116 protein-coding genes and 5 pseudogenes (2 of these 121 running past the window's edge) are annotated in these 111,394 nt (G+C 54.9%); 76 read left to right on the top strand and 45 right to left on the bottom strand.

Translation table 11 applies throughout. The annotated features are described in order from the left end of the window. Positions 1-90 carry the 5' end (the start) of a hypothetical protein gene (locus ABH909_RS11100; protein WP_429433049.1) on the bottom strand. Its footprint begins 891 nt before the window's first position, so only the first 90 of its 981 coding nucleotides appear in the window; its start codon is at positions 88-90; its stop codon lies beyond the left edge, outside the window. Between the two features lie 866 nt (positions 91-956). On the opposite strand from ABH909_RS11100, the gene ABH909_RS11105 reads away from it, so the two are divergent. Continuing rightward, positions 957-1,226, top strand: a complete 270-nt coding sequence (locus ABH909_RS11105; RefSeq protein WP_429433051.1) for a hypothetical protein — start codon at positions 957-959, stop codon at positions 1,224-1,226. A gap of 445 nt (positions 1,227-1,671) precedes the next feature. Here the strand turns inward: ABH909_RS11105 and ABH909_RS11110 are convergent, their stop codons facing one another. The 3 genes from ABH909_RS11110 to ABH909_RS11120 form a co-directional block, all read right to left on the bottom strand. Continuing rightward, positions 1,672-2,025, bottom strand: a complete 354-nt coding sequence (locus ABH909_RS11110; protein WP_429433053.1) for a hypothetical protein — start codon at positions 2,023-2,025, stop codon at positions 1,672-1,674. Between the two features lie 94 nt (positions 2,026-2,119). After that, positions 2,120-3,217 (bottom strand): ImmA/IrrE family metallo-endopeptidase, encoded by a 1,098-nt coding sequence (locus tag ABH909_RS11115; protein ID WP_429433055.1) that lies wholly within the window; start codon positions 3,215-3,217, stop codon positions 2,120-2,122. Continuing rightward, a complete protein-coding gene (locus tag ABH909_RS11120) occupies positions 3,217-3,831 on the bottom strand; it encodes a hypothetical protein (RefSeq protein WP_429433057.1) in 615 nt (204 codons plus the stop codon). Before ABH909_RS11120 ends, ABH909_RS11115 begins: the two co-directional genes overlap by 1 nt. A gap of 261 nt (positions 3,832-4,092) precedes the next feature. Between ABH909_RS11120 and ABH909_RS11125 the strand changes: the two genes are divergently transcribed. Together ABH909_RS11125 and umuC are read left to right on the top strand one after the other, a co-directional pair. Next, positions 4,093-4,527 carry a LexA family protein gene (locus tag ABH909_RS11125; RefSeq protein WP_429433058.1) on the top strand — a complete coding sequence of 145 codons (435 nt, stop codon included), beginning with the start codon at positions 4,093-4,095 and terminating at the stop codon, positions 4,525-4,527. Beyond that, entirely contained in the window at positions 4,514-5,794 is a 1,281-nt protein-coding gene (gene umuC / locus ABH909_RS11130) for a translesion error-prone DNA polymerase V subunit UmuC (protein ID WP_429439832.1), read from the top strand. The genes ABH909_RS11125 and umuC overlap by 14 nt, the downstream gene beginning before the upstream one ends. A 318-nt stretch (positions 5,795-6,112) precedes the next feature. Here umuC and drt4 read toward each other — a convergent pair whose 3' ends face one another. After that, positions 6,113-7,762 (bottom strand): antiviral reverse transcriptase Drt4, encoded by a 1,650-nt coding sequence (gene drt4 / locus ABH909_RS11135; RefSeq protein ID WP_429433060.1) that lies wholly within the window; start codon positions 7,760-7,762, stop codon positions 6,113-6,115. Between the two features lie 900 nt (positions 7,763-8,662). On the opposite strand from drt4, the gene ABH909_RS11140 reads away from it, so the two are divergent. Next, entirely contained in the window at positions 8,663-9,427 is a 765-nt protein-coding gene (locus ABH909_RS11140; protein WP_429433062.1) for a hypothetical protein, read from the top strand. 194 nt (positions 9,428-9,621) lie between these two features. Here the strand turns inward: ABH909_RS11140 and ABH909_RS11145 are convergent, their stop codons facing one another. Next, positions 9,622-10,053, bottom strand: coding sequence for a hypothetical protein (locus tag ABH909_RS11145; RefSeq protein ID WP_429433064.1), 432 nt, complete (start codon positions 10,051-10,053; stop codon positions 9,622-9,624). A gap of 302 nt (positions 10,054-10,355) precedes the next feature. On the opposite strand from ABH909_RS11145, the gene tnpA reads away from it, so the two are divergent. From tnpA to ABH909_RS11190, 9 genes and pseudogenes are all read left to right on the top strand, one after another. Further along, positions 10,356-10,676 (top strand): IS66-like element accessory protein TnpA, encoded by a 321-nt coding sequence (gene tnpA / locus ABH909_RS11150; RefSeq protein ID WP_429433066.1) that lies wholly within the window; start codon positions 10,356-10,358, stop codon positions 10,674-10,676. Further along, a complete protein-coding gene (gene tnpB / locus ABH909_RS11155) occupies positions 10,673-11,008 on the top strand; it encodes an IS66 family insertion sequence element accessory protein TnpB (protein ID WP_429433068.1) in 336 nt (111 codons plus the stop codon). The genes tnpA and tnpB overlap by 4 nt, the downstream gene beginning before the upstream one ends. 63 nt (positions 11,009-11,071) lie before the next feature. Beyond that, positions 11,072-11,335, top strand: coding sequence for a transposase domain-containing protein (locus ABH909_RS11160; RefSeq protein WP_429433070.1), 264 nt, complete (start codon positions 11,072-11,074; stop codon positions 11,333-11,335). Positions 11,336-11,373: 38 nt separating this feature from the next. Further along, a pseudogene (locus ABH909_RS11165) lies at positions 11,374-11,788 on the top strand (IS66 family transposase); the annotation flags it as partial. Between the two features lie 55 nt (positions 11,789-11,843). Beyond that, the gene (locus ABH909_RS11170) at positions 11,844-12,458 is read left to right on the top strand and encodes a hypothetical protein (RefSeq protein ID WP_429433072.1); all 615 of its coding nucleotides are present in this window, start codon (positions 11,844-11,846) and stop codon (positions 12,456-12,458) included. A gap of 273 nt (positions 12,459-12,731) precedes the next feature. Beyond that, the gene (locus ABH909_RS11175) at positions 12,732-13,151 is read left to right on the top strand and encodes a hypothetical protein (protein ID WP_429433074.1); all 420 of its coding nucleotides are present in this window, start codon (positions 12,732-12,734) and stop codon (positions 13,149-13,151) included. A gap of 66 nt (positions 13,152-13,217) precedes the next feature. Next, a complete protein-coding gene (locus ABH909_RS11180) occupies positions 13,218-13,400 on the top strand; it encodes a DUF2934 domain-containing protein (RefSeq protein ID WP_157214941.1) in 183 nt (60 codons plus the stop codon). Positions 13,401-13,623: 223 nt separating this feature from the next. After that, positions 13,624-13,779 carry an antitoxin Xre/MbcA/ParS toxin-binding domain-containing protein gene (locus ABH909_RS11185; RefSeq protein ID WP_429439835.1) on the top strand — a complete coding sequence of 52 codons (156 nt, stop codon included), beginning with the start codon at positions 13,624-13,626 and terminating at the stop codon, positions 13,777-13,779. A 254-nt stretch (positions 13,780-14,033) separates the two neighbouring features. Continuing rightward, positions 14,034-14,249 carry a hypothetical protein gene (locus tag ABH909_RS11190; RefSeq protein ID WP_008001700.1) on the top strand — a complete coding sequence of 72 codons (216 nt, stop codon included), beginning with the start codon at positions 14,034-14,036 and terminating at the stop codon, positions 14,247-14,249. Between the two features lie 184 nt (positions 14,250-14,433). Here ABH909_RS11190 and ABH909_RS11195 read toward each other — a convergent pair whose 3' ends face one another. The 5 genes and pseudogenes from ABH909_RS11195 to ABH909_RS11215 form a co-directional block, all read right to left on the bottom strand. Beyond that, complete coding sequence (locus ABH909_RS11195; protein ID WP_008012758.1) at positions 14,434-14,643, bottom strand: hypothetical protein; 210 nt, start codon at positions 14,641-14,643, stop codon at positions 14,434-14,436. Between the two features lie 28 nt (positions 14,644-14,671). After that, positions 14,672-14,746: pseudogene (locus ABH909_RS11200) on the bottom strand (hypothetical protein); the annotation flags it as partial. Continuing rightward, positions 14,724-15,224 (bottom strand): GNAT family N-acetyltransferase, encoded by a 501-nt coding sequence (locus tag ABH909_RS11205; protein ID WP_429433077.1) that lies wholly within the window; start codon positions 15,222-15,224, stop codon positions 14,724-14,726. The gene ABH909_RS11205 and the pseudogene ABH909_RS11200, both read right to left, overlap by 23 nt. 178 nt (positions 15,225-15,402) lie before the next feature. Continuing rightward, positions 15,403-16,302 (bottom strand): DMT family transporter, encoded by a 900-nt coding sequence (locus ABH909_RS11210; RefSeq protein ID WP_429433079.1) that lies wholly within the window; start codon positions 16,300-16,302, stop codon positions 15,403-15,405. Between the two features lie 166 nt (positions 16,303-16,468). After that, positions 16,469-17,548 carry an SDR family oxidoreductase gene (locus ABH909_RS11215; RefSeq protein WP_429433081.1) on the bottom strand — a complete coding sequence of 360 codons (1,080 nt, stop codon included), beginning with the start codon at positions 17,546-17,548 and terminating at the stop codon, positions 16,469-16,471. Positions 17,549-17,620: 72 nt separating this feature from the next. Between ABH909_RS11215 and ABH909_RS11220 the strand changes: the two genes are divergently transcribed. Further along, on the top strand, positions 17,621-18,010 hold the full coding sequence (locus tag ABH909_RS11220; RefSeq protein WP_429433083.1) for a MerR family transcriptional regulator: 390 nt from the start codon (positions 17,621-17,623) through the stop codon (positions 18,008-18,010). 90 nt (positions 18,011-18,100) lie between these two features. Here ABH909_RS11220 and ABH909_RS11225 read toward each other — a convergent pair. After that, positions 18,101-18,355 (bottom strand): annotated as a pseudogene (locus ABH909_RS11225) (transposase domain-containing protein); the annotation flags it as partial. A gap of 339 nt (positions 18,356-18,694) precedes the next feature. On the opposite strand from ABH909_RS11225, the gene ABH909_RS11230 reads away from it, so the two are divergent. Beyond that, positions 18,695-19,060 carry a histone-like nucleoid-structuring protein, MvaT/MvaU family gene (locus ABH909_RS11230; protein ID WP_429433085.1) on the top strand — a complete coding sequence of 122 codons (366 nt, stop codon included), beginning with the start codon at positions 18,695-18,697 and terminating at the stop codon, positions 19,058-19,060. 125 nt (positions 19,061-19,185) lie between these two features. Here the strand turns inward: ABH909_RS11230 and ABH909_RS11235 are convergent, their stop codons facing one another. Next, entirely contained in the window at positions 19,186-19,551 is a 366-nt protein-coding gene (locus tag ABH909_RS11235) for a VOC family protein (RefSeq protein ID WP_429433087.1), read from the bottom strand. Between the two features lie 271 nt (positions 19,552-19,822). Between ABH909_RS11235 and ABH909_RS11240 the strand changes: the two genes are divergently transcribed. Beyond that, a complete protein-coding gene (locus ABH909_RS11240; RefSeq protein WP_253551918.1) occupies positions 19,823-19,987 on the top strand; it encodes a general stress protein in 165 nt (54 codons plus the stop codon). Positions 19,988-20,118: 131 nt separating this feature from the next. Here ABH909_RS11240 and ABH909_RS11245 read toward each other — a convergent pair whose 3' ends face one another. Further along, a complete protein-coding gene (locus tag ABH909_RS11245; protein ID WP_429433089.1) occupies positions 20,119-20,379 on the bottom strand; it encodes a hypothetical protein in 261 nt (86 codons plus the stop codon). A 578-nt stretch (positions 20,380-20,957) separates the two neighbouring features. Next, positions 20,958-21,133, bottom strand: a pseudogene (locus tag ABH909_RS11250) (transposase domain-containing protein); the annotation flags it as partial. Between the two features lie 483 nt (positions 21,134-21,616). On the opposite strand from ABH909_RS11250, the gene ABH909_RS11255 reads away from it, so the two are divergent. The 6 genes from ABH909_RS11255 to ABH909_RS11280 all read left to right on the top strand — a co-directional run bounded on the left by ABH909_RS11255 (position 21,617) and on the right by ABH909_RS11280 (position 31,369). Next, a complete protein-coding gene (locus tag ABH909_RS11255) occupies positions 21,617-22,132 on the top strand; it encodes an Hcp family type VI secretion system effector (protein WP_192351915.1) in 516 nt (171 codons plus the stop codon). A 128-nt stretch (positions 22,133-22,260) separates the two neighbouring features. After that, complete coding sequence (locus tag ABH909_RS11260) at positions 22,261-25,167, top strand: type VI secretion system tip protein VgrG (protein WP_429433091.1); 2,907 nt, start codon at positions 22,261-22,263, stop codon at positions 25,165-25,167. Next, positions 25,164-29,870, top strand: coding sequence for an RHS repeat-associated core domain-containing protein (locus ABH909_RS11265; RefSeq protein WP_429433093.1), 4,707 nt, complete (start codon positions 25,164-25,166; stop codon positions 29,868-29,870). Before ABH909_RS11260 ends, ABH909_RS11265 begins: the two co-directional genes overlap by 4 nt. Positions 29,871-29,887: 17 nt before the next feature. Further along, positions 29,888-30,505: an Imm43 family immunity protein gene (locus tag ABH909_RS11270; protein ID WP_429433095.1), complete on the top strand. Its 618-nt coding sequence runs from the start codon at positions 29,888-29,890 to the stop codon at positions 30,503-30,505. Between the two features lie 31 nt (positions 30,506-30,536). Beyond that, entirely contained in the window at positions 30,537-30,800 is a 264-nt protein-coding gene (locus ABH909_RS11275) for a PAAR domain-containing protein (protein ID WP_429433097.1), read from the top strand. 182 nt (positions 30,801-30,982) lie between these two features. After that, positions 30,983-31,369, top strand: a complete 387-nt coding sequence (locus ABH909_RS11280; RefSeq protein ID WP_429433099.1) for a hypothetical protein — start codon at positions 30,983-30,985, stop codon at positions 31,367-31,369. Positions 31,370-31,605: 236 nt separating this feature from the next. Here ABH909_RS11280 and ABH909_RS11285 read toward each other — a convergent pair whose 3' ends face one another. The 10 genes from ABH909_RS11285 to ABH909_RS11330 form a co-directional block, all read right to left on the bottom strand. Further along, the gene (locus tag ABH909_RS11285) at positions 31,606-32,091 is read right to left on the bottom strand and encodes a GNAT family N-acetyltransferase (RefSeq protein WP_429433101.1); all 486 of its coding nucleotides are present in this window, start codon (positions 32,089-32,091) and stop codon (positions 31,606-31,608) included. Positions 32,092-32,276: 185 nt separating this feature from the next. Further along, positions 32,277-32,894 (bottom strand): exonuclease domain-containing protein, encoded by a 618-nt coding sequence (locus ABH909_RS11290; RefSeq protein ID WP_429433103.1) that lies wholly within the window; start codon positions 32,892-32,894, stop codon positions 32,277-32,279. A gap of 34 nt (positions 32,895-32,928) precedes the next feature. Next, the gene (locus ABH909_RS11295) at positions 32,929-33,111 is read right to left on the bottom strand and encodes an AbrB/MazE/SpoVT family DNA-binding domain-containing protein (RefSeq protein WP_429433105.1); all 183 of its coding nucleotides are present in this window, start codon (positions 33,109-33,111) and stop codon (positions 32,929-32,931) included. A gap of 210 nt (positions 33,112-33,321) precedes the next feature. Further along, entirely contained in the window at positions 33,322-33,507 is a 186-nt protein-coding gene (locus ABH909_RS11300; RefSeq protein WP_429433107.1) for a phosphoglycerate mutase family protein, read from the bottom strand. Positions 33,508-33,579: 72 nt separating this feature from the next. Next, positions 33,580-33,894, bottom strand: coding sequence for a DUF7693 family protein (locus ABH909_RS11305; RefSeq protein WP_429433109.1), 315 nt, complete (start codon positions 33,892-33,894; stop codon positions 33,580-33,582). Positions 33,895-34,089: 195 nt separating this feature from the next. Further along, entirely contained in the window at positions 34,090-34,779 is a 690-nt protein-coding gene (locus tag ABH909_RS11310) for a histidine phosphatase family protein (protein ID WP_429433110.1), read from the bottom strand. Positions 34,780-35,161: 382 nt separating this feature from the next. Next, positions 35,162-35,623, bottom strand: a complete 462-nt coding sequence (locus tag ABH909_RS11315) for a hypothetical protein (RefSeq protein WP_429433112.1) — start codon at positions 35,621-35,623, stop codon at positions 35,162-35,164. A 169-nt stretch (positions 35,624-35,792) separates the two neighbouring features. Continuing rightward, positions 35,793-36,023: an antitoxin Xre/MbcA/ParS toxin-binding domain-containing protein gene (locus ABH909_RS11320; RefSeq protein WP_429433114.1), complete on the bottom strand. Its 231-nt coding sequence runs from the start codon at positions 36,021-36,023 to the stop codon at positions 35,793-35,795. Positions 36,024-36,073: 50 nt separating this feature from the next. Further along, positions 36,074-36,607, bottom strand: coding sequence for an SH3 domain-containing protein (locus tag ABH909_RS11325; protein ID WP_429433116.1), 534 nt, complete (start codon positions 36,605-36,607; stop codon positions 36,074-36,076). Positions 36,608-36,746: 139 nt separating this feature from the next. Then, positions 36,747-37,094: a hypothetical protein gene (locus ABH909_RS11330; protein WP_429433118.1), complete on the bottom strand. Its 348-nt coding sequence runs from the start codon at positions 37,092-37,094 to the stop codon at positions 36,747-36,749. 112 nt (positions 37,095-37,206) lie between these two features. On the opposite strand from ABH909_RS11330, the gene ABH909_RS11335 reads away from it, so the two are divergent. From ABH909_RS11335 to ABH909_RS11380, 10 genes are all read left to right on the top strand, one after another. Beyond that, positions 37,207-38,772, top strand: a complete 1,566-nt coding sequence (locus tag ABH909_RS11335; RefSeq protein ID WP_429433120.1) for a recombinase family protein — start codon at positions 37,207-37,209, stop codon at positions 38,770-38,772. A 29-nt stretch (positions 38,773-38,801) separates the two neighbouring features. Next, complete coding sequence (locus ABH909_RS11340) at positions 38,802-39,680, top strand: ParB/RepB/Spo0J family partition protein (protein ID WP_429439838.1); 879 nt, start codon at positions 38,802-38,804, stop codon at positions 39,678-39,680. After that, entirely contained in the window at positions 39,680-40,585 is a 906-nt protein-coding gene (locus ABH909_RS11345) for a plasmid partitioning protein RepB C-terminal domain-containing protein (protein ID WP_429433122.1), read from the top strand. Before ABH909_RS11340 ends, ABH909_RS11345 begins: the two co-directional genes overlap by 1 nt. Before the next feature lie 779 nt (positions 40,586-41,364). Then, positions 41,365-41,796, top strand: coding sequence for a DNA methylase (locus ABH909_RS11350; RefSeq protein ID WP_429433124.1), 432 nt, complete (start codon positions 41,365-41,367; stop codon positions 41,794-41,796). An 81-nt stretch (positions 41,797-41,877) separates the two neighbouring features. Next, positions 41,878-42,717, top strand: coding sequence for an alpha/beta fold hydrolase (locus ABH909_RS11355; RefSeq protein ID WP_429433126.1), 840 nt, complete (start codon positions 41,878-41,880; stop codon positions 42,715-42,717). Positions 42,718-42,920: 203 nt separating this feature from the next. Continuing rightward, the gene (locus tag ABH909_RS11360; protein WP_217858829.1) at positions 42,921-43,169 is read left to right on the top strand and encodes a hypothetical protein; all 249 of its coding nucleotides are present in this window, start codon (positions 42,921-42,923) and stop codon (positions 43,167-43,169) included. A gap of 229 nt (positions 43,170-43,398) precedes the next feature. Next, positions 43,399-45,117 carry an ATP-dependent nuclease gene (locus ABH909_RS11365; protein WP_429433128.1) on the top strand — a complete coding sequence of 573 codons (1,719 nt, stop codon included), beginning with the start codon at positions 43,399-43,401 and terminating at the stop codon, positions 45,115-45,117. A 154-nt stretch (positions 45,118-45,271) separates the two neighbouring features. Then, positions 45,272-46,492: a UvrD-helicase domain-containing protein gene (locus ABH909_RS11370; RefSeq protein WP_429433130.1), complete on the top strand. Its 1,221-nt coding sequence runs from the start codon at positions 45,272-45,274 to the stop codon at positions 46,490-46,492. Positions 46,493-46,675: 183 nt separating this feature from the next. Then, entirely contained in the window at positions 46,676-47,875 is a 1,200-nt protein-coding gene (locus ABH909_RS11375; protein WP_429433132.1) for a PIN domain-containing protein, read from the top strand. 555 nt (positions 47,876-48,430) lie between these two features. Next, the gene (locus tag ABH909_RS11380) at positions 48,431-48,946 is read left to right on the top strand and encodes a DUF4823 domain-containing protein (RefSeq protein WP_429433134.1); all 516 of its coding nucleotides are present in this window, start codon (positions 48,431-48,433) and stop codon (positions 48,944-48,946) included. 187 nt (positions 48,947-49,133) lie between these two features. Here ABH909_RS11380 and ABH909_RS11385 read toward each other — a convergent pair whose 3' ends face one another. Beyond that, positions 49,134-50,084, bottom strand: a complete 951-nt coding sequence (locus ABH909_RS11385) for a hypothetical protein (RefSeq protein ID WP_429433136.1) — start codon at positions 50,082-50,084, stop codon at positions 49,134-49,136. A gap of 419 nt (positions 50,085-50,503) precedes the next feature. Here ABH909_RS11385 and ABH909_RS11390 point away from each other — a divergent pair, with 419 nt between their 5' ends. Further along, a complete protein-coding gene (locus ABH909_RS11390; protein WP_429433138.1) occupies positions 50,504-50,737 on the top strand; it encodes an antitoxin Xre/MbcA/ParS toxin-binding domain-containing protein in 234 nt (77 codons plus the stop codon). Between the two features lie 122 nt (positions 50,738-50,859). Here the strand turns inward: ABH909_RS11390 and ABH909_RS11395 are convergent, their stop codons facing one another. Beyond that, on the bottom strand, positions 50,860-51,087 hold the full coding sequence (locus ABH909_RS11395) for an AbrB/MazE/SpoVT family DNA-binding domain-containing protein (protein WP_429433140.1): 228 nt from the start codon (positions 51,085-51,087) through the stop codon (positions 50,860-50,862). A gap of 116 nt (positions 51,088-51,203) precedes the next feature. Further along, positions 51,204-52,454 carry a hypothetical protein gene (locus ABH909_RS11400; protein WP_429433142.1) on the bottom strand — a complete coding sequence of 417 codons (1,251 nt, stop codon included), beginning with the start codon at positions 52,452-52,454 and terminating at the stop codon, positions 51,204-51,206. 318 nt (positions 52,455-52,772) lie between these two features. Here ABH909_RS11400 and ABH909_RS11405 point away from each other — a divergent pair, with 318 nt between their 5' ends. From ABH909_RS11405 to ABH909_RS11420, 4 genes are read left to right on the top strand one after another with little or no spacing between them, the layout of a single operon-like run. Further along, positions 52,773-53,312 carry an AAA family ATPase gene (locus ABH909_RS11405; RefSeq protein ID WP_217858900.1) on the top strand — a complete coding sequence of 180 codons (540 nt, stop codon included), beginning with the start codon at positions 52,773-52,775 and terminating at the stop codon, positions 53,310-53,312. 3 nt (positions 53,313-53,315) lie between these two features. Further along, positions 53,316-54,995 (top strand): adenylosuccinate synthetase, encoded by a 1,680-nt coding sequence (locus ABH909_RS11410; protein WP_217858899.1) that lies wholly within the window; start codon positions 53,316-53,318, stop codon positions 54,993-54,995. Positions 54,996-54,998: 3 nt separating this feature from the next. Beyond that, positions 54,999-55,649 carry a DUF7002 family protein gene (locus tag ABH909_RS11415; RefSeq protein ID WP_429433144.1) on the top strand — a complete coding sequence of 217 codons (651 nt, stop codon included), beginning with the start codon at positions 54,999-55,001 and terminating at the stop codon, positions 55,647-55,649. A gap of 24 nt (positions 55,650-55,673) precedes the next feature. Continuing rightward, positions 55,674-56,144: an NUDIX hydrolase gene (locus ABH909_RS11420; RefSeq protein ID WP_429433146.1), complete on the top strand. Its 471-nt coding sequence runs from the start codon at positions 55,674-55,676 to the stop codon at positions 56,142-56,144. A gap of 200 nt (positions 56,145-56,344) precedes the next feature. Here ABH909_RS11420 and ABH909_RS11425 read toward each other — a convergent pair whose 3' ends face one another. Continuing rightward, a complete protein-coding gene (locus tag ABH909_RS11425; RefSeq protein WP_429433148.1) occupies positions 56,345-57,013 on the bottom strand; it encodes an HD domain-containing protein in 669 nt (222 codons plus the stop codon). 669 nt (positions 57,014-57,682) lie between these two features. Between ABH909_RS11425 and ABH909_RS11430 the strand changes: the two genes are divergently transcribed. Beyond that, positions 57,683-58,075: an antitoxin Xre/MbcA/ParS toxin-binding domain-containing protein gene (locus tag ABH909_RS11430; protein WP_429439840.1), complete on the top strand. Its 393-nt coding sequence runs from the start codon at positions 57,683-57,685 to the stop codon at positions 58,073-58,075. Positions 58,076-58,633: 558 nt separating this feature from the next. On the opposite strand, the gene ABH909_RS11435 is transcribed toward ABH909_RS11430, so the two are convergent. Genes ABH909_RS11435 through ABH909_RS11455 form a run of 5 tightly spaced genes read right to left on the bottom strand, consistent with a single transcriptional unit; the run spans position 58,634 to position 65,979 of the window. Next, entirely contained in the window at positions 58,634-59,914 is a 1,281-nt protein-coding gene (locus ABH909_RS11435; protein ID WP_429433150.1) for a hypothetical protein, read from the bottom strand. After that, a complete protein-coding gene (locus ABH909_RS11440) occupies positions 59,914-60,909 on the bottom strand; it encodes a hypothetical protein (protein ID WP_429433152.1) in 996 nt (331 codons plus the stop codon). Before ABH909_RS11440 ends, ABH909_RS11435 begins: the two co-directional genes overlap by 1 nt. Further along, positions 60,906-62,945, bottom strand: coding sequence for a tyrosine-type recombinase/integrase (locus tag ABH909_RS11445; RefSeq protein WP_429433154.1), 2,040 nt, complete (start codon positions 62,943-62,945; stop codon positions 60,906-60,908). Before ABH909_RS11445 ends, ABH909_RS11440 begins: the two co-directional genes overlap by 4 nt. After that, on the bottom strand, positions 62,942-65,143 hold the full coding sequence (locus ABH909_RS11450; protein WP_429433156.1) for a hypothetical protein: 2,202 nt from the start codon (positions 65,141-65,143) through the stop codon (positions 62,942-62,944). The genes ABH909_RS11445 and ABH909_RS11450 overlap by 4 nt, the downstream gene beginning before the upstream one ends. 2 nt (positions 65,144-65,145) lie before the next feature. Then, positions 65,146-65,979, bottom strand: coding sequence for a deoxynucleotide monophosphate kinase (locus ABH909_RS11455; protein ID WP_429433158.1), 834 nt, complete (start codon positions 65,977-65,979; stop codon positions 65,146-65,148). Between the two features lie 100 nt (positions 65,980-66,079). Between ABH909_RS11455 and ABH909_RS11460 the strand changes: the two are divergent. The 8 genes and pseudogenes from ABH909_RS11460 to ABH909_RS11495 form a co-directional block, all read left to right on the top strand. Further along, positions 66,080-66,418 (top strand): annotated as a pseudogene (locus ABH909_RS11460) (dTMP kinase); the annotation flags it as partial. Continuing rightward, entirely contained in the window at positions 66,411-67,397 is a 987-nt protein-coding gene (locus ABH909_RS11465; protein WP_429433160.1) for a DNA polymerase III subunit delta', read from the top strand. The pseudogene ABH909_RS11460 and the gene ABH909_RS11465, both read left to right, overlap by 8 nt. A 43-nt stretch (positions 67,398-67,440) precedes the next feature. Continuing rightward, positions 67,441-67,797 (top strand): PilZ domain-containing protein, encoded by a 357-nt coding sequence (locus tag ABH909_RS11470; RefSeq protein WP_007903986.1) that lies wholly within the window; start codon positions 67,441-67,443, stop codon positions 67,795-67,797. 14 nt (positions 67,798-67,811) lie between these two features. Continuing rightward, a complete protein-coding gene (locus tag ABH909_RS11475) occupies positions 67,812-68,603 on the top strand; it encodes a TatD family hydrolase (RefSeq protein WP_429433162.1) in 792 nt (263 codons plus the stop codon). Between the two features lie 393 nt (positions 68,604-68,996). After that, positions 68,997-69,635, top strand: a complete 639-nt coding sequence (locus tag ABH909_RS11480) for a TetR/AcrR family transcriptional regulator (RefSeq protein ID WP_429433164.1) — start codon at positions 68,997-68,999, stop codon at positions 69,633-69,635. A 139-nt stretch (positions 69,636-69,774) separates the two neighbouring features. Next, entirely contained in the window at positions 69,775-70,743 is a 969-nt protein-coding gene (locus tag ABH909_RS11485) for a GTP 3',8-cyclase MoaA (protein WP_123357798.1), read from the top strand. A gap of 260 nt (positions 70,744-71,003) precedes the next feature. Continuing rightward, positions 71,004-71,609 (top strand): DUF4823 domain-containing protein, encoded by a 606-nt coding sequence (locus ABH909_RS11490; RefSeq protein ID WP_429433166.1) that lies wholly within the window; start codon positions 71,004-71,006, stop codon positions 71,607-71,609. Between the two features lie 16 nt (positions 71,610-71,625). Next, complete coding sequence (locus ABH909_RS11495) at positions 71,626-72,186, top strand: DUF1285 domain-containing protein (protein WP_429433168.1); 561 nt, start codon at positions 71,626-71,628, stop codon at positions 72,184-72,186. A 56-nt stretch (positions 72,187-72,242) separates the two neighbouring features. Here ABH909_RS11495 and ABH909_RS11500 read toward each other — a convergent pair whose 3' ends face one another. Beyond that, positions 72,243-73,115, bottom strand: a complete 873-nt coding sequence (locus ABH909_RS11500; RefSeq protein WP_429433170.1) for an esterase/lipase family protein — start codon at positions 73,113-73,115, stop codon at positions 72,243-72,245. Positions 73,116-73,364: 249 nt separating this feature from the next. Here ABH909_RS11500 and ABH909_RS11505 point away from each other — a divergent pair, with 249 nt between their 5' ends. From ABH909_RS11505 to ABH909_RS11550, 10 genes are all read left to right on the top strand, one after another. Continuing rightward, positions 73,365-74,081 (top strand): FadR/GntR family transcriptional regulator, encoded by a 717-nt coding sequence (locus ABH909_RS11505; protein WP_050683259.1) that lies wholly within the window; start codon positions 73,365-73,367, stop codon positions 74,079-74,081. 129 nt (positions 74,082-74,210) lie between these two features. After that, on the top strand, positions 74,211-75,086 hold the full coding sequence (locus ABH909_RS11510) for an SMP-30/gluconolactonase/LRE family protein (RefSeq protein ID WP_429433172.1): 876 nt from the start codon (positions 74,211-74,213) through the stop codon (positions 75,084-75,086). A gap of 273 nt (positions 75,087-75,359) precedes the next feature. Then, entirely contained in the window at positions 75,360-76,178 is an 819-nt protein-coding gene (locus ABH909_RS11515; RefSeq protein ID WP_429433174.1) for an SDR family oxidoreductase, read from the top strand. Positions 76,179-76,308: 130 nt separating this feature from the next. Next, positions 76,309-77,313, top strand: coding sequence for a substrate-binding domain-containing protein (locus tag ABH909_RS11520; protein ID WP_429433176.1), 1,005 nt, complete (start codon positions 76,309-76,311; stop codon positions 77,311-77,313). A 66-nt stretch (positions 77,314-77,379) separates the two neighbouring features. Continuing rightward, positions 77,380-78,924 carry an L-arabinose ABC transporter ATP-binding protein AraG gene (gene araG / locus ABH909_RS11525; RefSeq protein ID WP_429433178.1) on the top strand — a complete coding sequence of 515 codons (1,545 nt, stop codon included), beginning with the start codon at positions 77,380-77,382 and terminating at the stop codon, positions 78,922-78,924. A 9-nt stretch (positions 78,925-78,933) separates the two neighbouring features. Then, positions 78,934-79,902 carry an L-arabinose ABC transporter permease AraH gene (gene araH / locus ABH909_RS11530; RefSeq protein WP_429433180.1) on the top strand — a complete coding sequence of 323 codons (969 nt, stop codon included), beginning with the start codon at positions 78,934-78,936 and terminating at the stop codon, positions 79,900-79,902. Between the two features lie 266 nt (positions 79,903-80,168). Next, positions 80,169-80,882 (top strand): GntR family transcriptional regulator, encoded by a 714-nt coding sequence (locus ABH909_RS11535; RefSeq protein WP_429433182.1) that lies wholly within the window; start codon positions 80,169-80,171, stop codon positions 80,880-80,882. Beyond that, positions 80,879-81,877, top strand: a complete 999-nt coding sequence (locus ABH909_RS11540; RefSeq protein ID WP_429433184.1) for an ADP-ribosylglycohydrolase family protein — start codon at positions 80,879-80,881, stop codon at positions 81,875-81,877. The genes ABH909_RS11535 and ABH909_RS11540 overlap by 4 nt, the downstream gene beginning before the upstream one ends. A 220-nt stretch (positions 81,878-82,097) precedes the next feature. Beyond that, on the top strand, positions 82,098-83,564 hold the full coding sequence (locus tag ABH909_RS11545) for a purine-cytosine permease family protein (RefSeq protein ID WP_429433186.1): 1,467 nt from the start codon (positions 82,098-82,100) through the stop codon (positions 83,562-83,564). Beyond that, positions 83,557-84,486: a PfkB family carbohydrate kinase gene (locus ABH909_RS11550; protein ID WP_429433188.1), complete on the top strand. Its 930-nt coding sequence runs from the start codon at positions 83,557-83,559 to the stop codon at positions 84,484-84,486. The genes ABH909_RS11545 and ABH909_RS11550 overlap by 8 nt, the downstream gene beginning before the upstream one ends. Before the next feature lie 149 nt (positions 84,487-84,635). On the opposite strand, the gene ABH909_RS11555 is transcribed toward ABH909_RS11550, so the two are convergent. The 4 genes from ABH909_RS11555 to ABH909_RS11570 form a co-directional block, all read right to left on the bottom strand. Beyond that, positions 84,636-85,016, bottom strand: coding sequence for a Rho termination factor N-terminal domain-containing protein (locus ABH909_RS11555; protein WP_429433190.1), 381 nt, complete (start codon positions 85,014-85,016; stop codon positions 84,636-84,638). 69 nt (positions 85,017-85,085) lie between these two features. Next, positions 85,086-85,340 (bottom strand): hypothetical protein, encoded by a 255-nt coding sequence (locus tag ABH909_RS11560; protein ID WP_429433192.1) that lies wholly within the window; start codon positions 85,338-85,340, stop codon positions 85,086-85,088. A gap of 39 nt (positions 85,341-85,379) precedes the next feature. After that, on the bottom strand, positions 85,380-85,694 hold the full coding sequence (locus ABH909_RS11565; protein WP_429433194.1) for a hypothetical protein: 315 nt from the start codon (positions 85,692-85,694) through the stop codon (positions 85,380-85,382). A gap of 93 nt (positions 85,695-85,787) precedes the next feature. Continuing rightward, positions 85,788-86,444: an HD domain-containing protein gene (locus ABH909_RS11570; protein ID WP_429433196.1), complete on the bottom strand. Its 657-nt coding sequence runs from the start codon at positions 86,442-86,444 to the stop codon at positions 85,788-85,790. 231 nt (positions 86,445-86,675) lie between these two features. Here ABH909_RS11570 and ABH909_RS11575 point away from each other — a divergent pair, with 231 nt between their 5' ends. The 6 genes from ABH909_RS11575 to ABH909_RS11600 all read left to right on the top strand — a co-directional run bounded on the left by ABH909_RS11575 (position 86,676) and on the right by ABH909_RS11600 (position 92,569). Then, positions 86,676-87,158, top strand: coding sequence for a GNAT family N-acetyltransferase (locus tag ABH909_RS11575; protein ID WP_095634928.1), 483 nt, complete (start codon positions 86,676-86,678; stop codon positions 87,156-87,158). A 211-nt stretch (positions 87,159-87,369) separates the two neighbouring features. Then, positions 87,370-88,362: a 2-dehydro-3-deoxygalactonokinase gene (locus tag ABH909_RS11580; RefSeq protein WP_429433197.1), complete on the top strand. Its 993-nt coding sequence runs from the start codon at positions 87,370-87,372 to the stop codon at positions 88,360-88,362. Between the two features lie 19 nt (positions 88,363-88,381). Continuing rightward, positions 88,382-89,002, top strand: coding sequence for a 2-dehydro-3-deoxy-6-phosphogalactonate aldolase (locus tag ABH909_RS11585; protein WP_429433199.1), 621 nt, complete (start codon positions 88,382-88,384; stop codon positions 89,000-89,002). Between the two features lie 45 nt (positions 89,003-89,047). Further along, positions 89,048-90,196, top strand: a complete 1,149-nt coding sequence (dgoD, locus tag ABH909_RS11590) for a galactonate dehydratase (protein ID WP_429433201.1) — start codon at positions 89,048-89,050, stop codon at positions 90,194-90,196. 198 nt (positions 90,197-90,394) lie between these two features. After that, entirely contained in the window at positions 90,395-91,705 is a 1,311-nt protein-coding gene (locus tag ABH909_RS11595) for an MFS transporter (RefSeq protein ID WP_429433203.1), read from the top strand. A gap of 60 nt (positions 91,706-91,765) precedes the next feature. Then, on the top strand, positions 91,766-92,569 hold the full coding sequence (locus tag ABH909_RS11600; RefSeq protein ID WP_008012044.1) for an IclR family transcriptional regulator: 804 nt from the start codon (positions 91,766-91,768) through the stop codon (positions 92,567-92,569). Here ABH909_RS11600 and ABH909_RS11605 read toward each other — a convergent pair. Then, entirely contained in the window at positions 92,566-93,618 is a 1,053-nt protein-coding gene (locus ABH909_RS11605) for an NAD(P)-dependent alcohol dehydrogenase (protein ID WP_429433205.1), read from the bottom strand. The two genes, ABH909_RS11600 and ABH909_RS11605, sit on opposite strands and share 4 nt — an antisense overlap. Before the next feature lie 190 nt (positions 93,619-93,808). Here ABH909_RS11605 and ABH909_RS11610 point away from each other — a divergent pair, with 190 nt between their 5' ends. Next, positions 93,809-94,699 carry an AraC family transcriptional regulator gene (locus ABH909_RS11610; RefSeq protein WP_429433207.1) on the top strand — a complete coding sequence of 297 codons (891 nt, stop codon included), beginning with the start codon at positions 93,809-93,811 and terminating at the stop codon, positions 94,697-94,699. 183 nt (positions 94,700-94,882) lie between these two features. Here the strand turns inward: ABH909_RS11610 and ABH909_RS11615 are convergent, their stop codons facing one another. Further along, on the bottom strand, positions 94,883-96,547 hold the full coding sequence (locus tag ABH909_RS11615) for an electron transfer flavoprotein-ubiquinone oxidoreductase (RefSeq protein WP_429433209.1): 1,665 nt from the start codon (positions 96,545-96,547) through the stop codon (positions 94,883-94,885). Positions 96,548-97,093: 546 nt separating this feature from the next. On the opposite strand from ABH909_RS11615, the gene ABH909_RS11620 reads away from it, so the two are divergent. The 10 genes from ABH909_RS11620 (at position 97,094) to ABH909_RS11665 (ending at position 107,196) form a co-directional block, all read left to right on the top strand. Beyond that, positions 97,094-97,843, top strand: a complete 750-nt coding sequence (locus ABH909_RS11620; protein WP_003226982.1) for an electron transfer flavoprotein subunit beta/FixA family protein — start codon at positions 97,094-97,096, stop codon at positions 97,841-97,843. Next, positions 97,844-98,773 carry an electron transfer flavoprotein subunit alpha/FixB family protein gene (locus ABH909_RS11625; protein WP_429433211.1) on the top strand — a complete coding sequence of 310 codons (930 nt, stop codon included), beginning with the start codon at positions 97,844-97,846 and terminating at the stop codon, positions 98,771-98,773. A gap of 229 nt (positions 98,774-99,002) precedes the next feature. Then, entirely contained in the window at positions 99,003-99,839 is an 837-nt protein-coding gene (locus ABH909_RS11630) for a substrate-binding periplasmic protein (protein WP_429433213.1), read from the top strand. Between the two features lie 9 nt (positions 99,840-99,848). Further along, positions 99,849-100,205: a DUF4398 domain-containing protein gene (locus tag ABH909_RS11635; protein ID WP_008073146.1), complete on the top strand. Its 357-nt coding sequence runs from the start codon at positions 99,849-99,851 to the stop codon at positions 100,203-100,205. After that, complete coding sequence (locus tag ABH909_RS11640; protein ID WP_429433215.1) at positions 100,202-101,014, top strand: OmpA family protein; 813 nt, start codon at positions 100,202-100,204, stop codon at positions 101,012-101,014. The genes ABH909_RS11635 and ABH909_RS11640 overlap by 4 nt, the downstream gene beginning before the upstream one ends. A gap of 343 nt (positions 101,015-101,357) precedes the next feature. Continuing rightward, the gene (locus ABH909_RS11645) at positions 101,358-102,797 is read left to right on the top strand and encodes a PLP-dependent aminotransferase family protein (RefSeq protein ID WP_007903895.1); all 1,440 of its coding nucleotides are present in this window, start codon (positions 101,358-101,360) and stop codon (positions 102,795-102,797) included. 87 nt (positions 102,798-102,884) lie between these two features. Beyond that, the gene (locus ABH909_RS11650; protein ID WP_429433217.1) at positions 102,885-103,352 is read left to right on the top strand and encodes a translation initiation factor 2; all 468 of its coding nucleotides are present in this window, start codon (positions 102,885-102,887) and stop codon (positions 103,350-103,352) included. Between the two features lie 158 nt (positions 103,353-103,510). After that, positions 103,511-103,765: a YkgJ family cysteine cluster protein gene (locus ABH909_RS11655; RefSeq protein WP_019582607.1), complete on the top strand. Its 255-nt coding sequence runs from the start codon at positions 103,511-103,513 to the stop codon at positions 103,763-103,765. 40 nt (positions 103,766-103,805) lie between these two features. Then, positions 103,806-104,408: an START domain-containing protein gene (locus ABH909_RS11660; RefSeq protein WP_429433219.1), complete on the top strand. Its 603-nt coding sequence runs from the start codon at positions 103,806-103,808 to the stop codon at positions 104,406-104,408. A gap of 694 nt (positions 104,409-105,102) precedes the next feature. Then, positions 105,103-107,196 (top strand): LTA synthase family protein, encoded by a 2,094-nt coding sequence (locus ABH909_RS11665; protein ID WP_429433221.1) that lies wholly within the window; start codon positions 105,103-105,105, stop codon positions 107,194-107,196. A gap of 60 nt (positions 107,197-107,256) precedes the next feature. Here ABH909_RS11665 and ABH909_RS11670 read toward each other — a convergent pair whose 3' ends face one another. Beyond that, positions 107,257-107,415 carry a DUF3309 family protein gene (locus tag ABH909_RS11670; protein ID WP_177319020.1) on the bottom strand — a complete coding sequence of 53 codons (159 nt, stop codon included), beginning with the start codon at positions 107,413-107,415 and terminating at the stop codon, positions 107,257-107,259. Positions 107,416-107,698: 283 nt separating this feature from the next. On the opposite strand from ABH909_RS11670, the gene ABH909_RS11675 reads away from it, so the two are divergent. The 3 genes from ABH909_RS11675 (at position 107,699) to csrA (ending at position 109,249) form a co-directional block, all read left to right on the top strand. Further along, positions 107,699-108,514, top strand: coding sequence for an SDR family oxidoreductase (locus ABH909_RS11675; RefSeq protein ID WP_429433223.1), 816 nt, complete (start codon positions 107,699-107,701; stop codon positions 108,512-108,514). 64 nt (positions 108,515-108,578) lie between these two features. Next, positions 108,579-108,911, top strand: a complete 333-nt coding sequence (locus ABH909_RS11680) for a YnfA family protein (RefSeq protein WP_429433225.1) — start codon at positions 108,579-108,581, stop codon at positions 108,909-108,911. Between the two features lie 152 nt (positions 108,912-109,063). Continuing rightward, positions 109,064-109,249: a carbon storage regulator CsrA gene (gene csrA / locus ABH909_RS11685; protein WP_429433227.1), complete on the top strand. Its 186-nt coding sequence runs from the start codon at positions 109,064-109,066 to the stop codon at positions 109,247-109,249. A gap of 5 nt (positions 109,250-109,254) precedes the next feature. On the opposite strand, the gene ABH909_RS11690 is transcribed toward csrA, so the two are convergent. The 3 genes from ABH909_RS11690 to ngg form a co-directional block, all read right to left on the bottom strand. Next, positions 109,255-109,482, bottom strand: a complete 228-nt coding sequence (locus ABH909_RS11690; RefSeq protein WP_003199186.1) for a YheU family protein — start codon at positions 109,480-109,482, stop codon at positions 109,255-109,257. Positions 109,483-109,689: 207 nt separating this feature from the next. Beyond that, positions 109,690-110,880, bottom strand: coding sequence for an osmoprotectant NAGGN system M42 family peptidase (locus tag ABH909_RS11695; RefSeq protein ID WP_429433229.1), 1,191 nt, complete (start codon positions 110,878-110,880; stop codon positions 109,690-109,692). Positions 110,881-111,050: 170 nt separating this feature from the next. After that, positions 111,051-111,394, bottom strand: the 3' portion of a protein-coding gene (ngg, locus tag ABH909_RS11700; protein WP_429433231.1) for an N-acetylglutaminylglutamine synthetase. It continues 1,405 nt past the right edge of the window; 344 of the gene's 1,749 nt are visible here — the last part of the coding sequence; the start codon falls outside the window, past its right edge; the stop codon is at positions 111,051-111,053.

The raw sequence follows: 111,394 nt of genomic DNA on the forward strand, positions 1-111,394 counted from the left end.
CACGTAACTGCCTGATACAGAACGGTCAAAGCACCCCGTAAGCGACAACATGATGGACGTGATCACTAGAATGCGTACCTGGCTTCCCATTCCATTCTCTCCTCGTAGGCCAAGCCAGTATAGAGACTGCTGAAGCATCCTATTTTTGTATAACCGCGAACAGCCGCACCGATGATGGCCGCTGCTCTTGTATTTGACCTCAATGCAGGGACTCAGCTTTTTTCTATTACTACCTAGGCTTTTTGCGCTGACGGGTACACCTTTGATGAGAAGAAGGTCGAGCTGATCGCAAGGATTTCGGGAGATTAGGAATACCGTTACGAGCTACCGGCGAAGACGCAGCTGCGACGCCTGGTGATGGACGAGTTCGCCCTGTTCAAGGAGTATCGTTACGCCAGCGTTGTGCTGGATGCCAATAACCGGCGAGTGTTGTGGGTGGGTGTCCCTTTCTACGATGGGCAGAGGAAATCATGGCCCAGATTTTTTACTGGGATCAGGCGATGTAACTTGGCCTCAACGCCTGATGAGCACGATAACAAATTTATGAATAGCCAATGCCTTACATGTCACACAGCTAAATGCGGACATACTTTCCACTTAAGTCTGATAGCTTAAAGCCATTCAGCGGCATGCCCAATAAGCAGCGCCGCGAAGACAAGGCACGGAGGTCTGGCAGTTATCATTCATTGATGGCTGTTTCTATCAGGGACAAGGATCTGAGCTGGCGACCACTACCCTATCCTCCATGACCATACGTTCTCGCTCGCCTGCCCCTTGATGGCCTGCGTTGCTCGACTCGTGCGGCACGTACCGATGTTTTTCCAAATGCTCTGTTTCACGACAAACAGGGCGGCGCGGAAAACCACTCAGCACAATGGATTCCGGAAACCATTAAATAAACGGGGCGAACTCCGAAAAGCCAGACGAGTAGGAACTTATATATGGAGATATATCGTATGTCGGCTCAAGAAAATCTCGTTGGCGGATGGACTCCTTACCACGAACTGACTCCAAAGGATCAGGAAGTATTCAAACAAGCCCTAGAGGGGTTCGTGGGCGTGCACTACACGCCTGAACTGGTTTCGAGCCAGGTCGTTAATGGCACCAACTATCGCTATAAGGCGGAAGCAACGCAGCCTGGCTCGCCAAACAGCTGGCAAGCGATCGTGGAAATTTACGCGCCTATTAACGGCAAGCCGCACATCACCCAGATTATCCGTATCTAAGCACGTATCAACCCCATCGGGTCACGCACAGATTGCGAGACCCGATGGCTCATTACGACTCTGGATCACTGCTTCCTCCCAGGCGAGGAGAAAACTTCCCGTATCAAATCGTCACCCATGCGCTCATGCACATAGGCCTCGAGAGCCGAATAGTTACCTAGTGCTTGCTCATCCAACTCATCGAGCGACCGGTACAGAAATTGGCTGGAGCAAAGGTGTCGCAGGATCATTGCTGGCCGTTGCTCCAGAGTGGCATGCGCCGGCTCAAAGACATCTGTGCCTCTCAATACCAGTGAGCTCCTCCGATACAACGACCTCATCTCACCAGCTAGTTGTTGGGCCAGAGCAAAGTCAGACAGGGACAAGTATTCCCAAAGCTGATTCAGATCGGACTCAGCTCGAGCGCTGGAATCATTGTGTGCCAGCCACTTGTTGCGTAAGCCCTTTAAAATTGAGTAACGCCCTTTATCCCACTTCTTTCGAAGAGCTTGAACTTCATAAGAGAACACTGTGCAGGATTTTCGTTGCTGAGCTCGTCCTGAAGGAGAGCAAGCGAGCTATTTTTGCTGTGTCTAGATTCTGCGGGATCCATCAACCGAAAAATCCGCATCAAAATGCTTTCAGCGAAGGAAATCTGAGCAGGCGCAAAGAACCCAGGTGCAGAGTCCTGCAATAGAGACCGCCGTTTTTCCTGCTCAACCAGAAAAAGCTCTTGGTAAGCACTCATCTGAGACCAGAGCAATTGGAGCTCATTGCCAATCTGATTGAGCAACAGCAAGACTTTCTCTTCATTCGCCATATCAAATACCCCTCTGCGCCCGTGCACCGACACTACCGACTTCCTAGCTGGTTTGCTCAATACCATCCATATAAAGCAGCGTCCTTTTATTTTGTTACACAAGCGATAAAGGTGATGCCGGGACTCTCAGCAAATATCGTTCGGCCACGGTTCGGGACTCAAGTCCCGCCGCCTGGAGTAGCTTTCTCCAGGAGGTGTAATCCAGCAGATCTATCGCACGCTGTACCAGCGCTGGCAACTCCATTGGGATCTCGTTATCCAGCTCTTCGTGCTTGGTGAATCCGTTTCGATTCAGGTAGGTGAAGCCGGATTTCGCTTGTTCCTGAGTAATCAGATTCAACGTCTGGGCGCGGTAGATGAGCGCCTTGAAGCTTACCTTCCAGCGAAGCTTAAGTTCGCCGAGAGCTTGCCAGTTCAGGTACTTGCCACGCATGGTGGGGAATTCACCGGCAAAGCTGGCTCGAGGCATCAATAGGGCGCTCGCGAACTGATTGGCCTGACTCTCTGTATCGTGGCAGCCTGTCTCTATGCCTTGATGCATTACAAGGTGACCAAGCTCATGAGCAAGGTCAAAGCGCTGCCGGCATGGATTCATTTTGGCCGTATTGCGCACGATGAGGGGGCGCTTGTTGTATAGCGAGAATGCATCCACCCGATCATCCGCATCCGCGATGCTTACAACAAGCACACCGACCTTTTCAGCCAACCGGGTCATGCTTGAAATAGGCCCCAGTCCAAGCCCTTGGTCTCTACGGAATCGTTCAGCCACTTGTTCAATCACGTCCACGCTGGCCAGTGGTTCTTCGAACATCTTGAAGCTCACCGGTGGGAAGGCGATTTCCTTGTCCAGTTCGTCAATCAGCAGCTCGAACAATTCGACCTGTGCGGCGATGGATTTTTTGACCGTCTGGGTAGAGGCACGAACGCTTCGAAAATGGCACTGTTCAAGTTCCACAGAGCTTCGCCTGGCGGTGAAGAAAAACTCGCTACTCACGCCCAGTACAGCACTCAGCGTGCTCAACTGCGCAGGGGAGGGAATAGCGTTTACCTCAAGCTTATGGGCGTACTGACGGGTAACACCCAATAGCTCCCCTATTTCGGCAAGCGAACGGCCCGCCGCACAACGCGCAAGGCGAAGTTTGTCGGGTGAAAACTCGTCGCCGAGAGGGAGCTGTTTGGTTCTTTCGTCCATTAAGTCAAATCAGCGTCTGTAGTGGTTTCAGTGTCAGCATCTTTGTTACGACGCACAGGTTGTGGATCTTCAAACTCAACGGCTTCTGGCAGATGAGCAGATTTGACCGGAATTCGCGCTTTGTACTCATGTGACCAATGGCATATGACGTTTCGGTTGATATCGAAGCCAACCACAGTCGCCGTGAGCTTTGGCGATTCGAAATTGTGATCGTTATCTACGAACAAGCGCCAGGTTACGATCTCTTCGGGATTCGCTTCGAATAGGCTCATCTGCATGAGCTCGACATCGTTGGCCAGAAGGCGATACGACTTCTTCGGCGCATTCGGATCGTCCATCACTACCTGGAACAGCACATCGTTGATGCTAATCGTATAGTCCATGGTGCTATTACGTAGGATCAGCCAAGGGAGGGAAGGGTCACGACTCAGCTTTTTGAATAAACCGTGGACTCGTCCATAGAGCAACGTGCCACGTGTCCAAGCCGTGTCGTTTTCGGTCGATGCATCCGCCAGCGCCCCATAGGCGACCGACACGACTTCCTGGCAAATCCTCTCGAGATATTCTGGATGAAGTTTCGGTGCAAAAAAGCTGGGGTGTTGGGTTTCAGACATTCGATACTCTCCAAAAACTATGCAAAATACGATTAGTGTCAACCGTGATTTTTGTGCATATTTGGAGCTTTGTCAACCTAACTTGCGAGCGTAAAGCAGGAATGGCTAATACCCGCTGCTCACGACTGCGATGCATTCCAAAAACTTAAGCCCTGCGCGATCTTCCATCCCTCCTGTCGAATTTCCATAGTCCGAGATTGACCGAAAGCGATCTTCGACGTTAACTGTATGTATATCCAGTTATTGTCGTAAGGCATCATCATGAGTGTCACCGTCCTAGGCCCCATGTCAGCAGGGGGAGTCGAGCTTCCTTTTTACTCCTTCAAGGTGCCTGCGGGATTCCCATCGCCTGCAGCAGACCACCTCGAGCAACACATATCCATAGATGAGCTGCTGGACATTCGGGCGCCCCATATCTACCTGGTGCGCATTGAGGGCAGCAGCATGGAAGGCGCCGGGATCTTCGATGGTGATATGGCAGTGGTGGATCGCTCAATCACCGCTGAGCATGGCCATATCGTGATTGCCGCAGTGAATTGCGAACCTGTCTGCAAGCGCCTGTGTAAGCGTGGCCCCAACATCATCTTGATGTCCGAAAATGCTGGATATCCACCCCGTTACATTCTTGAGGGTGATGAGCTGATCATATGGGGTGTGGTGACGTTTAGTGTGCGCGCTCATGATCCAAAAGCCTGATCCTGTCTTCGCGCTGATCGACTGCAACTCTTTCTATGCGAGTTGCGAGCGAGTGTTCCGTCCTGACCTGGTCAAGACTCCCATCGTTGTGCTGTCGAACAACGACGGCTGTGTGATCGCCCGCTCAGCCGACAGTAAGCCCTATGTGAAAATGGGGGAGCCGTACTTCCAGATCAAACACAAACTCAAGCAGCATGGCATCGTTGCCTTCTCGTCGAACTATGCGCTCTATGGCGATATGAGCGAGCGCGTGATGAGCGTGATCGAATCCCTCGTGCCCGCCGTCGAGGTCTACAGCATCGATGAAGCTTTCGCGGATTTGGCAGGCGTACCAGGTGATCTGGAGGCACTTGGCAGGCGGATCCGTGCACAGGTTTACCAAAGCACAGGTATCCCGGTTGGCGTTGGGATCGCTGGCACGAAAACCCTCAGCAAGCTCGCTAACCACGCGGCCAAAAAATGGCAAGCGCAGAGTGGTGGAGTGGTCGATCTCCGTGATCAAACCAAGCGCGAGTGGGTGCTGAAGAAGTCGTTGGTCTCTGATGTTTGGGGCGTCGGGCGGAAGATGACTTTGCACTTGGAGGGCATGGGCATCAAGACAGCTTGGGATCTCACCAAAACCGATCTTTGGATGCTCCGCAAAAAATTTAGTGTGGTGATCGAGAAAACAGCCCGTGAGTTGGCCGGCACGCCATGCCTGGAGCTCGATGAGCCAGACCCACCGAAGCAAGAGATTTGCTGCAGCAGGATGTTCGGCAAGCGTCTCACCGATATTGCACCAATCAAAGAGGCTGTTGCGACTTATATGATGCGAGCCACGGAGAAGCTTCGGGCTCAGCATTCACTGTGCAAGAAAATTCGGGTGAGCATTCGTACCGGCATGTTCAATCCGGAGGAAGCTAAATACTCCAATGGAGCCCTGGTCGAATTACCGTACCCAACCGACGATGTCCGGTTGATGACAAAGGCTGCTTTGGAAGCGGTGGATCGGGTCTATCGGCCAGGTTTCAAGTACAGCAAGGCCGAGGTTCTCCTGGTAAACCTTTGCCAGAAAGGCGAGTACATGGAAGACCTCTTCGCGATCTCGCAGCCGGTTGCCACTGAGAAAGTCATGGGTGTTTTGGACGCCATCAATGGTCGATGGGGCAGGGGAGCGATGCGTCTTGCGAGTGTGCCGACAGACCCGGATTGGGGTATGCGGCGAGAGATGATGAGCCAGAGTTTCACGACTCGAGTTGATCAGCTATGGACTGTTTATTGCCGGTAGTTCACACCACCTGTCGATATGATTCATACGTTTCCGTCGCACCTGGTGGTACGCATCTCCCCGAAGTGTGCACCTTGATCATTAATCACTGCACCGCATTGAGGCTTGTGTCTAAAGATACAGGCGGAGCGCACAGGCCATCAGGGCCAAAACCTGGCTTACCCGAGGTTTGGTTCACGACGGCCGCACCCCAAAGGGAGCAAGCCCAAAGCATGCGGCGTAATGCTCCCAATTGGGCGCTTTACGGCCATCGCTGCATCGGCGTACACAGTTGCGTCCGAGTTTCACGATTGGATGCTTACGACCGTAACATCCCTGTCAATGCTTACCTGCTAAATAATCAAGGAAACCAACCGGTGATTCACCTTCAGCCCTGAATGGATTGGAGTAATAGAAGCAATAATCCTCAGCTTTGGAACCCTTTTTAGGAGGGTTTACGAACTGGACATCATACTTCTTGAGGATGTCGAACGATGGATCATCCACATAGGGATTGCCGATCTTCTCGTGAAAGAAAAGTTGGTACAGAAGGATCCAGTTTTGATCAAGTTCGTACAGTGTGCTGTCTTCAATAATCGAGTTTGCATAAATTACCGCTGACTCTACACCAGCTTCAAAGCTGCTCAGAAGTGTGATCGCAGCAGCGTCAGAGGTCTGAATCACCAGGCCCACATTTTCAGGCGTTGGCTGGGAATCCAAATGTTTCAGGTAATACATTGCCCAGCACATTCCATCTGAGCGCCGGTGTATCGCGTTGGTCTCTAGGATCTTGTTGAGTTTCGCAGCTACGATGCCCTTGTCATAGTAGTCAGAGGTGGCATCAATTTTTTCAAGCAGTGGCAATAAAATTGGATAGTGCCAGCTTAGGTTGAGTACATATTGAAACACAATAGCCGCTGTATCACCTTGCGCTCTATGGCAGATGAGACCAGCCGCAAGCTTCAACACGCTGCCATCGGGTTCCGCCTTATTCAGCTGCACGGCGTAGTCTAAAAAGTTTATTGCCTCATGAGTGTAGAGGGTCAAAGCGCCATTGGAGTCGGTTCTCCAGGGCGTAGCACTTTTGAGTTTCGTAACCCAAGAGTCTATTGAGGGCTCTGGTAGTTCGGTGATCTTGGTTTTTTTGAGGTTAAGTGTTAGGCGATATTTTGCCAGCTCGATATTGAGTGCTCGAATGAACTCTTGAGCCTCAATATGTGTTTTGCAATAGGCTGTATAGTCATCAATGTAACGTGTAAAACGAAACCTGCCTGTCAGCTCTTTGTCGACTGCAGCAAGGATGATTTCCACTGCAATGCTAGAGGTGCAAGGGCCAATAGGAAGTCCAGACGTCTCGTTGCGTTTTGCGTTTCGAAGCACCGCGTCGAGCTCAGAGCTCCAGTGTTGTCCGCCTCTACGGTTACGAAGATGCTCCTTGGCTTGCTCATAACCTTGAATGGCCCATTCCAGTGAATGGGTATAGATAGATCCGAAGCAGTTGGCTACATCAGCATGTGCTCTGAAACCTGCCGCGAAACTAATTTCCAAGGTGTTTTTAGTTTTTGTCTCATGGTCTTCATAATTCATGATGAAAAGGCGTCCGTCATTATGCTGTTCGGCAGTAATGGCACTATTTTCGTCTTTCATCAGTTCGGAGATTTCTTGTCTATTCTCCTTTAGCTTTGCATAAATTCTCGAGTAGGCTAAGGGGTGTATCAGGCCGAGCACTCTAGGAACATTGTTGAAGCGCGTAGCCCTGTATTCAACAAGGTCGAACCAATAGGTTTTACGCTCTTTAGTTAGCTCTAACTGTGCCAACTCCTCAGCAATTTCTGGAGTAAATCGGCTTGTCGAGAAGCAGGGGGGCAGCTCTGTAGAAGAATCTTTTTGATTAGGGAAGTAATTCCAGCGAGTCAGCGCTTCTAGGAAATGCCTTTCCTCATCGTGAAATACAGCGATGTTTGATGTCGGATTGGTAAATTCTTTCACGGACTTCATGTCTCCTGCAGTGCTTGCTCGGCAAGTGGTGCGCGGGGCACTCCGAGGTTCGTTAGTTTGGTCGCTGTTTTTACAACCCTGTTTGTAGAGCTGCGATGGCCGCTCGAGTCTACAGGGTTGGCTTCAGCTTGCAGCATTCCAATTGCCTAGAGTCATCCGAAATTATGCCGTACTCATCACACCGAGCCCTCCTGTTCAATTCAGACTGGCCGATAACAAAGCAGATCTCCCCCATTTCTGGATTATTTGCGGTTGGTGCGATGTTGAGACAATCCATTCTAATCTGTTGCGCGGCTCTGCTTACCGGCTGTGTTGGTCACTACCAGCAACCGGCATCGAATGCGCCGCATGCCACCCTTGATGCTCAGTGGGGCAAAAACGAATTCATGTCCGGAGGCAGCCAAGCTTATTGGGCCTATTACGATGCTCACTGCCAAGACACGGGAGAGACAGGTGTTCTAGGTGATGTTTCATCGTCAGAACCTGAAAAGAATCGATTTCTAATCCAACCTGATCGGCGCATTTACTTGAGCGCTCTCAGCATGGAAATCAAGGAGCGGGAGAACACGATCAGCCGATAATCCACAGGAGTTGCTTGAGCATTAGTAGTTTCGTCCCTAATGAGGGGGTGACCTACCAAGTGACCCACTCAGCTCCTAAATCCGGCTGCTCATGAGGTCATTGATATGCAGACAGGGAAAGCGCCATCAACACTTATCGTTGAGCCTATCGCAAAGGACTGCGGTTTGTGATGGGGCATAGACGAAGCATGTGTAGGTGAGGACGGGCGACAAAGCAGCTAAGTCGACCACCAACTGGTTTACCGACGCGTGATAATAAATCAAACGAGCCATCCTATGGAGGGCTTACGGATCATAAGTAGAGAGAAATATGAGCCAAGAGAGTAACAATGGAGCCCAGCCGAACAACCTTCTTTCTGGGATCGCCTCGGGAGTTATAGAGAAAGCGTGGGATCTCAATTGGTGCCTCAAGGCCATCTATGTAATGCTCTTTTCCGATGTTTGCTTGATGTTTATGACCGGGGATGGGCTATACAACCTGTCTTTCAGCACAGATGCGATCTGGAAGAATTTTGGGAAGTTAGCCTGTGTAGTGTTAGCTTTTCTGATGTATGCATCGCTTCTGGTACCAATGCTTACTCATGTTGTTAAAGTAATTTTTGGCAGTGACAGCAGGGCGTCCGACTCACAGGCTCCTATCGGCTACGTTCGGACGAGTGAGCTGAGGCGTTTGGCTGTCTCAGAGCAAAGTAATTTCTTGCTGAGTCTTTGTGATCAAAATAGGGATGCCATTGAGGATCTACGCGTCAAAAAATACCAGATATGCTCAATGCTGTTAGGGCTGCTGGTTCTCATTGCGGCGGACTATGCTTGCGGAGCATTGAAAGGCGCTCAGTCGTTGATCAGCTTCGTTGACACGATATTTGGCTGGTGGGGTATGGGAGCTATCGTTCTGGCCATTCTCTATGCATTACAGTGGGCACTCATGGAAGGTAGTGGGAGAGCCTGGGTATATTACCCACCCTTGTATGAGGAGAAATTGAGAAAAGAGCAAGCCGATAAAAAGAACGCTGAGGCAGCTAGGCGAAAATACATGGAGCAACAAGAGATGACAGGCAACATTCGCCCAAAATAGCGTCGACTCACCCGCAGATACTGTGCTCGGAGAACGGGTGATTGGCATCGGAAAAATCATGCTTGGATTAGGGTTAGCGAGATAGCAATTTCAGGCGTGATTCGAGAATTTGAGTTGGAAATGAAAAGGGCTCTCCAGGGCCCTTTCTAAACAATCACGCTCCCTGCAGCGGCTGAGCAAGCCGTCATAGCATATTAGTGAGGCATAACCTGTTTTTTGCCATTCACAAAGACGTAAGTCTCTGGTTCCCACTCGAATTGCATTTTAGAGAAGTTGACTGAGGCGAGTTTTTTATCGGAGTCCTGGAACTGGTTGTAGTCCATGGTGCCGCTGTAAATATAGTTTTGCCCAGGGTCAATTTGATTGTCATCGGAAAGGCTGATGCGCTTTATGACATCACCGAAGATGTCCTTGAGTACGACTGTACCTTTGACACCGGAGAGTGCTTCTACGGTATTGTTTTTGAACGCAACACTGATCGAAAAGTAATCGCTGTATCGCTTATTGGCGTAGTCTTTCGGATTGAGCTTTAACTCAATCAGAGATGCGGTCAGCGTTGCATTTATCTCTTTTAGGCTTTGAAGCTGCTGCTGTTTCACCTGTTCTGCCAAGGCCTTCTGTTTCACTTTCTCTGCAGCTGGTGGGGTTCCCGCAGTGGGTCAAAGGTGCAGATAGCCTAACTACGCTTGCGGATTGCGCCTCGTTGCCTCCTCCCAAGAGGCTCAAAATAGTGGGGGCATTCTCCTTTGATGATGTTGACCAGGTCAAAAGAGAGATCTCCACTCGAGGGCCAGTCGTGTGCTCAATGATCACTTATGAAGACTTTCGGTAAGCGTCCGGCGAACTCACCTTCCGAACTCCAGCCTTAAGGGCGATGGTGTCCGCGTATTTTTAAGCGGACGCGATCGCCCTTATCGCCAGGATTTCCATGCGCCAACGAAGCTCTTATCCGAAACCGTTCAAAGCCCAGGTTGTTCAGGAATGCCTGCAACCTGGCGCATCCATTTCCAGTGTCGCCATCCGCCACGGCATCAATGCCAACGTCATCCGCAAATGGATGCCGCTCTATCGAAATCAGCCCCCAGTGACATCACTACCCGCATTCGTCCCGCTAAAAGCCGCACCTAAACGGCCAGCCGAAGCGTCAGTGATCATCGAGTTGCCCATGGCCGACCAAGTGATCACAGTGAAATGGCCAACCTCAGACCCCGAGGGCTGCGCGCAATTTATCCGGGCTGTCGCTCAATGATCCGCATCGATGCAATGTGGCTGGCCACCGAGCCGATGGACATGCGCGCCGGTACGGAGACGGCATTGGCCCGGGTGATCGCGGTGTTCGGTGCGGCGAAGCCGCACTGCGCGTATCTGTTCGCCAATCGCCGGGCTAACCGGATGAAAGTGCTGGTGCACGACGGCGTGGGAGTCTGGCTTGCAGCGCGGCGACTGAATCAAGGCAAATTCCATTGGCCCGGCATTCGCCATTGTTGCGAGGTCGAACTCGACAGCGAACAACTCCAGGCGTTGGTACTGGGCCTGCCGTGGCAGCGTGTCGGGGCAGGCGGTGTGATTCGCATGCTGTAAACGCCGGCCATTTGGCCGGTCTACTTGTCGTCGTACAGTGCCGACTCTGGCACAATTGGCGGCATGACTTCCTCGCCCAACCTCGACCAGATGACCCCGGAACAGCTTCGTGCCTTGGCGGCACAGGCGTTGCAGTTGCAGTCCCAGGTCGAGGCGATGAGCAGGAAGATCCAGAACGATGAAACCATCATCGAGCAGCTCACTTATGAAATCGCTCTTCTCAAACGCCACAAGTTTGCCAAGCGCAGCGAGCAACTCAGCCGGCACAAGGCAGCTCACTGGATGACCTGCTCGATACAGACCTTGAAACTATCGAAGCCGAGTTAAAGCAGCTCCACTCAAAGGCGCCACAGGCCGACCGTTAGCGAATACGCCAGGAAATGGCGGTACCGATCATCAAAACACTGCATGACTGGATGCTGGCTCAGCGTGATCTGGTGCCCAACGGATCGGCCACGGCCAAAGCCCTCGATTACAGCCTAAAACGCTGGGTAGCGCTGACGCGCTACCTGAACGATGGGGGCTGTGCCCATCGATAACAACCAGGTGGAGAACCAGATACGGCCATGGGCACTTGGGCGCTCGAACTGGTTATTTGCCGGATCGCTTCGCAGTGGCAAACGGGCAGCGGCGATCATGAGCCTGATCCAGTCGGCGCGCATGAATGGGCATGATCCGTATGCCTACCTCAAGGATGTGCTGACGCGGCTGCCAACGCAGCGGGCCAGTGAGGTAGGGAAGCTGCTTCCGCATCAGTGGGGTTCCGCAGAAACCATATAAAACCCATGCTTCTTAGATTCACAAGGATGACTCAATTAAGGGAGTAGTCATAACTATGATTTTGGTTGTTGAAGGTATCAGCGCCAGTGGAAAAACCACTTGGTGCACTAAGCATGGTGGACAACATGTCATTCCTGAACACGGTCGTTTTGACAACGAGCCAGATCGAGTAAAAAATCCAGCGGCAACCGCAGCTTTTTGGGCAGAGCGAAACGTGGATCGCTGGCAAGCAGCGGAGGCTATGGAAGGAACTTCCAGGTGGGCTGTGTGTGACAGTGACCCTCTCAAGCTCCACTACATTTGGAGCCTTTGGCAGATCGGCGAGGCGAGCGAACATGACTGGCGAGTGGAATTGGAAGCCACAAGAGAGACTATCGCACAAGGACGAATTGGCTTTGCAGACAGTTACATTATTGGCCGTATCGATCCTCAACTCGCTCGCGAGCGGGCTAAGGCAGACACCACTCGTCGGCGGAGCAAGTTTGAGCTACATGTCCGCCTCCAAGATTCTCTGCTGACTTGGTATTCAGCTATGAATGAGGTGCTTCCTAGTCGAGTGCAATTTGGCTTTCCTTCCGAAGTACCAACCTTGAAAAGCATTGGTGGAAGATATGGGGTGGCCGCCTTTGATCAAATGATCGCATCGCTCCCTCGACCGAGCCGCTCCTGATAGAAATCGGATTGACGTGAGTGCGATGTAAAGGTGTGTTTGTCATCCGCTTACGATCCCCATGGAATCCGTGAAGTTCGAAGGAGAGGACGATCAGTAAAAGGTGTTTGGATAGTGTGTATGCATCGTTTTGGCAGCCTGATTGGACTGACGTAAGGGCGCATCGCCGATGGACTCTGCCGCAACGCCTACGGTCAATATGGATAAAAGGTATTTGATTCCTCGGCAATAAGGCCTCGCGCCACGACCTTCGTGCTCGCTCTGGAGACGATCATGAACACAACACATTTTTCCCCGTTAAAACATGAGCGTCATCATCCCCCTCTAGTGAGCGAAAGCCCGCAGGACGCCGCTAGGGCGGACTGGCTCTACAGCGCAGCGGAAGAACTTCTGCGCGGCAACAGCGTGTCGTTCCAACGTCGCATGCGTCCTCAACAAGGCGTGACTGCTGAGGAATTTGCCCTGGCAGTGGATGAGTACGTGAACAATCGTCTTGCCGATAACGAGGTGCATACCTCAGCGCTGGGCTGGCTGATTATCACCGCCGAGCGAGGACATGCCGACAAGACTGCTACAGCAGAACTGCTGGGCAATTGTGATCACCCGTTGGGCAAGCTTGGCGAGATTGCCGAGGCGCTGCTTGAACCTCTCGCGGATGACGCTCTTCTAGCCAAAGCTGAGGATGAGCCATGAGCAGATACCTTTGGGATCAGCTAGTTTAAGAACCAGGATCAAGTAGCGACTCAGAGAGGAATGACAATGATTGACGATTCGAAAGTCCGAGAAAGAGCTTATGAGTTGTGGGAGAAAGATGGTCGTCGGGAAGGATCTGAAGAGTTTTATTGGCGACTTGCGCAAGAACAGCTTGAGGCAGAAGCCACACGTCAAGCTACTGATAGTGAGTGGCCGGCAAAAGGCGAAGCCAGCCGCGTTGATCGCTGATGACTAGGAGTTCTTCACTCCGCTTCCGATACGTTTACCTCGTGCGATTCCGCTGTTGGTAATGGCGTCTATGGCGCTCCAAAAGAGTGGCAATTTGACTGTTCCTGCTAACTCACAACAGGTCACCCGCCCACGAGCACGTAGGGCAAAAACGGGACGCTTCAGCACCATTGAAAGCGACCGCTTGGTGGCATTGATTGCTGTCTTTGAGAAAGCCTAGATCCTGTTCGAGGATGACGTCACCGCTGCAACGGAATGGATGAGTTCGCCGGCTCGAGGGCTCGGTTCAAAGCGCCCGCTGGAGATGTTGAGGGCGAGGGTAGAAACGAGAGCTTTCGTCGATCTTATCGGTCGACTGGAGAGCGGGGTGTTCGTTTAAATTTCGTCATGTGTCTCGTTCAGCGGTAGTACCTGACGTTGATTGTTGTAATCGCTCATTCGGGCAAGGCCCGGCTGGTAGCGCTTTAGATTCATCACGGATCGCTGCTACAAGCGTAATCGACTCCTCATATGCCACACCAGCTAGCGTCCATTCAGCCGGAGCCGGTGATTCAACACCAGTTCGTGCAGCTGAAATACTGACGAAACATTCTGGCCATATGATTCGCGTCACTGAAATCCAAGGAGTTGGAGATGAATCGACCATCAAGAAGCATGCGCAAACTGCTCGACGCCGTTGCCACCAACAATGAGGCAGCGGCGCTTGATGTGATGCGTGCTGCTGAGCAGCTCCAAGACGAGGTGTTGCGCCAGCGGTTGCTCAACCTCATTCATCGGCTCAACCAAGACGCCAATGACTTGCGAATGGCACGGGACGATATCCAAGGCGGAGCCATCAAACTCGCGTAACCCGCGTTCACCACTTTCAAGCTCGTTCGTCTAAGCCAGGCATTGGGTGGCGCGATGAGCGGCTTTATTTCAATCCAGACGATGCTTCATCTCGACTCTACTTGAAGCACTAAGACCTCAGTTGAGCCTCGACTGATTTATCTTCTGGAATACCTTGCATCGTCCACAGTGGTGGTCGAACAGATCACTCGGGTGCCATGAGCACCGCAAGCGTCATGTTGATGAACTCTTCATTTGTTCTGATCGTGTCCAGCGCACCGCGCACGTTGCCTCCAATCTCACCCGATCCACGCTGCTCGACCCAAAGTGTGAGCTCCATGATGGCCGCCTCAAGGGCTTGCTGGTTTTCGTTGATCTTGAATAGCAGGGAAGGGAGCAGGTCAGAGTTTGGCATCGCGAGTCCTCCATGGAGAAAAGGACAGCGTAACGTAGTCGTCGAGGCTTTCGGGAAGCAAGGTGCTCTGGCCACGATGCTCACCTTGGATGAAGCGCTTCATAAATGATTTCGCCCTGGTTCGTGGCATCTACTAATGACTTCACATGAGTAGCAAAATCATCTTGTATCTGTTGGAACCCGCAGCGAAGGTAAAATGCGGCTCCCTCTGGTGTATCCGTGGATAGTCGTACGACATGGAATCGCCGAGCCGCATATTCTAAAAGCTGCTGCACCAAGGCTTTACCCACATTCTGACCCCTTGATGCACGCGCGACGTATACCCTCCGTAGCCTCCCAATGTCCGGCCCAGCATATGGATCATATGAAAGACCACCGATGGCAATCAGTTGCCCGTTGCGGAATGCTCCAAAAAGGCATTCCCCTGGCTGATTGAATCGGTTTGCCCCGTTTTCCAAATCTGCAACCAAGCGCGTGAGAAATCTAAAACCTTCTGTAACTGCCTCTGCTTCTAGTACCAGAATTTCCGGAGGAAGCGCTGAGATCTGATGTATCGCCAGTTCGCCTGTTGACGTAACCACTAGATCGCTCCGTGTTTGCTTTGGCATCCTGCCTGACTCATCTGCGCGGACAGCACTGCGTCCGGTTTTTAAGATTAACTCTCGGGAGGGTTTTTACACACTCTGGGCCAGAAGCGGTCGGTCGCTCAAAACACTTAAAAACCACTGATTGCTAAAGTAATCAGGAACCGAAAATAGTTCACTCGGTCGAAGGGACAGATGCTTTGCTGGCCAGGCGGATTAGTTCATTGGAGAAACACAGGCCGACGATGATCAGTGCCGCTCCCGCGTACAGGCTTTCGCGCGGTACTTCGTTGAGCGCCACAAACGCCAGCAGCGCGGCGAACAGTGGCTCGGTCAGCTCCAGGGCTTGCACTTGGGATGGCTTGAGATACTCGATGGCCTTGGTGGTGCAGAAGAAGCCCAGGATTGTCGGCAGTGTGGCCAGCGCCAGTAGCGCGGCGATCGCCAGCGGCGACAGCTCGCCCATCGCGAAACCATCGGCCGCAGCCGGCATCAGCAAGTACAGGCTGCCAAAGAACAACAATTGTCGGGTGAAGTGCAGCCCCCCCGACACCCCCATACGCTTCATGGCAACCGAAAAGGCCCCATAGCCGGAGCCAGCCATGGAGGCGAGCGCAGCACCTTGCAGGGTAAAGCCCTGCTGCAGGTCGCCGCCGAAGATCACCGAGATCCCAGCGATAGCCAGTGCGGCACCAACGGTAGCGTTCGCGGTGATGGCATCCTTGAGGATAATGCGCCCCAGAATGATCGAGGAAATTGAGGCACTGGCCATCAGCACCACCACCACACCTGCCGCAGCGTAGTGTCGATAGGCGGACGTTTCGAAATGGAACAGCACAAAGATGCCAAGGAATGCGCAGATAGCCGCCTGAGTCCATTTGGTCGACGCCGCCGGGCGCTTGAGGAAAAACAATAAGATCGAGAGCAGCACGCAACCAAGTACGGTCTTGATGACAGCGACACTGCTAGCGGTGAAACCATTACTCATGAGTATTTTGCTGAGTACACCGATCGTTGCGTTCAGTGCCGCAGCGGAGAGTGCAAATATGACGCCTTTGCTGAAAGTAGATTGCATTGATGACGATCCCTGTCGCTGAATTGTCGTTCGATAGAATGCCGCCCTATATCGACGGCGCAAAGTTTGAGGATACGAAGACCCCACCACCCCAGTATTTATTGTGGCATAAGCTGGATCGCCCAGTAGGATGCTATTCGCCTTCTTGTCGCCGCCAAGGAAGAAGTCAGAGGGCCTGGCCCTTGGCTATGCAATATAAGTTGACGAACGTTGCAGTGTGCTGCAAAGACTGACGTACATCCGGTTTGGCTATTCCATGCCTGTTGGCAAATTGCTCGACCGCCGCTGTATCAAAACGAGTGGTCTGGATAAAGTCCAAGGCTTCGGGTTTTGTATTCAAAAACCGCGCGACGGGAGGAATACTCAGTAGCAACTTCAGCAATCGGAGTGAAATGTAATGCTTGGGAGACTTTAAGCCCAAAGGTTGTGCCACCTGTACTAGGAGTTCTCGCAAGTTGGGAGTTTGGTCATCAAGCGCCAGCAGTTCCTGGCCCACCATGGCAGGATCAAAAGCACAAACCGCCACCAGCTCAACCAGGTAATCCACGGTGACCAGTGGCAGCCAGTGCTTGGCGGTACCGGGCACTGCAGTCAGCTTTCCCTGCACAAGGTTGCGTATCAGCTCCACCAGTGGCTGACCGTCAAGGATATGCCCCGTGCGGCTGTGGCCACAAACCGTCGCGGGGTGGACAACGGTAATCTCCCCGCCCTTGGCGGACATGACCTCCAGGGTCGCAAAATGCGCCTCCAGCTTGCTCCCCTCGTAACCACCGACATGTCGGTAGACGGCAGGCCAATTCGTCAGCTCCGGATAACGAGGATCAATTCCGATGCGTTGCAGATGTTCATGATTTTTCAGCATGTAGCCGCCGATCATCACTAACCGGCTTTTTTGCTCAGCCGCCAACAGCGCCACGCGCTTTGCCCCTTCCACATTCACCGCACGAGAATGCTCCACTGAAAGCCCCCATGCGAAGTGGGCGCCTAGGTGGAATACGACCCTAGCGTGCCTTAGCACTTCTCGGTCAGCAAGACTCAGCCCGAGGTTGTCCCGCTCCAGATCGCCAGCTACGGCAAATACCCGGGTTGCGCACCCTCCCAAATTGTCGACTTGCTCCCGCAGTGCAGCTAGTCGCTCTGGGCGACGCATCAACACCCGAATGGTGTGACCTTTTGCACTCAGGTACGCCACTAAATGTTGACCGATGAAACCGGTACCCCCCGTGACAAAGCACTCCACGCTCATTTCCCTGCTCCTTGTTTAAGGTGAGAAATCAAGCGTAAACTATCGACCCAACTCTATAGTCAAGGTGTTTTCATGAAAATCGGCGAACTCGAGGCCCGCAGCGGCGCCAGCCGCCATACGCTGCGTTACTACGAGCAAATCGGTCTGATCTCACCGCTGCGGCAAACTAACAATTATCGCGTTTACACAGCGCAAACTCTGCAGGATCTGGACTTTATCCAGCGTGCGCAAAGCATGGGGTTTTCCCTGGGGGAAGTAGGCGAGATTCTGGATGCGCAGCGGAACAAGCTGATCGATTGTGCTGACGGCGCTAAGCTAATTGAAAAGAAGATGGCAGAGATCAGACAGAAAATCGCCAACCTCCAAAGCATTTATCGGTATCTGGATGAAGAGCGTGCAAACCTCGAAGCCAGTGCTGCCAAGCAACTTGAGCTTCAGCAGCTGAACAACTCTTCCAACTGAACTGTCAGCATCTGGGAAACGGAAGCTGCAGCCTACTTCCAGTTTCAAGCCCATCGCTTACGCATTTTTCTAAAACCTTGTGGCCAGGCCCTAGACAGTAAGCGTCCTTCCAAAAGACCTTATGTGGTTAAACGGCACCCATCTATGCGGCAGCAACTCGATAATCTCGCTCGGCCGCTGCATCGGCAGTCGCGTGAGCACGCCCTTTAAATACGCATACGGAACATGGCCGTTAAACCGTCCCGACTGGTTCAAACCCATAATCGCAGTCGCACGTTTGCCGCTGCGTGAGGAGCCCGCGAATAGCCAGTTTGAACGCCCGAAAGCCCATGACCGGATTTGATTTCCACATCATCGGACATTTAGACACTTCCCTGATTCAGTGCGGAGCACGTCGCTGACGTTCGGCGAATTATAGATCTTAAAAACATTCGATTTCGCCACACCTTCCACACCGTGGCAATAGCACGAGCCCATGAGGATCGCGTTTGCAAAACCATGCCTCTGGGTGTGGATCAATTGTTCGCATCGCCCAAGTAGAACATTCTCTGGCTGGTGACCTCTGCGAGCCCGGTACGCACATCAATACAGAAGGTACAGTTTGGGACGCGCTTACTCTGTCCATTCATATGTGTATGCTAAGATTATTCTTTTATACTCGCTTAAACCTAGTTGGAGCATCAAATGTCCCGTCTTGCCGAGTTTCGCAAACTCGAACAACAACTTGCATCCCAGCTTGCTGAGCTTGAAGCAATGAAGAGCGATGCTGGCCTCAAGAAAGAAATTGAATTTGAAACCAAGCTGCGCGCCTTGCTCGCCGAACATGGCTACAGTCTCAAGGATCTGATCAAGTTACTTGATCCTCAGGCCGCCCGCCGCGCCCCTGCTACGGAGCAAAAGGCCGGCAGCCGTAAGCCTCGTCAAGTAAAGGTCTACAGAAACCCTAACACCGGCGAAGTTGTAGAGACCAAAGGCGGCAATCACAAAACGCTAAAAGAGTGGAAAGAAAAATACGGCGCCGACACCGTGGAGTCCTGGCTGACCAAGTGATTTTGGTTTGAGTACAAAAGGGCCCGCGAGAGCCCTTTTCTGAGGGCTGGATTTCAAGCACTGCGTTACGTACACGTAGTGATTACTGCGGCGGGGCTTCTTTGCGAGGCATCCATTAATACGACTTAGTCAGTCGATTCGCTTGCCTTCCATACGGCTAACTCATAGCCATCCGGATCGATGAAATGGAAGCGGCTCCCGCCTGGGAACGAGAAGGTCTCACGACTAATGGTAGCGCCTGCGTTCTTGAGTTTGAGTTCGGTTTGGGCCAGATCATCCGCATACAGTATGACCAAAGGGCCGCCTGGCCGGACGGGCTCTCCTGTCGTAAATCCTCCAGTGATTCGACCGTCGCTGAACTCGGTATAGGTCGGGCCGTAGTCGACGAAACTCCAGCCGAACACGCTGCCATAAAAGGCCTTGCTCCTAGCGATATCCGTCACATTGAACTCGATGTTGTCGATTTGGCAGTCCCTACCTTGAACGCTCATGAGCACTTCCTTGGTTGTCGTAGAAAATCATCTTAAGGCATTGGATCATTCAGATGGTCGACATCGAGAATACAAAAGCACTTAATTCCGTCAACGCAGCCATCGAATGGTAAATCGGGTACCGATAACCGGAACGATGACAGTGTTTTGCGTCCACTGAGTCGTTTTTCACTGTGGCGGCGCGTAATTTCCGTTGGTCGTGTCGGGAGGACGAAGGTTCAGGGCGCAGCTCCAATGAAGGCGAGTGTTTTTTTCTTAAAGGAGATTAGACATGACCAAGCGACAAGAACCGCATCACGGCTTTTCCGACGACCCTCAAAAAGTTAAAGAGGCCGGGCGTAAAAGCGAACAAAATGCCAATGTGGCAACCGACAAGGCGGAGAAAGCTCGAATCGGCGGGCAGCATAGTCATGGGGGAACGCGCGGAGAACGATGATGTATCTGCTCGACCTGCTGACGCCTAAGTCAGCAGGTCGCAGTCCAGCCAGTCGCAAATGCAATGACCATTGCATAATGGCTGATTGCAGACCCCCTTTCGAAAATAGTCATTGGCCTAGAGATGGATTGTCATACATCGATCTGCAATTCCAAATCGCCGTTGTCTAAATTGCGCGTGTGAGCGACTGTGCCGGTCACGTGTTCTCTTGATGAAAGAAAAATGCTCAAGGAATGCGCTTTGTGTAGGTCATCAGGCACTGGGGATAGCACTTGTACCTGAAAAGCGCCTGGCGTGATGGGTGTAATGACGATATGGCACTCAACGCTTTTCGCGATTGGGCCTAGTAGGGTGTCATGTATGTAATTCAAGCGTGCGGTGGTAGCAGTCATGACGACGTCCTTGATACGTACAGGGATGAGAGCCTGAATGTTGGCCCCACCCAAGCGCTAGACGACAAGTGCGACGTTGAGTTCAACGCTAAAGGCTGACGGTCTATTCATGACAGTGGCTTGGCATGCGCCTCTTAGGGGATTCGATTGCATTAGCCAAAAAGCCTCGTCGGTAAGCGACCTATGGATAATCCTTCCTCTGTTATGAACACCTCTAGGCCCTGGGAAGCGGAGGCAACTGGTCGCTATCCCCCCGGCGTCTAAGACCATCGCATGCGACTTAACGCGGTCTTGACTTAGATCCTGGCGCGGTGGGGCGCGGGCCCCGAACATCCATCCTTGAGAGGAGTTTTTTTAGTTCGTTGAGCTGACATATAGCAATCTCTCGTTCTTCGATGAACTCAAGTCGAACCGTATTGAAGTCTTGGATCAGTCGGAGAGACTGTTCGTATGCCTCAGAACAATGGACGAGACATTGTCGCCTTTGTGGCTGATCGCGTTCTGGCCGGTGAAATGGGATTACGTTCAAAACTTATGCCCCCCTGCTGCATTCCTTGACGATAGCAAAGGCAGTATATTCAGCCAAGGTGGTTACGGGGCTGTGTCCGCTTCCAGTTATGAGGCAGCAGGTCGGTTATTTCGTTTACCCGCTGCGTCGGAAGACGCGTGAGAACATTTTCCAGATATGCATACGGATCATGCCCGTCATGCGCGCAGACTGGATCAAGCTCATGATCGCCGCAAACTGTTTGCCGAGGAGTCGTTTATTCGGGCAAGGCCCTGCTTACGATTGCCTAGTCTGTGGGGGAGTCGCTCTTGGTTTTGTGATCATCGTGAAGCGTGGCTTTAGCCGAATGCGGCCGCGTCACCAAATAACTTTGACCAGCCTCGATTAGGATTTCACCCATCCACACACCGAAAGGCATTGAAAAGGCCATTTTCGAAAGTGCGCAACTTCTTGCGCACTTGTCCCGTCATTTTTCCTAGATAAATCTCTACACCCCAAATATTTCAAGGTTTCCAGCCAAGTGCGCAACTTCTTGCACACCACTGCGCAACTTCTTGCGCACTTCTCGATAGACGCTTTCGCCAATTTCGCTGCTTGTGCGGAAAAGCCTCACCAAGCCATTGGTTTAAAAGGGTTTTATAAAAGCTGGCGCACTTTTTGATGGCAATTGGCAGTCTGTCAGGTAATCCCACCTACCAGCACCACCATCCATCAGCAAGGAGAGCACTCATGGCAACACCAGCGTACATGTCCGTTACTGGCGAGAAACAAGGCCTGATCACTGCCGGCGCATTCACCGCCGACTCCGTGGGCAATACCTACCAGGAAGGTCACGAAGACCAGGTCATGGTTCAGGCGTTCAGCCACGACGTGATCATTCCGCGTGACCCACAGTCCGGCCAACCGACTGGTCAGCGCGTACACAAGCCAGTCGTGATCACCAAGGTCTACGACAAGTCTTCGCCACTGCTGCAAGCGGCGCTGACCTCCGGCGAGCGCATGAGCGAAATAGTTATCCAGTGGTACCGTACTTCGGCTCAAGGTACCCAAGAGCACTACTACACCACCAAACTGGAAGACGCGATCATCGTCGCCATCAACAACAAAATGCACAACTGCCAGGATCCGTCGAACGCACACTTCACCCACCTGGAAGAAGTGCAGTTCACCTATCGCAAAATCACCTGGACTCACGAAGTTTCCGGTACTTCGGGCTCCGATGATTGGCGTGTTCCAGTCGTTTAATCGCGACTGATGGTTGTATCGCCCCGGCCAGCGCGGCTGACCGGGGCGGCGTTCACCCAACGAATTTTCTGCGTGCGCCGTACCTAACGGGATCGGCGTGCGCCGCAGCACTGCGCGAGGAACAAGGGATGTTCTCACCGGCCAACCAGCCTCATTTCAATCTGACCATCGATGGCGTCGACAGCGATTTCCAGGTGCTGTCGTTCACCGGTCGAGAGGCACTCAACACCCCCTTTGAATTCGAGTTGGAACTGGTCAGTGAAAAGGCCTCGATCAACCTCGAAGGCGTGCTGCACAAACTCGCGTTCCTTCAGCTCTCGCCGAGCGGAACGGGCATTCACGGACTGGTCTATAGCATCGCCCAGGGCGAGGCGGGCAAGCGTCTGACCCGTTACCGGATTTCCCTGCGCCCGCAACTGGCGTACCTCGCGCATCGGGTCAATCAGCGCATTTTCCAGCAGATGACCGTGCAGCAAATCATCAGCCAGGTGCTTGAAGAACACGGCATCCTGGCCAGTGATTACCACTTTCAACTGAGCGCGGTATATCCGGAACGCATCTACTGCGTGCAGTACGACGAGACGGATCTGCACTTCGTCCAGCGCCTGTGCGAGGAGGAGGGGATTCACTACCACTTCCAGCACACCGCCAGCGGCCACAAACTGACCTTCGGCGATGACCAGACGGTGTTCCCGAAACTGGCGCCCGTGGCCTATCAGCAGGACTCGGGCCTGGTGGCGGACAAACCGGTGGTCAAGCGTTTCGGCCTGCGCCTGGCCACGCGCACCAGCCGTACCACGCGGCGTGATTACGATTTCGTCAAACCGAAGATCGAGCTGGAAAGCGATGCCAAGAGCAGCGCTAAACCGGATCTGGAAGATTACGACTACCCGGGCCGTTTCGTGGATCGCGACCGTGGCCGGCATCTGGCCAATCGTGCGCTGGAACGCCATCGCAGCGACTACCGCTTGGCCGAGGGCAACAGCGACCAACCGATCCTGGTCACCGGCCACTTTCTCGCCCTGACCGACCACGCCAATCCGACGTGGAACGACCTGTGGCTGCTCACCGAAATCTTTCACGAAGGCAAGCAGCCGCAAGTGCTGGAAGAGTCGGTGACCAGCGACACCACCGACCTGAAGGACGATTTCCACCAGGGTTATCGCAACCGTTTCAGCGCGATCCCGTGGGACGTGCCGTACCGCCCGCCACTGGATCACCCGAAACCCAAAGTTCTTGGTTCGCAAAGCGCCGTGGTCACCGGCCCGGAAGGCGAGGAGATCTTCTGCGACCAGTACGGTCGGGTGAAGGTGCAGTTCTTCTGGGATCGCGAAGGCCAGCACGACGACAAGACCACCTGCTGGATGCGCGTGGCCTCCAGTTGGGCTGCCGAAACCTTTGGTTCGATCAACATTCCGCGCGTTGGCATGGAAGTGCTGATTACCTTCCTCGAAGGCGATCCCGACCAGCCCCTGATCACCGGTTGCCTGTACCACGGCGCGAACTTGCCACCGTACAAACTGCCGGACTTCAAGACCCTCGCCACGGTCAAGAGCAAGGAATACAAGGGCAGTCGCGCCAACGAACTGCGCATCGACGACACCACCAGCGAGATCAGTATTGCGCTGCGCAGTGATCACGGTGCGAGTGCGATCAACCTGGGTTACCTCACCCATCCGCGTCCAAGCGGTGGCCAGCCGCGCGGTGAAGGTTTCGAGTTGCGCACCGACCGCCATGGTGCGGTGCGTGCCGGTGCCGGTTTGCTGATCACCACCGAGCCACGGCCGAACGAATCCAAGCACCACAAGGATCTGCCGGAAACCGCCGAACGCCTCGCCACCGCCAGCGAGCAGCAGGACGGCTTCGCGGTGCAGGCCAAGGAATTGCAAGCGCAGGAAGCGGGCGATCAGGACGACGTGGCCAAGGCGCTGCACGCTCAGCATCAAGGCGTGCTCGGCGGCGGCCCGACGAACATGACCGCCAACGAGTTCCCGGAATTCACCGAACCGCATCTTGTACTGGCCAGCCCGGCCGGCATCGCCCTGACCACGCCGCGCTCCAGCCACATCGCCACCGGCGAACATCTGGCGTTGAGCAGCACCGGTCACACCAGTCTGTCGATCGGCAAACGCCTGCTGGCCAGTGCCAGTCGCGGCATGCGCCTGTTCGTGCAGAGCATGGGCTGGCGCCTGGTCGCGGCCTCCGGCGACATCGACGTGCGGGCGCTGAAGGACAGCATCAACCTGCTGGCCAAGCTCAACATCACCGCCAATGCCGATCGCATCACCATCACCGCCAAGACCGAACTAGTAATTCAGGGCGGCGGCAGCGCCACCACCTACAACGCTGGTGGTATCACCCACGCCACCAGCGGGCCGTACACCACCCACGCGGCGAACTTCGCCTACACCGGCGCCAAGAGCCTGGCCGGGGTGTTCCCCGAACCACCGAAACCGGGCAAGGGCAATCTCGAACTGTTCAACCAGTACGCCGGGCGCCAGGGCATCAAGGAAGGCGATTACGAAGTCATCGACGCCTTGGGCAAGAGCATCAAGGGCAAGCTTGATGCGAAGGGTTTTGCCAGCGTCTCCGGCGCCGCACCGGGCCCGGCTCGCGTGCTGTTTGGCAAGGATCCGGCGGACACCTGGAGCGACGGCAGCTACATCGGCAAACCGGAATGGCCGTTGAATCCACCCGGCGTCGAGGATATCCCGAGCCAAGTGCAAGCAATGGTCGCGCAGGCTTTGCCAACGAAGAACTGGGACATGCTGGAGAAGGGCAAGGAAATGGCACAAACAGGGATGAGTGCGATGCAGACGGCAAGAGGCGCAATGCAAACGGCGCAGCAAGTAAAAGGCGCAGTGCAGGGCGGGGCGGCCGGGTTACCGAAACTGGCGAGCGCGGCGATGCCGAGTGCGTCGGGGATCCTCGGGGCGGCGAGCAAGGCGGGCAAGTTGCCGAGTTTGCCGGCGCCCACGTTGCCTAAACCTTCGCTTAAAACCCCAGGGCTGATCGCAAGTGAGATGTTGTCATGACTACCGCAAGCGCAACTCAAAACCGAGAGTCCCAAGTCGCGGTCGTACCGCTTAATCAGATTCAAGTAGCGGATGTCGGACGCGATGCTGCCAAGTTCGATGCATGGCTGCAGGAAGTCAGTGGCGGTTATGTAACGCTTGAGCGGATCAAGTATTTCGCCGGAGCCCTGCCGGTAGTAGGCAATATCATGGCGCTGGTCGATGTCTTGAATGACATTGCCGTTTTATCTCGGAGTGAAAAGCGTGATCCGCTGGATTGGGTCAGCCTTGGCATCGACCTTATCGGTGTAATTCCTGTACCCGCGAATATGGCTGCCGCCCGCATGAGCCTTCGACCGACGCTTTATCTGGTCAGGCAGGAAATGAAGGTCGCCGGCAAGGCTCTCTTGGGCGATGCGTTGATCAACGTGATTGCCGGTCACTTAAACGCGACCATTGTTGGTGAGATTGATAACTTCGTTAAGACGGCTCAATCCTCCTTGCCGGATCTGCTGGATAAAGCCGGACAAAAAGGTGAAGAGTTCCTGACGCAGATTGCCAAGGGACTGAACGCTGTTGTCGACGCTGATCTTGATGCGGGTGCTGACCTCAATCGAGCAGAGAAAAGAATGAGCGGTGTGGGAGGGCAACTCCTGCACGATCCCGGCAAGGCCATCAGCAATATTTTCGATGCAGCCTGGGACGTCTATAAGGCGGCCGGAAAAGGAGCAGTCAATAGCGCTGCAAAGCATCTGTTGCCTAACGAAGCCAAGAAACTGGTTCACGATCAGACGACCAAACTGGTTGCAATGGGGCCGGAATTACGGGCTCAACTGAAAAAACTAAGCAATCCGAACATGCCGTTTTCTATCGGTGCGCTCCTGATCGTGTTGGCCAAGGCTGTCGAAGCCTGGAATCTGCGTAACAGGCGTGGTGTCGCTGGTCACGTGAAGGTCGGCGGAACGAGCCAGGCCAAGCATCGGGCGGGCGAGGGCAGAACCGAAGTCAGGAAGACTGAAGTACCGGCGAAGAAAAAGCCTAATGCTGAAAAAAATGGTACCTGTCCAGGTACTTGCGACAGCATCAGCTTTGCAATCGGTTCTGAAAGTATTGCTCATACAGATTTCAATCTGGCCGGCCCGTTCCCGATCGAGTGGACGCGTATCTACAGCTCGGATCTGGGTGCTTATGACCATGGCGACTTGGGTGCACGATGGATCACTTCATTCACAACACGATTCGACCTCATCGACGGTGCCTTGCAGTTCCATGATGCGGATGGCCGCAGCCATGACTTTCCGTTGCCCAAAGTCGACCTGTTTCACTATGACGCCATTGAAAATCTCACTGTTGTCCGGGTAAGTGACGACAAACTGTTGCTCTGCCGTGGTTTTGAACGCAAGGAAACCTACGTACGTCGTGGCCAGCAGTTTTTGCTGGCCGGTGTGGAGTTGCGAAGCGGCGCCGGCATCATGCTGCATTACGAACACCGCCACGGTAATCGGACGGTTCTGTCCGACCTGATTACCTATGAGGGTGATCTGAGCAAGGTGCATCTGCATCTCGGAACAATGATTGATGAACAAGGACGCTTGACCGGGCTCTGGGAAATTCGCGACGGTGAACCTCTGCGTCAGCTGTGTTCCTATGTCTACGATTCGGCGGGCGATCTGGTACTGGCACAGGATGAAAATGGTGCTGCCTGGCGTTATCAGTATCAACATCATTTGATCACTCGTTACACCGATCGCACTGGTCGAGGCATGAACTTGCAATGGCTAGGTAACGGTGCAGACGCCAAGGCTGTTCGCGAGTGGGCTGACGACGGCAGTTTCGATACGCGTCTGGAGTGGGATGAAAACATTCGTCTGGTGTATGTCACTGACGCGCTCGGTCACGAAACCTGGCACTACTTTGACAGCCTTGGTTATACCTACCGCATCCGGCACGCAGATGATCGCTCCGATTGGTTCTTCCGTGATAACGCCAAGAACGTAATCCGTCACGTCCGCGCCGATGGTCGCTCGGATCGCTACGGCTATGACGAACGAAGCAACCTTCTTGAGCATATCCGTACAGATGACACGGTAGTGCATTTTGCCTACGACGATCACGATCAACTGATCAAGATCAGCGATGCCGAAGGGGGCCAGTGGACAAGAGCCTATGACGACTCAGGCAATCTTGTTGAGAGTGTCGATCCACTGGGTAACAAGACCGAATACGCTTACAACCCGGCCGGGATGCCAACTGCAGTCAAAGATGCCAACGGCAATGAAAAGAAACTTGCCTACAACACTTCCGGCCAGCTGGTGGAGTACGTCGACTGTTCAGGCAAGACCAGTGCCTGGGAGTACAACGAACGCGGGCAAATGGTTTGCTTCACAGATGCCGCAGGCCAGAGCACCGAGTACGAGTACAAAGCCGGGCAACTGATGTTGATCAAGCATCCGGACAAGACCGAAGAGCGTTTTGAGCGCGATGCGGAAGGTCGTTTGCTGGCTCATGTCGACGGTCTAGATCGTTGCACGACATGGAAGTACAGCGCGGCAGGATTGATTGCCGAGCGGGTCGATGCGCTGGAGCATGCCGTTCGTTATCGCTGGGACAAGCTCGGCCGTTTGGTCGCGCTGGAAAATGAGAATGAGCGGCGTGCCCACTTCAACTATGACCCGGTCGGCCGCTTGCTGGAAGAAACAGCTTTTGATGGGCACTCAACCCGGTACTTGTATGAACCCGAAACCGGTCGACTTGCGAAAATCTACAACGGAGAGCATTGCATCGAGGTTCGTTTTGACTCAATGAATCGTTTGGTTGAACGTCGAGCGATTTTGGGTCAACAGCAGCAGAGTGAAACATTCAATTACGACGGCAATAGCAAGCTGATCATGGCCTGCAACGCCGTCAGCCGCCTGCAGTGGTTTTATGATCCGGCGGGCAACATACTGCGAGAACACCAACATTATCTGGGCCTGGAAAGCCCGATGGTCGCCGTATGGCAGCACGAGTACGATGCACTCAATCAACGGGTTGCCACTGTTCGTCCCGATGGACATCGTGTCAGTTGGCTGACTTACGGCAGTGGACACTTGCTGGGCTTGCGTCTGGACGATCATGAGTTGGCCGGTTTCGAGCGTGATGACTTACATCGTGAAGTCGCCCGTCACCAGGGTAACCGCCTGCTGCAAACGCAGAAATGGGATCCAGCCGGACGACTGCAAGAGCAGATGCTGGAACGTGGTGATGACAAGTCCGTGCTGCTCAAGCGCGACTACAAATACGATGCTGCCGGTCAACTGACGGATATCAATGATAGTCGTCGAGGCCCACTGTCCTATCGCTATGATCCTGTCGGCCGTTTAATCAGTGCTGTCACGCGGCTTGGGGTCGAAACCTTTGCTTTCGATCCCGCCGGCAATCTTCTGGATGAAAAAGCCTTTGATGTCCGCAGGCCCCTGGATCAGGAACCCGTGCGCAGCAAACGTCTCGATAACTTGTTGCGTGAATACGCAGGCACGCACTATGAGTACGACGAGCGCGGAAATCAGGTCAAGCGTTGGAGTAATGGCAGTGTGTGCGAGATGCGATGGGATCTGTTCGATCGCCTGGTGCATTTCGAAGATGACCGTCTGGCGGTGGATTATGCTTACGACCCATTAGGTCGCCGCCTGCACAAGAACTCCCGAGCGCACTACAAGCATCGTCCAGAGGCTGGTTCCCTGTGGAACCGCAATGAACATGCCCGCAAACAACGTGAGTATGGCTGTGGCTTCACGATGTTCGGCTGGGATGGTGACAATTTGGCGTGGGAGAGCAGTCCCGCTCAGCTGGATGGTGATACCGGACGCACTGTTCATTACGTTTTTGAGCCCGGTACATTCAACCCAGTGGCACAGGCGCTAAGTCACCAGCCTATTCGTTTGCTGCCTCAACCCATTTACGGTGATGTTTACACGCCGGACGAGGATCCGCTGTGGAGTCATGCACCGATCCCGCAACCGTTTGATGCGATTGCGTGGTATCAGTGCGATCACCTCGGCACGCCACAAGAACTCACTGATCAGCAGGGGGAAGTGGCATGGAGCGCGCATTACAAGGTGTGGGGGCAAGCGATTGAGCAACGATCATCGTCAGCCCAGCGACAAGGGTTGAATAACCCGATCCGCTTCCAGGGTCAATATCACGACCATGAGACCGGGCTGCATTACAACCGCCATCGGTACTACGATCCTGGTGTCGGTCGCTTCGTGTCTCGCGATCCAATCGGATACGCGGGTGGCATCAACTTCTATCAGTATGCGACTAGCCCGACCCAGTGGGTCGATCCGAACGGGCTATGCAGTAGCGCGCTCAATCGGGCATTAGGTGGTAAGCCCCATGACAAAATGCAAGCTCACCATCTTATTCCCGAAGAAGTTTGGGGACGGCAAGCCAGCTTTTTCTCAGATATCGGCATGGGTGGAGAACGGGATAAAAAGGAAAACGGGATATTGATGCCTGACAGCGCAGATCAAGCGAAGAAAACCAAGCGTGTTTTTTACCATTGTGGGTCTCATGGTAAGGTCTACACGCCAATGGTTGAAAATATGGTTGAAAAGGTTCGGGATGATTATGATTCTGGGGATATTGATAAAGCCCAGGCTCGCGCTCAAATATCTGCAATCCAGTCTAGATTAAGAACAAGCTTGTCAGTATCTGGAACAAAACAACGTCGAGTTAAATAATTAAGGAGTTGAGCGCTATGAGTTACTATGTGCTTTCTCAGAAAGAAGAGCCGGGCTGCCCAATAGGGATTCTGTATGCCGACCTCTACGATAAATTCTATCCAAGCACAAAGGGGGTGGAGTTCGGTTTTTTTCCTTGGTATGCAGAAAAGGGGAAGCCCGGGCCGCGCACGCCTTTTCCGGAAGGCATGGTACTTATCTCTAAAGATAAGAACTATAATTTCGATGTTCGTAGCGTTTCGCGTTTTTTTTACATAGTAAGTGATGAGTTTTTGGCTGCATGTCATCGTCTGAATGTGAGTATTGTTGATAGCGTTAAAATCAAAGTGCTTTCTGAGTCGGGGGAGTCGATATCTTCGAAAAATTACAATGCTGTATTATTTGAGGAGTTGGATGTTCGGTCTAATTCTGATCCGGCGTCCACGTTTGTAGAAGAAAATGGCAGGCCTGTCAGGTTCAAGAAGCTGATTCTTTCGGATGACTGGAAGCTAGATCTTTTCAAATATAGGAGACTCATTTCAGGCAGCGATAGCTTGATCTGCTCTCAGGCTTTCAAGGATCTAGCAGAAAACTTCAAAGGCATAGCATTTACACCATTGGAGACTGTTCTCTGGTCAGGGATAAGACGAATCTGAAAAAGCCAGTTTCTACATCAGGAGGATTAAGTTGAAAGACGCGATCAGACTAGGTGACTCCACCAGTCATGGTGGTGTGGTACTTGAAGCGTTTCCCCAGACCGACCTCAACGGCAAGCCGATTGCTGGGGTCGGTCACAAAGTCAGTTGCCCGTTATGCAAAGGGGTTTTCCCGATTGCTGAGGGCAGTAGCACCTACACAGTGGATGGCACGCCCATCGCGCTGGACGGCATGAAAACCGCCTGCGGGGCGGCGCTCATTGCCAGCGGCCCGAAAGGCGCCGTGGTCAGTTGAATCTCTGAGTTTCGTCTGGGCTCAGGCGCGGCTTATCGCTTGAGTGTTCTGTACCTAGGGCGGTGAAGCTTGGGGGGTGTAGATGGACATCGTCTCAGGGTTTATTCACCGTTTCTGGAAGTCTGATGCTTTTCAAGTGATGTAAATAACACAGCCGCACTCCCATTTTTAAAGGAATAAATATGAAAAGTACCGTTTTGATCCTCGCAATGACAGCCGCCTTCGGCACCTTCAGTCTCGCCCACGCAGAGGGGCCAGACCCTGCCGCTCTGAAAGGGATGTACGATACCAGTCGTAACATGTCCGGTCTGATCAATCACTGCGTCGACAAAGGTTTTCTGAAGGCTGACAGCATTGAAAACGCCAAGAAGATGGTGGCGTTCGTTACCGGTATTCCTGGGGGAATGGACAAGAGTGACGGAGATAAGAACGAAGCCCGTGGTCGGAAGGGCGAAGTTTTGGAGAACGGTGAATACAAGAGCCTGGAAACCTCGCGCCTGGGTCTCAAGGAGTGGTGCCAGCAGGCGGATGAAGGCATGCAACAGGGGTTGAAATCTGTTGGTCTGTAGTTGATGCCAATTTGATCATCATCATTTGAAAATGCCCGCTGATCGCGGGCGTTTTTCGTTTAGCGGAACACTGTGTGGTCAGCCGAAGCATCAGGACGAACTGCCACAGCAAGTACATAGAGCCCTACCAGATCTAGTTTCAGTATGGTCTGTTCTCTGGTTCCAGAGCAGTGAGTTGACCTCAACCTTCTTTGTGACTGAGTCATTTGCAAATGAGCAATCACATTGCAGCATCTCTAGGCTACCTGGGTGCTGCTTATTGGGAGGGCTGCTCGAATGGCTTCAATGGATCCTACCCAGTGTCGACCATCTTCATAGGGAGTAAAGCCCATCCTCCTCGCAAATGCTGAGGCATTGGCGTTGGCGCATTCGATGGCCAGGTACCTGTAACCGAATTCAGGTGCAATGTTTAAAAGTCGATCGACCAACGCCCTACCATGGCCTGCGCGCTGCTGCTTAAACATCAACCGAGCCAACACTAGGCACTCTCGGGGCCAGAACTCGCGCGGTCGAATAAACAGCCGTAGATAGAGATCATACTGCTTGGTCAGAGCGGAGATCGTGATGCCAGATCCATACAGCCGCTGCTGTACGTACCGGGGCTTATAGGAGAAGCGCTCAAGGATGAAATTTTCCAGATGAGGCTTCAGGTCTTCACAACGCTGTTGAGCGTACTCGTACCACTCGTCATCACTCGCGCAAGCATTAGGGAAATCAAGCATTTTTTGATCCCACAATTAAATGAGGTCGTTAGTGTAGATCGACCTCACAGCAGCGTATGGCCAGTTCCCAGTTGCTGCCGAGGCACGAGTTGGGCAGAAACGGGTGGTTGACGCGCTGCGCGACGTAGTGCTCGGGTACAGGTGAAATCGGATTACTTGCTGAACGAAGAGTACGCTTCACCTAATCAGCCGAGCATCTCCTTAACTATGGACGCAACATTTCGAGCATCGTCTATGCCTCGGTGATAGGTACCTTTCCAATTCAAGCCCATCGACTCTACCGTTTGCTTAAGTCCCTTTGGCTGATTGTCGTATAAACCAGCATGCCACTTCCTAGCATTGAAATGCGGCAGGCCTTCGAGCATGGAAGGGCACCCAGTGAAACCAGCATCGCGCTCAAGCTGTCTCGCATCGTAGTCACCCCATGACGCCCAGGCTGCATTTGGATAGCGCACAGAGAACATTCGTAGCTCTTCGCCAACCTCCTGACAGGTTCGGGCGCCGTCCACGTCGGCTTGTTCAATGGATGTCAGCTTTAAGCAGAAATCGGTAAGGGTGGGATTGATCAGAGGCCGGACGAAACGCTGGAATTCATCGACGATCTCAAGCGTTTCCAGATCGATCACCACCAGGCCAATTTCAATTGTTTCCATCTGATCAGCGACGACTGCGAGCGGCCTTGGTGATTCCGACTCACCAACCTCATCGCAGGTTGCCTCAAGATCTACGCAATAGAGGTAGCGGTATGGCGCGAGGAGGTTATGGATTGCTTGGAGATGGAGGAGTTTTGCTTCGATGCTCATGGCGTGGGTGCCCTCACGTGTTCTCTCCGTTGCCTCAGGAAGATGGAGATTTTTTGGGAGACAGAATAATCATCCCATCCGCTACTTCGATATCTAGCTCGTCTCCAGTTACGAGTCCCATTTCCTCAAGCAGTTCTGATGGTAAATCGACGATGAGATCGCCGCTTCCATCTTCTGGATCCTGACAAACTGATGTCCACCTCTTGATCTCGCTCATCGTTTTTGGCCTCTCATGCCATCGTCCGAATAGTCGTGATTGAATGACGTGTTCAAGCTCTCGACGCTGATTTTTTTGGCTCGTAACGTACTTTTCTAATGTGTAACGCTGCGATTGTTTCGGTGCACATAATTACGTTACACGGCCCAAATTTCGAATGGAACCTGAGGGAAGTGCTCTGTGGTTGGTAACGCGGTTGCGATGGCACGCTCAAAGGGGGGAGGAGATGATCAGGTCAGGCGGGGACATGACGGAGTCTTCAAGCGCTCGAGCTTGAATCTGGCCATTTTCTGTCAGTGGTATTGAGTCCGGTTCTGTCGTGGCGAGCCCCGTATTGGCGGCGCTCTCAGCGTGGCGGATCAACCTGATGAGTTTCATCGTGGGCCTCGGTTTCATTCGGACGATAATCTCTGAAGTACATAACACGTGACGCGGCCTGGCCTAACCGAGTATTTTCAATTCGTCGAGCTACTTCCCACTCAGCAGATTTTCCAACTGTTGGTGCTCCCAAGTACTGAGAAGCTCGACAGGATCGGTACCGTATCGTTGGCTGGAGTCGAAGATGTACGCTCGGCCATCAGGCGCGTAACAGCTATCACAGTACTCCAGGGTGTCGCAGTCGTTGTAAAAGGTCAGCACCCAGCTATCGACCTCTACGGTCATGAGGCCGCAATAGATCTCCGTCCATGTCCGCTCGCCTAGGCGGTGCATGGTGCGTACACCTAGAGCGAGATCTCGGAGTATCTGATAAACCTCGCGTGGGGTCAGTGGTGTTTTGGCCAAAGCTTAACTTCCGTATCGGCTGGAGCAAAAAGGTATGATAAGGATCGACTGAGTCGTCCGGAGGAGTCGAGGTTTGCCGCGATGTGCCACACTATCTCCCCGACAGCTTCTTGACGACATTTTTTGGCGGCTTTACGAATTGCAGCATAGGTTCCGTGAATGCGTTCAGAAGTACCAGAATCGCGTCCGATAGTGTCATCCTTCCACCCGTGTTGCTGCAGCTGATTTGGCGACATTGCCTAGTCTAACCGCACCATCTATTTCGATTGAATCACTCAGTGACCACAACGAATCGCCTAGAGCGCGGGTCACTACATAGCCACAACCATTAGGGACGTGATTATCGATCTCATATCTGCGCCATTCGATCATCGCCCGGGCATCAATCTGGAGTGGCTTGCGCTCGATGAGCCAAGCTACCGCATTAAGAAATTGTCCGTGCGAAAAAACCAGGATGTCTTGTGCCGGGTGCGTGGCTAGGCGATCTAGGAAAGATCGTGCGCGGCCAACAAATTCCAAGAACGACTCAGCACCTTCTCCGTTGATGTTGGACGGATCTGCGTACGCCCAATACTGGTCGACCCATGCCTTCCGTTGCCCTACGGTGGTGTTCACGCACCTGGTCGGATCTAGGTAGGTGAATTCCTCGATGGGCCATGTCTCGAATGGAGCATCAGGGAATACGGAGATGGTCGCATCTGCGGTCGCTCGAGCTCGAGAGAAGGGTGAGGTAACGATTAACCCAGGTGCACGGCCAACGGATTGCGCCACTCGTCTAGCTTGTTCGATTCCCTTTTCGGTGAGCGGGATACTTGCGTGATCAAGGGTAGCTGCGCCGGCATTGGCCGCGCTTTCTCCATGACGTATTAGCCTGACATTCTTCATTGACTTGCCTGTCTTTTCACCGATGTGTGACACCAGCAGCGTTGCTAGGGGTAGGGCTGGAATTAGGTTAGGGGTGATGGGCTGACATGTGGACTTCTGAAAGCTCGATCCAATTCATGAGCCCCACGATGGCCGCCTCCAGAGCGAGCTAGTTTAGGTTGATTGAAAAGCTGGGAGCAGCAGGCCTGCATTCGATTGTGATTTCGCAGCGTAGCAGTCGCTGGGCCATGAATGAGGGCGTCGTTCCTTCGGGTCTTGTGCCCGCCTATGGCTGACATTGTGTTCCATATGGCGTTGAAGGCTCGGATTTTGCCCTGCACCAAATTAGTAAGAATTATGGCTGGGCAATAATTATGGCTAACCAATAATTTCGCAAGCAAAGCTAGGTTTCTACTTTTTCCAGCTTGTCCAGAATGCTTAGCTTCGGCCTTCCAGTGTCCAAAAGTGTGAGGAAGCGTTGCCTGTCTATCGCTGCAGGGAACCACTCGGAAGTCTCGACGTTACAGTGGCTGGATTCACTCAAGGCCCACCTTACGAGCATGTCCGCAGCAGCCCTATAGTGATCCGCCATGAACAGAGTCTTCCCCTCCGACGGCCACCCGCGCCGAGTCAGCTGATCAGTGACTTCGAAGATACCCACGTCACCGAAAAACTCAGTGGTGTCTGGGTAGTGGATGCCTGCTAGCGAGACCTTGGCAACGCCCGACTCTCGATCAAAGTACGACAGAAAATGCCACCCACCCGTAGTGCCTCCAGTGGCTGGAAAATTGATTGCGGCTTTCCCGGTGATGTAGTGCTCACGAGAGACACGCTTGAGGTCAAGGTCGAACAAGAGTTGGCTCAATGGATCAACTTAGCACGGCGGGCCAGAGTGACCGTAAAGCTTGCCCGTAACGGACAGTTGGCGTCCACTAGGAGGTATGTCTGTTATTTGCTTCGCTGCTTGCGACGAGCGTTACATCACTGCCGTGCCACCTGATGTGCCTCTGGCCTGTAGTTCAAGAGGTCGGCGGTTAGGAGAGATAGCCCTGATTCAATCTCTCAAGTAAGTCTTTCATCGAGACGTACCCAGCTTCACTGCTTGGGAGCTCTAATGGTGTCATGCCACCAAAAGCAGATTGCGGTTTGTTCAGCCAGGCTGCCGCTTTTTCTTTGTCTGCAAAGACTTGCTCAGCTTGCAACTGAATCAGCTCAACGTAATTCACGGTCATGTTCTCCGAAACGGATATGTGCTGGATTTCCATTGTTCTCCAGCTTGTTCTGGCCTACTGGTACCTGCCGGGCATAACACCTCTCAAACGCCGTAACGCTTATTCCCACCAGAAGTGATGCAGTAACGACCGCCCCTGGGGCCAATGCATACGCTGCCAGAAGAGCAAGCGCATGACGAGCCATAGTCAGGAGTCGATTTACGAATGGACTGCGTTGCCGGTGGCGCTTGGGGCTTTCGCTCTGACAATACGTAGCAGCTTGAACCGCTGCATAAGTTTTTGGATGAAAGCCATTTGGCGGGCTGACCATCGATGCTGATTCGCACCCAGTCGCTTTGTTTTTCGAATACTTGAACCTTGTCGCCACGCTTCAGAGTGGAAATGACTTTCCCTCCCGGCTGCCTTCGAAAATTTAGCTTGTCCGCATTTACGAACTGATCGACTGGTAAGATTTGTGCCGATTGTGTAGCAGGTAATGAGGACGAAACTAAGGTGTTCATCTTGGTCTGGGGGGCTGACGGAACCTGGGCCGGAGGCGTGTCTTTCTTACCTATTGCCCAAAAAACTGCGACAAGAATCAGAAGGGGGATAAACCATGACTGAGTTTTTTTGCGCATATCCTTTGCTCTTTTTCAAAATGCATCATGAGGTGTCGTAGCTATGATCGTAGTCGACCGAGGAAAAAGCATTTCTTCATCCAGATGCGATCGCACACGACATGTGAACTGAAGAAATGTAGCTATCGGGCAAACCAGTTCATGTTTCTTTCAAGCAAAGGCATAAGTCGATCCGGTCAATCGCTGATTGAAGCCGTAGTCTGAGTAGAGGCAACTCAGATGCAGTTAACGCATGGGGTCTTTCTGCCATCCCTAGAAAGGCTGCCAATGCGAAGTCGGAATGCTTGATCAGCGCCACCAGATGCTCTCCACGCGGCCCGTTGCTGGCACTCATCCAATTCTTGACGGTTCTCTCATTAGCGTTTGTCCAACGCATTAATGTCTTAGTCGCCTGGTGTGTCTCTCCAAGCTCCATATGCAAGGCGTTGGCAATCTCGACGGCGTATTGTTTTGGTTCCAGAAAGAAATTGCCTGTTTTAGTGAACATTTTTCGCTCCCCGGTCTTCTACCTTTTTATGGGTTATTACGAAGAAACGCAGTGATATTTCACTACCTGAGACGCACTTTATCGGTCGTGGCTCAGGTTGAGGGCATTGCCAATGCGGACGCTCATTGGTGAGGGTGTGGATCATGTTGATTCGACTGCGGCCTTGGCCGCGGCGTACGTCCGTATGTCCACGGAGCATCAGCAATACTCGACAGAAAATCAGCTCGATGCCATTCGCCTATATGCCGTCACGCACGACTTGGAGATTATCAAGGTTTATACAGACGCTGGAAAAAGTGGTCTCCGTCTGGAAGGTCGCGACGCACTGAAACAGCTGTTTTTCGACGTGGAAACTGGTTATGCGCAGTACTCGACGGTGCTGGTCTATGACGTGAGCCGATGGGGGCGTTTCCAGGATCCCGATGTCAGCGCAAGCTACGAGGTTCGCTGCCGCCAGGCCGGCGTTTCCGTTCAATATTGCGCAGAACAGTTCACTAACGATGGGTCGCCAGTGTCGAACATCGTCAAGAGTGTCAAGCGCATGATGGCTGGGGAGTACAGTCGGGAATTATCGGTGAAAGTCTTTGCTGGACAATCGCGCTTGATCGAGATGGGGTATCGCCAAGGAGGGCCGGCCGGGTTCGGACTTAGGCGTCAATTGGTGGACGCCAGTGGATCAGCAAAGAATGAACTGGGTTTGGGTGAGCACAAGAGCATACAGACAGACAGGGTAGTCCTGGTGCCTGGGCCGGCAAGCGAAGTGGAGATGGTTCAGCGCATTTACCAGTTATTCGTGGAGGAGGGTCGGAACGAGCGCGAAATCGCCGAGTGGTTGAACGCTCGCAGGGTACTGAATGATCGATCTGCATTGTGGTCGCGAGGCACGGTGCATCAGGTGCTCATCAATGAAAAGTACGTCGGCAACAACGTCTGGAATCATAGTTCCTTCAAACTGAAGCAGACGCATAAGCGAAATCCCCCAGAGGAATGGATCAGAGCAGATGGAGTGTTCCGGCCCATTGTCAGCATGATCCTTTTTCAGGCTGCCCAGGCAATCATCCAGACTCGTTCCTACCGCATGCCAGATGACGTAATGCTAAGTATGTTGAAGAACATCTACCAGAGCAAAGGTTACCTATCAGGGCTTGTGATTGATGAGTCTGAGGGATGTCCCTCCAGTAGCGCCTATCAGCACCGCTTTGGAAGCTTGCTTCGCTGTTATTCGCTGATCGGCTATACCCCCGCACGTGACTACCAATACATCGAGGCCAACCGGCGCCTTCGACAGATGCATCCTGTATTGCTTGGCAGTACGACCGACAAAATTGCGGAGGTGGGAGGCCAAGTCTTGGTAGACCCTGCTACAGACCTGATGTTGGTGAATCAGGAGCTAACGGTTTCCCTCGTGTTGTGTCGCTGCCAAGTCACGTTAGCCGGTTGCAGGCGCTGGAAAATTCGATTCGATTTAGGTCTGAACCCAGACGTCACGATCGCTGTGCGAATGAAAGAGCAGGAGGAGGCCGCTCTGGATTACTACATATTACCCACCGTCGAAATGGATGCGCCGCAGCTGCGCCTCGCCGAGAGCAACCAGTCCAATCTCGAAATCTACAGGTTCGACTCTTTGGATATTCTTGCAGAGCTGTCCCGGCGCTCTGCCTACCGGAGGATGGCATGACGGCCATACCCACTCATCGCAAAGCCTTGATGCATGTCGCTGAGGAATCGGTCATCCAATTGATTCCGTTGGATAGGATCCGCGTGCTCAATCCGAGAATGCGTAACCGGCAGATCTTCGCCAAACTCGTGGAAAACATCTCGGCGCTGGGCTTGAAGCGTCCTATCACGGTAACGCCTACTAGCAGTGGTGCCGAGACTTTTGAGATTGTCTGCGGGCAGGGGCGCTTCGAGGCTTTTCAGGCTCTGGGAGAAAAAAGGATTCCTTGCATCGTCGTCAATGCCAGCGAGGCTGATCGATACCTCATCAGTCTGGTCGAGAATCTTGCACGAAGAAAACACTCGAACCGCGAACTTTTGTTATCGATTCAGCTCTTGTCAGAGCGAGGCTATACCCCTCGGCAAATCGCCAGTAAAACCTGCCTGGACGTTGCCTACATTCACGGAATCCTTCTGCTTTTGCGGCAGGGAGAGGAACGACTGATTGCGGCAGTGGAAAAAGGCTGGGTCTCTATCGCAATGGCGACAGAAATTGCCCGCTCCGAAGACGGTGAAGTCCAACACGCGATGATGGAAGCCTACGAAAATGGTGTGCTCAGGGGGGAGCAGTTGATCAAGGTTCGTCGGCTGATTGATAAACGAAAGATGCTGGGGAAACGTTATGGTCAACAATCCAACGTGGACAGGTTGACCACCCCCCAGAAGCTCTTGAATGTCTATCAGGCTGAAGTCCGCAGACAAAAAGTAATGATCAAAAAGGCAGACATCAACGAACAGCGTTTGCTCATTATCGTAACGGCCATGCGCAAATTGTTGGCCGATGAGTACTTCATTACGTTGCTGCGCACCGAAGAGATTCCGGATATGCCTAAGCCTTTGGCGGACAGAATATTTGGGGAGACGACGTGATGGCCGAAGTTAAGCAGGCATTTGAACAACGTATTATTGCCATTCCTCTTGAGCGAATTCTTCCTTCCCGCAAGGTCGACAAGGTCATCCAGGGCAGTAAAAAATACGCCAGCATCCTGAGCTCAATCAAAGAGCTCGGCATTATCGAGCCGCTGGCCGTTCACCCTAAGCCCGTCGTGGCCGGCGGTGTTTCGATGTACATGCTGTTGGACGGTCACCTTCGTCTGGAAGCGCTGAAGACGCTAGGCGGTACCGAGGCTCTTTGTTTGATCTCGACCGATGACGAAGGCTTCACCTACAACCGACAAATCAACCGGCTCACCCCGATTCAAGAACACAAGATGATTCTTGCTGCCCTGAAGAAGGGAATCGAGGCCTCCCGCATTGCCCAGGTACTGGGAATCAACGTTGACCGTATTCATGAGCGAGAGAAGTTACTGAACGGTATTGCACCCGAGGTGGTTGAGATGCTGAAGGTTCGAATGGTCGCGCAGGACGTGTTTCGTTCGCTCAGACAGATGAAACCTATTCGGCAAATCGAGACCGTGGAGATGATGATTTGCGCAAACTGTTTTACCCAGAATTACGCCCGCATGGTGTTGGCGGCAACAAGGCCGGAGATGCTGGTGGAGAAGAAGAAAAAAATGGCGGGCGAGGTTAACCCCATAGATATCGCGCGTATGGAGCGTGAGATGGAGAACCTGCAGCATGATTACAAGCAGGTAGAGGACACACTGGGTGAAACGATGTTGGTTCTGGTTGTCGCGAAAGGCTATCTCTCACGTTTGCTTCGCAATGACGCAATTGCAGCTTACCTGAAGTGTCACTACGCAGAGTTGCTTGAGGAACTGCAATCCATCATGGAAGCGGTCACTTCAGATGCCCGCCAGCTTGAACGAGAGTGATATTGGGCGCCCGTGCTGGCGGGCATAGGAAAAGATCCTTCATGCCCGCGAGGCCCTGCTCGACTTTTCGAAGGGCCTCCTCAGACATCTAAGGGCCACCCGCGACAGGCTAGCGATCCTATAGGAGTGGATCATAGGCTCAGGATGTACGTCCTACGCCGCTCTGACGGGGATGCTCGGCATTCAGTAGTGAACAAACAGCATCTGCTTCCGCTCTAACCTTGAACACGCCATGCTTGCTAGCTGAGCCTCCCTCGACGAGATCAACAACCCTGTATCGCTTACTAGCATCGTCCAGTGTGGTGGTCTCAATCACTCTGAATCTTGCGTGCATGGTTGCTTTCCGTGCATGAGATTGGTGTCCTACAAGTACCGGCAAAAGGAAACGATTTCAAGAACAGGACTTGCTTCAGCTGAGACAATTTATGACAGTGCAATGTGCTTCTCTTCGCAGGAAGGACGGCTTAGCAGTAGATGGCGTGCTGAGGCATTTTTCTTAAAGTCGCTGCTTCGGGCCAGCGGGCCCGGCTTAGCCATAGGTCTTTCAGATGGAGTTGAAAGTGCTGTCATCGATAAAGGAATACCAACCAGGGCCCCAGATCTCACAGAGCACTTGGATGACCCTCGGGCTGCCTTCACGCGGTACCAGGCTTCATGACCAACCATTAGGTGCCGAGCAAGGAAATGGGTTCCTTTATTAATGCTTCGTCACCCTGGAGCATTCGCGGTGGTGCGGGGTCTGATTCATGATTGAGATCATGGCTTGAAGGAAACAACAGGTGAACAAAACCGTCAGCGCACAAGACTTGCAGATCGACCTTAGAGGTGCGAACGAAGCTGCTCTATTCAAATGGCTGGTTGCCAGTTTTCTGATGGGTAAAAGAATTCAGGGTGCAATTGCCGCCAATGCATACAAGGTCGTCGTCGAGCAGCATCAGCGAGACACACCGCAAAAGCTCGCGCACTGCACCCACCGCCAATTGGTCGTAATGCTTGGCCAGGCTCATTACGTGCGTTACGACGAGACCACCGCGTCGCGATTGCTCGCATTGGCAAGCAAGCTGAACAATGAATACGCCGGCAAGGTGAGCAACATCGTGGAAGCCAGCGCTGATCGTCAGGCATTCGAAAAACGCCTGTCTGAATTTGAAGGGATAGGGCCGAAGACTATCGAGATTTTTATGCGGGAAGCAGCCGCTTTGCTGTTCTAAACACCCAGAACCTGTTCACCTACATGAATCGGAGGCCTTATCCACCACTGCCATCTCAGTTACGTGCAGCAAGGGGAAAACATGACAACGCACAAACTGACCATTAAAGACTTGCAGTTGAACGTTTCAATCTGCGGTCAAGGCTCGCCGCTGCTCTTGCTCAATGGCCTCGGTGGTTTGATCCGTACCTTCGATCCCCTGCGCGATGAACTTGAGGACTACACGACCATTACGTTGGACGTACCAGGAGTCGGTAAATCGCAAATGCCCCGCTGGCCGATGCGTCTGCCGCGTCATGCTGACTTGATCGCCGAGATGCTCAAGCAATTGGGAATCGACCAGATCGATGTGTTTGGCGTGAGTTGGGGTGGTGCATTGGCGCAAGAATTCGCCCTGCGGCACCCGAGAATGGTGCGACGGCTGATCCTTGCGGCGACTTCAGCCGGCCCGGTGGTGCTGGTGAAACCCGCCGACATCGTGGATTTTTTTGACAGAAGCAAAAGCACCAAACAGCGCAAAAAAGAAGGCTCGCGTAATTCGATACAGTCACTGCTGCGTTTCGGTGTGGTGAAAGGCATGCTCACCGTTAATCCGCGAACCTATTACCACCAGCTCGCTGCCTTGGTCGGCTGGACAAGCCTGCTGCGGCTCTTCCATCTGCGCCACCACACGCTGATCCTCACAGGCGACCGCGACACCCTGGTGCGGCTGTACAACGCGCATATCCTGCGCCGCAACATTCGCCTTGCCGAATTGCATGTTCTACAGGGCGAGGGACATTTTTTCGTGGTGACCAGCGCCAAGCAAACTGCCAAATTGATACGCGAATTCCTCTGCCATCAGCACGGTGATGAAGGGAAGGCGCCGATGATCGCCAACGGCATGTTCATGCCACGCCTCCTGCAACCCAAAAAGAGTTGATCGCTGTTGCCTGCTAATGAGTTTGTCCTGTCGTGCAAGCGCGCTATAAGGCCGTTGAAAACGTAGGCGTGGCAGGGCAAAGCAAAATCGATCAGCCTATTTTAACGCTTCAAAAAAATGAACGGCTTTCGGACACGCTCGCCTAATTCTTAGCTTGTGGACAATCCCACAGCCAATGTGCCAATACCGGCATGCTCCGAGAGGTGGTTAACGTGGCTAAAGACGATAAGAAAAGCAAAGGTGATGCTTCGAAAGCCAGCAAGGAATTGAAAGACAAAAAGTCATCACCGGCAAAGAAATCAGCTGCGGCCTCGGCTCTTTCGAAATCTTCCGAAAAGAAAGACAAGAAAAAAGATGCCGAGCCTAAGAAATCTGCAAAAAAAGCTGATAGCAAGCCAGAAAAGGCGAAGAAATTAGAGAAGGCAGAGAAGTCGGCGAAAAAGAAAAAGTGAGATCTGCTGTCTGCTAGGGCTTTACGCCCTAGCTTTCTCAGACTGTGTTGTCTTCGATTAAGCCAAGGTCAAACCTCTTGCTGCGAAGCTAGAGCGTCGACGACCGTCGCTCTTTCGGGCGTGAGCCCGGCTGGCAGAAGGGGCATGGCCTTGCAATGACAGTGATTTGTTGAGTTATCTTCCGCTGCAGCTACCCTGATTGCATTAGGCCATTTCTTTCGGGTGATTGATGCGCGTTGAACAGTTGAAGGTCAAGAATTTCAGGGGCATTAAACATCTCGAATGGAACCTCATGGCGCAGTCGATCTGTTGCCTGATCGGCGTTGGAGATAGCGCTAAGACCACCGTTTTGGATGCCGTAGAGGCAGCATTGTCCCCACGTTGGATGACCTTCAACGAAGCCGACTTCCACCATGCCAACACAGCGGAGGACATCGAGGTTGAGGTCACGATCGGAGAGTTGTCGCGTGCACTGCTCTCCGACGGGCGCTTCGGCCTTTACCTTCGTGGTCTTTCTTCCGAAGGACAGCTCAACGATGAGCCTGAGGACACAGACGACCCTGTTCTCACGGTAAGGTTGTCGGTCGATGCGACCATGGAGCCAGTGTGGTCATTGGTCTGCGATCGCTATCCCGTTCCTAGGATTCTATCGAACAGAGACAAAGCAATGTTCTGTCTCGTTCGCCTTGCTGGTGACGAAGCACGGCATTTGACCTGGGCGCAAGGATCAGTGCTGTCGAAGATAACAGAAGCGAACGATGAGACTGCTCAAATGCTGGCTAATGCCTATCGCTCTGCTCGTCAAAGCGCAGATCTTGGCTCTATCCCAGAGCTGGCTCGGGCAGCGATATCCGCCGAGACTGCGGCTCGATCACTCGGGGCCTATATCAATGAGAGTTATAACCCTGATCTTGAACTGGGTCGCGGCGGGTTCAGCTCGGGCTCGATTGCACTCCACGACGGCTCCGTGCCGCTGCGGTTAGCGGGGCTTGGCACCAGACGCTTAGCCACTCTAGCAGTGCAGCGTTCAGCAATCAGCGAAGGGGCAATTGTGCTGGTTGATGAGATAGAGCAAGGGCTTGAGCCTCATCGTGTTCTTGGGGCGATGGCCCAGTTGAAAAAATGGCAGAAGGAAGCAGAAAGCGCACATCTCGCTAAAGGTCAGATCCTAATGACAACTCACTCGGATGTCGTCTTGGCAGAGTTACCCGCGCCTTCACTTTTTATCGTTTCCCGCTCTTTAGGCTCGGTTTCCGAAATCAAGCATGCTTTATCCAGTGGCGATATCACCCGAGTTTTGAAAGGCGCGCCACGGGCATTGTTTGCTAGGCGAATCTTACTCTGTGAGGGTGCAACGGAGTGGGGGTTAATGCTCGGAGTTAGGGAGCACTACCCAGATCGGCATGGTGGCGTCCCTATAGAGCAGATGGGCTCTGCCATCATCGATGGCGGTGGATCAGCGGGCCCACCATTGGCACTCGCTCTGCGGGCTCTCGGATACCACGTCGGTCTGTTCAGAGATTCGGATCGAAAGCTAGATGCTCATTTTGCTACCAAACTCCAAGCGCAAGGCGTGCGGGTCATCGAATACGGTGGGGAGCTCAATACCGAGCGAGCGGTCTTCCAATCAGCCAATAACACTCAAATCGAGAGCCTCCTTGAACTGGTGACTGGCTTCATAAGCGAGCCTACGCTGATGGATCATCTTGAAAAAGGGTTTCCAGCCATAGATGTGACAGAGAGCTTCGACGAGTGGGATCTGGTAGGCGACGACGCTAACCTTCGGTTTCGCATGAGCGATTTAGCTGCCGAGAAAAGCTGGTTCAAGACTGCTGAGCGCGGTCGGGCCATATCTCCTATTGTGTTGGAGATCATGAATGGCTCGCCTGCATCGGCGATAGGCGCATGTTTCAACACCGTCGAGAACTGGCTATATGGTAACGCCTGAGTCCATCCTCTCCCTTAGCCGCAAAGCCATAGTGGCCCCGGCTGGCCATGGGAAAACAGAGCTGATCGCCAAGGTCGCAGCACTAGGCCGAAGAACTCTAGTACTTACTCACACCCACGCAGGTGTTCATGCCATCAGGGCGCGACTAAAGCGAATGCACGTGCCCGCAGATACCGTGGTGGTCGATACGATCGCATCCTGGGCCCGACGATATGCTCAAGCATTCCCAAGTCGCTCGGGAAGGCCGGCGCTGAGCCTTAACAAACCCAACTGGGATGATGTGTACCTTGGCGCGGTATCCATCCTGATGAGCCCGGTCGTCCAAGAGGTTATCAAGGCCTCCTATGACCGAGTGCTGATAGACGAGTATCAGGATTGTGAACAGCATCAGCACTCCATTGCCGCTTGGCTATCAAGCATTGTTCCAACTGTGATTTTTGGCGATCCGATGCAGGGCATTTTTGAGTTCGTCGAAACTAAGATCGGCTGGAGCGCATCTGTCGCAAGCTATTTCACTCATGCCTACGAGCTCGAAACCCCCCACCGTTGGGCAACGGCGAATGTGGAGTTGGGCAAATGGATTGCAGCTACCCGGCAGAAGCTTATGACCGGGCAACCGATAGATCTCAGGGATGGGCCGGTCACCTATATCCAAAGCAATGATGCGTTTGACATGTCGTTGTTCTTTGATGGATTTGATTCAAGGACGGGCTCAACTGCGGCGATCAACTGCTGGAGGAACACCTGCAATCAACTCGCGAAAAGTACCAAAGGCGCTTTCCAGTCAATCGAGGAGATCGGAGCAAAGCGTCTGATGGACTTTGCCGAAGTGTGGGACATGCCGGAATCTACTCCCCAGGCTCGATCCGACGCCTTGATGTCTCTAATGGATGATGCTGTGACTCGCGTTTCGGCTGATTCAGGGGTCGCCACTGATGTCGTCCTTGACCTGGAAATCTACGCCGCATGGGCAAAACTCTCGATTGGCGGATCCCCCGATAACGCTTTGGATGTGCTGAAGCTGGAAAGGAGTCATCCTCATACAAGGACGTACCGAGGTGAGCTCATCGGGGACACCAAGCGCGCTTTGACGGAGCTTGCGGATGGCCGACATCAGAGCCTGGTAGCTGCGTCGGAAGCTGTAAGGCAGCGACTAAGCATGACCGGTCGGGCCACTGTAGCGAGAACGATTTCGACTCCGTTGCTCCTCAAAGGCTTGGAGTTCGATCACGTCTTGATCCCGGACGCAATGCATTACGTGAAGCAGAAGACTGCTGCGGCGAAGTTATTCTACGTGGCGATTTCCAGGGCTAGGCATACTCTGACAATCTCAAGCAAAACGCCGATTTTGGAGTTTCCCCTGCCCAACCTCTAGACAGCCTTCGTTGTCACTGAATGTCAGGCATTAATGGAGCAACGATGGAAGAAATTCTACGATGGTCGGGAAGGCTTCCCTACGGTTCCAGCCTCCTAGAAGGTTCATCCTTGGCCGCGCCCTGCCGAAGCGTGGTAGTGATCAAAGTTTGCTTGAGGCCTAGCTGCACGCTAGGGACTGAACATGCCCTCTGATGAACCTTATCTGGACTTCGCCGCCCTCACTCTCGACAGCAACATACTTCGAGGGCAGCGTTATAACTTCGACGGCGGCATCCTCAAGCAACTGGAGCAATTCAGCGGTAGCCCCGTCGAGATAATCCAACCTGACGTCATACATTTCGAAGGCGTGACTCACCTGTCCTATGAGATCAGTGAAGCCTTGAAGGGGGCCAGGAGCAATTTAAAGGCTTTGGGCAGGTACGTGGAAGTTGAGGGCTTCACAAGCTCACATTTGGGCGCTGAGGTAAATCCCAGCGAGCTAGCCGAGCATAAACTCAATCAGTTCTATAAACGCATCAATGGACGTGTGATACCCAGCTCGGAAGCGGACGTCAGCACGTTGATGAAAATGTATTTCAACTCTCAGCCTCCTTTCGATACGGCCAAGGACAAAAAGCACGAGTTCCCTGACGCCGTGGCGCTGTTGGCGCTGGAAAGCTGGGCGACCACTAACCAGAAAAGGATGGTGCTTGTTAGCAAGGACAAAGGCTGGAGAGCGTTTGCAAATAATTCTCCATTGCTGCACGTTGTCGAGGATGTTTCAGATGCGCTAGCCCTGTTCCAGCCTCATACCAAGGTAAAAGAGCTGATTGCCTTGCTGCAATCTGAGGGACTTCTTGAGATCAACAGCGCATTGTTTAAGTCAATATCCGATGAGATAAAAGAGAGCGCGGTAAACCAAGAGCCGATGATCGATGCTGGCTCTTTGTTCAACTTCGAATATGACGACGTTCAGGTTGAGTACGTCGGGCATAAATTTGCCTCCCATACAGCCGACGAGAAGCTCAGGGTAGCTATCGTTCTCATCGACGAGGATAAGGTTGTTCTGAGCCTCAATACGCTTGTAACCATTAAGGTAACTGCCCAGTTTGCATTCACCCAATACGATTCAATCGACAAGGACTATGTACCGCTCGGAGGCTCTGTTGAGCAGAGGACTGTCAGTTACGAAGCTGATGTGCTACTTCATTTTGAGGGTGACTGGACAGACGTCCCGAACCACCTACTGCTGGGTGAGATAGAGATCCAAGGTGAGCTTGAGCCCGTGGAGTTCGGAGACGTTGGGCCGGATTACTCTCACGAAAGCGATCAGCAACAGCGTTGGGATTATGAATGGGAGCAGGAAAAAGATAGGCAGCGTACTGAAGACTCGAAGTATTGAGCAATGACCGCAAGCTCGTGAGCAAGCATCCTACGAGGCGAGGCTATGCCATACCTTGTCTAATCCACAGTTGGAAGCGCTGCGTGCCACACCAGAAGCAGTGCTTCGTAGGCTCAGTCGGTGATCAACTTGCTGAGTAGCGTCATGCAGTAGAGGGATCCACAAGGTCACCTTGGCATCACCTTGGCGCTGCAGAAGCATGACAATTTCTTAGAGTGAACACATGAATGCCCAGCGCGCCGTCCGTCAGCACCTGGCAGACCTCGCGGGCGGTGAGTGGAGAGGTTGTGTTCAAAATTTTCCGTCCTGCGGATGTTCCTTTTTTGTGCCGCTTTTCCCGCTTGAGCGCAGGGAGGCTAATACCCGCTATACGACATCCATCGAGCGTATTCATCCGCATGCTAGAGCATGGTGTACATCCCTTGTCAGGGGGGGGGCAAACTGTCCGGAATCGGAGATTCACAAGTATGTGCTGGCTGCGCGTAAGTTTACTGGGAGCTTTGCTATATTCAATTGATCTCTAAATGCCATGCAGGCTCTTACAAGGATGTGTTGATGCGCATATTCCTGACTCTCGCCTTAATTGCTGTGCTCTCTGGTTGCGCGGACTCACACCGCTGGTCACCACAACAAAATGGCTCAGCACGTATTACGCCAAGCGAGCGGATCTTCGTCACAACGCCTGCTGACGGCGAATACGGTGATAACGTCTACAACGGCTCTGGTCGTAACACTACGAAGATCATTTACAACGCCACAAGCGCCAAATCCCGTCTGGTGCGTATTGGCGGTTTGGCTGAAAATTTTGAGGATGCCATCGCCCAAGCTCAGCGCGCAGATCAAGACATCTTGATCTTCCCAACCATCCTGCACTGGGAGGATCGAGCGACAGAATGGTCGATGATCCCTGACAAAGTAGAAATCAAAGTCGAAGTCATACGGGTTCAAACTGGCGACGTCATTAGCTCCGGGATTATCAAGGGCAGCAGCGGGCTGGCTACTTTCGGAGGGGATCACCCCCAAGACCTGTTACCGGAACCGGTTACTGAGTTTGTTTCGTCACTGTTTTAAACTGACTGGCAGATACCAGTAAGGCCTCGAGTGAGTTGTTCGGTGTTCAGGCGTGACTGCGACTGGTCGGGATGTCTCATCCATTTCGCGCCCGTAGAAAATGGACACCATCGTTTCATGGACTGGGATCAGGAAGGTGTGTTGGCTAGACAATTACGGAAAAGTCCACTGCACCTTACTCCCTTCCCTACTTGTCGTACTTCGATGGCAGCGGACAGTCATAATTGACGTCTATCATATCGAGATTTGTCAACTCGAAAGTGGCGTAGTTACGTTCGTTATAGACTTTCACGCTCGGCTGCCCATACAGAAAAACGAAAGCGGTTGGTATCGGTTTTTTACAGACCTTGGAAAGCCTGACTGCCATGAGATTCTTCAGCTTGAAACTATCGATCAGAGAATCCGAAACGAAGGTAGACGTCACCAGATTCTCGCCCCCTTGCTTGAGACTTTTCTTGAACTTGATTCTGTAGGCCTTATCATTCTTAGTCCGATCGACATAAGCCCACCCGTAATAGATAACCGGATATTTTGGAAGATCTTCTAGATCTTGCTCCCATATGCATTTAAAAATGCTGCTATACAGGACGTCTTGTCCGAGAATATTGAGGCGACGAAACTCGATACTCCCATCTTCTCGATACCGTATATACCGGCTGACAATCGACCGAACTGAGTAGACGGGGCCGCTAGGGCCTTTTTCGCCTAGCTTTGGCGTATAGGGCTTACGGGCCTTTGCAAGTTTCTTTGCAACCTGCACGTCCGCACCAGGATCCAGCTTACGCTCCTCATAGTACGAGTCGGGGCGATCCAGCTTGAAAACGTCTACGATAGACTGATCGACCGTCTGACGCTCTCTGCTCTCAGGGGCTGCTGGCTCTATGACCTCTTTGAAAGGGGCCTCTTCAGGAATCCCGCATCCCCCACTATGAGCGCCGATAACCCTGAAATGTGGCACCACCTTCATGTTCTGAACATCTTTGTCCAAATTGGCGCAGGTAACCTGAGCGCTACAGTCCGCCCCTGGGCAGATAAAGGCCTTTTTGCTCGTGATCACCCCTGACCAGTACAGATCATAGGCTCGATCAGGATCGACAAAGTCGTTAGCTTCAATGCTGAAAGCGAGATCCAATGGCATGGCGTGCAATCCCTAAACTCACTGACCGACTGGACGTCGATGGTACCTGAAGAAAAGCCGCTATCCTGCGACAGGTCTAAGATATTGCAGATAAAACCATTGTTACAATCCTCCGTTATCTTACCGTAACCTTGACTCGCGAGGAGGCTCGCGAGATGGAAAGCGGGCCGGCTTAGTTGTAGGTTTTTCAGATGGAGGAGAAAGTTCTGTCATCGATCAAGGGAATACCAACAAGAGCCCCAGATCTCACTGAGCATTTGGATGACCCTGGGGCTGCCGTCACGCGGTACCGTGCTTCATGACCTAGTTCACGAAGGACTGTCTTTTGAGTTCCCCGACTGAATGGCGAGCCTTCTGCAGGTGTAGCGGGGGGGTATCTCCAAGGCTATTTGCATGTCACCCACAACGTTGGCGCTAGAGTGAAAGCAGGGCGGTTACATTCCGTAGAAAGCGACCGCCTGGTTGCATTGATAGCTGCCTTTGAGGAAGCCCTTTACTTGTTCGAAAGCAATGTTGCCGCAGCAACGGAATGGATGAGCACGCCGGTTCGCGGGCTTGGTTCGAAGCGTCCTCTGGATATGATGAGGATGAGGGTGGAAACGAAGGTCGTCTTCGATCTTATCGGTCGACTGGAGAGGGGAGTTTTCGTGTGAGTTTCGAGTCGACTCGTTGGACTGCTGAGCTAAAGCTACTTTGCCTATCGCTCTTTCGGGCTTTAGCCCGGCTCAATCTACCTCGTTCCTTGACTGCTTCAAGGAAGCGCATTACGGCTGCCCTATTTCACCTCGACGGTGCCCTGATGTCCGCTATTCCAGGATTCAGCGAGTTCGTCTATACGATCCGCAATTTGAGGCGTTTTTGATAGGACAAGGCAGCGCGTGTTGCCGACAAATTCTTCTATCAGATACACAGAGTCGCCGACATCCAGCTCCAACTCCTGCAACGCTTCATCAGGGATTCGAATAGCACCGTCACCATCCCATTCTTCGATCATGATTTTCATAGGTGGCTTTCTCACGTGTGGTCTCCATTGCTTCTGAGTCGACAATCCTTGCATGCGATTGACGGAGAGATGGCCCCGATTTACGCCATCCCGCTCAGAGCCGATAGGAATGAAGATTATTGGCTATGTAGCTGGTCAATCACTGCCAAGTAGCGCTGGAATGGCTCCGCAAGACGTTTGGGTAAGGTGCGGTGCCAAGTTCCACGTCGATACTCATTCCAAACGTCTTCTTCAGGACGATGGTTAATGATACCGAGGCGGTTCTTGTACCCCACCAAGGCATTGCCTTTGCCAGCCAGTAATGCGGCAATGGCAATGTGCATGAGGTGACTCGGCACGTCCTGCGGTGTCCTGGGGCGATCCAAGGTAATCGTCAGGCAGCGGTGCTCGTGGAACTCACGCCAGTCTGGCCCCGCGATGTCGCCGAGGTTGGCAATTTGCTTGGCTGCTGACTCGCTTTTGCCGTTGACGACTCCCAGTAGAACTGTAGGGCTCTGAAGCCCGAGTGCCGAACTGACCTTGGCCAGAGTCGCTTTTACCCGCTCCAGGTGCTCATCAGCGGCAAATACAATGAACTGGTGCCGGAAGTCATCCCCCTCGATTAGCGTAGAGGGCAACTGAACATAAAGTGGATAGAGCAGGTCATTCAAGTAGATGAACGTCTTGCGCCGGCCCTCATCATCGCTGGACTTCGTTGCTGTCAGCGCCTGCCGGGCCCACTGCGGTGTCAGCTGATCCAAACTCATGTCGGTGATGTCGAGGGATATGAGTGGAAAGCCCATTGAGCGACCAGCCAGAGCTTTTCGCCCATCAAATGCGTGGCCAAGCTCAATTTCGATGCCCGCCAGCACCATCGGATGCCGAAGAATGGGCTTGCCGAGCACCGCCACATCAAGGCGATAGGAGTTGCCAAACGGTGTCTTGATGCTCTGTTCTTGGGTAACGCCATTAGCCCCGAGCAGGAGATTGCCGGCCAGGTGATACTGGCTGATCGTTTCATCCCTATAGTACCAGGGCATGGCCAGCCCTGCGTTGAGTCGGCGCTGAAGCTCATCGGCTATTAGCTGCTTGGCTCGCCTGTGCTCCTCGCTTTCGCCAATATGACGTTGTCGAGCTTTTTCCTGGCTGTCGAAATAGTCCGCGGCTCGAGCGCCGCGTTTGCCGGTGTACGTTCTGAAATAACTGCGTGTTTTCAGCTTTCCATCATCATTGAAACAAGGGCTCACCCAGCTTACGAGGCGGTGGGGTTTGTCCGTAGTGACCAAGGGCCACATCTTTCGATAATGTTCCCGGCTTTTAATTTCGTAAGCCGTAATCGGAGTTTGGAAGAGGCCTTTCCGTGAAAAGACCACCAGCGCGTCATCCATAGCAATGCAATCCGAAGAGGTATAGCCAGGGAGAATAGCGCTTCGCTATTAGCCCTGAAACGCTTGAGGTCGGAGAATGTGAAACGCCGCAACGATACGCTGACGAAGCTGGTAGCTTCGTCAGCGTGGGCTGCTTGTTTGCAGAGTCAAGTGGATCCTTCAGGATTTCTGGCTCAGTGTGGCAACAGTTCGCATTCCTGAACGGTGAACTTAAAAGAGTGGTTTTGCTGCGATATTTTCTTAAAAGTCGTATCAATTTGACCAACCAAGCTACGCTTCGGGTGACATCGAATATTCCAGACAGGGATTCGTCATAACGTGAAGCGACTACTTTTGTTAAGTGGCCCAATGGCCAGTGGCAAAACATCAGTTTCTGCAGCGCTACAGGAGTACTTTGAGTTTTTGCCAATCAGCAGTGGTGCGTTTTTGCGAGGACAGCTAGCTGCCCGGAACGAGCCACCTGACCGTCATAATCTTCAGGAATTCGGCGACAGCTTGGACAGAGCTACCAATTTTTCCTGGCTCATAGAATCAGTGGCAAAACCGGCAATTGATGATCGACCGGATGCAGACAATTGGTTGCTTGATGCTGTCCGCAAGTCCCGACAGGTGGAGCTGTTCAGGCTCAATTTCGGGAATGCCGTGATGCACGTGCACTTTGTCGCGGCGGAGTCTGTTTTACAGCAGAGGTACGCTGAGCGTGGCCCAAGTCATCTCGCGGAATATCAGGCAAGCGTGGGGCATCCTAATGAGCAAAATGCGCGTTTGCTAGGAAGAATGGCAGACAAGGTTTTTGATACCGGAACACTTACTGCCGCTGAAATCGCAAGTCAGATAATGGAACTCTGGGAGAAGTAGCGCATGGAGACTCGGCAGATTGTAGTGATCAGTGGAAAAACCTGTAGTGGCAAAAGTGAGTTGGCTCATTTATTAGAAAAGGAATTCAACTTCGTTGTGGTTCGTGATCGCCGAGAGCTTCAATATGCCGAGTGGAGCCTCAGCATGGATCAGCCAACGTTTATTGATCGACGACGAGAGCTGGGCGACACCCAGCATGCACACTGGATGCTCGCTGAAACAAAGAAAATTTGCGCGGATGAGCAAGATGACCGGCCATTGGTCGTAGATCATCTAGATACGCTGGCGCAAGTACTGCAGTTTCGAGAGACCTTCGGTGCAAATTTGGTGCATGTCCACCTTTATGCGAGTGATAACACGCTTCAGGAACGCTATAGAAAAAGAGTTGAAGGTGAAGCCAGCGCTGCGCCTTATGACCAGGTCAATCAACTCAAAGACCCGGAGGAGATCAATGCACTTAAGGAAGATGCAGATGTTCGTATATACACCGAGCGCTCTGACTCCAAGGATACCCTGGTACGGGTAGCCGCCCGCTTGCACCTATTCACACCGCCCGAAATTAGATGCGTGGACGTTCTCATTGGGGGCCAGTACGGAAGCGAGGGTAAGGGCAACATCGTTTCCTACCTCGCACGAGAATACGATGTCATGGTTCGTGTAGGGGGCCCCAACGCTGGACACACCGTGGCCAGTTCCGCAGGCCCTTATACTTATCATCATCTGCCCTCAGGGTCGCGTGACGTGAGCGCGCGACTGCTCCTTGGCCCTGGCATGACTATCCGATTGCCGGGACTTTTGAGGGAAATCGAGGAGTGCGGAATCGACTCAGACCGACTATTCATCGATCCACAGGCTACCATCATTGAAGATGAAGACATTGAGACGGAGAGGGGGCATTTGGTTTCAACCATCGCTTCCACGGGAAGCGGGAGTGGGGCTGCCGCTGCTCGCCGAATCTTGAGTAGAGGTAAATCGACTATAAGGCTTGCCCGGGACGTGGATGTATTGCGTCCGTATGTCGGCACCCCCGGAAATTACCATGGCAGCACTTCGGACAGGTTGGAAGAGGCCTACCACAAAGGCCATTCAATTCTGTTGGAGGGAACCCAAGGTAGCGGGTTGAGTATTTTCCATGGTGATTACCCTCATGTGACCTCCAGGGACACTAACGTTGCAGGATGCCTAGCGGAGGCAGGGATATCACCTAGCAGGATCCGCAAAATTCTTATGGTCATACGACCAATGCCAATTCGTGTGGGTGATCCTGACGGAGACCAGGGCCACACATCTGGAACGCTCAAACTCCCTACTACCTTCGACGAAATTGCCGAATTCGCGGGTCTTGAAGCCGAGGTTTTAAACGCTGCTGAGAAGACGTCCACCACTCGCCGCAACAGACGGGTCGGCTGGTTCGAGTGGGATCAGTTCCGAAAAGCGTGCGCGCTCAACGCTCCCACCGACATCGTTCTGACATTTGCGGATTACCTTAAGTCCACGAACAGTAAGGCGCATAGGTTCGAGCAGCTCCACCCGGACACGATCAAATTCGTGGAAGAACTGGAACGCGTTTCCCAAGCACCTGTCTCGCTGATAAACACCAGGTTCTCCCGAGACCCCGACGCCAGCGATTTACGCTCGCTGATCGATCGACGCAATTGGACTGCACGTTCTGGCAGGAGATGATGGATGGACTTGGACAAGCTGATTGAGCTTTACCCTCGGGTTTACCACATGGCAGAGCGTGGAGCCTGGGATAGCATTCGCACACATGGGCTGATGAGCACGACTGCAGTCCTTGATCATCTCAAGGTCGAAGGTGGCGACCGTGCTCGGTTCGAGAGCGAGCACCGCGATCAGAAAATGGATGTGAGGGCAGGTCACCCTTCCAACATTGTGCTTCGTGATCAAAAGCCGATGCCTGAGGGGCGGTTGTTACAGGCTCTAACAAATGGGACAACGCCCCGACAGTGGTACGAGCTGATCAACGACAAGGTTTTCTTCTGGGTCGAGGAGGAAAGACTGCATCGTCTGCTCGGCGCTCGTGATTACCGCACGCTCGAACACGATGTTCTGACGCTGGACTCGGCAGCATTCATCCCAGCCTATGCTAAGAAAATATGGCTATGCCATATGAACTCGGGTAACACGTGGCCAATTCCGCATCGTCGCGATACGGAGATCTTTCGTAGAATTGCAGATTACCCTGTGAAGCCTTTGGGCAAACCGGTCAAAAATGTTGTCGAGCTGGTTGTCGATTACTCCGTCCCCAACATCGCTGACTATGTGGTGGAAGTTCGGCGTATGAAGGGCAGTGAGATGTTGGAAGTCCTTGGCTAGCGCTCATCTATACAAGGGGGAGTTATGCCGCGACGACGTTCAGCCTCACGGATTTTACTTGTCAGCCCCTCACACCGACTATTGCTTTTCAAGATCCATTACAAGACCGGTGCCTTGGCGGGGATGAGTTACTGGGCCACGCCTGGTGGTGGGTTGAGAGGTGATGAGTCTTTTGAGGCGGCGGCAGTGCGTGAGCTTTACGAGGAGACCGGTCTCGACGTTCAGTCCGTCGGTTGCAGCATCACACGCAAGGAGTTCCTCTGGCAAATGCCGGACGGAGAGCACGTACTCGCGGTTGAAAATTACTATGTGGTGAATGCAGGTGCCGAGTATTGCTCGACTACAGGATGGAGCTCACAGGAGCGCGACGCCGTATGTGAAATAAGGTGGTGGTCAGAAAGTGAGTTAATGTTTAGCACTGAAGAAATTCTGCCGCCTGATCTGCCGATCTTGTTTGGCCAAGCCTTACTCATGGCGCCTGATGGCTCAGGCTAAATATGAATCCCCTCGCCTACACAGCTGCCAGCCTCGCCACGGTTAGAAGGAAGAGGAGGGCACTCTAGAGCAGGCATGGGGTTGCTTAATGGAAAAATAAGCCAGCACCGCTGTCCCAGGCCACATGGTGAATGGGGGCCTCATGGCTCAGCTCGACTCACCCCATCATACGGAGGCGAGATGTCGGACATTCAGTCATGTCACAATTTCGTTGGGATTGGTGCTCCGATCTCATCCATGAATCCCTCCAGAAAAGTATTCAGACGATCATGTCTTGCCGCTGCTAACCGAGCACCTTCGGCTGTCTGGAATCCAGAGGCGAGCTTGAGCAGTTTTGTGTGGAAATGCTCAATGGCGAAACGTTTGTCTTGAAAGTCCCTCCCGGCGGCGGTGGGGTTTGTAAAGTCGTGCAACGCCGAACCCATTCGTCCAGAAATGTAGAATGAGCGTGCGACTCCTACCATCCCTATGGCATCTAGTCGGTCACTGTCCTGAAGAATTTTGGCTTCGAGGGTGAGGGGTTCAATACCTGCTGAGAAGCTGTGCGTTTTCACCGCGTGAGCGACTAGCTCAATGCGCAATGCAGACCAACCCATCTGTTCCAATATAGAAGAGGCTTTATCTGCCGAAAGCGTTGATGCTTGCGCTCGTAATGGAGAATCTTTTTCGACTGCCACGCAATCATGCAAAATGGTAGCTGCAAGCAATGCCTCTAAGTCCCCACCTTCTCTTTCCTGTATCCGCCGAACATTTGTCCATACCCGATGAATATGAGACAGGTCGTGGGAGCCGTCCGTGTTGTCCTCGGGTAGAAATGCGAATAAGTCGGACGCTAGCCTCTGGTAAGGAAAAAATGGCTCATCAATCATTGAAAAATCTCCTGAGGAGGACTCGAGTGCGCCGAAGCCAGGCGATACATCACTGGCTCGGCCCTCCCCGGCAGATGCAAATCAAGGCATGCCTTGGCAAAATAAGTGGGGAGTGCCGCAAAAACCAAAATAAAAGCTGACGAGGTTTTGCTCTGAGCCCACTCCCGCTTACGGGACGGGGCGTCTAAAAAGCCTGAAAGCACTACGGTCTACAAGATGGCTGCTCGATTCGCGGCAGGGGATCGATCTGCGGTCAAGGGCAGGCAGTGTGGTCGCTGTGCTTACCTCAGCATTTGCGCAAACACACCATAGTTTGTCTAATCCGTTAAGGATCGTCCGTTCCGGGGTTCAGGGGCTTATCAGGGCAGCAAGTTGACGAGAGATGCGGCTTTCACCTTGTAGTTGAGAATGATATCTATGGGCTTGTAAAGCTCCCTGGCGATCTCGGCGCTCTCGTACTCGAACAGGCAACCCCTAAGCTAGGATGACTACGCTACTCATCGAAATCACATTGTCCTGTGTCTGATAGATCTACGCAGAGGGCAATGAAGAAGTCGCTGATTCGGGCCAGCGGGCCCGGCTCAGTTCTAGGTTGTTCAGATGGAGGTGAAAGTGCTGTCATCGATGGAGGAATACCAACCAGGGCCCCAGATCCCACTGAGCGTTTGGATGACCCTAGGGCTGCCGTCACGCGGCGCCAGCCTTCATGACCTAGTTCGAAAAGGACTGCCTTTCGAATACCTCGAGCGGATAGCGAGCTTTCTGCAGGTGCAGCAAGGGTTTATCTCCAAGGCTATTTGCATAGTACCCTCGACGTTGGCGCGTAGAGCGAAAGCAGGGCGGTTCAACTCTGTAGAAAGCGACCGCGTCGTCACATTGGTTCCTGTCTTTGAGGAAGCCCTTTCACTCTTCGAAAACGATGTCGCCGCTGTAACGGAATGGATGAGCTCGCCAGTGCGAGGGCTCGGATCGAAGTGTCCAATCGACATGCTGGGGACGAGGGTGGAAATGAAAGCTGTTTTCGATCTTATCGATCGATTGGAGAGAGGAGTTCTTGTGTGAGATTCGTCAGGCCAGGGCTTAACGCATCTCTCTATGTGCTGCGAGGTGCTGCAGCTCGGTTGTCTATAGTCGTAAAAAACGGCGCCAATCTTTCGTATAACAGTTTTGCCGCAATCGAGTAGACCCGGTACTCGCTTCTTCGAAACGAGTCTCCACGGTTCAGGTATGTGCTCGTCAAGCACGACTAGAAAGTGGGATCCGCTGACTCCCACGATATCGGTTTCTGGAACGTTTCATCAAGAATCGAGAGGAGTTCTATTGCTTGATCGGATCCAGACTGCAGCTTTTCTAAATCCCACAAAGCGGAGCGGCGTTTGCGCTCTCGACGCCACAGGCCATTTACATCACTCATCAATATCTCTCTGCAGGAGTGGATCGTACCTCCCGCAAACCAAATCAGGTCAAGGAGGTGGGGGGGGCTTAGGAGACAGGATTATCAAGCCATTGCGACCTCGATCTCCATTTCGCCTACCTCTGCTAGACCCAATTTCTTAAGCAGCCCTGGAGGTACGTCGACGATGAGGTCACCAAAGCTCTCCGCCAGCAATGGCCTTGATGTTATCCGTACATTTCTAGTGCTTCATGAATGTTTAGTGCATCTTCGTGGATGGTCTCATGGGTTATACCCTTGTTAGCCATCATCAGATACCGTGCAAGAACAAGATAATGGTTGTAAGTAGTAATAGGGTCTTCGTGACCCATTTGATTCATGATCACCTGGGTGAGTGCGACATGCATCACTTCAGCGTTCTTCTCTAGAATTTTTTCACCGTTATGATGCTGAACCATCATCATGGTTGGCCACCATTTTCTGGCATGGTAGAAAATATTCTTAATTCCGAAGCTAGGGTCATTGGCAATGGCAAGTCTCTTGGCATAATTAGTCGCGTTCGCTATCATGCTTTGAGTTACCGGAACACCCTCCGATGTCAGGAAAAGAGTCGATAGAGGACATTTTTTTCCGAACTTTTCACGATAGAGCTTGGCCCGAATAGGATACTCTGTCTTGATGTACTCATCATCGAGTAACTGAAGCGCATAGCAGGGAATGATGATGTCTCTAAATTTGTTACCCTTCCCGAAGACCTCATAGCTGAAGGTATTGGCCTCTTTGTTCATCTCGCTATAAGGCAAGATGTGGCGATTCTTCCCGATGCCAATATAAGGAAATTTCACTAGCTCCATCGGGCGCATCGCGGTAGCCAATGCAAATTTGAAGAGCACTGCGTAAACTTTGTCTGGATATGCTGCTAGTAAAGTCTTGACCTCGCTATGTTTGATGAGGTGTACAGCTTTTTTCTGTCTTGCTTGTTTGTCCAGTACTCGAATGGGGTCTGTGTCAACGGCGTATTTGGTCTTCTTTGCTATGTAGCTAAGCAAGCGTCTGTCCTTGAAGTTAGCAGTCCAGGTCTTCAGGGAGATTTTGACGCTGGTAGGTATGCCCTCGTCGACCAACCACCTAAAAAAGTAAAGTACTACGCATGCATCGTTGAATATTGTCTCGGAGGTGGGGTGTGTGCTGGCTTTATTAACCCTTATCAGTTGTCTATATATTTGCCACTGGCGTAGCTCAGTGTTGGTTACGTGAAGATGGTAGTCGCCCGGTTCTACGGATTTAAAGCGCTCATGGCTAGAGAGGAATCTATAGAATTGAGCAATTAATGTTGCATATCTTTTTGATGTCTGTAGCGAAGAGCGGCTTTTGTTGTAAAGGTATAGGTTTGGGATGCTTACGAGTACTTTTTTGCCTTTGTACTCTGCTAGTAGAACGTAGTGCTCAACACTGGCCTCGAGCATTATGCTGTGGTACTTTATGGGCTTAATTTCGAACGAGATCATTAGTCACCTTGTTTGATTCTTGTTACTTGAATAGAATCAAACCCCCAATCCATTAAAGGTATTTTTGCTGCGTCGGCATCTTGCAGTTCTTCCGCTGGTACATCTCTAAAACTAAACTGACGCTTAGCTGATACGATGGCATCTGATGTACTGTAAGGAATTTGAATAGATATCGAAGCTGCGGGTTGGAGCTCTTTGATGACTAGCTGAATCTCTTCGCGGTTATAGAGAGGTAGTTGAAGAATGATCAGAATATGGTTTTCTTGAGGGTGGATTTTGGTGCAAAATAAGCTGAAATCCGAAATGTAGCGTTCTTGAAAAATTACAATATCAGCTTTTTTAGGGGCTGGCAGGGATTTGATCGTTTTGATGGCTTTTTGAATCTCAGCATCTTTAGCGTCTTCATAAGCGACGAAGTCGTTTGACGATGCATAGGCTCTTCTCGCTGCGTTGAGATCAAGCTCCAGCGCGATGAAATTCTTTGTCGATTTTGACGGGCGGTCAGATCTATTGAAAGTAGACGCAGACACAGCGTCCGCCACCATCTTGGTATTGCTCACCTCTAGCTCAGTCACTCGCTTGATTAGGTAAGCGTTGTGATTGGTTTGATTAACGAGAGTTGCGCTAATTTGGCCAGATTCGTACACCATGATGTCATTGTTCATCAGTGATGTAATATGGTTTTCAATGGCTTTTTCGAGTTCAGTTTTGTGGGCTAATTTTGCCTTAGTGAGCTCCAGCTCCAGCTGTGTAATTCTCTCTTCCCTATTTTCAAGTAGCTCACTAAGAGAAGCGCCATCATCTACCAATAGCCTGGCAACAGACTGTTTTCCAGTCGCATACTCTTTCAGATCGCCGTAGTAACGGTTGAATGCTTGTCGGGTAATTCCTGCAAGTTCGGAAAGTATGCCAATTGGCAGCTTGCTCATGCCATTATCTAACTGATGCTGCTTAATGATAGCAATCAGCTTTTTACGGGTGTCCTGGCTACTCATACTCGGGCTTCCATCGACGGAATCAGCTGATAAGACTTATCGTTTTTCAACGCTTTCAAATGCCTTGAGTTCTCCAAAATCTTCTGTCGGAGCATCGCCTTCGAGGTCTCGGACAGCGTATCGCTAGCATTGTCCAGTATGTGCTGATAGAAGTTTGCATTGTCCTCAAGTGCTTTTGCAGCTTTACCCACGATAACCGCATGCGGGCACGCCGTATTACAGAAAAGGGGATCCGGGAGTGCACTCTTCACGATACCCTTTCGGTGGGCCAAGCATGGCGGGAGCGCCGGCGAGGAGTATAGTTCGGTGCTAACGCAATAGCTGCCTACCGCAGTGCGGTAGATGAACAAAGGCTCACCAGACGAAAGCAAGTGGCTGACATAGGTGAAAATGGTAACCCTAAGTTGCTTCCCGCTAAACGCATCTGGGCGTGCAGTAATCTTATCGACTAGTCGTCGTGCACTTTCGCCCGAAGAACCGGAAGTTTTAACCGAGGTGATGATATCGGTAAAATCTTCGATATAGTTCTGCTCAATCGCATGGGCAACACTTTGCACTATGTAAGGGTTACGCCCAATGTACCGAAGCGTCATCGCATAACTGGCATGTCCAAAAAGCAGTCTGATGATGTCAATGTTTCGCTCGCTACGGTTGATCAAAATCTCCGCAATCGTTTTCCGGAAGCGATGAGTGTGGATACGTTCAATGCCAAGCACCTCTTCAAGCTCATCAGTGATCCGCTCAACTCGCACCGATGACTGACGTTTAACTTTCTTGGTGCTGCGGTTAGACTGGAACAAATAGCCTTCACGCTCAAGCCCATAAATCGATCTGAGTTGTTCATACTCTTTGATTTTTATTCCGATGAATTTAGGGAGTGGAATGAAGCTGGTGTCTCCCTTGTAGTTCGGATCTTCGCTAGTCTTGAATCGAGTGATCTGGAGCTTGAAACGGCCACTCTTCGACTCTATAACGTGCTCGAACTTTAGGGTCTCAAGTTCGCTAGCTCGCAATCCAGTTACGAGAGCTACTAGAATGTACAGCGCTCCTCTTACTGAATCTATTGCGCTTTTGTAATTGCGAAGCCATGAGTAAGTCCAAGAGCGATTGGTGTCATATTTTTTTTTGGTAACTGATAGAATCGGCGTACCGTCTGCTTCAAGATTCAAGGCATCTTCTAATTCTGGATCCTCCTTGTAGCGTTTAATGTGCTTCTTTTTCAGGTCGGTTAGGTTCTTGCTTATCAGAAAATCCTTCGCTTGCAGAAGTAAAGGGATTGCCTTGTCAGTCCAAAAAAAAGCATATTCGGCCATTTTCTTGAGTTCAGGTTCGGTGAACGGAATCCAAGTGGAAAGAGAGCCGGTAAAATGACGGATCACATCCTTTCGTCGTTCTGGGGTGTCGACAGCATTAGCTGACACAGAAATTCTGTGCTCAACCGGAATCAGTTGCTGTGCGCTTAGCGATAGCCAAAAACGAAGATGGTGAAAAAGATAATGATAATGTGTAAATGTCGGTGACTCTTTAGCCCTGTTGAGAGCGTTGATTAAGAGTTTCGGGGTCACAAAGGACAGAGACTCAGCATCACCTGTTAGGTGGTTATCTTTAAATACGTATTTCTCCAAAATCCGAAAATTGGAACTGTGGTTTTTGGTTGTGGAATAGGCTCGAATACCGCCAAAAGGAGCGAACTCAGGAATCAAGTGGTAAATGATCGATTTTTTGATCAAGGCAACATGAGCGGACAGGCCTTCGAAAGATACGCGAGTGGCTGTCCCATATTTATCTTTGAAAATTATCCAGCTTGAGTCGCTGTACTTCGAATAGTTCGAAACTGGAAAATCACCTTCTGGGCTCACCTCAAGCTTTTTAAGAAGCGAGCTTTGGGTTTGCTTTACTGTTCCGCCCGTTTCTTGGAGAAGACGCTCAAGCTCTTGTTCTGCCGCATCGTGGAGATCATCCTGAAAATCTTTATCAAGCACATCTTTGAGGATGGCAAGCTCGGCTTCGCTGAGTTTTGCGGCTTTACGTGTCATTCCTTGTCTTCCTCTTCAAGAATTACCTGGAGAAAATTCAGGTCTCTGGGTAGTAGCGGAGTGTTACGGCGTTGATAGCGAGCCGCCTCTTTGATCGCTCGGTTATCTTCCCAATTGTCCAAAATCGAGTCGATCTTCGAGAGTTCGATCTCGAGGTCATTGCTATAATCGGACGAGGAGGGCGGCTGATCATCCACCAGTTCAACGACGTGAATTCTGCGTTCCATTAAATACGGTAACGAATCCTCAAAAATATATGCTTGGGTACAGAAAATGCATTTGCTAACGACGTAGCACTTTTGGCCCGGTTGAACTCGCGACTTTGCACCGTGCCACGTTGGTTGTTTTTGGTTTGAGCACGCCCAAAGCGGTTTCTCCATACCTGGAATATGGAACACTTTGAACGGAAGATTTACAGCCTCTTGTGCAGGGGTGCCCAGCATCCCCTCAAATTTTCCATCGTATATGAGGGCAACAATCGACTCCAATTCGGAGTCCAGGCGATCATAGCGCTCCATCTGAGCATGCGCAGAGTTATCGTAATGTATGTCGGTAGTGCTGGAGCTATTGTGCCCTAAGAACAGAGCAAGGAACCCATGCGAAATATCTCCAGATTGTTTCTTGCGTTTTACCCACGTAGGCCTCAGCCTTAATGTAAGATCTTTAGCACTGGTTAATTTTTCGCCACCTTCAAAGATTTCATATTTTTTGAGAAACTGTTTGTTTCCTTGCAGGAACGCTTTTTCATTAGATGCAGATGTGTGCCGGCCGCCTTTGTTTACCCAGTCGGCGGAAAAGCGAATGCATAGGAATGCTGGGTTGTAATGAGCCTCAGTTTTACCGTGATTTATGTAATCCAATGCGTACGGTTTAAGTGGCGCTGAAAGATTATTAGCTAATGTAAATAGATTCCAAGCTGAATATTTGTCCGAGCGAGTGCTCGCGGCGATGATTTCCTTGGGGGCGTGGTAAGGTTTTCCTACTCCTTGGCTTCTGTTCTTCTCTGATTGCAGTACCACGTGCTCTTCGTTCATCGCACCAGTCAACGCGTGTTCATAGTTTTCAGGATCCAGAGCTAGAACGGTTTCTTTGTTCCAGTTGGTTTGGAGCATGATGAACTGAATAAGGCAGGACATGTCGAGCATTGTAGGGTAGTACATGCCCAGAAGATCATCCCATATAGGAAGATGTTCGGAATTGGTGGCCTGGAAATCTCCCCGCCACCTGAATATTAAAAGCTGTACCACATCATTGCAGTGCGCCAAGGAAAATATGTCATCGAAGGCGTAATTAGATCCAATGTCGCTTAGCTTTATGTTAAATGGGTAGCCATTATCAAGAAGTGTCTTGAGCGCTCGAGCCGGATCAGGTTTAAAACTCAAGATTTTCCTTCCGGCATAAGGATTTACAGGGTTGAAAAACTTAAACTCATCCCTGCGATTATTGAATTCGGAGAATATTTTATTTCGTCCGTCCGGAAGTGACGCAAATTTGCGCAAAAGTACGTCAGGGGATTGAGATGCACGACTAAGTAGCGTCCTGCTCGTAATTTTAATATTGTTTTCTTCGCAATACTGCATCCATTGAAAAATGCTAGCACGAGAGTGGTCTTTAGCGATCGCGCTATAAACCTCGTTGTACGTGTATGCGGTCGCGATATGCACCTCTTCTCGGAAGCTAATTTTTTTATAGAGGAGGTTGATATGGGTTGTGAGTGCGCTCTCTAGCGCCGCATCCGTCTCATCACTTAGTGGGGCTCTAGGCTGGTTTTTGGCTTTAATAACGTGTGGCAAAAGCAGGCCGGGGATGGCCTCTGTAAGCGAGGCAGCATTATTTAAAGCTGTTTTTAAGAAGCCAGCGTTACTTATCGGTTCATTGTTTTCAAGAAGATAGCTCTGGAAGTTATTGAACACCTCGGTGCTGATGTCTGCGATCTGATTGATTTGCAGCGATTTCGGGCGGGATAAGTTATACTCTTGCGCAAAATCGAAGAAGATCCAAATCGCTCGACGAAGGCTGCTCGCAGAAATGCGTGTCCTTACTGGGCAATACTTCAAAAACACCAAATGAAGGCCGATACAGATAGCCTTGCCGATGCTGTAAAAAGGATGTCCTTGGTAAGTGCATTCGACTTCATGAATATCCGAACTCAAGACAGTGTCATGCACTGCATCTTTGGTTTTAAATAGATGCTTCATTGTTAGTCCCGGTCTATTATGCTTTCGGACAGGGATTTCCAGGCTCTGTCTAGGGCTTCCTTATATTCTTTCAGGGTGCCATTGTTTTTGATGATGGTATCGGCTGGCTGTATTTCAATCCCGAACTCGGATGAATGCATGTTAACTGGTTCTGCATTGTTTCTCACAATGTGCCAGATCGCGCCATCTAAACTTCTGATATAGGCGGCTTCGTTCTCGAAGCGAATATCTTTGATGATGATTATGTTCTTGTTGTCAGTATCAAGGGTCGGCTTATTAATATATGCCGTATCATTTATTTTTTGAGGCGAAGTGGAGTCTCTGCGTTTACAAAAGTCGGGGAAGTCTTGCAACGCTTTAGATTTAACCAAGCCTATTATTTCGGCAGGCGTCATATTCCAAAATTTGTCAGTTTCATTTTCCGCACCTGCATCCCAGCACTGTTCATCGGTGAGGTTGAAAAACGCTTTGGCACCGAGAATGAATGGCAGCTCTGGGTGCGAAAGTTGGGCAGTAGTGAGGGGATAAATCGCCTCAGGGGCATAGATCTCGCGATCCGCTCTCATAAGCCAGTGTAAGGGGTTGTGAGCTCTCATCCACTCAGTCCCCACCCTCTGGAAGAATTCCCTTGGGGAGAGGCCCCAGGCGTCCACTTTGAGCTCCTTTACGCTATCATCCCACGTCTGAGTATCAGTGAGATTGAAGAGGGCTTGGCAACCGCGCTTCAGCGGATCAGCAAGGGCATAGGCGGTCACCTCAGGGTGCTTGAGCAGCATGGCAGCTGCTGTGTCTTTACCAGATCTTGCCTTAGCAGCCAGCCCAACTATCTTCTTCATCGCACTAGCTCCTTGATATCTAATGGGTTTTCATCTGGTTTACATTTTTTTCGAAGGCGAGTATAGCATTTTGTTTCCATTTCAGATGATTCCAAAACAAGATTCGACTTATGCCTATCAGGGTGGTGGTCGTGGTTTGTCTCTGGAGCGCATTGCCACCCTCGAAACGTTCGTCCAGGGCGATCTGCGCCCGGACTTGACGCTGATTTTCGATCTGCCGGTAGAAGTGGGCCTGGCCCGCGCCAGCGCCCGCGGTCGGCTGGATCGTTTCGAACTCGAAGGCCGAGTGTTTTTTGATGCGGTGCGCACGGCCTTCCTTGAGCGTGCCAAAGCGGATCCTGCGCGTTATGTCCTGGTAGATGCCGCTCAGCCGCTGGCGCAGGTTCAGCAATCCCTGGATACCTTGTTGCCGCGTCTGTTGGAGTTGACCCGTGGCTGAAGCCTATCCGTGGCAGGACAGTCTCTGGCAGCAATTGGCCGGCCGTGCCCAGCATGCTCACGCCTATTTGCTGCATGGCCCGGCCGGGATCGGCAAGCGTGCGCTGGCCGAGCGACTGATGGCCCGATTGCTGTGTCAGCGCCCGACCGCCCAAGGCGCCTGCGGTGAATGCAAATCCTGTCTGCTGCTCAAAGCCGGGAGTCATCCCGACAACTACATCCTGGAGCCGGAAGAGACAGACAAGGCGATCAAGGTTGATCAGGTGCGTGATCTGGTCAGCTTCGTGGTTCAGACCGCGCAGATGGGCGGGCGCAAAGTGGTGCTGATCGAGCCAGTCGAATCGATGAACATCAACGCCGCCAACGCTTTGCTGAAAAGTCTTGAAGAGCCGTCCGGCGATACCGTATTGCTGTTGGTCAGCCACCAGACCAGTCGACTGCTGCCGACCATCAAGAGCCGTTGCGTGCAGCAAGCCTGTCCGTTGCCAAGCGAAGCCATGAGCCTGGCGTGGCTGGCCAGCGCATTGCCGGATTGTGCGCAAGAGGAGCGCATTGAACTGCTTACCCTCGCCGCCGGTTCGCCCTTGGCCGCGGTCAAGTTGCAGGCACAGGGCGTGCGAGAGCAACGGGCGCTGGTGGTCGAAGGCGTGAAGAAGTTGCTCAAGCAGCAGCAATCGCCGACGCAACTGGCAGAAGAATGGAAAACCATTCCCATGTTGTTGCTGTTCGATTGGTTCTGCGACTGGTCGAGCCTGATCCTGCGTTATCAATTGACTCAGGATGAAGCAGGGCTGGGGCTGGCGGACATGCGCAAAGTGATTCAATACCTGGCGCAGAAATCCCCTCAGGACAAAGTCCTGAATATCCAGGACTGGATTCTCGCCCAACGTCAGAAGGTAATGAGCAAAGCCAACCTCAATCCGGCCTTGTTGCTGGAGGCGCTGCTAGTGCAATGGGTATCTTTGCCTACCCCAAAGTGACCGTCTGACACTAGACTCTGATCATCAGACAGCGGAGGTCAACATGAACGAGCCCGTCAGTCCGGGGCCGCGCAATGGCATTTTGTCCTTGACCATCAAGGACAGGGCCGTGCTCTACGCAGCCTACATGCCCTTCATCAAGAACGGTGGCCTGTTTATCCCAACCAACAAAAGCTACAAGTTGGGCGATGAGGTGTTCATGTTGCTGCACCTGATGGATGAACCGGAAAAGATTCCGGTCGCTGGCAAAGTCACCTGGATTACCCCCAAAGGCGCCCAGGGTAATCGCGCCGCCGGTGTTGGCGTGCAATTCAATGAAGGCGACGACACCGCGCGCAGTCGCATCGAAACCCATCTGGCCGGAGCCCTGAAGTCCGACCGTCCCACTCATACGATGTAAGTTGCAGCCCTTTTATGCTTGTAGATTCCCATTGTCACCTTGATCGCCTCGACCTCACTGCCCACGACGGCTCCCTGGATGCGGCGCTTGATGCAGCCCGTGCGCGCGGGGTCGGGCACTTCCTGTGCATCGGTGTCAGCGCCGATAACGCCGCCGACGTCAAAGCGCTGGCCGAACGTTACGACGACGTCGACTGTTCGGTGGGTGTGCATCCGCTCGATGTGCAGCCGGGTGCTGCGCCCGCGCTGGACTGGCTGTTGCGCGAACTCAATCATCCGCGGGTGGTGGCGATTGGTGAAACCGGCCTGGATTATCATTACGAACCGGAGGCGGCAGCGTTGCAGCAGCAATCGTTCCGTCTGCACCTGCAAGCGGCGGGGCAGACCGGCAAACCGGTGATCATCCATACCCGTGGCGCCCGGGCCGACACCCTTGAACTGTTGCGCGAAGCGGCACTGCCTCAGGCGGGTGTGCTGCATTGCTTCACCGAAGACTGGGAAATGGCCAAGGCTGCGCTGGACATGGGGTATTACATTTCCTTGTCCGGTATTGTCACTTTTCGCAATGCCGATGCCCTGCGGGATGTGGCGAGCAAGGTGCCGGCTGACCGGTTGCTGGTGGAGACCGACTCGCCGTACCTGGCACCGATCCCTTATCGGGGCAAGCCGAACCTGCCTCAGTACGTGCGTGAGGTAGCGGAGTTTCTGGCCATGTTGCGAGGCGAGTCCTACGAGGGGTTTGCCGAGCAAACTACCGAGAATTTCAAGCGTTTGTTCCCGTTGGCACATGTCAGGGCATCGGTGTAACGTTGGAAAAGAACGCAGCCTGAGACAATTCAGAGGGGCTTTGGCCGCTGAATCACAGGCAAAAAAAACCCGGGTTCTGGGGGGGGAATCCGGGTTAAGACCATTAGGAGTAAAACAAAGGCACGCAATCCGTTGGTACCTTCATCGGCGCGACACTTGGGGGAGATGCCTCGCCGACAGTTGAAGTATTGATCAGTATTGCGCCGAGTCCAGTTTAGCTGGTCGGGTTTTTAAACAAATTTGGAATACGCGCGCTTCGGTTGAGTTCTCATTAACCCTCAAGGTGGCGCGAATTCATCAAGAAACACATATATGGTTGGATGATCCGTGCATTTTTGCGCAAGTTAGGCATAATACGCGGCTTCGAATTTTGACCCCTACAGACCTTTTCTTATGCATAAAGAACCTCGTAAGGTCCGTGAGTTTCGTCGCCGCGAGCAAGAAATTCTCGATACCGCGCTCAAGCTGTTCCTCGACCAAGGTGAAGACAGTGTCACCGTCGAGATGATTGCTGATGCCGTCGGTATCGGCAAAGGCACGATCTACAAGCACTTCAAATCCAAGGCGGAGATCTATCTGCGCCTGATGCTCGATTACGAGCGCGATTTGAACGAGTTGCTGCATTCGGCCGATGTCGATAAGGACAAGGAAGCCCTTTCCCGGGCCTACTTCGAATTTCGCATGCGCGATCCGCAACGCTATCGGTTGTTCGATCGCCTGGAAGAAAAGGTGGTCAAGGGCAATCAGGTGCCGGAGATGGTTGAGGAACTGCACAAGATCCGCGCCTCGAACTTCGAACGCCTGACCCTGCTGATCAAGGGCCGGATCAGCGAAGGCAAGCTCGAAGACGTGCCGCCTTACTTCCATTACTGCGCGGCTTGGGCGCTGGTGCATGGCGCGGTGGCGCTGTATCACTCGCCGTTCTGGAGCAATGTGCTGGAAGATCAGGAAGGTTTCTTCCAGTTCCTGATGGACATCGGCGTGCGCATGGGCAACAAGCGCAAGCGCGATACCGACACTCCGCATAACTGAACCCGTCAGTTGCCTTGTTGCGCCATGATTTAGCTACATGGCGCAGTACCGCAGGAATATACTCAGGCTTAGGGCTTGCTAAAACTTGATTTGTGAGTCAAGTTTTGCGCGTTCGAATCTTCTTTCGCCGGAGTGATCCATGATCGTTGACCGTCAAGGCAGGCGTTTTCGCAATTTGCGGATCAGTCTGACCTCAGCCTGCAACTACGCTTGTACCTACTGCGTGCCCAACGGCAAGCGGCTGGTGGCTGCGCAGGATGAATTGTCGGCCGAGGCCATGGCACGCGGGGTGGCCTATTTGATCGAGGCGGCGGGCATCGAGCGTTTGCGCATTACCGGTGGCGAGCCATTGGTCAGTCCCAAGCTCGAAGCCTTCATGACTGCCGTCGGCCAGATGGGCCTGGCGGATATCAGCTTGACCACCAATGGTCAGTTGCTGGCGAAGAAGCTGCCACTGCTGGTGGATGCCGGCATTCGGCGCATCAATGTTTCCCTCGATACCCTGGATGCCAGCGCTTTTCGCAGCATTGCGCGCGGCGGTGATCTGGCGACCGTTCTCGACGGCATGGACCAGGCCGCAGCGGCCGGCATGAAGATCAAGGTCAATATGGTGCCGCTGCGTGGGCAGAATCTTGATCAGGTGATGCCACTGCTTGACTACTGCCTGGAGCGCGGCTACGAATTGCGCTTCATCGAGTTGATGCGCATGGGCCACTTGGCCAGCGACTCCAATGCCTTCCTGCAACAGTTCGTGAGCCTTCAGCAGTTGCTGAGCCTGATCGGCGAACGCTACGAGTACCTTCAGGCCGATGCGCCAGTCGATGCTACGGCGGTGCGTTACCAGATTCCGGGGTTGGGCCACTTTGGCGTGATTGCCAACGAAAGCGTTCCGTTTTGCCGCACCTGTTCGCGTCTACGCCTGTCGTCCACGGGTTGGCTGCATGGCTGCCTGTCGTCGAGCAATCGTCACTATGTCGGCGATTTGCTGGATAAACCTCGTCACCAGGCGCTACCGGCGTTGCAGCGGCTCTTGGTGAAAGCCTTGGGCGACAAGCAGGAAGTGGCGTTCTCCGGCGGCGCGACCATCATGAAAATCATCGGCGGCTGATCGGGCCCTGTGGTGAAGGGGGCTTGCTGTGGCGAGGGAGCTTGCTCCCGCTGGGTCGCGAAGCGGCCCCAAAAAAAATCCCCGTTTCGTCAGAATTAGCGCATTCATCGCTCTACGACGGCTGCGCCGCCGATCGGGAGCAAGCTCCCTCGCCACAGGTCTGTATTCTCAGCCTGAAAATGTACATGACCTGAGCTGGCTCGGAAGCTGCATCCCATGGCCATTCGCCGGTTTTCCGTCACCGGCCTCTGGAGGGTAGGATGCGTAGCCTGGTTTTGCTGCTGGCCGTTTTGGCGCTTGGTGGCTGCATGAATGTCAGCGATATGGCCGAAGGGACTCGCTACCACATGAGCGACGCGGGCCTGCTGGACCACAGCGACAGCCGTCGCGTGAGTAACTTCCGCATTCAGCCGGACTCGTTCATCTACATCGCCCAAGGTGCCTTCGCGCCACCGGGCAGTGCCTACCCGCGACCTAACGTGGTGGCCGAAGAGGCCTTCAACGGCTTTATCGAGTATTTCCCGATGGTCCGCCGCGCCCGTGCTCCGGAAGGCCTTGACGCTGCCATGGGCGAAGCCCGTGCCGCCGGCGCCCATTACTTGCTGTACACCCGTTTCGCCAAGGCTGACGACCGCATCGGCAACTCGGACGAATGGCTCGACCAGGAACACGTGGATCGCCTCGGAATCGACAACGGCGTGATTCAAATCATGTTGATCGAGACCAGCACCCAGTATTTGATTGATACTGCACGTATCAAGAGTCGTGGCGGTTTACTGACGTTCCACGACAACAAGCCAGAAGACTTGCTGGGCCCGCCGCTGGAGCAATACGCTCGTAGCCTGCTGGGGCTCAGCGACCAGTAATTCAAAGGAGAACGCCATGACTGGCCCGCAAAAAGCCAACGACCTGTTGGGGCAAATCCCCAAAACCAAAGGCTTGCCGCCGGTCCACTTGTGGAACCCCGACTTCTGCGGCGACATCGACATGCGCATCGCCCGCGATGGCACCTGGTATTACCTGGGCACGCCGATCGGGCGTAAGCCGATGGTCAAGCTGTTCTCCACCATCATTCGCCGCGATGGCGATGATTATTTTCTGATTACCCCGGTCGAAAAGGTTGGCATCAAGGTCGACGACGCGCCGTTCGTGGCGATTGCCGTGGAGGTCGAAGGCGAGGGGGAAGCCCAGGTCTTGCGCTTTACCACCAACGTCGATGAAGCGGCCGATGCAGGCACCGAGCACCCTATACGCGTGGTGATCGATCCGGTGACTCAGGAACCCGCGCCGTACGTGCATATACGCACCAACCTTGAAGCGCTGATCCATCGCAATGTGTTCTACCAACTGGTGGAGCTGGCGGTGAGTCGTGAAATCGACGGGCAGCGTTGGCTGGGCGTGTGGAGCGGCGGCGAATTCTTCCCGATCGGGCTTGAGCCCTAGTTGATTGAACTTTGGAAACGAAACGGCCCGTTATTGCAACGGGCCGTTTTTTTGGCTTACAAACCTTTGCTCTTGAGTCGCTCGGCATGTTCCAGGTAGAGCCTCACCGGGCTCACGTTCCAGCTGTCGACTCCAGCTATCTGATTGACTGCATCAAAGTGGTCCATCGGGTAATCCGAGCGAATCACTTTGCCCAAGTGCGAGCTGTAGCGGCCGACCAGCCCATCGTTGGCGTTTTCCTCTTTATAAAACAGCTTCGATAGCACGATACAATTCAAATGACTCGGGTCGAGCGGTTGCAGGCTTTGGAAGTTCTGCACGATCCCGCTCCAGGAGTAGTAATACACGCCATTTTCAACTTCTTTGCCTTCGCCACCCCAAACCTCTGGCACCCCTTGCGGGTACTTGCGATTGAAGGCAGCCAATCCCGCGCTGGTCAGCGATTCGAATGCCGCTTCAGCGTCAATCGGGTTTTCCGGATGGCCGCTGATCAACGAAATGAAAGTACCGACTGCGCCCAGCAGGGCCAGCACGAACGCTTCGGGCAACTCTCCGGGCGTCAGTGCCTTATGCAGTTGATCGGCAATCTCGGAACCATGATTGGGGCAACTGACCGACGTAACCGATGCGACCTTTTCCGGGTGCAGTGCTGCTACGTAGCGTGCGGCCAGAGGGCCTTGGCTATGGCCGATCAGATTGACCTTGGCAGCACCCGTTTCCAGCAAAATGCGGTTGACGTGCTCGAGCAGTTTTTCACCGCGTTCCTCATTGCCGTTGACGGCTGGAATATTGACCGCAAACACCTGAGCGCCGGCGCGTTCCAGCGCTTCCTCAATTTCGAAGAAGTAGGGATAACCGGCGATTCTGTCGAAGCCGAAAAGGCCGTGGACCAACACAATGGGGTATTTCGTAGACGCATCCATGTCCATGTTCATACCTATCGATAACGGATTTGAAGGGGAACAGACCGCTGACTGCCCGATCTGCTGCGGCTAACCGTAGTTTACAAAGTGGATGGGATCAAAGCGCTTCGAGCAGGATTCGGACGAACAGCCGTGTTCGTATAGCGAAGCATCTGAAAATCCAATTGACACCCAATCATATGATGATTAGCGTGGACACCCATCGCGAACGGCTTTGTGCCGTTTGTTTTTTTATCACCGGTCGACGAGGTACCCATGTCCAGCAGTTTTCATGCGTCGACGGTCGACTGGCTGGGTTGCTGGATTGCTGCCGGCCAGGTCAAACCCGGCGAAACCATCAAGGTCGAGGCCGACCTGGGCGAGCAGCTCGGTGTCAGCCGTACGGTCATCCGCGAAGCCATCAAGACTCTGGTGGCCAAAGGCATGCTCGAAGTCGGGCCGAAGGTCGGCACACGCGTATTGCCGGTGCGGCGCTGGAACCTCTTCGATCCGCAAGTCGTCGGCTGGCTGTCGCGCAGCGGCTTGCCGGAAAACTTCGTCGACGATTTGCTCGACCTGCGCCGCACCATCGAACCCATGGCGGTGCGCTGGGCCTGCGAGCGGGCGACGGTGGAACAAGTGCAAGCCGTACTCCAGGCCTATAACGCGCTGGAACGGGCGGTGGACAGCGGCATCGATTACAACCGCGCCGACCAGTTCTTCCACGAGTGCATCCTCGCCGCCAGCCACAATCAATTCATCGAACAAATGGTCCCGGCCCTCGGCGCGTTGCTGGCCGTGTCTTTCGAAGTGTCTGCCGCTGACCCGGACGAACTGCGCCGAACCTTGCCAATCCACAAAGACATGGCCGACGCCATCGCCGCCCGGGACGCCGCGCGGGGTGTGTGGGCCTGCATGACCCTGATCGATAACGCGGACCTGGCGATCAAACGCTTCTACCCCCAAGTCATGGCCGACAAGAAGGCCAGCTAACAATAAAGAACCCTTGTGGGAGCGGGCTTGCTCGCGAAGGCGATGTGTCAGGCGACAGAGATGGTGAATGTCACGGCCTCTTCGCGAGCAAGCCCGCTCCCACATAAAAGCAATAAAAAAGGAGGTTTCATGACGTGGACTGCGGTTACCGGACACCGTGCGCAACTCGGAGAAGGCCCGTTCTGGGATGCTGCGACCCAGGCCCTGTATTGGGTAGACATCGCCGGCAAACAAGCGCTTAGGCTGATCGGCGCCAATGTGGACATCTGGCAGATGCCGGAGCACGTGTCCGCGTTCATTCCCTGCGAGAGCGGCGATGCCCTGGTGACATTGAGCAGTGGGGTGTATCGGCTGGATCTGGATTCTCCCGGCCTGGAACCTCGGCTGACCTTGTTCTGCGTCGCCGATCCGCAACCTGGCAATCGCCCCAACGAAGCCCGCTGCGATGCCCAGGGCCGGCTCTGGTTGGGCACCATGCAAAACAACATCGGTGAGCAGGGCGAAGATTTACCCGTCGTGCGCCGGTCCGGTGGCCTGTTTCGCATCGACCACGATGCTCGGGTCACGCCGCTGCTACGAGGATTAGGCACTCCCAACACGTTGCTGTGGAGTGACGACGGCACCACCCTGTATTTCGCCGACAGCCTCGACAAAACGCTTTACCGGCATTTCATCCACACCGATGGCAACCTGGATACCGCCTATGTCTGGTTTGGTCCCCACGAACGTGGCGTTCCCGACGGCTCAACGATGGACGCCGAGGGCTATATATGGAACGCCCGATGGGATGGCAGTTGTCTGCTTAGGTTGAACCCGGATGGTCATGTGGATCGAGTGATCGAACTGCCGGTCAGCCGTCCCACCAGTTGCGTGTTCGGTGGCGAAGACTTCAAAACCCTGTACATCACCAGCGCCGCAAGCCCGCTCAATCATCCGCTGGATGGCGCGCTGTTATCGATTCGAGTGGATGTACCCGGAAAAGCCTGTCAGCGATTCGCTGGATAAATCCCAAAATATGGGATGTAAAATTATATATTGAGATTATTTGGTGGTCGGGTTTATAGTCGGCCCCATCAGTTACACGCACTCACACTTAAAAAAACAAAACAGGTGAAGTGATGCAGCGATATTCCACCGCACTCCCGTACGGAGTCAGTGCTTCAGGCCGCCTCGGCGCCCGGGCATTTTCGCGCCTGCCTGCCTGTTCCCAACAGCTTTTTGACCGGACATCGACAGATGTCCGGTTTTCGTCGTGCCTTCAAACAGGAGTGTTGATCCATGGCTGAACCTCTTTCCTTGCCACCGGTGCCCGAACCGCCTAAGGGCGAGCGGCTGAAAAACAAAGTCGTGCTGCTGACCGGCGCCGCTCAGGGTATCGGCGAGGCGATTGTCGCCACCTTCGCCTCTCAGCAGGCCAGGCTGGTCATCAGCGATATCCAGGGCGAGAAAGTCGAAAAAGTCGCGGCGCACTGGCGTGAACAAGGGGCGGATGTCGTGGCGATCAAGGCCGACGTGTCGTGCCAGGAAGACCTGCACGCCATGGCCGGATTGGCCATTGAGCTTCACGGCCGAATCGACGTGATGGTCAATTGCGCCGGGGTCAACGTGTTCCGCGACCCGCTGCAAATGACCGAAGAAGATTGGCGTCGCTGCTTCGCCATCGATCTGGACGGCGCCTGGTATGGCTGCAAAGCCGTGTTGCCGCAAATGATCGAGCAGGGCATAGGCAGCATCATCAACATTGCCTCGACCCATTCCACTCACATCATTCCCGGCTGCTTCCCGTACCCGGTGGCCAAGCATGGCTTGCTCGGGCTGACCCGCGCCTTGGGCATCGAATACGCACCGAAGGGCATTCGGGTCAACGCCATCGCCCCGGGCTACATCGAAACCCAACTGAACGTCGATTATTGGAACGGCTTTGCCGACCCCCATGCCGAACGTCAGCGGGCCTTCGACCTGCATCCGCCACGGCGTATCGGCCAGCCGATTGAAGTGGCGATGACCGCTGTGTTCCTGGCCAGCGATGAAGCGCCGTTCATCAATGCCTCGTGCATCACCATCGATGGTGGGCGCTCGGTCATGTACCACGACTGAATAACTCGGGTTCCAAGCGCGAAACTACTTCTGAAATCCAATCATCATACGATATGACTATTGGCTGCATGCTTCGACCGCTGTATTGGCTTTCAAATAACGCTCAAAAAAAATAACAAGGAGTCAGCTTATGAAACGTCGTCGTGGGATCCGTTCCCTGTGCTGTGCCGCTTTGGCGGTCACGGCGGTCAGCCTGAGCAGTACGTTGTTGGCGGCCGAGGAAGTGAAGATCGGTTTTCTGGTCAAACAAGCGGAAGAGCCCTGGTTCCAGACCGAGTGGGCCTTCGCCGAAAAGGCCGGTAAGGACAAGGGCTTCACCGTCATCAAGATCGCCGTGCCTGATGGCGAGAAAACCCTCTCGGCCATCGACAGCCTGGCGGCCAACGGCGCCAAGGGCTTTGTGATCTGTCCGCCGGACGTGTCCCTCGGCCCGGCAATCATGGCCAAGGCCAAGCTCAACGGTTTGAAAGTGATCGCCGTCGATGACCGTTTCGTCGATGCCGGCGGCAAGTTCATGGAAGACGTGCCGTACCTGGGCATGGCGGCTTTCGAAGTCGGCCAGAAACAGGGCGCCGCCATGGCCACTGAGGCGAAAAAACGCGGCTGGGAATGGAAAGACACCTACGCGGTGATCAACACCTACAACGAACTCGACACCGGTAAGAAACGCACTGACGGTTCGGTCAAAGCGCTGGAAGACGCCGGTATGCCGAAGGACCACATCCTCTTTTCTGCGCTGAAAACCCTCGACGTACCGGGCAGCATGGACGCCACCAACTCGGCCTTGGTGAAGCTTCCGGGTGCGGCGAAAAACCTGATCATCGGCGGCATGAACGACAACACCGTGCTGGGCGGCGTGCGCGCCACCGAGAGCGCCGGTTTTGCCGCGACCAACGTGATCGGCATCGGCATCAACGGCACCGACGCCATCGGCGAACTGAAGAAACCCGACAGTGGCTTCTTCGGCTCGATGCTGCCGAGCCCGCACATCGAGGGCTACAACACCGCGAGCATGATGTACGAGTGGGTCACCACCGGCAAAGAACCGCCGAAATACACCGCGATGGACGACGTCACGCTGATCACGCGCGACAACTTCAAGCAGGAACTGGAAAAAATCGGCCTGTGGAACTGAGGCGCGGTTGATTTCATCGGCGGCCCTGGCGACGGGGCTGCCTGACTGGTGTGATGAGGTGGGTTTATGCACGCGCACGTACAAACAAATGAACAGAGCATTGGTGGCAGCCTGCGCTTCAACGGAATCGGCAAAACCTTTCCCGGGGTGAAGGCGCTGGACGGCATCAGTTTCGTCGCCCATCCGGGGCAGGTTCACGCCTTGATGGGCGAGAACGGTGCCGGAAAATCCACGCTGCTGAAAATCCTCGGCGGTGCTTACACGCCCAGCAGCGGCGATCTGCAGATCGGCGAGCAGACGAGGGTCTTCAAGTCCACCGCCGACAGCATTGGCAGCGGGGTTGCGGTGATCCATCAGGAGCTGCATCTGGTGCCGGAAATGACCGTCGCCGAGAACCTGTTTCTCGGGCATCTGCCGGCGAGTTTCGGCCTGATCAATCGCGGCGTTTTGCGGCAACAGGCATTGGCCTGCCTCAAAGGCCTGGCCGATGAAATCGATCCGCAAGAAAAAGTCGGGCGCTTGTCCCTCGGCCAGCGGCAACTGGTGGAAATCGCCAAGGCGTTGTCCCGTGGCGCGCATGTGATTGCATTCGACGAGCCCACCAGCAGTCTGTCGGCGCGGGAAATCGATCGCTTGATGGCGATCATCGGGCGCCTGCGCGACGAAGGCAAAGTGGTGCTTTACGTCTCCCATCGCATGGAAGAAGTGTTCCGCATCTGCAACGCGGTGACGGTGTTCAAGGATGGCCGCTTCGTGCGCACCTTCGAGGACATGAGCGCGCTGACCCATGACCAGTTGGTGACATGCATGGTCGGTCGCGATATTCAGGATATCTACGATTACCGCAGTCGCCCACGTGGCGCGGTGGCGCTCAAGGTCGACAAGTTACTGGGGCCGGGCTTGCGTGAGCCGGTGAGTTTCGAGGTGCACAAGGGGGAGATTCTCGGGCTGTTCGGCCTGGTCGGGGCCGGGCGCACCGAGCTGTTCCGGATGCTCAGCGGGCTCACGCGCAACACCGCCGGGCGCCTGGAGTTGCGCGGTCGTGAATTGAAACTGCGTTCGCCGCGCGATGCCATCGCGGCGGGGATTCTACTGTGCCCCGAGGACCGCAAGAAGGAGGGCATCCTGCCGCTGGCAAGCGTCGCCGAGAACATCAACATCAGCGCTCGCGGTGCCCATTCCACCTTCGGCTGCCTGTTGCGCGGCTTGTGGGAAAAGGACAATGCCGACCAGCAGATCAAGGCGCTGAAGGTGAAGACGCCCAACGCGGCGCAGAAAATCATGTACCTGTCTGGCGGCAATCAGCAGAAGGCGATTCTTGGTCGCTGGCTGTCGATGCCAATGAAAGTCCTGCTGCTCGACGAGCCCACTCGGGGCATCGACATCGGTGCAAAAGCCGAGATCTACCAGATCATCCATAACCTGGCGGCCAGCGGCATCGCGGTGATTGTGGTGTCCAGCGACCTGATGGAAGTCATGGGCATTTCCGACCGCATTCTGGTGCTTTGCGAAGGCGCGATGCGCGGCGAACTGACCCGCGAACAAGCCAATGAATCCAACCTGCTGCAACTGGCTTTGCCACGCCAACGCGTTGCCGACGTGGCGAACTGAGAGGTGACTATGACTATCCAAAACAACGCTCTGCCAACCCCGCGCAAACCGTTGGACTTGCGGCGCTTTCTCGATGACTGGGTGATGCTGCTGGCGGCCGTCGGGATCTTTGTGCTTTGCACCTTGCTGATCGATAACTTCCTGTCGCCGCTGAACATGCGTGGCTTGGGCCTGGCGATTTCCACGACCGGGATTGCCGCGTGCACCATGTTGTATTGCCTGGCGTCCGGGCATTTTGACTTGTCGGTGGGCTCGGTGATTGCCTGCGCCGGCGTCGTCGCGGCAGTGGTGATGCGCGACACCGACAGCGTGTTCCTCGGTGTGAGTGCAGCGCTGGTGATGGGGCTGATTGTCGGGCTGATCAACGGGATCGTGATCGCCAAGCTGCGGGTCAATGCGTTGATCACCACGCTGGCGACGATGCAGATCGTGCGTGGCCTGGCTTACATTTTTGCCAACGGCAAAGCGGTGGGCGTTTCACAGGAACAGTTCTTCGTGTTCGGTAACGGTCAGTTGTTCGGTGTGCCGGTGCCGATTCTAATCACCATCGTCTGCTTCCTGTTTTTCGGCTGGTTGCTGAATTACACCACTTATGGGCGCAACACCATGGCCATCGGCGGCAACCAGGAAGCGGCGCTGTTGGCCGGCGTCAATGTCGACCGGACCAAGATCCTCATCTTCGCCGTACACGGCGTGATCGGTGCGTTGGCCGGGGTGATTCTGGCGTCGCGCATGACCTCCGGTCAGCCGATGATTGGCCAGGGTTTCGAGTTGACGGTGATCTCGGCCTGCGTGCTTGGCGGGGTGTCGCTGAGCGGCGGGATCGGGATGATTCGGCATGTGATTGCCGGGGTGCTGATTCTGGCGATCATCGAGAATGCGATGAACCTGAAGAATATCGATACGTTTTATCAGTACGTGATTCGCGGTTCGATCCTGTTGCTGGCGGTGGTGATTGACCGACTGAAACAGCGCTGACCTCCACTTGTGGGAGCGGGCTTGCTCGCGAAAGCGGTTGGTCTGTCACATCGATGCTGTATGTGCCGACGCCTTCGCGAGCAAGCCCGCTCCCACAGTTGATTTGTGTCGTCCTTAAGTTGTGTGTACACAGCAAATCCAGTGTGGCGATCCGACGATTGACCGCGCAGCGGTCGGTTTTGAACCGGCATTCTTCACCTACTTTCACAAAATATCCCTTGCTCGCCCCAACCCGTTTCAGCTATGACGGTACACCCGAGGTGTACATGATTAGACCGCTACGAATTGACAAGAAACAACAGGTGGTCGACGAGCTCGTCCGGCGCATCGAAAACGGCCTCATGGAGGACGGCGTTCTATTGCCGGGCGAACATCAGTTGGCTCAAGAATTCAAGGTCAGCCGCGGCACGCTGCGTGAAGCCCTGGTCGAACTGAAGCGGCGCCAAGACATCGCTACGCAAGGCGCAGTGGGGTCCATCGTCACGTTCGACGGTGTGGTGCTCGATCAGCGCAACGGCTGGGCTCAGGCGCTGGCCGACAATGGGGCGCTGATCAATACCGAAGTGCTGCGACTGGAGGCGGTGACCCGACCGGACCTGCTATCCCGTTTCGGTACCGATCAATTCATCACCCTTGACCGGCGGCGGCGCGGCACCGATGGCACGCTGGTGTCCCTTGAGCGCTCATTGATGCCCGCCACCGGGGGCCTGGAAGGCCTGCCGCGAGTCGGTCTGATCGATGACTCCCTGACGATCACGTTGGCCGCCTACGGCTACATCGGCGACCACGGTGATCAGTGGATCGGCGCCGAACCCTTGAATGCCGAAGACGCCGAATTGCTCGGGCGCCCGGAAGGCACGGTGTTCCTCAAGGCCCTGCGCACCACTTACGACCGTCAGAATCGCTTCATGGAACAGGTCGAAAGCCTGCTCGATCCGATGCATTTTCGTCTGCACCTGCAAATTGGAACTTCAAAATGACCGCGCTCGACCGTGCGCTGGGCGCCTTCTATGGGTTGGCCCTGGGCGATGCGTTGGGCATGCCGACCCAATCCCTGAGCCGCGCCGAGATCAAGGCGCGCTTCGGTGAGATCACCGATTTGCAGGGCGCAGGCCCCGATCAACCGATTGCCGCCAACATGCCCAAAGGTTCGATCACTGACGATACCGAGCAGGCGATCCTGCTCGGCCAGTTGTTGATTGCAGGCAAGGGCCGGATCGAACCGGCGGAGCTGGCCCAACGGTTGATCGAATGGGAAGCCGGGATGCGGGCCAAGGGCTCGCAGGATTTGCTCGGCCCCTCGACCAAACGCGCGATCGAGATGATCCTCGCCGGCCACTCGCTGGAAGAGGCTGGCCGCCACGGCACCACCAATGGTGCGGCCATGCGCATTACGCCGGTGGGGATTGCGGCCGATATTGCCGATCCCGAGCGTTTCATCCGCGCCGTAGTGCAAGCCTGTCAGGTGACCCACAACACCACACTGGGAATTGCCAGTGCGGCGGCGGTGGCGGCGGTGGTTTCTGCCGGAATCAATGGCATGGACCTGGGCGAAGCCTTGAACCTCGGCCAGCAGATCGCTCAGAAAGCCGAAAGCCATGGCCATTGGGTCGCTGGCGGGCATATCGCCGCGCGCATCAGTTGGGCCTGGAGCATCAGCGTCGACAGCGACAAGGCGTTGCTGGCGGATTTGCTGTACGAGGTGATCGGCACGTCGGTGGCCTCGCAGGAATCGGTGGTGGTGTCGTTTGCGCTGGCTCGGCAAGTGGCAATCGGGCAGATGACGGCCTTCGAAGCGTTGTGCATGGCTGCCAGTCTTGGCGGAGATACCGATACCATCGCGGCGATTCTCGGCGCCATGCTTGGGGCTTGTCTGGGGCTTGAGAGTTGGCCGGTGGCGATGATCGAGCAGGTTAAAGCGGTAAACGATTTACAGCTGGAACCGTTGGTGCAGGGACTGTTGGCTCTGCGTTGATTGGACTGGCGTCTTCGCGAGCAAGCCCGCTCCCACAAGGATGGCGCAATTCCCATGGTTCACATCAAACCTGTGGGAGCGGGCTTGCTCGCGAAGGGCACAACGCACATTTGAAATATTTCACCGCAATGGAGCGCACAGATATGGCCAGGACCGCCGGAAAGTCATGTCGACTTCCGAATTGCCCACAACCACAACAATGGCAACAGGAGCAGTTTTCATGAGTTCATCGAACACCGGACAAAGTGCCGGACAATTGGAAACCCGTGGCATCGAACCGGTGCCGGAAGGGGAGTGCAACGGTCACCCACTGCAACTGTTCTGGGTCTGGTTTGCCGCCAACATTTCCATCCTCGGCTTACCGTTGGGCGCCACGCTGGTGGCCTTCCGCGGCCTGGCCATCTGGCAGGCGATCATCGTCGCCATCCTCGGTGCCGCCGGCTCGTTCGCGGTGGTCGGGATCATCTCCATTGCCGGGCGCCGTGGTCGCGCACCAAGCCTGACGCTGTCGCGAGCCATCTTCGGGGTGCGCGGCAATATCGGCCCGACCCTGGTCTCGCTGATGTCGCGACTGGGTTGGGAAACCGTCAACACCACCACCGCCGCATTCGTCTTGCTGTCGCTGTGCTCGATTCTGTTCGGCTCGCCGGTGGAAGCTAAAAGCGCGCCGCTGCTGACCCTGGTGTTCATCGCGATTTTTGTGCTGCTGACGTTGTCGGTGTCCGGTCTCGGTCACGCCACGTTGCTGGTAATCCAGCGATGGGCGACCTACGTGTTCGGTGGGTTGAACATTCTGGTTGGCGGTTTCCTTTGCGCCACCATCGACTGGAGCGCCGTATTCAACGCCACGCCAGCGCCCCTGAGCGCAATGATCATCGGCATCGGCACCATGGCCGCCGGCACCGGGATCGGTTGGGCCAACGCCGGTGCCGACATGTCGCGCTACCAGCACCGCAGTGTCAAAGCTGTGCGTCTGGTGGCGTCGGCTGCCTTCGGTGCGGGGATTCCCTTGGTACTGCTGATCACCCTCGGTGGTTTGCTGTCAGTGGGCAATAACGATCTGGCCTCGGCCACTGACCCAATCGTCGCGATCCGCGACATGCTGCCGACCTGGATGGCCGTGCCGTACCTGATCACCGCATTCGGCGGGCTGCTGCTGTCGAACAACCTGTCGGTGTACTCCGCCGGCTTGACTACGCTGACCCTCGGCCTGAAGGTCAAGCGCGTGTATGCAGTGGTGCTCGATATCATTGCGATCTTCGCCGGTTCGATCTACTTCATGCTGATCGCCGAGAGTTTTTACGGCCCGTTCATCACCTTCATTTCCTTGCTGGCGGTGCCAATCACGGCATGGGTCGGGATCTTTGTGGTCGACCTGATGCACCGGCATTACTACAGCCCCAAGGACCTGCTGGACGTCAGCCCGAGCAGCGCCTACTGGTATCGCGGCGGCATCGAGTGGCGCGCCTTCGGTGCATGGGCGGTGGCGATTGTGTTGGGTTTCAGTTTCACCACCATTGGCACCACTGAACACGATGTCTGGTTCCGGGGCTTTTTGTCCGACTCCTGGCTGGGCCACAATGGCCTGGGCTGGATCGTCACGTTCGTGGTGGCCGGTGGCATTTACGGGGTACTTGGCGGTGCCAAGGACCGTCGCGCCGCGTTGATCGAGCCGGCTCATGCCTAAGCTGTTGCACACTGGCCAGGTCATGATCGACCTGGTCATGGCCGTGGATAAATTGCCTCAATCGGGCGGTGACGTACTGGCGCAATCCGCCCGTTTCGAGGCCGGCGGTGGCTTCAATGTGATGGCCGCCGCCCGGCGAAACGGCTTGCCGGTGGTCTACCTCGGTGGCCATGGCAAGGGCCGTTTCGGCGACATGGCCCGAGAGGCGATGACGGCTGAAGGCATTCGGATCGGCATCGATCAGAGCACCGAGCGCGACACTGGGCTGTGCGTCGCGCTGACCGAAGCCTCGGCCGAACGCACGTTCATTTCCAGTATCGGTGCCGAAGGCGAATTGACCGCCGAAGACCTGGCGCGTGTGCCGGCCGAGGCGGGTGATTTTGTCTATGTCAGCGGCTATAGCCTGCTGCATGGCGGCAAGGCTCAGACGCTGGTGGATTGGGTGCTGGATTTGCCCCTCGGGATCAAGGTGATGTTCGATCCTGGGCCGTTAGTGGGTTCGCCGGACGCGCCGCTGATGAAGGCCTTGTTGCCGCGCATCGATCTGTGGACCAGTAACCGTGTCGAGGCGCTGCGGTTTACCGGGGCGACGGACATTGGCGAGGCGTTGAATGGGCTGGCGGATCATTTGCCGGCGGATGCCTTGTTGGTGGTTCGCGATGGGCCGCAGGGGTGCTGGATCAGCCAGCATGGCGATCACCAGCATGTGCCGGGATTCAAGGTCACGGCCGTCGACAGCAACGGTGCGGGGGATGCCCATGCCGGGGTGTTGGTTGCGGGGTTGGCGCAAGGTTTGTCGGCGATAGATGCGGCGCGGCGGGCCAACGCGGCAGCTGCTTTGGCCGTCACTCGCTGGGGGCCAGCGACTTCGCCGGGGGCGGTTGAGGTGGATGCGTTGATTCGTGAGACTTTTGGCGCCTGATCAGCCGCTTTCGCGAGCAAGCCCGCTCCCACATTTGATCTGTGTCGTTCACACATCTAACGACCAGCATAGATCCAATGTGGGAGCGGCGGTGCGACGATTCGACTTGCTCGCGAAGAGGCTCTCAAACTCACCATCAATTCAGATCTTCAACCTGCCTTGCGCAACGCCTCGATCAACTCCTGCTTGCGCATGCTCGAGCGCCCCGGAATCTTCTTCGCCCGGGCTTCTTTCATCAGGCTGTCCACCGTCTGCGTATCGCGCGACGCCTTGCTGTTGCGCGGCTTGCCTTCACGGCTGGCTACCGCGCGTCGGGCTGACTCCTTGCGATCTGCAGACTTGGCGCTGGCCGGCTTCTTGCGCCCCGAGCCACCGGCGCGTTCACCTCCACCCGATTGCTTGTTCACCGTGGCCCAGGCCCGAGCTTCGGCTTCATCTTTCGATACGCCTTTGTGCTCGTAGCTTTCTTCGATGTGTTCGGCCTTGCGTTTCTGTTCGGCGGTGTATTTGTCTTTGCTTCCACGAGGCATGGGATTTCTCCTGGTTGTAGGCGCTGGCGAATCTTCGCTTTTCAAGCATTCAGAGCAGCGCCAACTTGGTTAGACATCCAGCTTGCGCGCCGCTTCCACCCCAGCAGCGCTGAGTTTGATCGGCAAGTTCAGTGAGTGCTCGCCGGCTTCGTTGCGAGTCACATGACCGTGCTGGATCAACCCGCGATCCTGCAGAGTGGCGAGGGTGCTGGCCACGGTTTTTTCCCCACGGTAATTGTCCAGAACTTCCTTGCCCAAGCCACTTGGGTGGGCGTGCAGTAGGCGGGTCAGGACTTCTTTTTCCAGGTTTTTATCATCGTTCATGGTTACCTCTTCGTCTGCACGTCGTTCGCATCGGCGAACTTATGGACGGGTGCCAAGGCCTTCGGAGCCCGAGCCACCGGTGGTGGTTTTCGAGCCGATGCCGGTTCCGGCGTTGTCCGGAGTCTGGGGGCCGGGTGTATTCATCCCGCCCTGAGCGTCCGCCTCGTCGTGATAAATCCGTGGGTCTGTGTCCGTCGGAGAAGGAGAGCGGCCGCTATCGATGCCTTGGGTGGTCGCAGATTCGGGCGTTTGAAGTGGGGCGCTCGGGTCGGTCCCGGAAGAGCTGGTCGCGGCGAACGCGACAGAGGAGAGCAGCATAGTAAGCGCGAGGGCGGTCAGTCGGGACGTGATCATGGTGTCGTCTCCGTTGATTAGAGTCCTTACCCGATATTGGTCCTTCCCGAGCTGAATTGGTGCCTGATGAACGACGAGCGGTGCCGCCCAGACTTATTGATCGACACCGATTTCCTCCTTGAACAGCTCCATGAAACCCTTCAGGCGTTCGTGGCGAATCTGTGCCAGACGCTGACCGGTGGTCGTTTGGAAACCGTCCGCCAGGTGCAGCAACTTGGTCTGGAAATGATCGAGGCAAAAGCGCTTGTCGTCGTAGTCCCGTTCTTTTGCCTCTGGGTCCAAAGGGTCATACAACGCACTGCCCATGCGCCCGGCGATGTAGAAGGTACGCGCCACGCCAAGCATGCCAAGGGAGTCCAGGCGGTCGGCGTCCTGGATGATTTTCGCTTCGAGGGTGGTGGGCGTGATGTTGGCGCTGAAGCTGTGGGCTTCGATGGCGTGAACGACTGCTGTCATTTTTGCGCCAGGCCAATCCAGGGCTATCAGTACGGTCGAAGCTTTCTGCGCCGCCAGCCGTGATGCCTGTGAGCGCTGCGGCGAGTTCTTCTCCACCGCCACGCAATCGTGCAACAGCACGGCGGCCAGCAGCACCTCAAGATCACCGCCTTCTTGCACATGAAGCGTGCGCACGTTGTGCCACACCCGCTGCAAGTGCGACAGATCATGGGCACCATCCTCGCCAGGTTCCAGTGCATGAGGCAGCAGTCTTGAGGCCAGATTATGCAGAGGCGCAAAAGCGATAGCGGTCATAAAAGTCCTTTAGTGTGGAAACGCTTTTGTGGCGAGGGAGCTTGCTCCCGCTGGGCTGCACAGCAGCCCCTGCCCCAAACGATACGGTATTTCAGTTAGATCAGCATCGCCAGTTTTGCGACTGTTTTGCAGCCGAACGGGAGCAAGCTCCCTCGCCACAGTGCTTTCAAATGTGACGAGCGCCGCGCGTGGACTTAGTATGGCGTTTTCAACTTTTAACAAGGCACGTCCATGACGATCGAAATCCGCCCGGCAACCCCCAGCGATGCTCCGCAAATCCTCGCGTTCATCACTGAATTGGCCGACTTCGAACGTGCCCGCCACGAGGTCATTGCCAGCGTCGCCGACATCGAGCGTAGCCTGTTCAGCGAAGGCGCCACCGCCCATGGCCTGATTTGCCTGCGCGATGGCCTGCCGATCGGCTTTGCGGTGTTCTTTTTCAGCTATTCCACCTGGTTGGGCAGCAACTGCCTGTACCTCGAAGACCTCTACATCACCCCTGAACAACGAGGCGGCGGCGCCGGTAAAACCTTACTACGCCACCTGGCAAAAATCGCCTGCGCCAATGACTGCGGCCGTTTCGAATGGAGCGTGCTGGACTGGAACAAACCGGCGATCGACTTCTACAAATCCCTCGGCGCACAGCCGCAAGAAGAGTGGGTGCGGTATCGGATGGATGGGGCGGTGTTGAGGGATTTTGCCGAGGGCAATTGATCCCCTGAAAGATCGCAGCCTTCGGCAGCTCCTACACGGGATTGTGTTCGACCGCGCTATTGCGTCGTATCGATCTGTAGGGACTGCCGAAGGCTGCGATTTTTTTGTGCTGATCCCATTATATGGGATTGATATTTATATATTGAGATTTACCTGCGTCCAGGTTTATAGTCCAGCTCACTCACTGCCAAAAACCAAAACAGGTGAAGCGATGCTGGCGCAATTGATCGCGCTCGATTGGGGGACAACCTCATTACGTGCTTACAAACTCGGCTTCGGTGGCCAGGTGCTGGAACAGCGCTCGCTGTCGTCCGGGATCATGCAGCTGCCCAAGACGCCGCGAATCATCGCCGATCAGGCATGCGTCGACGGTTTTGAATTGGCCTTCGATGAGGCGTGCGGAGACTGGCTCGACGCACAGCTCGATTTGCCGGTGATTGCTTGCGGCATGGTCGGCAGTGCTCAGGGCTGGCGCGAAGCGGCCTACTGCGACACGCCGGCGAACGTCGCCAATCTCGGAACTTCCCTACAAACCGTTCGCAGTCTTCGCGGTGTCGATGTGCACATCGTGCCGGGCGTGATTCAGCGTTCGCGCTTGCCGAACGTGATGCGCGGCGAGGAAACCCAAGTCCTCGGTGTGTTGCAGAATCTGCCGAGCGGGGCGGGCAACGATCTGTTGATCGGTCTGCCGGGCAGCCATTCGAAATGGGTGGAAGTGGCCGACGGCTGCATCGTGCAGTTCGATACGTTCATGACCGGCGAAGTCTTCGCCGTCCTCAGCGAACACAGCATTCTGGGGCGCACTCAGCAGCGCGGCGCCTCTTTTGATGGCGAAGCATTTGATCGTGGCGTACGGGTGGCCCTGTCGGCGGACGGCGAGATCGGACCGCTGTCGACATTGTTCAGTGCCCGCAGTCTGGGGCTGACCGGTGAACTGAGCGCCACGGCTCAACCGGACTATCTGTCGGGCCTGTTGATCGGCCATGAACTGGCGGCGCTGGCCAACGTTCAGCGGCGTCGGCGCAACAGCGTCCATCTGCCGTCGATCATCCTCATCGGTAACGCCCAACTCTGTGCCCGCTACAGCCGTGCGCTCGACGCCTGCGGTTTTGCCCGGGTGACCCTGGCCGAGCAGGCCACCGAACGCGGGTTGTGGCAGTTGGCGCTCGCCGCCGGACTGATCACGACACCCCCATCCCGTTAAACCTGACTGGAGGTCTGACATGCTCAAGCAAGCACTGGCACAAAACGGACTGATCGCGATCCTGCGTGGCCTGCGCCCTCAAGAAGCGGCAGCCGTCGGCGAAGTCCTGTACTCGGCGGGATTTCGCGTCATCGAAGTGCCGCTTAATTCCCCTGAGCCGTACGAAAGTATCCGCATCCTGCGCAGTACCTTACCCGCCGACTGCCTGATCGGTGCGGGCACGGTGTTGACGCCGCAACAGGTCGAGCAAGTGAAAGCGGCGGGCGGCCAAGTGATCGTCATGCCCCACAGCGATGCCAAGGTGTTGCGAGCGGCGAAAGCGGCGGGACTGTTCCTGGCGCCGGGCGTGGCGACGCCGACCGAAGCCTTTGCTGCATTGGCCGAAGGGGCGGATGTGCTGAAGATGTTCCCGGCCGAACAAATGGGCCCCGCCGTTGTGAAAGCCTGGCTGGCGGTGTTGCCGGCAGGGACGGTGCTGGTGCCGGTGGGCGGGATTACGCCAGACAATATGCAGGTGTTCATCGAGGCCGGCGTCAAAGGTTTCGGCCTCGGTTCCGGGTTGTTCAAACCGGGCATGACACCTGAGCAAGTAGCAGTAAACGCCAAGGCGTATGTCGCTGCCTGGAATGCTTTGCGTTAAGACCTTTAGCGCTGCGAGCGCTGCATCTAATAAGAGAGGCAATAGATGAAAATCACCAAACTTACTACCTTCATCGTTCCGCCGCGCTGGTGTTTCCTCAAGGTCGAAACCGACGAGGGCGTGACCGGTTGGGGTGAGCCCGTGGTCGAAGGCCGCGCGCACACCGTCGCCGCTGCGGTTGAGGAATTGTCCGACTACCTGATCGGCAAAGACCCACGCAACATCGAAGACATTTGGACCGTGCTTTACCGCGGCGGCTTCTACCGTGGCGGCGCGATCCACATGAGCGCTCTGGCCGGCATCGACCAGGCATTGTGGGACATTAAGGGCAAGGCGCTGGGGGTGTCGGTCAGCGATCTGTTGGGTGGTCAGGTGCGCGACAAGATTCGCGTTTATTCATGGATCGGTGGTGATCGCCCGGCCGACACCGCACGCGCTGCGAAAGAAGCGGTGAGCCGTGGTTTCACGGCGGTGAAAATGAACAGCACCGAAGAACTGCAATTTCTCGATTCCTTCGAGAAGGTCGATCTGGCCTTGGCCAACGTCGCCGCCGTACGCGATGCCGTCGGCCCGAATGTCGGCATCGGCGTGGACTTCCATGGTCGGGTGCACAAGCCCATGGCCAAGGTGCTGATGAAGGAACTCGACCCGTACAAACTGATGTTCATCGAAGAGCCGGTGCTGAGCGAAAACTACGAAGCGCTGAAAGAACTGGCACCACTGACCAGCACACCGATTGCCCTCGGCGAGCGATTGTTCTCGCGTTGGGATTTCAAGCGGGTGCTCAGCGAAGGCTACGTCGACATCATCCAGCCGGATGCTTCCCATGCAGGTGGCATCACCGAAACCCGCAAGATCGCCAACATGGCCGAAGCCTACGACGTGGCATTGGCGCTGCATTGCCCGTTGGGCCCGATCGCCCTGGCGGCGTGCCTGCAACTGGACGCGGTTTGCTACAACGCGTTCATCCAGGAACAGAGCCTGGGCATCCATTACAACGAGAGCAATGACCTGCTCGATTATGTGAAAGATCCACGGGTGTTCGACTACGACAAAGGCTTCGTGAAGATCCCCAACGGCCCGGGCCTTGGGATCGAGATCAACGAGGAATACGTGATCGAACGTGCCGCCGTCGGCCATCGCTGGCGCAACCCGATCTGGCGCCATGCCGATGGCAGCTTTGCCGAGTGGTGAGTCCCTTTTGACTCAACACAAATCTAATGGGGGAGCGGGCTTGCTCGCGAAGGCGGCATCACATTCAACAATGATGTCGACTGACACACCGCCTTCGCGAGCAAGCCCGCTCCCACACTTGATCTCCATGGACAGGAGGATCCGCGTTCAGGCGCGAGCTTTTCATCGACCTCAATAAACATAAGAAGAGGCACCCCCATGCAACCGCAAACCCTCACCGGGCAGGCGTCGTTGGTGACGCCGAGCCGCAAGCGCTTTTTCATCATGGTCCTGTTGTTCATCACGGTGGTGATCAACTACCTGGACCGCAGCAACCTGTCGATTGCCGCCCCGGCGCTGACCAGCGACCTGGGCATCGATCCGATCCATGTCGGGCTGATCTTTTCCGCGTTCGGCTGGACCTACGCCGCCATGCAGATCCCCGGCGGCTGGCTGGTGGACCGGGTGCCGCCGCGCATCCTCTATAGCGTCGCATTGCTGCTGTGGTCGCTGGCCACGGTGCTGCTCGGCTTCGCTGCCAGCTTCATCGCGCTGTTCGTGCTGCGCATGGCCGTCGGTGCGCTGGAAGCACCGGCGTACCCGATCAACAGCCGTGTGGTGACGACCTGGTTCCCCGAGCGCGAACGCGCCACCGCCATCGGTTTCTACACCTCCGGGCAGTTCGTCGGGCTGGCGTTCCTAACGCCGGTGCTCGCTTGGCTACAACACCAATATGGCTGGCACATGGTGTTTGTCAGCACCGGCGCGGTGGGCATCATTTGGGCGGTGATCTGGTACGCGGTGTATCGCGAACCACGGGATTTCAAGGGCGCCAACGACGCTGAAATCGAGCTGATCCGCGAGGGCGGCGGGCTGGTGGATATCCAGGCTGAAGCCGCGAAGACCAAGGCGAAATTCAGTTGGGTCGACCTCGGGATTGTCTTGAGCAAACGCAAGTTGTGGGGCATTTACCTCGGTCAGTTCTGCCTCAATTCGACGTTGTGGTTTTTTCTGACGTGGTTCCCCACCTACCTGGTGAAATATCGCGGCATGGACTTCATCAAGTCGGGCTTGCTGGCCTCGCTACCGTTTCTGGCAGCCTTCGTCGGCGTGCTGTGTTCGGGGTTCTTCTCGGACTTTTTGATCCGGCGCGGTTACACGGTGGGTTTCGCCCGCAAGTTGCCGATCATTGGCGGCCTGCTGATTTCCACCTCGATCATCGGCGCCAACTTTGTCGAGTCGACGCCGCTGGTGATTGCCTTCCTTGCGCTGGCCTTCTTCGGTAATGGCCTGGCCTCGATCACCTGGTCGCTGGTGTCGACCCTGGCCCCAGCGCGCTTGCTTGGATTGACCGGTGGGGTGTTCAATTTCATCGGTAACCTGGCAGCGATTACCACGCCGATCGTCATCGGTTTCCTCGCCTCCGGGGATTCGTTTGCCCCGGCGATTACCTATATCTCGGTTCTGGCGTTGTTGGGTGCGCTTTCTTACGTGTTACTGGTGGGCAAGGTCGAGCGTATCAAGTTGTAGTCGCAGCCATCGGGCGACCATAATGCCGTCCGTTCACTCGCTCAACGGTAAAGGCTGGATATGCAGGAAGACGCCCCAAAAATCGCCAAGGACGCTGCGCCGACTGGCACCCAGACACTGCTTCGTGGTTTGGGTGTGGTTCAGGCCGTGGCCAGTGGCGCCCGCGATCTCAAGGAAATCGCCCGGCTGATCGGCACAACGCGCAGCACCACTCATCGTCTGGCCAGTTGCCTGGTGGACGAGCGTTATCTGCGGGTAGTGCCGCAAGTCGGTTATCTGCTGGGGCCGAAACTGATCGAGCTGGGTTTCCAGGCACGTGAAGAGCTGCCGCTGGTGACGCTGGCCGGGCCGTATCTGGATGAGTTGTCGGCGTTGACCGGCGACACCATTCACCTGGCGATCCGTGAGGGCGATGAGGTGTTGTACCTGCACAAGAATCCGGGGCGCAACGGTCCGGAAATGCGTTCGCGGGTCGGTCATCGCATGCCATTGGCGCGTACCGGCATCGGTAAGGCGCTGATGCTCGATGACACGCAGGAAGAATGGCAACGGCTGTACGAAATCAGCTTGCCGGTGGGCGGGAAAAACCAGTTCTGGCCGCAGCACCCGGAGCAATCCTGGGAGCAGTTTCAGCAGCGCATGATCGAGTACGTCGCTGGCGGGTACGCCTTCGACCTGGAAGACAACGAACCGTCGATCCGCTGCGTGGCGGCACCGATTCGCGATGCCAGCAAACGCATCGTCGCCGGTATCAGCATCGCCAGCACCGTGCCGTACATGCCGCTGGAAAAAATGGCCGAGCTGATTCCCCTGATCAAAGGGGTCACAGCCCGGCTGTCGGCGGAGCTTGGCTTGAAGGTTTAAACCTTCAGTGTCGCCATGTCGATCACGAAGCGGTACTTCACGTCACCGGCAATCATGCGGGTGTAAGCCTCGTTGATCTGGCGGATGTCGAGCATTTCGATATCGCAGGTGATGCCGTGTTCGGCGCAGAAATCCAGCACTTCCTGGGTTTCGGCGATGCCGCCGATCAGGGATCCGGCCAACACGCGACGACCCAATACCAGTTTGGCAGCGTGCACTGGTGGATCAATCGGTTCAATCAAGCCCACCAGAATGTGTACGCCGTCGAAACGCAAGGTATCGAGGTAGGGATTGAGGTCGTGCTGCACCGGAATGGTGTCCAGCAGGAAGTCGAAATGTCCTGCGGCGGCTTTCATCTGCTCAGCATCGGTGGACACGATCACGTGGTCCGCGCCTTGGCGACGACCTTCTTCGGCCTTGCTCGCCGAGCGGGTGAACAACGTCACCTCAGCGCCCATCGCCTTGGCGAACTTGATGCCCATGTGGCCGAGGCCGCCCATGCCGAGAATCCCGACCTTGTCACCGGCCTTGACGCCGTAGTGCTTGAGCGGCGAATAAGTGGTGATGCCGGCGCACAGAATCGGCGCGGCGCTGGCCGGGTCGAGTTTCTCCGGGATACGCACGACAAAGTGCTCGCTGACCACGATGCTGTCGGAGTAACCGCCCATGGTGTTGCTGCCATCGACACGGTCCGGGGTGGCATAGGTCATGGTCGGACCTTCCAGGCAGTATTGCTCCAGATCCGCCTGGCAGGCTTCGCAGTGGCGGCACGAGTCGACCATGCAGCCGACGCCGACCAGATCGCCGATTTTGTGTCGGGTAACGTTCGCACCGACGGCGGTCACTTTGCCTACGATTTCGTGGCCGGGCATCAGCGGGTAAACAGCAATGCCCCACTCGTTGCGGGCCTGATGGATGTCGGAATGGCAGACGCCGCAGTAGAGAATGTCGATCGCAACGTCGTCGGCCCGTGGGCTGCGGCGTTCGAATTTCATTGGGGCGAGGGGAGTGGTGGCTGACTGAGCGGCGTATCCGATGGCGGTGTACATGGTGAACCTCGCAAAAGCGGTGACAGGTGAGGCGAGCCATTCTGGGCGCCGCACGGGTGACCGGCCATGGCGATTCCTCCGGGTGTCATGCCTAATCCTCCGGCATGCACCGTTGATTGGTCGCATTGGCGTTCAGACCTGCGATGATGCTTTCATCCCTTTTTGCGCGACTTTTTGTGAAGAGCTCCCCATGTTGTTGACCCGTCATCTCGATGCCAATGCCACCCTGGTTTCGCTGATTCAGCCTTTGACTAATCGCGACGGTTTCGCTTCCACAGCGTTGCCGGGTGTGCAGGTTTTGCGCGCCAGTTGTGATGTCGCCCGTGGCCCGCAAATCTACGAGCCAAGCCTGGTCATCATCGCCCAAGGCAGCAAGTTGGCGTATCTGGGCCCGCGTACGCTTGAGTACGGGGCCGGGCATTACCTGATTCAGGCGTTGCCGGTGCCCTTCGAGTGCGAGACGTTTTCGGCGCCGGATGGCCCGATGCTGGGCGTTTCCATCGCCATCGACCGGGTGATGCTCGGTGAGTTGGTATTGGCCATGGGGCTTTCACCGGGGCGCACGGTTCCCGCGCAGACGCCCGAGTCCATGACCTCGGCGGTGCTCGACGATGCCATGCGCGGTTGTGTGGAGCGGTTGTTGCGCTGCCTGCACGATCCGCTGGAATGCCAGATCATGGGCCCGGCGCGTTTGCGTGAGTTGTTGTTCGTGGCGTTGCGCGGGCCGCAAGCGGATGTATTGCGCGCGTTGGTGGAACAACAGGGGCAGTTCGCCCGGATCGCGGCATCCCTGAGTCATCTGCATGCGCATTACACCGAGCCGCTGAATGTCGAGACCCTGGCCAGTTGCGCGAACATGAGCGCGTCGACATTTCATGAGCATTTCAAGCGCTGCACGTTGTTGTCGCCGGTGCAGTATTTGAAGCGTTTGCGCTTGCTCAGGGCCCAGCAGTTGTTGCTGGGCGAAGGGTTGGGCGTGGCCCAGGTGGCGCATCGGGTGGGGTATCAGAGCACGTCGCAGTTCAGCCGCGAGTACAAGCGTTACTTCGAACGCAATCCAGGGGATGAGCGGGCTGCTTGATGCACCACAAATCCCTGTGGGAGCGGGCTTGCCCGCGAAAGCGGTTTATCATCCAACATTGATGTCGACTGATATATCGCTTTCGCGAGCAAGCCCGCTCCCACATTGGTTTGGTGTTGATGCCTGGATTTCGGGCAACAAAAAGGCCCCCATTTCGGGAGCCTTGATGTTCAGCTGTTCGACTTACATGTTCGGGTACGTCGGGCCGCCAGAGCCTTCCGGCGCCACCCAGGTGATGTTCTGTGCAGGGTCCTTGATGTCGCAGGTCTTGCAGTGAACGCAGTTCTGGGCGTTGATCTGGAAGCGCTTCTCGCCGTCTTCCTGGGTCACCACTTCGTACACGCCGGCCGGGCAGTAACGCTGGGCAGGCTCATCGTACAGTGGCAGGTTCTTGGCAATCGGAATGCTCGGATCGGTCAGCTTCAAGTGGCAAGGCTGCTCCTCTTCGTGGTTGGTACCCGAGATGAACACCGAACTGAGTTTGTCGAAGCTGATCTTGCCGTCCGGTTTCGGATAGTCGATCTTCTTGCAGTCGGCCGCCAGTTTCAGGCAAGCGTAATCCGGCTTGGTGTCGTGCAGGGTGAACGGCAGTTTGCCGCCGAAGATGTTCTGGTCGAGCCAGTTGAAACCACCGCCGACGATGGCGCCGAACTTGTGGATCGCCGGGCCGAAGTTACGGCTGGCGAACAGTTCGTCGTAGAGCCAGCTCTTCTTGAAAGCGTCGACGTAAGTGGTCAGCTCTTCGGTGCCATCCTTCTCCGCGAACAGCGCATCGGCCACGGCGTCAGCGGCGAGCATGCCGGATTTCATCGCGGTGTGGCTGCCTTTGATCTTGGCGAAGTTCAGCGTGCCGAGGTCGCAACCGATCAGTGCGCCGCCCTTGAAAACCATTTTCGGCAGCGAGTTCAAGCCGCCTTTGGAGATAGCACGCGCGCCGTAGCTGATGCGCTTGCCGCCTTCCAGGTATTGCTTGAGCACCGGGTGATGCTTGAGGCGCTGGAACTCGTCGAACGGCGACAGGAAGGTGTTGCTGTAGGAAAGATCGACGATCAGGCCGACCACCACCTGGTTGTTTTCCAGGTGATAGAGGAACGAGCCACCGGTGTTCTCGGTGCCCATGATGTCCAGCGGCCAACCGGCCGTGTGGACTACCAGGCCTGGCTGGTGTTTGGCTGGGTCGACTTCCCAGATTTCTTTCAGGCCGATGCCGTAGTGCTGGGCGTCGGCTTCGCTGTCGAGGTTGAAGCGCTTGATCAGCTGCTTGCCGATGTGGCCGCGGCAACCTTCGGCGAACAGCGTGTACTTGGCACGCAGTTCCATGCCCGGGGTATACAGGCCTTCTTTTGGATTGCCTTCGCGGTCAACGCCCAGATCGCCGGTGATGATCCCGCGAACCACGCCGTTCTCGTCGAACAGGGCTTCCTGGGCGGCGAAGCCCGGGTAGATTTCCACGCCCAGGTTCTCGGCCTGCTGAGCCAGCCAGCGGCACAGGTTGCCCAGCGAAATGATGTAGTTGCCTTCGTTGTGCATGGTCTTGGGCACAAAGAGGTCAGGAATCTTCTGTGCGCTGTCGGCGTTTTTCAGAACGAAGATGTCATCGCGTGTGACTGGCGTATTCAGCGGCGCGCCGAGTTCTTTCCAGTCAGGGAACAGTTCGTTCAGGGCGCGTGGTTCGAACACGGCACCGGACAGGATGTGAGCACCGACTTCGGAGCCTTTTTCGACCACGCAGACGCTGATTTCCTTACCGGCTTCGGCGGCCTTCTGCTTCAAACGGCAGGCGGCGGACAGGCCAGCGGGGCCGGCACCGACGATGACCACGTCGAATTCCATGTATTCGCGTTCCACAGGCTATCTCCTACTCAAGGCTCAACAGTTTTTTTTCTAATTGGAGGTTTGGCGTTGCATCCATTATTTCCTCCGGCAACGGCCGGAACGCACAATGGATGACCACCTTTCTCTCTAGGTGGCGCATTATATCTACACCACTCCTAGCGTCCAATACAAACGTTTGTTTGAATTGGCTCGAAGCCAGATAAATCAAAGTCACCGCGGCTTATGAGTGGCCATTTTGCCGTATTGACCGGAATAGGCGTTCCGGTCAAGATACGGTCGGTTTTGCGCTCGCCGTAGGCTGACTGTTGGTTTCAAGAGCACCTCTAAAGACAGGGCGATGGCAGTACAAGGTGATGCGCCGCGCAGGTTTTTCGCGCAGTTTACACGCCACGATAATGAATGACCCGTCAGTCACCACTGACGAACGGTTATCCGCCTCGTGAGTAAGGTTCACCTTTACACCTGCCAGCGTTTTTAGAGGTGCCCTTGCGCCGATGAGCATCAACCGCCAGGTTCGCCTAGGCGACTTTCTTTTCACCGGAGAGTAACGAGGAATCCATGAAGGTTCTTGTAGCTGTCAAACGCGTTGTGGATTACAACGTCAAGGTTCGTGTCAAGGCGGACAATTCCGGCGTCGACCTCGCTAACGTCAAGATGTCGATGAACCCATTCTGCGAAATCGCAGTGGAAGAAGCCGTACGTCTGAAAGAGAAAGGCGTTGCGACTGAAATCGTCGTCGTCTCCATCGGCCCGTCCACCGCTCAAGAGCAACTGCGCACCGCGCTGGCTCTGGGTGCCGACCGCGCCATCCTCGTCGAATCCGCTGAAGATCTGACTTCCCTGGCCGTTGCCAAGTTGTTGAAAGCTGTTGTCGACAAGGAACAGCCTCAGCTGGTGATCCTCGGCAAACAAGCCATCGACAGCGACAACAACCAGACTGGCCAGATGCTCGCTGCATTGAGCGGCTACGGGCAGGGCACCTTCGCCTCTAAAGTCGAAGTGTCCGGCGACAGCGTTGCCGTGACTCGCGAAATCGACGGCGGCGCGCAGACGGTTTCCCTGAAACTGCCGGCCATCGTCACCACCGACCTGCGTTTGAACGAGCCGCGCTACGCGTCTCTGCCAAACATCATGAAAGCCAAGAAGAAGCCTCTCGAAGTGCTGACTCCGGACGCTTTGGGCGTTTCCACCGCCTCCACCAACAAGACCCTGAAAGTCGAAGCGCCGGCTGCACGCAGCGCGGGTATCAAGGTCAAGTCGGTGGCTGAACTGGTTGAAAAACTCAAGAACGAAGCGAAGGTAATCTAAATGACTATCTTGGTTATTGCTGAACACGACAACAAAGTACTGGCCCCGGCCACGCTGAACACTGTGGCTGCTGCCGCCAAGATCGGTGGTGATATCCACGTTCTGGTTGCAGGTCAGGGCGCTGGCGCCGTAGCTGAAGCCGCTGCAAAAATCGCTGGCGTATCCAAAGTGCTGACAGCCGACAACGCTGCCTACGCTCATCAACTGCCGGAAAACGTCGCGCCGCTGGTAGCGGAGTTGGGCAAAGGCTACAGCCACATCCTGGCTGCTGCGACGTCCAACGGCAAAAACATCCTGCCGCGCGTTGCGGCTCAGCTGGACGTTGACCAGATCTCCGAGATCATCTCGGTCGAAAGCGCTGACACCTTCAAGCGCCCGATCTACGCCGGTAACGCCATTGCAACCGTTCAATCGAACGCTGCGGTCAAAGTGATCACCGTGCGTGCCACCGGTTTCGACCCGGTTGCCGCTGAAGGTGGTTCGGCGGCCGTTGAAGCCGTTGCGGCTGCTCACGACGCTGGCACTTCGAGCTTCGTTGGCGAAGAACTGGCCAAGTCCGATCGTCCGGAACTGACCGCTGCCAAAATCGTCGTTTCCGGCGGTCGCGGCATGCAGAACGGCGACAACTTCAAACACCTGTACGCCCTGGCTGACAAGCTGGGCGCTGCCGTCGGTGCTTCCCGCGCCGCGGTCGACGCAGGTTTTGTACCCAACGACATGCAGGTTGGTCAGACCGGCAAGATCGTTGCGCCGCAGCTGTACATTGCCGTCGGTATCTCCGGCGCGATCCAGCACCTGGCCGGCATGAAGGACTCCAAAGTGATCGTTGCGATCAACAAGGACGAAGAAGCGCCAATCTTCCAGGTGGCCGATTACGGCCTGGTGGCGGACCTGTTCGAAGCCATCCCCGAGTTCGAGAAGCTGGTCTAATCCGGCGGCTTGACTTATAAAGAGCCCGGCCTTTTGGTCGGGCTTTTTTTGTGGTTCTGTAGGAGCTATGTAGGAGCTGTCGAGTGAAACGAGGCTGCGATCTTTCCTGTCGCACTTGAGTATCAAGAGCAAGATCAAAAGATCGCAGCCTCGTTTCACTCGACAGCTTCCTACACAGCTCCTACACAGCTCATACGGGCGAAAATATTGGGTTGTAGGGAGTGTCCCCATGGATTTACGCCGCGTGTGTGGCTGGTCATTACTGCTGGGGCTGACGCTTTTGCCAGGGCTGTCCATAGCCGCTGGCAAGTGTGAGCGCCTGGTAGTGACCGGCAGCCCGGACGCGCCGCCGTACCTGTGGCAAGACCCACAAAACCCCAAGCATCTGATTGGCGCCAGCGCTGATCTGTTGCAGCACGTGGCGGGGGAGTTGGGCATCACGGTCGAACTGCTTTACGCCGGCAAACGCTCCCAGGCCCTGGATGAAGTGCGCAGCGGACGCATGGACATACTGGCCGATGCGCCGTTAATGGTCAGTGAGCTGGAAAATCTGGATTACATCCATCCACCGCTGCTGGAAAACGATTACCTGGTCTGGACCCGCAACGATTCGTTACTGGTCTACAACGAAGCGCAGGACCTTCGCGGTCATCCCGGTGCGTTGTCGGAAAAGGCTCGTATAACCCCCGCATTCGGTATTTTTGCCGAGCAGCAATTAACCCTGTTGCGCACGCCCAATCTGACCCAGGCCTTTCAGAAATTGCTGCTGAACGAGGTGGAATTTGTCCTCGCCGGACGCTACTCGGGCATGGCCCTGGTGCAAACGCTGGGGATGGCCAATGACTTGATGGCCCACCCACACCCCATCGACAAACCGGGCCTGTATCTTGCGGTTTCCCATAACTCTGCCTGCAACGATCCCTGGTTGCGCGGACAGCTGGCCAAAAAGATGACAGAATTGCCCGCGTCCGGACTGACAGAAGCTGCGCTACTGCGCAATATCGAGCGTTGGAAAGCGCAACGCTCGCAACCGCAGCCACAACCTGTCAGTACCCCAAAACAGTAGGGATTCTTAGTGAGTATTCGACCTCTTTTCGCTGCCCTGGCCGTTCTGGCTCTGGCGGGTTGTGCAGCCGATCCGGCGCCGAATGAACAAATACGCCTGACCGAACAGGCTCTTGAACAAGCCAAGGCCGTGGGTGCTACCGCCGACGAAGTGCCGGAGCTGAAACTGGCTGAAGACAAGTTCAAGCGTGCCAAGGGCAACATGGCCGACCAGTCCTTCAAGAATGCGCGCATGCGGGCCGAGCAGGCCGAGCTGGACGCGCGTCTGGCCGAAGCCCGGGTTCTGACCCTCAAGAGTGAGGAGCAGTTGAACGTGCTCAATACCCGCATCACTCGTCTGCGCAAGCAACTGGGAGATGCCCAATGAGCCTGAAAACCAAAGCGCTCGGCGGCTTGATCCTGGCCGGTTGCGCAAGCCTTTATGGTTGCGCCGGTCAACACAGCGAAGCCGTTATCCAACAGGCCGGCACTGACTTTCAGAAGGTCAAGGAAGACTCCAACGTGCTGCGCATTGCGCCCAAAGACGTGATCCGCGCCGGCGAGTCGCTGGCCCGGGCCGATCGTCTGTCCAGCTACTGGGGCAGCGGTTCGGACGTTGTGCATTACGCCTACCTGAGCCGGCGCTACAGCGAAATCGCCCGGGAACACACCAATCAAGTGCTCAACGAGGAACGCGCGGCGAAGCTCGAACTCGAGCGTCAGCGCCTGCAACTGGCCCTGCGTGAGTCCAAGTTGCTCAGCGTGCAGCAACAGGGCAAGTGGCTCGAAGAGCAGATCGTGGCGTTGGCGACTACCCAAACCGACCGTGGTCTGGTGATGACTCTGGGCGATGTGCTGTTCGATACCGGTGAAGCAGAGCTGAAAAGTTCGGCAAACCGCGTGGTGCTGAAGATTGTCCAGTTCTTGCAGCTCAACCCTAAGCGTGTGGTGCGGATCGAAGGCTATACCGACAGCACTGGCGGTAAACAGGAAAACCTCAAGCTGTCCCGCGACCGTGCGCAATCGGTGGCGGATGTGTTGATGGACCTGGGTATCGACGACAAACGTATCAAAGTCGAAGGCTACGGCGATGAATACCCGGTGGAAGTGAACGCCTCAGAACGTGGTCGTGCACAGAACCGTCGGGTGGAAATTGTGTTCTCCGACGAAAAAGGCCAGCTCGGCGCCGCTCGCTAAGGGGGCGTTGCTTGGAAAAGCCAGGCACACCGGTCTGGATGACACCGGAAATCCTGTAGGAGCCTGCGATCTTTTGATCTTTCGCTTGAGACTCAAGTGGACCTGGAGAGATCGCAGCCTCGTTTCACTCGACAGCTCCTACCAGCTTCTACGACCCGGCCTTCAGCAGTGCCGGGTTTTTTATGCCTGCCAATCAGCGCAATACTCTCCATAAAACAGTACAGTTTTTGCTGACAATGCACTGTACGGTCGACTATTGTGACAACTGTCCCAGTACACTTCAAAACTGTTCCGGTATTGTTTTACACAAGAATAAAATGCCCGTGAAATCGAGTGCTGCGTCATGACCAATCTCTTGCTTTACCAACGTATTGCTCAGCAACTGGCCGAAGACATCCGCCGCGGTGTTTACCAGCCAGGGGAGCGCGTGCCTTCGGTGCGCAAGATGAGCTCGCAGCTCAACGTAAGCCATGCAACGGTGTTGCAGGCCTACGCCAACCTTGAAGATCAGGGGCTGATTCGTGCCCGGCCGCAATCCGGTTACTACGTGCACCAGACGCCGGCGCTCACGGCGCCAACCCCGGACATTGCCCGGGTCGAGCGACCAGGCCTTGTCACCCGCAGCAGCATCATTCAGCAAGTCCTGGTCGAATCCCGCCGCGAAGGCGTCTTTCCGTTGGGCGCCGCCGTTCCGAGCGTCGACTATCTGCCGGTGCGGGCGCTGCATCAGCAACTGGCCAAAGTCACCCGTTTCCATAGCCCGCGGGCGTTCAGCTACATGTTCAGCCCTGGTTTCGAGCCGTTGCGTCGGCAAGTGGCAATCCGCATGCGCGACGCCGGTGTGGTGGTCGACCCGTCGGAAGTGGTGATCACCCACGGCTGCGTCGATGCGTTGCAGATGTCTCTGCGCGTGTTGACCCGGCCGGGCGATCTGATCGCGGCCGAGTCGCCAACCTATTACGGTTTGCTGCAACTGGCCGACCTGCTGGGGCTCAAAGTCATTGAAATCCCCAGTGATCCAGCCACCGGCATGAGCCTGGAAGCCCTGCAACTGGCGGCCAACCAGTGGTCGATCAAGGCGCTGGTGCTGACCACGCGCCTGAGCAATCCCTTGGGCGGCACCATGCCCGAAGAACGGCAGAAACAATTGCTGCGCCTGGCCTCGGATTTCGATATCCAGGTCGTCGAAGACGATATTTACGGCGAACTGATGTTCGAGCAAGGTCGCACCAAATCGCTCAAGGCCTACGACCGGCTGGATCGGGTGATCTATTGCTCCAGCTTCTCCAAAACCCTGTCGCCCGGTGTACGCATTGGCTGGATGATTGCCGGCAAGTACCAGCAGGAAATCCAGCGCTTGCAGACCTTCAGCACCCATTCGGCCTGTAGCGTCACGCAAATGGGCATTGCGGCTTATCTGGAAAATGGTGGCTACGACCGGCATTTGCGCTACATCCGTCAGGAGTACCGCAAGAATCTCAGCGCTTTTCAACTGGCGGTGCAGCAGTACTTCCCGGAAGGCACGCAGATGACTCGGCCCACCGGCGGCTTCATTCTGTGGGTCAGTCTGCCGGGGCGGGTGAATACGCAGGAACTGCATGTGCGTGCATTGCAGCAGGGCATCAGCATTGCGCCGGGGCTGATTTTCAGTAATACCGAGCAGTTCAATCATTGCATTCGCCTGAATTGTGGCATCCCCTGGAACCGCGAGGCCGAGCGTGCATTGATGACGTTGGGGTTACTGGCGACGCAACTTTGCCAGGAGACGGCGAGCGGTTTTTGACCGGACGGGCAGTGGTGAACTGCCCGCTTGTCTTGTCGTCTCCAACAGGCGAGCATATAGCCTTCTGCCGTTCACGCCGTTGGGTCCATGAAGCCGATTTTTCCTGCCGCCTGGTTGTTGATCTGCCTGTTAATGACCTGTCACCCGGAAGGCGTCCTGGCGGCTTCCGTTCAGGAAAAACCGACAGCCAGCACCCCTGCGAAAAAAGCGGCACCGGTCAAAAAAGTCGCACCGACCAAAAAGAAAGCAGCAACGGTAAAGAAACGTTCCCCCATTGCCGCCAAGTCGAAACCGGCCAGTGAAGTCGTGAAAACCAAACTCCCTTCGGCAGATCTCGACTTGAGCCTGCCCAAGGACATGGTCGAAGAACTGAAACCGGTCGGCACGGTAACCTTGCCCCCACGCGATACGCTATTGCCACAAATGTTCGGTGACAAGAGCAGCCCGTTCCAGCTCAACGGTCGCCTGCTCAGCAACGAAATGCAGTTGCAGCTGCGCAATTCAGAGCGGCGGGAAGTTGAAGGCGCGGCGCTGGAATTCGAGTTCAAGCAGTAATTTCCTCCCAATCGTGACCCGCGCACCAGGCGCTTTGTCGGAGACTGCTCGGTCACGTTCGTTTGAATGAAAAAACCCGGGCTCAGGTAATTTTAAACAGCCGTTTTAGCCGTTACTCTGTGCCACGTCCCTTTACCCGTCGCGAGGAGCTTGTCGTCATGAGATGCCGTGAAGGCTGTGGCGCCTGTTGCATTGCCCCTTCCATCAGTTCGCCGATTCCCGGCATGCCCAATGGCAAAGCCGCCGGAGAACGTTGCGTCCAGCTGTCTGCCGATAACCTGTGCAGCATTTTCGGCAAGCCGGAACGCCCTGCGGTGTGTTCGGCATTTGAAGCCGATGTCGAAGTCTGCGGAAGCAGCAGCGATGAAGCGATCAAGTTGCTGGGCTGGTGGGAGCAAATGACGGCCGCGTGATGTGTTCAACGAACGGAACTTCAACAACAAGGAAAAGACTATGGGTTCGCTGCATCGTATGGCTGTGCTGTGTGGTTTGACGGTTTTACTGGCTTCCACAGCCCAGGCCGAAGAGTGGAAAACCGCCAAGGAAGAACAGGGCATCAAGGTGTCCTTGAGTGAAGTGGCCGGTTCCCAATACAAGGCGTACCGTGGCGTGACCGTCATGAAGACCACCATGGCCAAACTGCGTGCATTGCAGGAAGACGTGCCGGGTGCCTGTGCATGGATTCACGAGTGCAAGACTCAGAAGTTACTCAAACATGACGGTAACCAGAGCTGGACCTACACCCGGTTCAATACCCCTTGGCCGGTCACTCCTCGCGACTCCGTGTTGCATATCACCACTGTTGAAGGCGCCGATGGTAGCCTGACCCGTGAACTGGAAGGCCAACCGAAATATCTTCCTGAAGAAAAAGGTTTTGTACGGGTCGCCCAGGTTAAAGGGTTCTGGAAGCTCGTCCCTAAAGGCGATCAAGTCGAAGTGACTTATCAGGCCCATACCGAACCCGGCGGCAGCGTGCCGTCGTGGTTGGCCAACAAGTTTGTGGTCGATGCGCCGTTCAACACCCTCAAAGCCCTGAAAGAACGCGCCGAGAAGTAACCGCGTATTCTTTTGATATGGCCTGTTGGACAACGCCCCGATTTGATCGCAACGCTGTTCACTTAAGCGCGACTCTCTGTCATGCCAACCTTTGTGGCGAGCGAGCTTGCTCGCGTTGGGCTGCGTAGCGGCCCCAAAAATCTGATAACAATCACCGATTTTTGTGAGTGCTACGCACTCAAGCGGGAGCAAGCTCCCTCGCCACAGGTTACTCACTGACTCAAGACTCTTAAGTGAACAGCATTGCGATTTGATCGGGGCGTTTGCTTTTTCTTACCAAGGGCGGGGCTTTATTTTGTTTCTGGATATGCGTTGAACGAAATTTTCACAAAGCCTCCAAGACAATTCACCCGCGCTTCAGCCCGTAGGCCTGCGCAACCTTACGCCACGCCTCTTGTCCCAGACGCTGCAAGCGACAGTCGGCCAGTAATCAATGGTAATGCCGCAGTTGATCGTGCAACATTTGCGCACCGCGCAAGCCCCGACAGAGGGCAAGACAGCTGATGGCGGCCAGTTAAACGCAAGTCCATGTGGGAGCGGGCTTGCTCGCGAAAGCGGTGTGTCAGACGACATTAATGTTGACTGTACCGCCGCCTTCGCGAGCAAGCCCGCTCCCACAGGTTAACCGACCAGCCTCAGGCAAAGCGCCGCTGTATTTTTTGAAACTTCAACTTCCAATGGGTCCTAAAACGACATGGCAAACCCGGACGCCCTGAGTCAGCAGCGAGCTTCTAGTCGCCTGCTGCAACCGACCGTCAAATCGCATCTGGCCTACACGCTAATGTGTGCGGTGGTCATGATGGTCATGTTCAGCCTGCTGCGCTTGGCGCTGCTGGTCTACAACAGCTCGATGATCCTCGACACACCGGCTTCGACCTTTCTGGAAGCGTTCGCCAACGGCCTGCGTTTCGACTTGCGCCTGGTGGTTTACCTCAGCATTCCGCTGCTGCTGGCACTGTTCAGCGTCAGGGCGATGGCCGCCCGCGGGTTTTTCCGGTTGTGGCTGACCGTTGTCTCGAGCATCGCGCTGTTCCTCGGCCTGATGGAGATGGACTTTTACCGCGAGTTCCACCAGCGCCTCAACGGTCTGGTCTTCCAGTACGTGAAAGAAGACCCGAAAACCGTGATGAGCATGCTCTGGTACGGTTTTCCGGTGGTTCGCTACCTGCTGGCCTGGGCCGTGGGCACGTTGATTCTGACGCTTGCATTCAAGGGCGCCGACCGCGCCACGCGTCCTCGCGGGCCGTTCAGCGGTGGCAGCATCAGTACGCGGCAGGTCGCTCCGTGGTATACGCGTGGCGCGGTGTTCGTGGTCTGCCTGTTGGTCTGCGTGGTCGCTGCTCGTGGCACTCTGCGTCAGGGGCCGCCCATGCGTTGGGGTGACGTTTACACCACCGACTCCAACTTCGCCAATCAGTTGGGCCTCAATGGCACGTTGTCATTGGTTGCGGCGGCCAAAAGCCGGCTGTCCGAACATCGCGACAATGTCTGGAAAGCCACACTGCCACAGCCCCAGGCCCAGCAGACCGTGCGTGATTCGTTGTTGACCCCGAGCGACAAGCTGGTCGATCCCGAGACCGCCGCGGTGCGTCGCAATTTCAGCCCCGACACCAACAAGACTCTGCCGATCAAGAACGTCGTGGTGATCCTGATGGAAAGCTTCGCCGGTCACTCGGTGGGCGCCTTGGGTCGTCCGGGTGACATCACGCCGTACTTCGACAAACTGTCAAAAGAAGGCCTGTTGTTCGATCGTTTCTTCTCCAACGGCACCCATACCCACCAGGGCATGTTCGCCACCATGGCCTGCTTCCCGAACTTGCCGGGTTTCGAATACCTGATGCAGACGCCTGAAGGCAGCCACAAACTGTCCGGCCTGCCGCAGTTGCTCAGCGCCCGTGACTACGATGATGTGTACGTCTACAACGGCGACTTCGCCTGGGACAACCAGTCAGGCTTCTTCAGCAACCAGGGCATGACCAACTTCATCGGGCGTAATGACTTCGTCAACCCGGTGTTTTCCGATCCGACCTGGGGCGTGTCCGACCAGGACATGTTCAACCGTGGCCTGGAAGAATTGAAGGCCCGCGATGGCAAGGACAAGAAACCGTTCTATGCCTTGCTGCAAACGCTGTCCAACCACACACCATACGCTTTGCCGACGCCATTGCCGGTGAAACCTGTGACCGATCGCGGCAGCCTCAACGACCATTTGACCGCCATGCGCTACTCCGACTGGGCGTTGGGTCAATTCTTCGAACAGGCCCGCAAAGAGCCGTATTTCAAGGAAACCCTGTTTGTGGTGGTCGGCGACCACGGTTTTGGCAATGAACAGCAGATCACTGAAATGGACCTGGGTCGCTTCAACGTGCCGATGCTGCTGATCGGGCCGGGCGTCCAGGAAAAATTCGGCAAGGTCGACCACACCGTCGGCACCCAGATCGACATCGTGCCGACCATCATGGGCCGTATTGGTGGAGAGGTGGTTCATCAATGCTGGGGTCGCGATATGCTGAACCTACCGGAAGGCGACAAGGGTTTTGGTGTGATCAAGCCGTCGGGCAGCGATCAGACAGTTGCATTACTCACTGGGGATCGCGTGCTGGTACTGCCCAAAGAGATGCCGCCCAAGTTGTATCAATATGAACTGGGCGCCAATCCCAAAGGTGAAGTGATCCCGGCATCGGCTGACGAAGCAGCGCTCAAGCAAAAGCTCGAGTCGTTCATCCAGACGGCCACCAAAAGCCTGATCGATAACACCGCCGGTGTCGTTGACGGCAAGCCAGACTAAGTTATGGCGCAATAGAAAAGAGGCCCTTCGCAGGGCCTCTTTTTTTTGCCGGCAAAACCTTTATATCTTGCCAAGCAGCAGCAGGATCAACAGCACCACCAACACCACGCCGATGATACCGGACGGGCCGTAACCCCAACTTCTGGAGTATGGGAAGACCGGCAGACCACCTAACAGCAACAGGATAAGAATAATGATAAGAATTGTGCCCATGTCTATTTCCTTGTTGGTTGTGGATTTGACCTGGCGTTTTAGCCATCAGCAGGACTTGTATTAATCCTAGCTGCTTACAAAATCCGACTCATGGATATGAAGAAAAATTCCAGGTTTTTTTAATGTATTTGGCAAGTACGTTTATTTCTTTTACTGCGTCTCAAAGTTGAAACAACCGGACCGCGTCGTGGTTCATTGCTGGCCATTCAGCAATCTGATGGAGCGTGGGTCGCGCATTATCCTTCGCTACACTCGGTGCATCTTCCCCGGAACAACAAGGCTGTTTGCTATGCAAAATCGCATGATGATCACTGGCGCGGGCTCAGGCCTGGGTCGCGAAATCGCGCTGCGCTGGGCGCGTGAAGGCTGGCAGCTGGCCTTGTCGGATGTCAGTGAACCCGGCCTGCAAGAAACCCTGAAGCGGGTTCGCGAAGCCGGCGGTGATGGTTTCATTCAGCGTTGTGATGTGCGCGACTACAGCCAACTGACGGCGTTCGCCCAAGCCTGTGAAGAGAAGTTCGGCGGCATCGATGTCATCGTCAATAACGCCGGCGTGGCCTCGGGCGGGTTCTTCAGTGAATTGTCGCTGGAAGACTGGGACTGGCAGATCGCGATCAACCTGATGGGTGTGGTCAAGGGCTGCAAGGCCTTCCTGCCGCTACTGGAGAAAAGCAAAGGCAAGATCATCAACATCGCCTCGATGGCCGCACTGATGCAAGGTCCGGCCATGAGCAACTACAACGTGGCCAAGGCGGGTGTGGTTGCATTGTCCGAAAGTCTGTTGATCGAACTGGCCCACGACGAAGTCAGCGTGCATGTGGTCTGCCCGTCGTTCTTCCAGACCAACTTGCTGGACTCTTTCCGCGGCCCGACTCCGGCCATGAAAGCCCAGGTCGGCAAGTTGCTGGAAAGCTCGCCGATCACCGCTGCCGACATTGCCGATTACATCTATCAGCAGGTGGCCGCCGGCCAATTCCTCATACTGCCTCACGAACAGGGCCGCATGGCCTGGGCGATCAAACAGAAAGACCCGCAAGTGCTCTACAACGAAATGACCGTGATGGCCGACAAAATGCGCGCCAAGGCCAAACAATCCGCAAGCTGAACTTGCCCGTGCGCAAGACCGTCGTTAGGGTGGCCGCAACCGGTCATCCTCACGAGATATCTGCATGCTCAATTACCTGTGGTTTTTCCTCGCCGCGCTGTTCGAAATCGCCGGCTGCTTTGCCTTTTGGATGTGGTTGCGCCAGGGTAAAAGCGCTTGGTGGATCATCCCGGCGTTGCTCAGCCTGATCCTGTTCGCGGTGCTGCTGACCCGGGTCGAAGCGAGCTACGCCGGCCGCGCCTATGCCGCCTACGGTGGTATCTACATCATTGCGTCGATCGGTTGGCTGGCGGTGGTCGAGCGGATTCGTCCGCTGGGCTCGGACTGGATTGGCGTGGCGCTGTGTGTAATGGGGGCGAGCGTCATCCTGTTTGGCCCACGCTTTTCCGCATCCTGAAGGATCGGTCCTTCATTCAACCGGTTTGTCGGACGCGTCCGTCAGGGCGAAGCTTTTGGGCTGTAGGGCAAGACTGTTTTGCTGCCGTTGCATTGAAGACCTGCTACGCGACGGGCATCTTCAAGGGCCGGTAACCCTGAAGGATGAATGCCATGCTTGTACTCAGTCGCGTTGTGGGCGAGTTGATTTCCATTGGTGACAACATTTCCGTGCGGGTTCTCGCCGTCAATGGAAGCAGCGTGCGTTTTGGTGTTGAAGCGCCGCAGGAGGTCAACGTACATCGCGCCGAAGTCTATGAGCGCATCCAGATCCAACAGGCGAAAGCCAAAGCCCGTTAAAGGTCTCAGTCGAACAGATGCTTGGGCACGTCGTGCTTGAGCATCAACTGGCATTGTTCGCTTTCCGGATCGAAGACGATCAACGCCTGGCCTTTGGTCAATGCCTGACGAACACGCAACACGCGGGTTTCCAGCGGTGTGTCATCGCCATTGTCCGTGCCGTCGCGGGTCACGAAATCCTCGATCAGGCGGGTCAGCGTGTCGACTTCAAGTTGGTCGTGGGGGATCAGCATAAGGCACCTCGGCTAAACAATGGCGCGATGCTACGGCGAATGGGCGGTTGCGGCTAGCCTGGGCTCATCTGATGCCTGATCCACCGCCTTCGCGAGCAAGCCCGCTCCCACATTCGATCGCATTCCTATGAAAGAACTCGGTCACCTGTGGGAGCGGGCTTGCTCGCGAAGACGATCGTTCAGCCACCGAACATCTACAGGTAAAACTCAACCGTCTGAACGCTGCCCAATCAAGCTATCCACCGACGGCACCCGCGTGTCGCTTTCCATTTGCGTCTCGTGTTCGATCTGATGACTGAACCGGTCCAGGGAGCCCTTGGCCGGTTGTGCATCGCTGGCGAATACCGGCGGGCTGAGGATGTAGGCGCCGAGCAGGCGGCTGAGGGCGGCGAGGCTGTCGATGTGCGTGCGTTCATAACCGTGGGTGGCATCGCAACCGAAAGCGAGCAGGGCGGTGCGAATGTCGTGGCCGGCCGTAACGGCAGAATGAGCATCGCTGAAGTAATAGCGGAACAGATCGCGGCGCGCCGGCAGTTCGTTGTCGCTGGCCAGGCGCAGCAGGTGGCGCGACAGGTGGTAGTCATAAGGCCCGCCGGAGTCCTGCATCGCCACACTCACCGCGTGTTCGCTGGAATGCTGGCCGGGCGCGACCGGCGCGATGTCGATGCCGACGAATTCGCTGACGTCCCAAGGCAGGGCCGCCGCTGCACCGCTGCCGGTTTCTTCGGTGATGGTGAACAGCGGATGGCAGTCGATCATCAGTTCCTCGCCGCTGTCGACAATGGCTTTCAGCGCTGCCAGCAGTGCAGCGACACCGGCCTTGTCGTCGAGGTGACGGGCGCTGATGTGGCCGCTTTCGGTGAACTCCGGCAACGGGTCGAAGGCGACGAAATCGCCGATGCTGATCCCCAGCGAATCGCAATCGGCGCGGGTGGCGCAGTAGGCGTCCAAACGCAATTCGATGTGATCCCAACTGATCGGCATTTCATCCACTGCGGTGTTGAACGCGTGCCCGGAAGCCATCAACGGCAACACGCTGCCGCGAATTACGCCGTTGTCGGTGAACAGACTGACGCGGCTGCCTTCGGCAAAACGGCTGGACCAGCAACCGACCGGCGCCAGGGTCAGGCGACCATTGTCCTTGATCGCGCGAACCGCCGCGCCAATGGTGTCCAGGTGGGCGGAGACCGCGCGGTCCGGGCTGTTCTGCTTGCCCTTGAGGGTGGCGCGGATGGTGCCGCGCCGGGTCATCTCAAAGGGAATGCCCAGTTCTTCGAGACGCTCGGCAACGTAACGCACAATGGTGTCGGTGAAGCCGGTAGGGCTGGGAATGGCGAGCATTTCCAGCAGGACTTTTTGCAGATAATCGAGATCCGGTTCGGGAATTTTGCGGGTCATGGAAACTCCTGATGAGTTGAGAGCATCGATGGTTTCGATGAGGGGGAGGTCTGGTTAGATGTTCAGCGCCTGTGAGGCCGCCTTCGCGAGCAAGCCCGCTCCCACAGGGGGACGCGGTCAAATGTGGGAGCGGGCTTGCTCGCGAAGGCGTCAGTCCGGGCACTCCATAACTAAGAGATCACCGGCTGACTATGCGGAAACAGCAAATCCACAAACCGCTCCGCCGTCGGCTGCGGTTCATGGTTGGCCAGCCCGGCACGTTCATTGGCTTCGATAAACACATACTGCGGCTGGTCGGCGGCCGGCACCATCAGGTCGAGCCCGACCATCGGGATATCCAGCGCCCGCGCCGCGCGCACCGCCGCGTCCACCAAGGTCGGATGCAGAATCGCCGTGACGTCTTCGAGAATGCCGCCGGTATGAAGATTCGCCGTGCGCCGCACGAACAGATGCTCGCCGGCCGGCAGAATGCTGCTGTAGTCGTAACCTGCAGCCTGTAAGGTGCGCTGGGTTT

Origin of the sequence: Pseudomonas sp. BS3782 TE3695 (genome assembly GCF_050435305.1) — a bacterium.
GTDB lineage: Bacteria > Pseudomonadota > Gammaproteobacteria > Pseudomonadales > Pseudomonadaceae > Aquipseudomonas.

What these genes read in the sequence shown, in the direction of transcription:
- ABH909_RS11105 (WP_429433051.1), top strand. Translation starts at nt 957, where the DNA reads ATGTCGGCTCAAGAAAATCTCGTTGGCGGATGGACTCCTTACCACGAA.
- ABH909_RS11110 (WP_429433053.1), bottom strand. Translation starts at nt 2,025, where the DNA reads ATGGCGAATGAAGAGAAAGTCTTGCTGTTGCTCAATCAGATTGGCAAT.
- ABH909_RS11115 (WP_429433055.1), bottom strand. Translation starts at nt 3,217, where the DNA reads ATGGACGAAAGAACCAAACAGCTCCCTCTCGGCGACGAGTTTTCACCC.
- ABH909_RS11120 (WP_429433057.1), bottom strand. Translation starts at nt 3,831, where the DNA reads ATGTCTGAAACCCAACACCCCAGCTTTTTTGCACCGAAACTTCATCCA.
- ABH909_RS11125 (WP_429433058.1), top strand. Translation starts at nt 4,093, where the DNA reads ATGAGTGTCACCGTCCTAGGCCCCATGTCAGCAGGGGGAGTCGAGCTT.
- ABH909_RS11140 (WP_429433062.1), top strand. Translation starts at nt 8,663, where the DNA reads ATGAGCCAAGAGAGTAACAATGGAGCCCAGCCGAACAACCTTCTTTCT.
- tnpA (WP_429433066.1), top strand. Translation starts at nt 10,356, where the DNA reads ATGCGCCAACGAAGCTCTTATCCGAAACCGTTCAAAGCCCAGGTTGTT.
- tnpB (WP_429433068.1), top strand. Translation starts at nt 10,673, where the DNA reads ATGATCCGCATCGATGCAATGTGGCTGGCCACCGAGCCGATGGACATG.
- ABH909_RS11160 (WP_429433070.1), top strand. Translation starts at nt 11,072, where the DNA reads ATGACTTCCTCGCCCAACCTCGACCAGATGACCCCGGAACAGCTTCGT.
- ABH909_RS11170 (WP_429433072.1), top strand. Translation starts at nt 11,844, where the DNA reads ATGATTTTGGTTGTTGAAGGTATCAGCGCCAGTGGAAAAACCACTTGG.
- ABH909_RS11175 (WP_429433074.1), top strand. Translation starts at nt 12,732, where the DNA reads ATGAACACAACACATTTTTCCCCGTTAAAACATGAGCGTCATCATCCC.
- ABH909_RS11180 (WP_157214941.1), top strand. Translation starts at nt 13,218, where the DNA reads ATGATTGACGATTCGAAAGTCCGAGAAAGAGCTTATGAGTTGTGGGAG.
- ABH909_RS11190 (WP_008001700.1), top strand. Translation starts at nt 14,034, where the DNA reads ATGAATCGACCATCAAGAAGCATGCGCAAACTGCTCGACGCCGTTGCC.
- ABH909_RS11195 (WP_008012758.1), bottom strand. Translation starts at nt 14,643, where the DNA reads ATGCCAAACTCTGACCTGCTCCCTTCCCTGCTATTCAAGATCAACGAA.
- ABH909_RS11210 (WP_429433079.1), bottom strand. Translation starts at nt 16,302, where the DNA reads ATGCAATCTACTTTCAGCAAAGGCGTCATATTTGCACTCTCCGCTGCG.
- ABH909_RS11215 (WP_429433081.1), bottom strand. Translation starts at nt 17,548, where the DNA reads ATGAGCGTGGAGTGCTTTGTCACGGGGGGTACCGGTTTCATCGGTCAA.
- ABH909_RS11220 (WP_429433083.1), top strand. Translation starts at nt 17,621, where the DNA reads ATGAAAATCGGCGAACTCGAGGCCCGCAGCGGCGCCAGCCGCCATACG.
- ABH909_RS11230 (WP_429433085.1), top strand. Translation starts at nt 18,695, where the DNA reads ATGTCCCGTCTTGCCGAGTTTCGCAAACTCGAACAACAACTTGCATCC.
- ABH909_RS11235 (WP_429433087.1), bottom strand. Translation starts at nt 19,551, where the DNA reads ATGAGCGTTCAAGGTAGGGACTGCCAAATCGACAACATCGAGTTCAAT.
- ABH909_RS11240 (WP_253551918.1), top strand. Translation starts at nt 19,823, where the DNA reads ATGACCAAGCGACAAGAACCGCATCACGGCTTTTCCGACGACCCTCAA.
- ABH909_RS11245 (WP_429433089.1), bottom strand. Translation starts at nt 20,379, where the DNA reads ATGACTGCTACCACCGCACGCTTGAATTACATACATGACACCCTACTA.
- ABH909_RS11255 (WP_192351915.1), top strand. Translation starts at nt 21,617, where the DNA reads ATGGCAACACCAGCGTACATGTCCGTTACTGGCGAGAAACAAGGCCTG.
- ABH909_RS11260 (WP_429433091.1), top strand. Translation starts at nt 22,261, where the DNA reads ATGTTCTCACCGGCCAACCAGCCTCATTTCAATCTGACCATCGATGGC.
- ABH909_RS11265 (WP_429433093.1), top strand. Translation starts at nt 25,164, where the DNA reads ATGACTACCGCAAGCGCAACTCAAAACCGAGAGTCCCAAGTCGCGGTC.
- ABH909_RS11270 (WP_429433095.1), top strand. Translation starts at nt 29,888, where the DNA reads ATGAGTTACTATGTGCTTTCTCAGAAAGAAGAGCCGGGCTGCCCAATA.
- ABH909_RS11280 (WP_429433099.1), top strand. Translation starts at nt 30,983, where the DNA reads ATGAAAAGTACCGTTTTGATCCTCGCAATGACAGCCGCCTTCGGCACC.
- ABH909_RS11285 (WP_429433101.1), bottom strand. Translation starts at nt 32,091, where the DNA reads ATGCTTGATTTCCCTAATGCTTGCGCGAGTGATGACGAGTGGTACGAG.
- ABH909_RS11290 (WP_429433103.1), bottom strand. Translation starts at nt 32,894, where the DNA reads ATGAGCATCGAAGCAAAACTCCTCCATCTCCAAGCAATCCATAACCTC.
- ABH909_RS11295 (WP_429433105.1), bottom strand. Translation starts at nt 33,111, where the DNA reads ATGAGCGAGATCAAGAGGTGGACATCAGTTTGTCAGGATCCAGAAGAT.
- ABH909_RS11300 (WP_429433107.1), bottom strand. Translation starts at nt 33,507, where the DNA reads ATGAAACCGAGGCCCACGATGAAACTCATCAGGTTGATCCGCCACGCT.
- ABH909_RS11310 (WP_429433110.1), bottom strand. Translation starts at nt 34,779, where the DNA reads ATGAAGAATGTCAGGCTAATACGTCATGGAGAAAGCGCGGCCAATGCC.
- ABH909_RS11320 (WP_429433114.1), bottom strand. Translation starts at nt 36,023, where the DNA reads ATGGAAATCCAGCACATATCCGTTTCGGAGAACATGACCGTGAATTAC.
- ABH909_RS11325 (WP_429433116.1), bottom strand. Translation starts at nt 36,607, where the DNA reads ATGCGCAAAAAAACTCAGTCATGGTTTATCCCCCTTCTGATTCTTGTC.
- ABH909_RS11330 (WP_429433118.1), bottom strand. Translation starts at nt 37,094, where the DNA reads ATGTTCACTAAAACAGGCAATTTCTTTCTGGAACCAAAACAATACGCC.
- ABH909_RS11335 (WP_429433120.1), top strand. Translation starts at nt 37,207, where the DNA reads ATGCGGACGCTCATTGGTGAGGGTGTGGATCATGTTGATTCGACTGCG.
- ABH909_RS11340 (WP_429439838.1), top strand. Translation starts at nt 38,802, where the DNA reads ATGCATGTCGCTGAGGAATCGGTCATCCAATTGATTCCGTTGGATAGG.
- ABH909_RS11345 (WP_429433122.1), top strand. Translation starts at nt 39,680, where the DNA reads ATGGCCGAAGTTAAGCAGGCATTTGAACAACGTATTATTGCCATTCCT.
- ABH909_RS11355 (WP_429433126.1), top strand. Translation starts at nt 41,878, where the DNA reads ATGACAACGCACAAACTGACCATTAAAGACTTGCAGTTGAACGTTTCA.
- ABH909_RS11365 (WP_429433128.1), top strand. Translation starts at nt 43,399, where the DNA reads ATGCGCGTTGAACAGTTGAAGGTCAAGAATTTCAGGGGCATTAAACAT.
- ABH909_RS11370 (WP_429433130.1), top strand. Translation starts at nt 45,272, where the DNA reads ATGCACGTGCCCGCAGATACCGTGGTGGTCGATACGATCGCATCCTGG.
- ABH909_RS11375 (WP_429433132.1), top strand. Translation starts at nt 46,676, where the DNA reads ATGCCCTCTGATGAACCTTATCTGGACTTCGCCGCCCTCACTCTCGAC.
- ABH909_RS11380 (WP_429433134.1), top strand. Translation starts at nt 48,431, where the DNA reads ATGCGCATATTCCTGACTCTCGCCTTAATTGCTGTGCTCTCTGGTTGC.
- ABH909_RS11385 (WP_429433136.1), bottom strand. Translation starts at nt 50,084, where the DNA reads ATGCCATTGGATCTCGCTTTCAGCATTGAAGCTAACGACTTTGTCGAT.
- ABH909_RS11395 (WP_429433140.1), bottom strand. Translation starts at nt 51,087, where the DNA reads ATGAAAATCATGATCGAAGAATGGGATGGTGACGGTGCTATTCGAATC.
- ABH909_RS11400 (WP_429433142.1), bottom strand. Translation starts at nt 52,454, where the DNA reads ATGGATGACGCGCTGGTGGTCTTTTCACGGAAAGGCCTCTTCCAAACT.
- ABH909_RS11410 (WP_217858899.1), top strand. Translation starts at nt 53,316, where the DNA reads ATGGAGACTCGGCAGATTGTAGTGATCAGTGGAAAAACCTGTAGTGGC.
- ABH909_RS11415 (WP_429433144.1), top strand. Translation starts at nt 54,999, where the DNA reads ATGGACTTGGACAAGCTGATTGAGCTTTACCCTCGGGTTTACCACATG.
- ABH909_RS11420 (WP_429433146.1), top strand. Translation starts at nt 55,674, where the DNA reads ATGCCGCGACGACGTTCAGCCTCACGGATTTTACTTGTCAGCCCCTCA.
- ABH909_RS11425 (WP_429433148.1), bottom strand. Translation starts at nt 57,013, where the DNA reads ATGATTGATGAGCCATTTTTTCCTTACCAGAGGCTAGCGTCCGACTTA.
- ABH909_RS11430 (WP_429439840.1), top strand. Translation starts at nt 57,683, where the DNA reads ATGACCCTAGGGCTGCCGTCACGCGGCGCCAGCCTTCATGACCTAGTT.
- ABH909_RS11435 (WP_429433150.1), bottom strand. Translation starts at nt 59,914, where the DNA reads ATGATCTCGTTCGAAATTAAGCCCATAAAGTACCACAGCATAATGCTC.
- ABH909_RS11440 (WP_429433152.1), bottom strand. Translation starts at nt 60,909, where the DNA reads ATGAGTAGCCAGGACACCCGTAAAAAGCTGATTGCTATCATTAAGCAG.
- ABH909_RS11445 (WP_429433154.1), bottom strand. Translation starts at nt 62,945, where the DNA reads ATGACACGTAAAGCCGCAAAACTCAGCGAAGCCGAGCTTGCCATCCTC.
- ABH909_RS11450 (WP_429433156.1), bottom strand. Translation starts at nt 65,143, where the DNA reads ATGAAGCATCTATTTAAAACCAAAGATGCAGTGCATGACACTGTCTTG.
- ABH909_RS11455 (WP_429433158.1), bottom strand. Translation starts at nt 65,979, where the DNA reads ATGAAGAAGATAGTTGGGCTGGCTGCTAAGGCAAGATCTGGTAAAGAC.
- ABH909_RS11470 (WP_007903986.1), top strand. Translation starts at nt 67,441, where the DNA reads ATGAACGAGCCCGTCAGTCCGGGGCCGCGCAATGGCATTTTGTCCTTG.
- ABH909_RS11475 (WP_429433162.1), top strand. Translation starts at nt 67,812, where the DNA reads ATGCTTGTAGATTCCCATTGTCACCTTGATCGCCTCGACCTCACTGCC.
- ABH909_RS11480 (WP_429433164.1), top strand. Translation starts at nt 68,997, where the DNA reads ATGCATAAAGAACCTCGTAAGGTCCGTGAGTTTCGTCGCCGCGAGCAA.
- ABH909_RS11485 (WP_123357798.1), top strand. Translation starts at nt 69,775, where the DNA reads ATGATCGTTGACCGTCAAGGCAGGCGTTTTCGCAATTTGCGGATCAGT.
- ABH909_RS11490 (WP_429433166.1), top strand. Translation starts at nt 71,004, where the DNA reads ATGCGTAGCCTGGTTTTGCTGCTGGCCGTTTTGGCGCTTGGTGGCTGC.
- ABH909_RS11495 (WP_429433168.1), top strand. Translation starts at nt 71,626, where the DNA reads ATGACTGGCCCGCAAAAAGCCAACGACCTGTTGGGGCAAATCCCCAAA.
- ABH909_RS11500 (WP_429433170.1), bottom strand. Translation starts at nt 73,115, where the DNA reads ATGGACATGGATGCGTCTACGAAATACCCCATTGTGTTGGTCCACGGC.
- ABH909_RS11505 (WP_050683259.1), top strand. Translation starts at nt 73,365, where the DNA reads ATGTCCAGCAGTTTTCATGCGTCGACGGTCGACTGGCTGGGTTGCTGG.
- ABH909_RS11510 (WP_429433172.1), top strand. Translation starts at nt 74,211, where the DNA reads ATGACGTGGACTGCGGTTACCGGACACCGTGCGCAACTCGGAGAAGGC.
- ABH909_RS11515 (WP_429433174.1), top strand. Translation starts at nt 75,360, where the DNA reads ATGGCTGAACCTCTTTCCTTGCCACCGGTGCCCGAACCGCCTAAGGGC.
- ABH909_RS11520 (WP_429433176.1), top strand. Translation starts at nt 76,309, where the DNA reads ATGAAACGTCGTCGTGGGATCCGTTCCCTGTGCTGTGCCGCTTTGGCG.
- araG (WP_429433178.1), top strand. Translation starts at nt 77,380, where the DNA reads ATGCACGCGCACGTACAAACAAATGAACAGAGCATTGGTGGCAGCCTG.
- araH (WP_429433180.1), top strand. Translation starts at nt 78,934, where the DNA reads ATGACTATCCAAAACAACGCTCTGCCAACCCCGCGCAAACCGTTGGAC.
- ABH909_RS11535 (WP_429433182.1), top strand. Translation starts at nt 80,169, where the DNA reads ATGATTAGACCGCTACGAATTGACAAGAAACAACAGGTGGTCGACGAG.
- ABH909_RS11540 (WP_429433184.1), top strand. Translation starts at nt 80,879, where the DNA reads ATGACCGCGCTCGACCGTGCGCTGGGCGCCTTCTATGGGTTGGCCCTG.
- ABH909_RS11545 (WP_429433186.1), top strand. Translation starts at nt 82,098, where the DNA reads ATGAGTTCATCGAACACCGGACAAAGTGCCGGACAATTGGAAACCCGT.
- ABH909_RS11550 (WP_429433188.1), top strand. Translation starts at nt 83,557, where the DNA reads ATGCCTAAGCTGTTGCACACTGGCCAGGTCATGATCGACCTGGTCATG.
- ABH909_RS11555 (WP_429433190.1), bottom strand. Translation starts at nt 85,016, where the DNA reads ATGCCTCGTGGAAGCAAAGACAAATACACCGCCGAACAGAAACGCAAG.
- ABH909_RS11560 (WP_429433192.1), bottom strand. Translation starts at nt 85,340, where the DNA reads ATGAACGATGATAAAAACCTGGAAAAAGAAGTCCTGACCCGCCTACTG.
- ABH909_RS11565 (WP_429433194.1), bottom strand. Translation starts at nt 85,694, where the DNA reads ATGATCACGTCCCGACTGACCGCCCTCGCGCTTACTATGCTGCTCTCC.
- ABH909_RS11570 (WP_429433196.1), bottom strand. Translation starts at nt 86,444, where the DNA reads ATGACCGCTATCGCTTTTGCGCCTCTGCATAATCTGGCCTCAAGACTG.
- ABH909_RS11575 (WP_095634928.1), top strand. Translation starts at nt 86,676, where the DNA reads ATGACGATCGAAATCCGCCCGGCAACCCCCAGCGATGCTCCGCAAATC.
- ABH909_RS11580 (WP_429433197.1), top strand. Translation starts at nt 87,370, where the DNA reads ATGCTGGCGCAATTGATCGCGCTCGATTGGGGGACAACCTCATTACGT.
- ABH909_RS11585 (WP_429433199.1), top strand. Translation starts at nt 88,382, where the DNA reads ATGCTCAAGCAAGCACTGGCACAAAACGGACTGATCGCGATCCTGCGT.
- dgoD (WP_429433201.1), top strand. Translation starts at nt 89,048, where the DNA reads ATGAAAATCACCAAACTTACTACCTTCATCGTTCCGCCGCGCTGGTGT.
- ABH909_RS11595 (WP_429433203.1), top strand. Translation starts at nt 90,395, where the DNA reads ATGCAACCGCAAACCCTCACCGGGCAGGCGTCGTTGGTGACGCCGAGC.
- ABH909_RS11600 (WP_008012044.1), top strand. Translation starts at nt 91,766, where the DNA reads ATGCAGGAAGACGCCCCAAAAATCGCCAAGGACGCTGCGCCGACTGGC.
- ABH909_RS11605 (WP_429433205.1), bottom strand. Translation starts at nt 93,618, where the DNA reads ATGTACACCGCCATCGGATACGCCGCTCAGTCAGCCACCACTCCCCTC.
- ABH909_RS11610 (WP_429433207.1), top strand. Translation starts at nt 93,809, where the DNA reads ATGTTGTTGACCCGTCATCTCGATGCCAATGCCACCCTGGTTTCGCTG.
- ABH909_RS11620 (WP_003226982.1), top strand. Translation starts at nt 97,094, where the DNA reads ATGAAGGTTCTTGTAGCTGTCAAACGCGTTGTGGATTACAACGTCAAG.
- ABH909_RS11625 (WP_429433211.1), top strand. Translation starts at nt 97,844, where the DNA reads ATGACTATCTTGGTTATTGCTGAACACGACAACAAAGTACTGGCCCCG.
- ABH909_RS11630 (WP_429433213.1), top strand. Translation starts at nt 99,003, where the DNA reads ATGGATTTACGCCGCGTGTGTGGCTGGTCATTACTGCTGGGGCTGACG.
- ABH909_RS11640 (WP_429433215.1), top strand. Translation starts at nt 100,202, where the DNA reads ATGAGCCTGAAAACCAAAGCGCTCGGCGGCTTGATCCTGGCCGGTTGC.
- ABH909_RS11645 (WP_007903895.1), top strand. Translation starts at nt 101,358, where the DNA reads ATGACCAATCTCTTGCTTTACCAACGTATTGCTCAGCAACTGGCCGAA.
- ABH909_RS11650 (WP_429433217.1), top strand. Translation starts at nt 102,885, where the DNA reads ATGAAGCCGATTTTTCCTGCCGCCTGGTTGTTGATCTGCCTGTTAATG.
- ABH909_RS11655 (WP_019582607.1), top strand. Translation starts at nt 103,511, where the DNA reads ATGAGATGCCGTGAAGGCTGTGGCGCCTGTTGCATTGCCCCTTCCATC.
- ABH909_RS11660 (WP_429433219.1), top strand. Translation starts at nt 103,806, where the DNA reads ATGGGTTCGCTGCATCGTATGGCTGTGCTGTGTGGTTTGACGGTTTTA.
- ABH909_RS11665 (WP_429433221.1), top strand. Translation starts at nt 105,103, where the DNA reads ATGGCAAACCCGGACGCCCTGAGTCAGCAGCGAGCTTCTAGTCGCCTG.
- ABH909_RS11675 (WP_429433223.1), top strand. Translation starts at nt 107,699, where the DNA reads ATGCAAAATCGCATGATGATCACTGGCGCGGGCTCAGGCCTGGGTCGC.
- ABH909_RS11680 (WP_429433225.1), top strand. Translation starts at nt 108,579, where the DNA reads ATGCTCAATTACCTGTGGTTTTTCCTCGCCGCGCTGTTCGAAATCGCC.
- csrA (WP_429433227.1), top strand. Translation starts at nt 109,064, where the DNA reads ATGCTTGTACTCAGTCGCGTTGTGGGCGAGTTGATTTCCATTGGTGAC.
- ABH909_RS11690 (WP_003199186.1), bottom strand. Translation starts at nt 109,482, where the DNA reads ATGCTGATCCCCCACGACCAACTTGAAGTCGACACGCTGACCCGCCTG.
- ABH909_RS11695 (WP_429433229.1), bottom strand. Translation starts at nt 110,880, where the DNA reads ATGACCCGCAAAATTCCCGAACCGGATCTCGATTATCTGCAAAAAGTC.